Here is a 115,343-nt window from a genome sequence, read left to right as displayed (position 1 = left end):
ACCGTCCAATGAAGTTTGTATTTTGATGAACATTCAAAAGCCCCAGTTTTAAATGTTTATCACTGATTTCCAAATCTTGCTTTTTCAATTCATTAACCAGAGCTAAAACCACCCGGATATTTTTCTTTTGATAATTACCCTTTAAATCTGAGATTAAATCAGTTTTAATTTCTGTAGCATCAATGAAATCAGCTGTGACATCAGTTGCTTTTTGACGGATAATTTCATTTACAACAGGATTTTCATCTCCAGAAATTATCGCAGTCTTTTCCTTGACAATTCCCGCTTTTTCTCTTGCAATTTCTACAATCGTATCACCTAGAATATTTTGGTGGTCAAGCTGAACATTGGTAATAGCTGAAACTAAAGGCTTAACAATATTGGTTGAATCCAATCTTCCGCCCAAACCGACTTCAATAATGGCAAAATCAACTTGTTGCTGATAAAAATATTCGAAAGCCATAATCGTTGTGAACTCAAAAAAAGAAGGACGGATATCTTCTGGTAAATACTTCAATTTTTGGATAAAGTCATAAACAAAATGCTTATCACAATTTTTGCCATTGATTTTGATTCTTTCCGTAAAATCAATCAAATGGGGCGAATTATAAAGTCCGGTTTTGTAGCCAGATTCTTGTAAAACCGAAGCCAGCATATTGCTTGTAGAACCTTTTCCATTAGTTCCGCCAATATGAATCGTTTTGATCTTGTCCTGCGGATTTCCGAAAAAATCGCAAAGCTTTCTGATGTTATCGAGTCCAGGCTTGTATGCTTTTTCCCCGTCAATCTGGTAATTCGGCATCTGTACAAAGAGCCAATCTATAGCTTCCTGATATTCTTGTGAAGTCATATTTCAAAATGAAATACAAATTTAAGACAACCCTTGCAATTCTAAATTAAAATGTAAAAAATTTATATTCTGACAAAGAGTGTAAATTCAAGACAAGCTGCGCCCCAGATGGAACGGCATGTTTGAGCTCTTTTTATTTTTCTGATGGGAAAAGCGTGGTGAAAATAAAAAAGCGAGTAGTGACAGCTGGAATTTGGCGCCCAAAACAATTAAAACACAATCGTATAAGTTCCCTGAGAAGTATTCTGAGATTTTTTAGCTTTCACATATTGTTTCATCCAGATAACAGCAGCTGTAATATTACAGGCGTCTTTGATTCCGCTGCTTCGTCCTGCTTTAGTCACATTTCCGGCTTTGTCCATCGTGAAAAACATAACGAGCTGACCTTTAGTTTTACAATTATGAGACGGTAATTTCCCTGCTTTTCCCATAGTTCCGGGAATAAAAGCTGTAAGTGCGCGGTCTTTTCCTATTTTGGTGATTTTGTTATCTTTTGAATCCGGAGTTGCAGTTTCTTTTTTCTCGTCTTTTTTGGAAAGTTTCGTATCTGCTTTTTCAGCTTTTAAAGGTTCTTTTTTTTCTTCTTTAACAACTGGAGTTTCCTTAGCAATAGAAACGGTATCAGGTGGTAAAACTTCCACATCTGGAACATAGATCTCTGGCTTTATAATAGAATCCGCTTTTGGTTCTTCTATTGGTTTTGGAGTTTCTACAACAACAGGTTTTGGTTGCTCAGATGCTTTGTAATAAAGAGAATTGAACGAAAATAAAAGCACAAAAAATAACAGCGCAACCACGTAGAACGCAATTGGCAATCCGGATAATTTTTTGGTTCTTCTTCGGAATTCCATCTCTTAGGAAGGTTTGTTGATAATGTCTAAAAACTCATTGGTATGATACTGAATTTTCATCAACAGATAATCCACTTTGCCAACTAAAATATTATGAAAGATATAAGCTAAAAATCCGACAATCAGGCCTACAACCGAAGGTGCCAAAGCTTTATAAAAATCGGCTGCTAAAAGATTCTGAGCAACAACAGTTTCTGTTTTTGATAATGTTCCGAAAGTCGAGGCCAGAATCAGAACACCGCCAAGAAGTCCCAACATAGGCGCAGCGCCGGACAGCGTTGCCAGGAAACCGATATTTTTTTCAGCTTTGTTCAGTTCTATTTGTGCGTGGGTTTCCATTGCGTTGGCAATTTCACTCACAGGTCTTCCCAATCTGGAAAGTCCTTTTTCCACGCTTCTGGATTCGGGAGAATTGTCTCTTCTGCAAAAATCAATTGCCGACTGGATTCTTCCGTCATTGAGAAGGTCGTTGACGTTTTTAAGTAAATAAGGATCAACCTGGTTTTCCCGGTTAAGCGAATATAATTTCTGTCCAAAAAAAACGATGGCTGCAATTCCCGAAAATATAAGAATAATGATAAGAGAAACACTTAACAAGCCTCCTCCAAATAAGAATTCCCAGATAGAAATATTTTGATTTACCATAGTTTTTTATTTGCTTTTTAACAGTTTCAAATTTATGAATTAGTTGATGATTAATCCGAACAGATTATGGAAAAATTTACGAAAAATGATTATTAATAGGAATTTTAGAAAACAATTTTATAAGTTCCTTTCGAAGAGACGCTGGCAGCCTCAGCTTTTACATATTGCTTTACCCAGCTTACAGCGGTATTCATTACACAAGGATCGGAAACACCGCTTAATCGTCTTGCAGAAGTCACTTTTCCGGATTTGTCAACGGTATAAGAAATTGTAATGCTTCCGCTTGCAGAACAATCGTGACTAGGCTGTGCTCCGCCTCTTCCCATAGTTCCGGGAATGAAACCGACTAATTTTCTATCCACACCAATCAGACTTGTTCCATCACCATCACCGCCTAATGGATCGCCATAATTGCCAGGTCCGGTTCCGTTACCTTGTGAGCCGGATTTTGTTCCTCTGCCTTTTAAAAGATTACCGATTGCCGCATTTCCACGGCCATCACCAGTTGCATTTTCTTTTTTGATATCGCCTTTTGCGTTGGTTTTTCCGGTCGTATTTTTAGTGGAATTAGCAACAGCCGGAGTGTTGGCTTTATCATTAGCTTTCTTAGTAGCTACAGGTGGATTTTTAGTTCTGGTTGGGATGGGAACTGTATCTTCAGGAATATCTTTTTCGACTTTTTCCTTGGCAGCTTTTGCAACTTCGGTAACGATTTCTTTTTCCTGTTTTTTTTCTACGACTGGAGCCGGACTTCCTTCTTCCTCTTTTGGTTCTTCAAGTCCTTTTCCGTTTCTGTTGTCGCCATAATTGATACGCATTTCTGTCAAATCAATAGGAATGATCTTCTCGCTATTTGCAGCGGTTTTCTTTTGCGTTTTTATAAAGGAAATAGGAATAAAAAATAAAACCGAAAACAAAAAAATCCCTACAACCAAAGCTTTGGTAAGCGTGAAATCATAATGTTTACGGAACGCATAAGCGCCATAAGCTTTATGTCTGTCTTCGAAAATAATATCATCCAGATCCTGATACATTGGAAATAGCTTGTTTACGTTATAACTTAACTTTTATAACGACTGGTAAATATAAATATTATTTTCCGGAAAAAATTAGTCGTCTACCTCGATGTCGTCCTGGCGGAAATTACATTTGAGTTTGAATGCGATTGGATCATCAGAGCCCGTGTAAAAATCTGTAATGTTTCCTGTCCAGCAAAGTTGCAGGTCATCGTTTTCGTTTTTATCAAAGACTAATTTGTTATCATATAAGAAAGCTTCTTCATCATCAAACAGATCTGCTTCTGTATAAGTGTCATCATCCGTGTCTTCTACAACAAAGGTTTGCCCTTCCAGTTCAGAAGTTGTGATCGGAAAATCGAAAACGTTAAGTGAAATCTGTGGGAAATTATACTGTAGAGAATCATCATCCACGTGATCGAGAGAATCATCTGTTATAACTTCTACCTCCAAAAAATTCTGCTTGTTGCTATAAACGGATTTGCAATAAGTACTCTTGATAAAATATTTCAGAGTTTCCTCTGGATGATAAATCTTTAATATTCCTTTCATTGTAAGGATAATAAATTATGAAATGATAAATTTTTAAATTGTGTTGAACAAAGATAAAAAATTGAATGAATTTGGAAAATTTTTGCTAATTAATTTTAATATTAATATCAAAAATCATCAAATCTTTTGATATTGTATTAATACTGATAGAATTAGTCAGGAAAATTTATACCATTAAAATCTTATCTTTACAATATCAAATCTTTATAGGATGAATTCTTTTTATAAAATTACTTTTCTTTTCGCATTGGTTTTCTCTGTTATTTCCTGTAAAAAAGGAGATTCTCCAATTCTTAAAAATACTTATCCTTCATCATCTGATCTGGACTCTATTGCCGCCAATTATTACGAAGAATATTTGAAATTATATCCTTTGGAAGCAACATCGCAAGGTGATGAGAGATATAATGATCTTTTACCGGATAATCTGAGTCAGGATTTTATCAAAAAAGAAATTGCATTTTATAACTCGGTTCAGAATCAATTAAAATCAATCGATTATAATAGTTTGGATAACGACCAGAAAGTGGTTTTTGATGTTCTGGAATATACATTGATCGACAAACAGGAACGTTACGCCTATCACCCAGAATATATTCCTTTTACGCAGTTTGATGGTTTGCCTTTGACTTTTCCGATGTTGGGAAGCGGAACGGGCGTTCAGCCATTCAAAACAGAAAAAGATTATGACAATTGGCTGAAAAGGATAGAACAGTTTCCGGTCTGGATGGATTCTGCCATTGAAAATTTCCGCGCCGGAATCAAAAATAATGTCGTACTTCCAAAATCGTTGGTTGTGAAAATGATTCCACAAATGAAAGCCGAAGAAATCACAACTTTCGAAATCGAAAAAAATATTTTTTACGGGCCGATCAGGAATCTGCCAAAAGATTTCAAGCCGGTTATTGCTAACAAATATGCGAAGCTTTATCAGGATGCGATCAAAAATAAGATCATTCCTGCTTACGTGAAAATGGCTGATTTTCTTGAGAAAGAATATCTGCCAAAGGCCAGAACTACAGATGGTTATAATGCCTTGCCAAACGGGAGTAATGTTTACGCATACTACGTGAAAAGCTGGACAACGACAGATAAAGCTCCGGATGACATTCACCAGACCGGACTAAAGGAAGTGGAAAGACTTCGTAAAGAAATGGAAAAAGTGAAGAACCAGGTTGGCTTCAAAGGTTCTCTGGAAGAGTTTCTGAATCACGTAAAAACTGACCCGAAAGCAATGCCTTATCAGACCTCAAAAGAAGTTTTGGCAGGCTTTCAATCAATCTTGGATAAAATTACTCCGAAGCTGAAAACGATGTTTAATGTGACTCCAAAAAGTCCTTTCGAAATTCGTCAAACCGAAAAATACCGTGAAGCAAGTGCAAGTGCAGAATACATACAGGGAAGTGCGGATGGAAAACGTCCCGGGATTTTTTACATACCGATTCCCGACCCGAAGAAGTTCAATGTGACTTCCGGGATGGAATCTCTTTTTCTTCACGAGGCTATTCCGGGTCATCATTATCAGGTTTCTTTGCAACAGGAAAATACCAAGTTGCCAAAGTTTATGAGATTCGGCTGGATTGGTGCTTACGGTGAAGGCTGGGCTTTGTATTGCGAATCGCTTGGTCCGGAATTCGGGCTTTATACTGATCCGTATCAAAAATTAGGTTCTTTGAGTGATGAAATGTTGAGAGCTGTTCGTCTGGTAATTGATACAGGAATCCACACAGGACAAATGTCACGAGAAGAAGCCATCAAATATTTCCTGAGTAATGTAGCTTATGACGAAGCTGGAGCAACTGCAGAAGTGGAGCGTTATATGGCGTTGCCGGGACAAGCGCTGAGCTACAAAGCTGGTTCGATGAAAATAAGAGAATTGAGAGATAAATATCAAAAACAGCAGGGAAAGAAGTTTAATCTGGCGTCTTTCCACGATGAGGTTTTGAGCCAAGGTTGTCTTCCGTTGGAAGTTTTGGAACGTAAAATGGAACTTTGGGCAAAGAGATAAATGATGAAGAAACAAATCAAAAGAAGACTAAGACATACGAAATATATCTTTTATCAGGAAACCCTTGTTGACTTCAAAGACCATTTTTGGTCGTTTCTTGGTGCTTTTTTCGGGATTGGATTGATTGCATTTTTACAATCTCAACATTTGACTGAAATTGAAAATGTATTTCTGATTGGCTCATTCGGAGCTTCCAGTGTTTTGGTTTACGGAGCTGTAAATAGTCCTTTAGCCCAACCAAGAAACTTGATTGGCGGACACATTTTATCAGCATTGGTTGGTGTTACAGCCTATAAATTCTTGCCGGATATCCTTTGGCTGAGTGCATCTATTGCAGTCGCTTCTTCTATTGTCGTGATGCAGATTACCAAGACAATGCATCCGCCGGGTGGTGCAACAGCTTTGATTGCTGTTCTTCCGGCCGGGAAAATTCAGGAATTGGGATATTGGTATGCTGTATCTCCGGTTTTGAGTGGCGTTTTGATTTTATTAACGATGGCTTTGATTTTCAATAATATTCCAAAAGGAAGGAAGTATCCGCATCATATCAGACAAACCAAATATTTCCATATGAGAAGAATGCTAAAGAGAAATCATTAGGCTTTATCAGGAAACAAAAGTTTCGGAATAAAATCCTTTTCCTTATTACCTCTTGCAGGCGAATATTCTCGTCCATAGAAAATAATCTGAAGATGCAGCTTATTCCAAACACTTTCATCCCAAAGATTCTTAGCATCTCTTTCGGTTTCAACGACATTTTTCCCTGAGGTCAGTTTCCATTGTGTCATCAGTCTATGAATATGCGTATCAACGGGAAACGCCGGAAAACCAAATCCCTGACTCATTACAACAGAAGCTGTTTTGTGACCAACGCCTGCCAGACTTTCCAACTCCTCATAAGTTTGTGGCACTACGGAATGGAATTTTTCCACCAGAACTTCCGCCATCTTTTTTAGATTTTTCGCTTTAGAATTCGAAAGTCCAATTTCTTTGATTAATTCCTTGATTTCTTCAACGCTCAACTTGGCCATTTTCTCAGGCGTATCAGCAACGGCAAAAAGAGAAGGCGTTACCTGATTTACTTTTTTGTCCGTCGTCTGTGCAGAAAGAGCAACCGCAACCATCAGAGTATAAGCGTCTTTGTGATCCAGTGGAATAGGAACTTCAGGATATAATTTTTCTAATTCTTCCTGAACAATCTTGGCTCTTTGCTTTTTCGTCATTTTGATGGTAAATTTGTAGCACAAAAATAGAAATTATGTTGAACGTTGGCGACTCTTTACCGGAATTTATAGGAACTAATCAAAACGGAGAACCAATCGATTCTCAAAAGCTGAAAGGCAAAAAGCTGGTTGTTTTCTTTTATCCGAAGGCAAGCACGCCGGGCTGTACAGCTGAAGCCTGCAATTTGAGAGATAATTACTCGATTTTGAAAAAGAGAGGATATCAATTATTGGGGGTCAGCGCAGATTCTGTGAAGCGGCAGAAAAATTTCGCTGTAAAAAATGAATTACCATTTGATGTCATTGCAGATGAAAATCGCGATATCATTGACAAATTTGGTGTTTGGCAGTTGAAGAAATTTATGGGAAGAGAGTTTATGGGAATCGTGAGAACGACTTTTGTTTTCGATGAAAACGGAATTTGTACTCAGGTTATCAACAAAGTAAAAACCAAAGACCACGCTGCGCAGATTCTAGAATGATCAAATAAATATGAGAATTGAACATATTGCCTTTTGGGTAAAGGATTTGGAAAAGATGAGGGTTTTTTACGAAACTTATTTTGACGCAATTTCTAATGAGAAGTATATCAATCGAATCAAAAAATTCGAATCTTATTTTCTGAGTTTTGAAAATGGTTCTCGCTTGGAAATAATGTTTCGTCCTGATATTACCGAAGCCAATAATCATAATGAAGTTCAAAAATTAGGATTGATTCATTTGGCTTTTTCGACAGGAAGTAAGGAGAAAGTGGATGCTTTGACTGAAAGGCTTAGAAACGACGGTTTCGAAATCGTTGGAGAACCGAGAACGACCGGCGACGGCTATTACGAAAGTGTCATTTTGGACCCGGAAAATAATATCATCGAAATTACGGAATAACTATTTTATCGGAATCCAAATCTCTTCCTCAGCACAATCATCATTCGGGTTGTAATCATCACCGAAAATTTCAAAATGTGGTCTGTGATCAACCTCAAATTGATTTTCCGGAATGAAATTTTGAAATAAATATCTGAACAGTTCCGGCCCGTTGTCCGCTTTACCCTTATAAATGAAAACCAAGTATTTTCCACTTTCTAATTCGAAAGTTTCAAAATCATTTGAAATATTATCGAAATCGGAAACTTCCGCCAGAGCAAATTTTCTGAAAGACTGATCGGGAGTGAAATTCTCGGGATAGACTTGAAGCGAGAATAATTGGTTGGAAATTCGGTTTGGGATCTCTCTTCTTCTCATCATAAACTTCTTCCAGACCACCGGTGTTTTGTTATCCTGAAAAGAAGTCGTAACGCTGAATCCGATTAACTTTTTTGACTTAATAACCTCAATGCGATGAGGTAGATTGAATTCAGTTTTCATAATACATCAGCTCAACATCATCTTCCGGAATTGTTACCATTTTCTGGAACTTCAATCCTAATCTTCCAATTAATTTTTGGGAAGAAAAATTGTCTTTGGTTGTAATTGCAGAGATTTTATGAACCCCAAATTCTTTAGCGGCAACTTCTTTCAGTTTGTGGGCAGATTCATAAGCGAACCCTTTACCTTCGTATTTTTCAAAAAAAGAAAAGCCAATATCCAGAACATCCAGACCTTCTCTTTCAAAAATCCCAACTGCGCCAATTTTCGTGTTATCCTCTTTCAGAATCACAACATAATTTCCAAAACCTAATCGCTCAATTTGAGGAAGAAATCTGTTTTTAATATAGTTTTCCGCATCTTCTTTAGTTCGGAGATTCCTGTCACCAATATATTTGATGAACGATGGCATATTATATAATTCAAGAAAAAAATCTGCATCTTGTACTGCTGCAGGCTTTAGAATCAATCTTTCGGTTTCAAAGGTTTTCATTCATTAAAAATAAAAATTTTATGGAACAATCACCGTAAAAATGTACGCAAAAAGATTGACCAATAGAACAACACCATAGAGAATATTGGTTTTCCCACGATTCAATGACAGCATTACTGTATAAAGCGATAATGCTAAGAGAACCATAGATTTGAGATCCAACCCGAGCAATAATGGCATTTCGTAAATAATGGAGACAACCGCCACGCATGGAATTGTAAGTCCGATACTCGCGATGGCTGAGCCTAAAGCCAAATTAAGACTGGTCTGAAATTGATTCCTTCTGGCGGCTTTCAAAGCGGCCAATCCTTCCGGCATCAGCACGACAGCGGCGATGATGACCCCCACCAAAGCCTGCGGCGCGCCAAAATTGTGAACCATATTTTCAATCTGTGGTGATAATGATTTTGCTAAGAAGACCACAACACCAAGACAGATGATGAGGAAAATCAAGCTCATTATACTTTCGAAATTGGAAGGTGGTTCTGCGTGAGGTTCGTCATCATTTTCAGGAAGGAAATAATTTCTGTGCCTCACCGTTTGAACCATTAGGAACGTGCTGTAAATCACGAGTGAAGCTATGGAGAAAAATATCAATTGCGCTTTGCTGAACGTTGCGGAGAGCTCGCTGGTGGTGTAATTTGGTAAAATCAAAGTCATTACAACAATTGCGACAAGACTTATCAGAGCTATATTTCCAGACGTTCTGGCAAAAAACTGCTCCTTGAATTTGATACCGCCGACTAACAGACAAACACCGAGAATCCCGTTAAGAATCAGCATTACTGCGGCAAATACCGTGTCTCTGGCCAAAGTATGAGTTTCTTTTCCACCAGCCATCATTAATGAAACAATCAATCCGACTTCCAAAACCGTAATGGCAATGGCGAGAATGATCGTTCCGAAAGGCTCGCCCACTTTGTGCGCTACCACTTCTGCGTGATGAACGGCACCCAGAACGGATGAGATTAAGAGCGCGCCACCCAACAGGGCCAATAGCGGTGTATCATCTGCGATACCCAACAGGTAATAAACTAATGCTAAAACGGGGAAAATATAAGACCAGTGAAATAAAGTTTTTAAACTCATAGAAAATGATTTCTCTAATTTACAAAAAATTACTGAAAATGGTTTTGAGAGAATGCTGCAACAAAAAAGCCACCAAACTTTTTCTTAAACCAGTTTAAGTTTTTTAAAATCCAGTAATCCGAAATTTGTTGAATAATTAATCAAAAATAATTTTTATGAATAACAGATTAAATATTGCAAAAACAGATGCTGCAGCTTACAAAGCAATGCTGGGCTTGGTAACTTATTTACAGAATATTTCGCTAAGTCACACTTGGCAGGAGCTTATCAAAATCAGAGCTTCGCAAATCAATGGATGTGCGCATTGTCTGGATTTGCACACAAGAGATGCTGTAAAATTGGGTGAAACACCGCAGAGGATCTATCTGCTGAACGCTTGGAGAGAAGCATTGGAGTTATATTCTGTTGAAGAGCAGGTTATCCTGGAAATGACAGAAGAGATTACCTTAATCAACAAAAAAGGATTATCTGAAAAAACTTATAACAAGGCGAAAGAACTTTTTACGGAACAACAAATTGCTGAAATCATAATGACTGCCATTATCATTAATTCTTACAACAGGATTGGAATCAGTACGCTGATGCCGATTTCAAGGAACTAAAAAATTTAAGCCACCAAATTTTGGTGGCTTAAATTTTTAACGGAATAAATTGGTTATTTTACCAAAGTCAACTCGCTGATAAGTCTTGTAGCACCAGCGTATTTGTCAATGATCCAAAGGACGTAACGAACGTCCACATTAATGGTTCTCTGTAATTTTGGCTCGAAAACGATGTCGCCGCTCAAAGCTTCGCTGTTTCCGTCAAAAGCAAGACCGATCAAATGTCCGTTTCCATCAATGATTGGCGAACCGGAGTTACCGCCTGTGATATCATTATTTGATAAGAAGTTGATTGGCATAAATCCACCTTTTTTATCCGCATATTGGCCGTAATCTTTTTTCTTGGCAAGATCCAGAACTTTCTGAGGAAGGTCAAATTCTTCGTCGCCTTTTTTGTATTTGGCAACCATACCGTTGATGTCAGTATAATAATTTTCCTTGATGCCTTTATAATTTCTGTCAGCTCTTTCAGGTAATGTTTCAATCGTTCCGTAAGTTAATCTCATTGTAGAGTTAGCATCCGGATAGAATTTTTTCTCCGGCTGAGATTTTCTAAGTCCGTCCAAGAATAATCTGCTGTTTTTGGCAAAATTCTCATCTACTTTAGAATATTTTTCCAATCCTAATTTTTGGTCTTCAACAATTCCGTTGGCAAATTGTCTCAATTTGTCTGCATCAATTTTCAATCGGTCAGGATTTTCCACGAAGGCCATCGCTGACTTTTTGTTGGCGAAAACAGATTCGTAAGCCAAAGTCGAAAGGTTGTTCACGTCTGCAGCTAAAATAGTTGGAGAAGCAAATTCTTTGGCAACTCTGGTTTTGTAAAGAGAAGTCAAAGCCACAAGCATATCACCTTCAACGTTATCGTGGAAGCCATCGTAAGCTTTTTCAACAGCGTCAACAACCTTTTGTTTCATCGCTGCTTTTCCTGCATCATCCTGGTCAGCATACGTTTTGAAAAGACTTCCCAATTGGTAAGCAGTTGCGATATAATGTGCATTTCTTTGCAGGATGGATGCGTAATTTCTCTCTACATTTCTTCCCGAAACTTGCTGATAATAAGCTTTGATTTCCGGTAAAACACTGTAGTAGGTTTGCTCGTTCGGAGACTGCGCTGCCCATTGGTTGTAAGTTTGCTCCAGTTTTTGTTTTTCAGCAACTGTTCCGTTTTTCTTCACCGCATCAATCGTTCCCTGTCTGTTTTTCCAGTAGTTGGCAACACTTGCGTACTGAGAAGCATAGTCCAACTGAGTCGCTTTGTCTTTGTCCATATACTTTTTCATCACATCCATTGCGACTTTAGAAGCTTCTACCCAAGCCGGATAATCTTTGTCCACCATTTGTTCGATGCCGTAAGACGTCAGATAACGGTTGGTTCTTCCCGGGTAACCTAAGATCATTGTGAAATCTCCAGGCTTGTAGCCTTTAAGAGAAACCGGTAAAAAATGTTTTGGTTTCAATGGTGTGTTCGCTTCAGAATATTCCGCCGGATTTCCGTTAGAATCGGCATAAACACGGAAAACAGTAAAGTCTGCCGTGTGTCTTGGCCATTCCCAGTTGTCGGTATCCCCACCGAACTTTCCTAATGATGAAGGCGGCGCACCAACTAATCTGATATCTTTATAATCCTGGTAAACAAAATAATAGAACTCATTGCCGTTAAAGAAATCTCTTACAACAACCGTATATTTTCCGTTCTCAGAATTTTCTGCCTGGATGGCTTTGTATTCGGCATCGATAACCGCTTTTCTGTCTGCTGCAGACATATTGTTGTTCAGTTTGGAATTGATTCTCTCAGAAACGTCATCCATTCTCACCAGAAATCTTACATACAAACCTTTAGCATTGAATTCCTCATTCGGTTTCATTGCCCAGAAGCCGTTCTTCAGATAATCTTTTTCAGGCGTGGAAGCTGCCGCAACAGCGTCATAACCGCAGTGGTGATTGGTGAAAATCAAACCTTGGTTAGAAACAATTTCACCGGTACAGAAACCACCGAAACTTACAATGGCATCTTTCAGACTGGAATTGTTTACAGAATAAATTTCTTCCGGCGTCAAGTGCAGGCCTTCTTTCTGCATATCAACTCCGTTCAGACGTTTAACGAGCATCAGAAGCCACATTCCTTCGTCAGCTCTCATTTGTGCATAGCCCAGGATCAGGGTTAATGCTAAAAATATTTTTTTCATTGAGAATATTATTTTGCTGGCTAATTTAATGATTATTTTAAATCTAATGGTATGAATTTGGCTGAGAGATTCAGTAAATTTGAAAAGATGAAATTTATAAAGACAATCGGTGTTTTATCATTGTTAATGCTTTTAATGTATTCTTGTAAAACCTCGAACCAATCCGCTTCAACAATGGAAAATATTCACAGAAAATGGATGTTGGTTGAATACAAAGATTTTACAAAAGATGAACTTGTGAAATTAGAAGCCAATATGGATTTGATGAAAAAAGCTGAAGCGCCCAACCGTTACACTGCAAAAATGGGCTGTAACGGAATGTTTTTCACAGCAGAATTCAATCAGGGAAAAGCTAAATTTTCAGGCGTTGGTTCTACAATGATGTATTGCGAAGGCAGAATGAAACTGGAGGAATTATTCGGAAAAGATTTACCAAAAATGAATCAATACAAAATCGACGGGCATTTCTTAACTTTAACGGACGGAACGACGTCAATGAAATTTGTAGCTGCAGATTGGGATTAATGATAAATTAAAAATAATTATGAATAAATTTTTAAATGTTCTAAGTATTTTACTTCTGTTGTTGATTTTGTCTTGTTCAAAGAGTGATGAAGAATATTTAAAAGATTTTAATAATTATGAAGTTGTTCTTTCTAATAACGATTATGATATTAATCTAAGTAATGGCGCTATTGAAAGTGATTATTTCGATATTAAAGGCTCTTTGTCTCTATCTAAAAATGAACAGTTAGTGTTGGCGAGATTATTTTTTGATAATAAAATAAATAAACCAAATGACGATGTTCTAGTTTTTAACAATGATGGCATGGTTATTCATCCAGACATTACTTCGTCAATAATAATTAAATATTTTGGCAAAGATAAAAGTACAATTACTATTTCCGGCTTCGCAGATTCTACAAAAGTTAGAAAAGAGAATATCAGATACTTAAGATTCAAGTCTAAAGTGTATAAGGTTTTAAATCAGAATGAAAAATTTAAGAAAATTAAAAAATCTATAGATTCAAAAGAAGATGATAGAGTTTATCTTTAAAAATAATATAAATCCAAAATAATACTACTCATGAAAAGAAGCGCAAAAGCTGTTTGGAAAGGAACAGTAAAAGACGGAAGCGGCGTTCTGACAACGCAAAGTACAACGCTGAATGACACGCAATATTCATTCAAAAGCCGTTTTGAAGAAGGCGTCGGAACCAATCCGGAAGAATTGTTGGCGGCTGCTCATGCAGGATGCTTTACAATGAAAACTTCTGCTCTGCTGACAGAAGCTGGCTACATACCGGAAAGTCTTGAAACAGAATGTAAAATCAGTTTAATTGAAGGTAAAATTACTTTGTCAGAACTAGCCTTGAATGCCAAAATCCCCGGAATTTCCGAAGATGATTTCCAAAAAATTGCGAAAGATGCCAAAGAAAATTGCCCGGTAAGTCAGGCATTCAGTTTTGAGAAAACATTGACGGCAACTCTTGTTAATTAAAACTGTAAAAGCACAGATTTAATCCGATCAAAAAATGCAAAACCAAAGATATTCTTTGGTTTTTTTATTCAAAAATAGTATCTTGTCAGAATCAGAAAATTATCAATTTTAAATGTTAGAAAAGAAAGAACATCAGTATGAAAGAGCGGTTTTAGTTGGCTTGGTCACTCAAAACCAGGACGAAGATAAGCTGAAAGAATATATGGATGAGCTGGAGTTTTTGGCCTACACAGCCGGCGCTACAGTGGATCGAAGATTTACTCAAAAATTATCTCAACCGGACTCCAGAACCTTTGTCGGGAGTGGGAAAGCATTGGAAATCAAAGAGTATGTTAAGGAAAACGAAATCGGAACTGTGATTTTTGATGATGAATTGTCACCTTCCCAACTTAAAAATCTGGAACGTGAAATGGAAGTCAAAATCCTGGACAGAACCAATCTGATCCTCGATATTTTTGCGCAAAGAGCACAAACTTCTTACGCTAGAACTCAGGTTGAGCTGGCCCAATATCAATATCTCTTACCACGCTTAACCAGAATGTGGACCCACCTCGAAAGACAAAAAGGAGGAATCGGGATGCGTGGTCCGGGGGAAACGGAAATCGAAACCGACAGAAGGATTATCCGTGACCGAATTACTCTATTGAAAGACAAGCTGAAAACCATCGACAAGCAAATGTCAACCCAAAGACAAAACCGTGGAAAAATGGTTAGAGTTTCTTTGGTAGGTTATACCAATGTTGGGAAATCAACCTTGATGAATGCGTTATCAAAATCCGAGGTTTTTGCTGAAAATAAGCTGTTTGCAACCTTAGACACAACGGTTAGAAAAGTCGTGATTGGAAATCTGCCATTTCTTTTGACGGATACGGTTGGATTCATCAGAAAATTACCGACGCAATTGGTGGAATCCTTCAAATCGACGCTGGATGAGGTTCGTGAAGCGGATTTGCTGATTCATGTTGTGGATATTTCGCACGAGAGTTTTGAAGATCATATAGCATCTGTGAATCAGATTCTCCAAGAAATCGATGCACATCAGAAACCGATGATTATGGTTTTCAACAAGATTGACGATTTCAGTTACGAGAAGAAAGATGAAGATGATCTGACACCTGCATCCAAAAAGAATATTTCTCTGGAAGAATGGAAAAAAACATGGATGGCAAAATCCAAACATCCGACGGTTTTTATCTCGGCATTGACTAAGGAAAACTTCCCGGAAATGAAGAAAATGATTTATGACGAGGTTCACAGAATTCATATCTCCCGTTTCCCTTATAATGATTTCTTGTTTGAGTATTTTGATGATGAGGAATAGTAACCACAAAGACACCAAGCTTGCACAAAGATCACTAGGTAATTTGTGAACTTTGCACAAAACCTTGTGCATTGTTGTAAATATAACATAAAAACACACAATGAATGAAAACGAAATTGCCAAAATCATTTTTGATTTAGGTCTAAGAGTTCATAGAACTCTTGGTCCCGGTTTGTTAGAAAGTGCTTACGAAGAATGCCTTTTTTATGAAATCAGAAATTAGGATTGCGGGTTGAAAAGCAAAAAGCATTGCCGCTAATCTATGAAGAAGTGAAACTGGAAGCAGGTTACAGAATAGATTTGTTGGTGGAAAATAAATTGATAGTCGAAGTAAAATCTGTTGAGTCTTTGAATGACATACATCTGGCTCAAGTCTTAACTTATCTAAAGTTAAGCGGTTGCAAATTAGGTTTACTCATCAATTTCAATATTAATTTATTCAAAAATGGTGTCCGTCGAGTTATCAATGGCAATTTATCATAATTAATAATTAAAAATAACCTTGAGACTTTTGTGGAAACTTTGAGTCTTTGTGTTTAAAAATAAAAAATAAATGGAGTTATATTACTCATTTTCAGTTCTTATCGTTTTAGCATCGTTATTTGCTTACATTAATTATAGGGTTCTCAAACTACCAAGTACAATCGGGATAATGGTCATTGCGATTATCGTTTCTGTAACATTGGTTGCATCTGGGGACAATTTTTTACCCAAAACAACAAGTCATCTTACCAGGTTGATCAACAACTTCGATTTTACTGAGGTTTTGATGGGCGCGATGTTGAACTTCCTGCTTTTTGCAGGAGGAATCCACGTCAATATCAAAGATCTGAAAGAACAGTTTGGTCCGGTTGTCATTTTTTCAACAGTTGGTGTTATCATTTCAACATTTGCGGTCGGTTTTGGAACATATTATCTTTTGCCGCTGGTAGGTGTTCAGATGCCTTTGATTTATTGTTTGGTTTTTGGCGCATTAATTTCGCCGACTGATCCCGTTGCGGTTCTCAGTATCCTAAAGCAAGCGAATGTCTCCAAATCGTTAGAAACCAAAGTAGCAGGCGAATCTCTGTTCAATGACGGTATGGCGGTCGTGGTTTTCACAGTTATATTACAACTGGCTATAGGTAAAGAGATCGATTTGAATGTCGAAAATATCGGGTTGCTTTTGCTTCGTGAAGCGGGTGGCGGTTTGCTTCTTGGTGTTCTTCTCGGTTATTCGGCGTCCAGAGCAATGCGTGTTGTGGATGATTATATAATTTCTGTATTGATCACATTATCAGTGGTTATGGGTGGTTATCTGATTGCCCGAGAAATGCACATTTCTGCGCCTTTGGCGATGGTTGCTGCCGGATTATTTATGGGAAATTTCAGCGAAAGTTTCAAAATGAAATCAGAGACGCAAGACTATCTCATCAAATTTTGGGAATTGATTGACGAAATTATGAACGCTGTTCTATTCCTGTTTATCGGGTTTGAATTGTTGTTAATCAAAGACTTAAATGAATATTTAGTAGCAGGTGGAATTTGTATTCTAATCGTTTTATTGGCGCGTTGGGTAGCCATTTTCCTTCCGACAAAATTTATGGCTTTCAAATACCGATTCAGTCCGCAGACTGTGAAGGTTTTGGTCTGGGGCGGAATCCGGGGTGGTGTTTCCATTGCTTTAGCTTTATCGATTCCTGTGAATGAATATAGTCAAATTATAATTAGTATTACTTATTGTGTAGTTGTGTTTTCAATTATAGTTCAAGGATTGACGATTGCGAAAGTTGCGAACCCTAAGAAAATTGCTACCGAAGAAAAAATCATTGAACAAACTCTTGAAGAGACTCATTAAATGAAAGTTATCGATATAAAACACTGGAAAAGAAAAGAACATTTCGAATTTTTTTCCGGGATGAAAAGTCCTTATTTTGGAATCGTTACCGAAGTAGATTGTACAGAAACTTATCAATTAGCCAAAGATAACAACCAATCTTTCTTCGCCCATTATCTTCATAAATCGATGAAGGCCATTAATTCGGTAGAGGAATTTGGTTATAGAATTGTAAATGATGAAGTTATAGCATTTGATATCGTTCACGTTGGTTCTACGATTGGGAGAAATGACGGAACGTTTGGCTTCTCTTACTTCGAATATTCTGATGATTTTCAAATATTTAACCAAAATTTACAGAAAGAAATTGATGAGGTTCAGAATTCAACAGGTTTAAGAATCAGAAATGAGGAATTGCCACCAAATCATATTCGACATTCTACAATGCCTTGGACCAATTTTACAGGTTTGCTTCATCCGACAGATTTTGACCCAAAAGAATCAATTCCTAAAATTGTCTTTGGAAAATTCTCTGAAAAGAATGGACGGAAAATGTTGCCGATTTCTGTGGAAGCGCATCACGGTTTGATGGATGGTTTTCATCTTGCAAAATATTTGGAAGAATTTCAGAATCAATTAAATTTGAAAAAATATTAAAATTTCCATTTAATGATGAAACAAATAATAGTTTTCTTTAGTTTACTTCTTTATGTATCTGCTTTTTGTCAGATCAATACTGAAGAAATTAAAAAAAAAGTTTTAGAAAACCCTAAAACTTATTATTACGATTATTTAGAAATCTTCAAAATGGAACCTGCTAAACTGACTCAGCAAGAATTGAATCAAATGTATTACGGAAGCAGGTTTATAGAGTCTGAATATCAAATGCGAGATTATAATCAGGATTATGAAAAGATTTGGAAATTGGCAAAATTAGGAATGTCAAAAAATAAAGCTTTGAAAATTGTTGAAGATGCTCAGACAAAATATAATAAGAATCCATTGTTAAAAGGTGTTGCTTTAGAATTATCTTATATTTACAAAGCTTTAGGTAATAAAGAGAAGAGCGATTTATATTATTTACAAAATGATTTAATAGACCAAACTATAGAAAATAGTGGCACAGGAAAATCAGAAGATTCTCCAATATGTGTTATACGTGCTGGAGATATGATAAGTAAAATCTCAAGTTTGCCAAGAGCCTCAAAACCTTCTGACTTTAAGCAAAAAATGACAGATTTGGCAGATGGAAGCATATTAACAACTTATTCGGTTGGAGATTCTAAAATTTATATAAAATTGGTCGGCGGATTTTGATGGAAATATTAGACGATATAAAACAAGCTCTCCAGGTTCTTGCTATTCCCGAAAAAGCAGAATTCTTTCCCAGATTTTTCAAAACGGGAAAAGGCGAATATGGCGAAGGTGATGTATTTATCGGCGTAACTGTTCCGGACCAAAGAATAGTAGCAAAAGAATTTTACAATAAGATTTCTCTTGAAGAATTAAGTGAATTGTTGTCTTCCAAAATCCACGAACATCGTTTGACTTCTTTATTGATATTGGTTTACAAATTCGAGAAGATTAAGGATAAAATTCAGCAAAAAGAAATCATCGATTTTTATCTGAAACATACAAAACACATCAATAACTGGGATTTGGTTGATACATCGTGTTATAAAATTTTGGGTCGGTACTGTTTTGAAAATCAAGATTCTAAAATTCTTGAAAAACTGTCAGATTCTGATGATATGTGGGAAAAACGGATGGCAATTGTTGGAACAATGTTTCACATTAAGAAAAGAGAATTTGAACCGACGAAAACATTTGCCTTGAAAAATTTGAAACATCCACACGATTTGATGCACAAAGCCAACGGCTGGCTTCTTCGCGAAATGGGAAAAATGAACGAAACCGAATTGTTGAACTTTCTGGATCTTCATTATAAAGAAATGCCAAGAACTTGCCTGCGTTATGCCATTGAAAAATTAGATGAACAACTTCGGCAAGATTATTTGAAAGGTAGAATTTGAGAATCAACATTTTCCCGAAATTACTCATAAAAATTAGTTTACTAAACATCTACACTGTGAAATTTATTTTAAAATATAGTTTTATTTTCTTTGTTTTTCTCAGCTTGACAAGTTGCTTTGATATCATCGATAAAATTAGTTTGAAAGCTGATGGAAGCGGAGAATATTCTGTAATTCTGAATGCCAGCAAAAGTAAAACACGCCTGCAATCTATCTCCAAAATGGAAACCATCAATGGTAAAAAAGTTCCCAAGAAATCAGAAATCGATAAAAAACTGAATGACGCTTCTGCTATTTTCAAAACTGTTTCGGGAATCAGTAATGTGAAGACGTCTTTCGATGCAGAAAATTATATTATTAAACTGAGTTGTAATTTCAAGAAAATTGAAAATATCAATGCTGGTTTGGAATTGTTGAAATCTAAAAATGTTATTGGAAAAATGATTCCGACTCAGCTTTATAAAAATAATTCATCGGAGAAAATATTGGTGAGAAATAAAATTTCCAGTTTCAAAACCGAATATGATAAAATGAGTTCTGCAGATAAAGAAGTCTTTACTAATGCGACTTACACATCGATTTTACAATTCGAAAATCTGATAAAATCTCAAACCAATTCTGAATATAAAATCTCACCCAACAAAAAAGCAATAAAATTGGATGGAACAATTTTAGATTTTATCCTTCAGAAAAAACAAGTTCAAAATACTATTACGCTGCAATAAAAAACAACAAACTATGAAATCAAGTTTACAGAAAGTTCTATTCCTATTTTTATTATTCTGTTTCAGTTTTGCTATTTCGCAAAGCAGAATTCAGGTTCCGGACAATGTTTTGTTTTATATGGAGGTCAATGGAAAACAGTTGAATGGCAAAGTTGACTGGCAGAAACTCAATCCAATTCTTCAAGAATTAAATAAAAATAGTACTGAAAAACCAACCTGGAAAGACTTTTCTGATGTTGGGATAGAAAATGATGCAAAGCAGTATCATTATGCTACTTTCAATGATACTGTGAAAACTTATACAGCACATTTGATTTTGAAAGATTCTAAAAAATTCCTGAATTTCCTGAATACTTCTGCCAAAAAAGAATTGGAAGTAACCAAAAAAGACAAATATTCTTACGTTAATCTTAATAATGAATCTTTTGTTGCGTGGAATGATAAAAAAGCGGTGATGAGTCTAATCACTTACACCAAAAAAATTCCGAACGATTTTTGGGATGACAAAGTTGCAGATAGCGCTGTTGTAGTCGTAGATTCTGTTGCGATGGACGTTGATTCAGTTGCTATTGATTCAGCTTATTATGAGCCAGAAAAACCATTTGATTACAAAGAAGAAATCAAATATCTGAAGGACGAAATCAAGTATCAGAGAGAAGATATCAAAGAACATCAACAGGAAATTGCGCGCATCCAAAAGGATATCAAGTATCTTGAAAAGCATCACAAATATCCGGAAGAAAAAAATACGGAAACGGCCGAACCTGAAGAGATTGCATCCGCAAAACCTACAGAAGAATATGATGAGGAAGCGGAAGATCTGGCTTATCGGAAAGAGTTGGATTCTATAAAAGCTGCAGATTTTAAGATTCTAAAATCCTTGGCTGAAATGGATTTTGACCGCTATTTCAATTCTGGAGAAGAGATAGAAGTTCCGAAAGAAATGGTTGCCTTCCAGGATCAGAACTCGGATGTTTTTGCTTTCCTTAATTATGGTGAGGTTTTCCAAAATGGGATTTACAAAAAAATGATGAGTACTTACAAATTAGGCGGTTTTATCGATAATTTTTATAATTCTAATACTTTCTACAATCTTTATTTTGAAAAGAATAAAGTGAGGTTGATCAGCAATTATCAACATAAGAATGCCGAGATTCAGAAAAATATGGCTGCGGTTTACAAAGACAAAAAGAATAAAAAACTGACAGCTTTGATCAATGACAAAAGTATAGGTTATTACGCTATCAATATCGATGGATACAAGTATTTTGACTTGATGTACAGTTTCTTTGAGAATAATTCTGATGATAATTCCAAATATCAGAAAGAACTGGAACTTGTATTGGAAACCGTAAAAATTGTACTGGACGAAGAAGCGATTTCTAAAATTGCGCCAGGCAACGGAATCTTTGTTCTGAATGAGCTCAACACCAAAAAAGTAGAGTACACGGATTACGAATATGATGAAAACTACAACAGCAAAGAAATCAAAAAGATGAAAGATGTTGTGGTTCCGGATTTTACATTTGCTTTTGCAACAGAGAATGAAAATTACTGGAAAAGAGTGTTCAACGTGTTGACTTCCAGCAAAGAGTTGTCTGAGAAATTTATGAGAAACGGTGATATTTATTTCTTTAAAAATGATGCCAAAAATAGTACCTATATCGATCAGCTTTGCTTTACGGCAAAAGATGGAATCGTCTATCTCACAACTTCTCCAGCTAACCTGGCTGTTAAGAAACAATCTGTGATGGCGGAGAAACTGGCAAAAGATACAGCCAAGTTTCCGGTTTCCGGAAGAATGGATATGAAAAGATTCTTGAATGGTCTGGAGCAGGAATTCAAAACAACATCTGACAAGAAAACGATGGATCTTCTCAGAAAAAATATGGGCGATATCGATTTCAAATCGGAACCGAAAAAAGGAAGCATCGAGACAGAAATCAATTATACAACACCTAATTCTTCGGAAAACAGTTTGATGTATTTCTTTGATTTTTGTCGTGATATTATGAAAAATATGGATTCTGTAAAAACAGTGTCGCTGTAGATGAAAATTAGAATATTCCTTTTTGTACTCGTCATTTTGGTTGCTGTCGTCGGCTATTTTTTCTGGTCTCTCAAGGACAAAGATTTGAAGCTGATACCTCAAAATACAGATGTTGTGGTTCTGATAGATGTCAAAAAAACGAAGGAGCAATATTTTCTGGATTGGTTTAAAAATCCTTCCCAATGGTTCAAAGAATCGGGCAATAAAGTTTCATTAACCCAAGCAGGAGTCAAAATACCAGACTATATCCAGATTTTTCATTTGAAAGATACCGCTTTTTCCGAATGGTACAGTATTTTTGAAATTACTAATAAAGATGATTTGCTTAAATTTTTGAAAAATCAAGGATTCAAATCCGCAGAAAACAGTCTCTATAAAAAAGATCAAATTTCAGTAAAGGTTGAGTCTTCGAGATGTGTCGTAGGTTTTTCCAATTCGGGTTTTAATGAGAGATCGCGTTTGATTCTTAATTCTAAAAACAAAAACTTCTACGCCGATCAATTGATTAATAATACGGTTGCGAGTGTTTCTTATTTTGCAAAATCCAAGATTCACAATTTTGCGGTCTATCTGAATGACGACAACATCGAGATCAAAACCAAAACTGTTAATGATGTTTTTTCATCAACTGTTGCAGATCTTGAAAAGCAGGCTCAGTTTCTTCAACTTCATCTGGATTCTAAAAATGCTAAAATAGCGTCGGAGATATTCTGTAAAGGTGTTGATGATTCTGTTCAGATTAATTCAATTGCAGCCGTCGCTGATTTGGAAATGGTCAATGATAAAATTGTAAGCTACAGTTACGATGAGAATTTTAACCAGATTGAAAAAGTCAGCTATCAGAAGCTGGTACAACCTAACTATTCTATCAATTTTGAGAGTTGGGAACCCCAAAAGCTCTGGTCCCGTTTTCAGGATAAAAAATGGATTAATGCACAAAATCAGTTCACAGCAATTCCTTTTCAACCCAATCTTATAGAACAAAAAGGGAATGAGATTGTCATAAGATCGCTTAGAAATCAGATCGAACAGCCTCAAAAACTTTCCGGCAGTTATGTTTTTATCAGAAATAGTGATCTGTTAGTTTCGTTGATTGGTTCCATTTCAAAGTCCGAAGCTAAGGCAATCTCGGATTTGGACTATGTTTTCTACGGCAACAAAGCAGATTATTATGAGATAAAACTGAAATTCAAAAACAATAAGTTGCCATTCTATTTACGCTAGCTCAATGAATCTTTCTGACATTCTAACATTAAAAACAATCATCCATTATTTTCTGCATTTTGGTTTTCCAGTTGTGTTGGCTTACGTTTTTTTTAAGAAAGATTGGAAAAAAGCTTATTTCATAATGCTTGGGACAATGCTCGTAGATGCGGATCATTTGCTCAGCACACCGATTTTTGCACCGGACAGATGCAGTATCAATTTTCATCCGTTTCATACCTATTGGGCGATGGGCGTATATTTTCTGCTGTTATTTTTTAGAGGCATTCCAAGAATTATTGGCGTTGGTTTGCTCTTTCATATGTTGACGGATTGGATAGATTGCCAGTTACATCATCTGAGTTTTTGAAATTATTAGGGCAGCTTAATCCGCCTGTAGTTTATCGTGAGCTTGTCGAAGGGCTCCCAATCTTTTTTGCAGACAATTTCAGGTTCAATAACTTTTGTACACGCAAAAAAGGATTTCCGCTCAAGTCGGGCTGCGTGCGATTCAACGTTCAGAAGTGTGTTTTTTTGATAAGTTTTACGCCTTTGCAAACCTTAAAGCATTTAGTGATTTTAAAAAAAAACTTTGTGGACTTTGCGTTTAAAAAACTCTAATTTCTTCTAGCATTCGACATTTTGAAGCTCATAATTCTGGCGATATTCAGCGCTCTTGCGATGGCGTTTTCAGCATTTTCGCCTTCAAAATTATCGTGAACCGTTTTCTCCCAAATCTGTAACCAACGATTAAAATGTTTTTCTTCCATAGCCGAAACTTCATTGATTGGAAAGTGTTTCGCCATTGGATGACCTTCATAAACAGGATTCCCTAAAAGAATACTTTCCCAGAAATTATACATTTTCAGAAGATGCTTGCCGAGGTCAATTTTTGCTACATCCGTAAAAAAGAATCCTATCACATCATCTTTAATAACCTGGTCATAGAACGCTTTCACAAGAAACTCCACATCAGCTCTGGTTGTAATATCTTTCATAATCCGATATTTTGTTCGATCAAAGTTATCGCTTTTTGAATAAGCTGGAAATAAGATTAATGTCAGCTTTTGTTCAAAAAACCATTAATTTTGCAAAATGGACCTTGATTTATATAAAAAGCAGGCGCAACAAAAACAAAAAGAGCATAAAAAGTTTTTAGAAGGACTCAAAAAGAAACCGCCTAAAAATCTGGACTATTTGGTTTTGGAAAAGCACGAAGAAACATTTGAAAAAATCGATTGTCTCAGTTGTGCGAATTGCTGTAAAACTACAGGTCCGCTTTATACCGAAAAAGATATCGAAAGAATCTCAAAACACCTGCGGATGAAGCAAGCCGATTTTGAATCTAAATTTCTGAGAGTAGATGAAGACCACGACAAAGTGCTCCAAAACTTACCTTGCTTTTTCCTGAATGACGACAATACTTGCTCAATCTATGATGTCCGTCCAAAAGCTTGTAGAGAATATCCGCACACAGACCGGAAAAAAATCTATCAGATTAATAATCTTACACTCAAAAATACTTTGATTTGTCCCGCAACATATGTTTTTGTGGAAAAAATGAGAGCTATTTTAGAAAAATAATTGTCCTAAAGTTTTCCCAAAAATCTTATAATTTCCGAATTTAACATAATATTGGTTTAATGTTTGGTGTTGATAATCAACACTAAATAAAAGTATTATGAAAAAGTTAATAGCAGGCGGTCTGATGATTTTCGGAGCTATGTTTGTTACCGCACAGGTAACACCGCCACAAGACACCTCGAGAACAAATAAGACGAGTAAGGAGAAAAAGATGGACAAAATGAATCAGAAAGCTCCCCAAACGGTTCAACCCAACGGAATGAACAGGACGGTTGATACTGCAACTATCAATAACAGGTCAAAAATGCAGAGCAATCCGGACAGACTGAGACAAAAGCAAACTTTGCCGGATAATGGAACAATGCAAAGCCCGAACAACACCTTACCAAATAATGGAACTTTGCAGAATCCAAGTCCGACAAATCCAAACAATTCTACCAATCCTCAACAACCTTTAGGGCCAAATAGTCCTACCAATCCAAATCCACCAAGATAGGATTTTAAACTTAAAAAAGACCAGAGTATAATTGCTCTGGTCTTTTTATTTTATAAAAATTGGTTTGATATTTGGCTTTGTTAAAATCATCAAAATAAACAATATGAAAAAGATAATCACAACCGTTGCTGCCTTAGCTTTCGGTACAGTTTTTATAACTGCTCAAACGACAAAGAAAACTGAAACAAAATCAACCACAAAAAATGTTGAATTGAGGTCTAAAAAGTATGTCAAACAAAATAATGCACCGAAAATGGTGGATACTGCTAATATAGAACACAGGCAAAAGAAAGCAGACGAGAACATAACCAAACCGGATGCACCACACGGAGATGGGCTGACCGATGAAGCTACTAAACCATCACAGATACATCCACGGCCAGGACAAACAGAATAAAAAACCAGAGCAGTTCGCTCTGGTTTTTTTGTGATTTATGATTTCCACTCAACCACTGCCTTGATGAAGGCTTCGGCATTTTCTACAGGAATATTCGGTAAAATCCCGTGTCCGAGGTTGACGATGTATTTATCCTTTCCAAAACGGTTAATCATCTCGTGAACCATTGATCTGATGACTTCCGGTTTTGAGTGCAGTCTTGACGGGTCAAAATTCCCCTGCAAAGTCACAGCATTATTTGTGAATTGTCTCGCTAATTCAGGTGTGATTGTCCAGTCCACGCCGACTGCAGACGCTTTAGATTTTGTCATTTCATCTAAGGCAAACCAGCAACCTTTCCCGAATACGACAACGTGAGTCAATGGCGCCAGCGCTTCAACAATTTGATTGATATATTGCCAGGAAAATTCCTGATAATCCGCCGGCGAAAGCATTCCGCCCCAAGAATCAAAAACCTGAACAGCAGAAACACCTTTCTCCACTTTTCTTTTAAGGTAAGCAATTGTTGTATCTGTGATTTTCTGCAATAATTTATGCGCTGCTTCTGGTTGCAGAAAACAAAATGATTTCGCAATATTGAAATCCTTTGAGCCTCTACCTTCGATACAATAACAGAAAATCGTCCAAGGCGAACCAGCAAATCCAATCAACGGAATCTCGTTGTCCAATTTTTCCAAGGTCATTTCTATCGCATCAAAAACGTAACCCAAAGTGTCATTCACATCAGGAACAATGACGTTGTCAACTTGTTGAGCGGTTCTGATAGGTTCATCCAGCCAAGGCCCAACCGATTCTTTCATTTTGAAATCGATGCCCATTGCCTGTGGAACTACCAAAATATCGGAGAACAAAATCGCGGCATCCAGAGGAAATCTTCTAATCGGTTGAACCGTGATTTCCGAAGCCAATTCCGGCGTTTGACATCTTGTGAAAAAGTCATATTGGTCACGCAAAGCGATGAATTCCGGCAAGTACCTTCCGGCTTGTCTCATCATCCAGACTGGCGGTCTTTCCACGGTTTCTCCGCGAAGTGCCTTTAAATATAGGTCGTTTTTAATCATTTTTATAGTTTAGTTTGTAATCAGATTACAAATTAATTTTATCATTAATTCTTTATCGTTAGGATTACTTTGTGCAATCAGTAATGCCAAAGCGGTTAACGCATTATCGTTGATTTTTTTTTCTCCATTTTTTTTAAGGAGATGTTTGTTTTTTTCTAGAAACCAAATGAAAATAAAAGCTCCAATTCTCTTGTTACCATCAGAAAATGGATGATTTTTAATAATAAAATATAATAAATTAGAAGCTTGTTCTTCAATGGTCGGATACAAATATTGGCTGTCGAACGTCTGAGTAATACTTTTCAATATTCCTTCGAAAGTTTTATCTTTTTGATTTCCAAAAAGTTCAGAGGCTTCTTTCTTTTTTATTAATTCTTTTTTTAGAACTTCAATCGCTAAAACGGACTCATTGTAATCAATCTCGTAAGTGATATTCTCTTCAAGGTGATTAAGTTCTAATGAAGAGCTGTCAAATTGATTAAGTAGAATAAAACTTTTTGTATAATTGTTTAAAATGTTAAGCAATCCTTTAGCTTCAGAAAGATGACTGAGCTCGGTCGATTCAGCATTTTCTATTATATTGATAATCTTTTCGAGTTCCTGTAATCTTTTGGTATTAATGCTTACACCTTCTAATAGATAGTCTTTCAGTCTTTGAGAAGCCCAAATTCTAAATTGTGTTCCTTGTTTGGAATTAACTCGATAACCAACAGATAAGATTGCATCTAAATTGTAATAGTCAACTTGATAAGTTTTGCCATCCAAAGCAGTTGTTGCATATTTTGCAACAACTGATTTTTTTTCTAATTCTTCCTCTTTGAATATATTTGATAAGTGTCTAGATATTACGGATTTATCTCTTTGAAAAAGTTCTGAAATTTGATTAAGACTTAACCAAACGGTATCTTTCTCAAACTGAACTTCAATTTGAGTATTACCACTTGAGGAAGTATAAATTTCTATAGATTTCATTATCAAATCACTGGAACTTGAGCTATTGCAAAATATGCAACAGTTGATTTTAAATATTAATTTTAATCAAATTCAACAAATCAGCTAAAGTATTTTTCGAGCTTGTAATTATTTTATTATCAGTTAGTTTTTCTAATTCAGAAGTTGTGGTTTTTCCAATCGAAAAAATCTTCATACCATCCAATTGATTAAACTTCACAAAACTACGAACTCCGCTCGGACTGAAGAAAACTATCGCCTGATATTTCTCATCGATTTTCGGATAGAGTAGTTCGGTCTTATAAACAGGGATTTTTTTGTAAGAAATATTTTGCAGTGGCAATTTCTCATCTAAGATGTCAAGTGCAATGTTCCCGCAAAAATGCAGGAATTTTTCATTCACAGAATTTTCGGTGATGAAGTGAGATAACTCATTTGCATTTTTACAAAGCTTAAAAGTTCCGAAATTATACTTTCTTAGTTCCTTTTTGGTTTGCGAACCAACAACGTAGATTTTGTTGTAATTTTTGGGTTCAGTAAAATTTTCGTTTGGTAAAAATCCGTTTTCGAAAAATGCTTTCACACCATTCACGCTTGTGAAGATCAAAGAACTATTTTTTAAACCGAAGGATTTAGTTTTGATAAATTCGGTTTTAATCACTTCTACAAAATCGACCGACACTTCGACTCCGCTCAATGTGACAGCTCCCAACTTCTCAGAAACTTTTTCTTGATCCAGTGATTTTGTAAAAAGGATTTTCATTATGGGATTTTAACACAAGGTACACAAAGTTTTCCCGAAGAACACAACGCTTTATTTTCAATTGTGTGCTTTGTGAAATTCTTTGCGTCTTTGTGGTTTAAAAATTACAAAGATTTTTTAATTTCCTCCATCAATTCTTTTCCACCGTTTTCTAAAACTTTGTTGGCTAATTTTTCGCCAAAGTTTTCGGAATCGTTCCAATCAAAAATTTCATCCGTTTCGATACAGTTTTTCCCGTCAAGCGAACAAAGTCTTCCGAGGAATCTAATTTGTCCGTTAACCATTTCAGCTTTTGCTCCAATTGGAGCAGTACAACCACCTTCAAGGGTTTTCAGGAACTCCCGTTCTATCGTCACGCAGATTTCAGTTTCTTGATGAGAAATTGATTTTAAAGATTCGTTTAATTCTTCATTATCAGACAAACTTGCAATCGCAACTACACCTTGCGAAGGTGCTTGCAATAAGAACGGAATCGGCTCATAATGAACATCCAGATTCATTCTCTTGATTCCTGCCAAAGAAAAAATCGTAGCGTTGGCAATGCCGTCATCCAATTTTTTCAGACGGGTCTGAACATTACCTCTGATGTCTGTGAATTCGGTTTCAGGAAATTCTTTCAGCCAAAAAGCCCGTCTCCTCAAACTGCTGGTTGCGATTTTCAAAACTTCTAAATCCAAAGGTTCTGAATCATTATTTCTCACCAAAACATCTTCCGGGAAATCTCTTTCCAAAACAGCAGTAATTTGAATGTTTTGTGGCAATTGTGTCGGAACATCTTTTAGAGAATGTACGGCAATATCAATTTCCTTATTCAATAAAGCGATATCCAGATCTTTCGTGAAAACGCCGGTAATCCCAAGTGCATAAAGCGGTTGGTCAAGATTTTTGTCCCCGGAACTCAGGATAGGAACAATCTCGGTTTCAAAACCTAATGCATTAAGTTTTGATTCAACTTCGTGAGCCTGCCACATTGCAAGCGGACTATTTCTCGTCCCTATTCTTATTGTGTTCATCAGATTCTTGTTTATGGATATCAAGGATTTCTTCCATTAGTTTTGTCACTTCATCAGCCCGCAAAGGATTTTCCAGGATGTATTTTGCAAATCGATTGGTTAGTTTCTGCACCAGCTTGTTAGACAATTCCATATCTTCAATCTTCGCATAATTGAATTTTTTATGGATGTTGTGCATCTCATTTTCTTCGATTTTTTTCAGCGTATTCTTAAAATGATTGATGTTGGGTGCCAGCTTTCTCTTTTTCTCCCATTCCACAAACTCCTTCGCCATTTCCTTGATAATACCTTCAGCTTTTGGGATTTCCTTCTTGCGCTGTTCCATTGTTGCCTTGATGGTTTGCGACAGTTGGTCCACATCTATCAAAGTCACATTGTCCCAATTTCCAATTTCCTTCTGAACGTTATTCGGGATTGATAAATCGATGACCAGCATTGCTTTATCTTTTGGAAAATTAGTTTCATCAATGATATATTTCTGAGCGCCGGTTGCTACAATCAGAACATCAGTTTGCTTCAGCTCCTCGGGAAAACTATTGAAATCGATTTGTGGAATATTGTATTTATCAGCAATTTTTTCCGCTTTTTCAAAAGAACGGTTGGCTATCTTGATTTTAGGCTGATAGATATGTTTTACGAGATTTTCAATTGTATTTTGTCCAATTTCTCCAACGCCGAGAAGTAAAATGTTTTTCTCGTGGATGTGTCTCGTATTATTCAATATATAATGAACGGCAGCATAAGAAACCGAAGCAGTACCTGTGCTGATTCCCGTCTCATTTTTAATTCTTTTCGAAATCTGAATGGATGAATTAATCGCACGTTCCAAATATGGATTAGAAAAATCTTTATATTTTTTGAACCGATGATAGGCGTTCTTGATTTGGGAAACAATCTCAAAATCCCCGATTATCTGGCTCTCCAAACCTGCGGCCACACGGAAAAGATGAAACAGCGCATCTTCTCGCTGGATAACGTTGACATAGTTCAGAAATTCTGAAAGACTGACGCCAACAGTGTTGCAGTACAATTCTGCAATATGAAGGTAATTTTTGGTCGTTGAATAAATCTCAGTTCTGTTGCAGGTAGAAACTACAAAAGCGTCACCATAATCCTGTTCGTGGATCTGATTGACAAAAGATTTGATATGCTCATCAAAAAATGCAAATTTTCCACGGGTTTCCGCATCAGCTTTTTCATAACTAATGCTGAGAACGGCAAAATCAGATGTTTGATGGAATTTATTTTTTTGACTCATTTTCAGTTGGCAAATTTACGATTTTTAAAACTAAGCTTGATGATGAATGTCATTTTACCGAATTGATAAAATCTATAAAACCTGTCTAAAATTATCTGAGATATAAAAAATTATTTAATGATATTAAAGTTTTATAGCAGGTGAATTAATTGAAGTTATTTTTAGAGATTTTGAGCATTTTATTTAGGGCAAATTTTAAGGAAATTTTAACCAAAATATTTTGAATTCAATATATAGAATGAGTCTAAATTTATATCTTTGTAAACTTAACAATTATTGAACGGAAATGGGTTTATTGGATATGTTCACGCAGGAGATTGCGATTGACTTAGGTACGGCGAATACGCTAATTATACATAACAACAAAATCGTTGTGGATCAGCCTTCTATCGTTGCGATAGAGCGCTCATCCGGCAAGCCGATTGCTGTTGGAGAACAGGCAAAACATATGCAGGGGAAAACTCACGAGGATATCAAAACAATCCGCCCGTTGAAGGATGGTGTTATCGCAGATTTTCACGCTTCCGAACATATGATTAAGGAATTTATCAAACAGATTCCTGGTATCAAAGGAAAACTTTTTCAACCCGCATTAAGAATTGTTATTTGTATCCCGTCCGGCATTACTGAAGTAGAGAAAAGAGCGGTAAGAGATTCTGCCCAGAAAGTTAATGCGAAAGAAGTTCGTTTGATTTATGAGCCAATGGCGGCTGCAATAGGAGTTGGGATTGATGTTCAGAAACCGGAAGGTAATATGATTATCGACATAGGTGGCGGAACAACAGAGATTGCTGTGGTTGCACTTGGCGGAATTGTTTGTGACAAATCTGTGAAAATCGCAGGTGATGTTTTCACAAACGACATTGCTTATTACTTAAGAACGCATCATAATTTATATATCGGGGAAAGAACGGCTGAAAGAATTAAGCTGGAAGTTGGTTCAGCTGTTGAAGAACTGGACGTTCCTATTGATGATATTCCTGTACAGGGTCGTGATTTGATTACCGGAAAGCCGAAGGAAATTATGGTCAACTATAAAGAAATTGCCAAAGCGTTGGATAAATCAATCATCAGAATCGAGGATGCAGTCATGGAAACTCTTTCTTTGACTCCTCCGGAATTGGCGGCTGATATCTACAAAACAGGTATTTATCTTGCTGGTGGTGGCGCTCTTTTGAGAGGTTTGGCAGACAGACTTCACAGAAAAACAGGACTTCCTGTTTTCGTGGCAGAGGATCCGTTGAGAGCTGTTGTAAGAGGAACTGGGATTGCTCTTAAGAATATGGATAAATTCAATTTCCTAATTAAATAATACAATTATCTGTAAAATATGAATGATGAATTTGACAGTGTCAAATAACATGTCATTTATAATTTTTCAATTATCATTTATAACTTAGATGGGTGCTTTGCTGAGATTTTTTTCCAAGAATGCATTATTTGTGTTCTTTATATTCTTACAATTGGTCGCAATTGTATTGATATTCAGCAAAAACTCAATGCAACAAAGTTTTTTGGCGGCAAAAACAGCGGCCTTCAATTCTTGGGTTTCAGGTTACATCGATGAAGGAACTTCTTATTTGAAACTGAAGCAAATCAACGAGGACCTTGTTGCTCAGAACAAAGCTTTGATGAAAGAACTTTACGGAAAGGAAAAGTTGGACAAGCCTGTTTTCCGAAGAGTCTATGATACCATTGGCGGCGGACAGATTTATACATTCGTTGACGGAGAAGTTGTTTTCAACAGCATCAACAGAAAAGATAATTATTTTACCATCAACAGGGGACGTCTGCAAGGTGTTAGTTCCAAAATGGGTGTGATTGCGCCACGTGGAATTGCCGGAATCGTCATCAATACAACAGATAACTATTCGTTAGTTCAGTCGGTTTTGAGTATGAACAAAATCAAAATCAGTGCTGCGCTTAAAAAATCGGGCTATTTTGGAACATTATCCTGGAAAGGTGATGATTCCCGAACAATGACTTTATCTGATATTCCGAAATACGTTCCACTGAAAGTTGGAGATACTGTTGTGACGGATGGTAAATCCTCAATTTTCCCTGCCGGGATTCTAGTAGGGACAGTTGCCGGTTATGAAGTGGATAGCAAAACCGGTTTTTGGGATGTTTCAGTAGAGCTTAGCGAAAAAATAGGAAAGCTGAGCACCGTTTACGTGGTAAGAAACCTTAAAAAATCTGAGGTTCAGAAGATAGATGATACTTTAAAAGCTCAAATTAAAAAAGATGGTCAGTAGAAACATTGCATCCGACTTGCTTTTGATAGCGTTGCTCACGGCTTTTCAGGTTTTCATCTTGAATAGAATTGCTTTGTTTGGGCAATACATTCCTGTGCTTTATCCTGTTTTTGTCATGTTCTATCCATTTTTCCGAAATCAATTCCAGTTTTTAGGATTGAGTTTTTTATTGGGATTATGTGTAGATGCATTCTTAGGGACTTGGGGAATCAATGCATTTGCAACAACGGTTATCGCTTATTTTAGAACAATTATATTCAGAACATCGACTGATACAACTACGGATTTTTTCTCTTTCCAAAGTATCCAGTGGACACAGTTCATCTTTTTTATCATAACCAGTATTTTTATCCATCAGTTTTTGGTGCAGTACATCGAGTTTTTTAAACTTGACAGATTTTTTGAAATTTTATTTAATGTAATAGTTACCAGTATAATCTCGTTTGTATTTATATTAGCTTATACATTAGCCTTTAAAATCAAACAAAAAGTCTGAACCGAAAAAATGTCTATCCAAAACCAAAAAATACGCTCTTTGAAGTCGAGGTTGCATATGTCCTCTGAAAATATAGAAAAGTACATATGAAATCACAATATCTTAGAATCATTCTCGCTCTTTCTATTATTGCATTAATTTTTATTGCAAGACTTTCTTATTTACAATTGTTTACGGATAGATATGCGCTTAATGCGGCTAACACATCCATTAAAATAGAATACGTCATTCCGCCAAGAGGTGTTATTTTTGATAGAAATGGGAAAATATTGGTTGGGAATCAGCCTGCATTTGAAATTTCGTACACCGCGGCACTTCTTAAACCTGATTTTGATACGATTGGTTTTTGTAAATTATTGAATATTTCCAAACCCGATTTCATCAAAACGATGAAAAATATTGAGAAGGAAAAATATTATTCTAAGCTCACGCCAATGACTTTTATGAAAAATCTAAGTCGTGAAGATATGGCGAGAATCCAGGAACTGATTTTTAAATATCCCGCATTTTCAATTGTTCCGCGTCCACAAAGACAATATGAAATTAATACTTCAGGAAACCTTTTGGGCTATACCAATCAGGTGAATGATAACGATATCAAGAAAGATTCATTGTATTATTTACCGGGCGATATTGTTGGGAAAAGTGGCATAGAGAAAGCTTACGAAAAAGAACTCCGAGGCGAAAAAGGAATGAAATATATTCAAAAAGATATTCGCCAAAGAAGCATTGGTTCTTATAAAAACGGAGAACTTGACAAAGAAGTTGTAACTGGGAAAGATTTAACCTTAACCATTGATTACGACTTGCAAAGAATGGCTGAGGAAATGTTAGTCAATAAACACGGTGCGGTTGTGGCCCTTGACCCCAATAATGGCGAAATCTTGACAATGGCAACAGGGCCAGATATCGACCCAAATCTTTTTACAGGTCCAAACAAATCCAGAAACTTATATCGATTAGCCAACGATACCATCTACGAAAACAAACCGACGTTTGACCGTTCTGTTCAGGCAGCTTATCCGCCGGGTTCTACGTTTAAATTGTTGACGGCTTTGGCGGCTATGCAAATGGGGGTGATGACAGATAAAACCGTTTTTCCTTGTGGTGGAGGTTTTAATTACAAAGGTTTAAGAATCAAAGGGCACGGTGGCGCAGACCCGTTGATCCCGTCTATCCAGGTTTCCAGCAACTGTTATTTTACATATGCTTATCTGAATATCATCAACAAATATCCAGGTAATCCTTCCAGAGGCGTAGATGAGTGGAAAAAGATTCTCAATAGTTTTGGTGTTGGAGAATTCCTGAATAATGACCTGGCGGTTGGCGCAAAAGGCAGAATACCTTCCGGTGAATTCTATGAAAAAAGAATGGCATCCATCTATAAGGCCAGTGGTTCTAAGAAAGATCCTAAAAATTGGGATCCTCTAGCTACCGGAGCAGTTTTCAATGGGATGGGGCAGGGTGACGTCCTACTGACACCAATCCAGATGGCGAATTTTGTAGCGGCTATTGCTAACAAAGGCTGGTATTATACGCCTCATATTGTTAAATCGATTGACGGAAAACCAAATCCTGATCCCAGATTCAAGAAAAAACATATGACAATGGTTCAGAATCCTCAGTTCTATAATGTTGTGATCCAGGGGATGGAAGCTGTAATGTTAAGAGGAACAGGAAGAAGCCTGATGTCAAAAGATTTTACCCAACTAGCAAAAACAGGAACTGCTCAGGTTCCTCAAGGAAAAGATAATTCGATTTTTGTCTTGATTGCACCGGCTGATAAACCGAAGATTGTAGTTGCTGCGGTAATGGAGCATGCAGGATTTGGTGCTACCTGGGCAGGCCCAGCATGTACAACGATTGCTGAAAAATACATAACCGGAGAACTGAAAAGAGAACATCTTTACAAAAAAATGATTACCTCGAGCTTTATGCCAGAATATAAGCGACAGTACATTGCTGATATGAAACGCAAAGGCTGGTACAAAGAGCCACCGAAAGATTCTGCTCAGTTAAAGAGAATCAAAGATAGTCTGCAGGCCATTGAAAATAAAAAATTGAAAAAAGACAGCTCTAAAGTTAAACCATTAAAATCCGGTGCAAGATGAAGTGGGCAGAAGGGATCGATAAATTAGGAATAACGCTTTATATTTTACTGTGTGTTTTTGCTATCATAAATATCTATAGTGTGAAAGCAGAGCTAGGGCAGAAGCAGTTGATATTCTTCGGCATCTCTTGCTTTGTCGGGTTGATTATCTTTTTTATGAGAACCAAATTTTTCGAGAATATGTCGGCCATCATTTATGTGGGTGGTGTTTTGCTTTTGGTTGGATTGTTCCCTTTCGGAACAGAGATTCTAGGGCAAAAAAACTGGTACAAATTCGGAGGGTTCACCATGCAGCCGGTTGAGTTTGCAAAAATAGGAACGGCCCTTATGCTAGCAAATTATGTTTCCAATCAGGATTTCAATATTAATAATCAACGTTCATTAATTACATCTTTGGCAATCATTGCCATTCCGGGCGCAGTGGTTTTGATGATTCCGGATGTAGGATCCCTTTTGGTGTTTGTAGCGTTTGTCATTGCCTTGTATAGAGAAGGTCTGTCTGGAAAATTATTCCTAGTCGGAACTTTGTTTGCGGGCGTTTTCCTTATTGCCAATTATCTCAACGATCCGCTCAAGATCAGTCTTTGGTATTTCACAATAATCATTCTTATTTTGGGAGCAATTTGGTTTGCGTTTAATGTATTTCTTCTCAATAAAAATGTTTATTCATTGCTGCCTGCAGTTGGGATCATTATTTTATTAGCGGGATTATCTATAGTTTCACCAATTGTTTTCGAAAAGTTACCTAAGCACCAGCAGGAGAGGGTGGAAGTGCTGTATAAAGGCGAAAGAGAATTCCGTGATACATCGGGGTACAATTTACTTTATTCCAAAACGGCCATTGGCTCTGGTGGTTTGACGGGGAAAGGTTATAAACAGGGTTCTGTAACTCAGGGAAAATTCGTTCCGGAGCAGGAAACCGATTATATTTTTTGTACCGTTGGGGAAGAATGGGGTTTTTTAGGGAGTACAATTCTTATTCTTTGTTATGCCATTTTCATTGGTCGGATTTATTATCTCGCGGAGAATCAAAAATCAACATTTAATCGGGTTTTTGGATATTGTTTCGGCTCCATTTTATTAATTCATTTTGTCATTAATCTTGGGATGGTTATGGGGTTGTTCCCGACGGTTGGTATTCCGTTGCCGTTTTTCAGTTATGGAGGAAGTTCGCTTTTGGCATTCTCGATAATGACTTTTATTTTCTTTAAGCTCAATTACGCAGACAAAAACAGTCTTGTTTAATTAGAATTTATTTCAACGATAATATATTAGAAAATCCAAATTTATATATCAGTTTGGTTAAATTTTTGATGCTCGTTTTTTTTAAATGATCATTTTAAAAACAATTTTATGAAAAAAACAATTTTCTCTCTTGTTCTTTTGGGAACAATCGGGTTTATGAATGCCCAGCTCAATCTCGGAAACATAACCAAAGCTGCAGGAAAAGGCGTTTCTGCTTTAACATTTACCAATGCAGATGCGGTCAAATTATCCAAAGAATCCGTTGATTGGATGGATAAAAATAATCCGGTTGCTGGACCAAAAGATCCTTACACAGTACGTCTAAACAAGCTTTTTGCAAAACACAAATCCCAGGACGGACTCAATCTCAATTACAAGGTTTACAAAGTGAAAGACATCAATGCCTTTGCCTGTGCAGATGGAAGCGTGCGGGTATTTTCTTCTTTGATGGATATTATGACAAACGATGAGCTTCTTGCAGTAATTGGTCATGAGATTGGTCACGTGAAGAACGAGGACACCAAAGATGCCATCAAATCGGCTTATTTGAAAGCGGCAGCCCTTGACGCGGCTTCTGCATCTTCCAAAACGGTGGCTACGCTTAATGACAGCCAATTAGGTCAAATGGCCAATGCAATTATGGATGCGTCTCACAGCAAAAAGCAAGAGTCTGAGGCCGATACTTACTCTTACGATTTTATGAAGGCTAATGGTTACAATGTTGTAGGTGCTTATACTGCTTTCAAAAAATTAGCTTTGTTGTCAGAAGGCAGCCAGCAGTCAGGTTTTCAGAAGATGTTCAATTCACATCCTGATAGTGCAAAAAGAGCAGAAGCAATCAAAAAAAGAGCAGAAAAAGATGGTCTTTGGAAAGATCCCGGAACTGTTACTTTACCCACTGCAAAGTTGACGAAATAAACAAAAGCTGCCGAAAGGCAGCTTTTTTATTAAAGTATACTCATTTGAAAATTTTTAATTTGGGCAGCAATTTCCGCCCGAGTTTATCCTGAGCTTGTCGAAGGGTTCGCAAACTCAGGTCGGGCTGCATAAGATTTTACGTTCCAGAGTAATGCTTTAAAAAACAAATACTCCCCAGGTCTCAGATTAGAACTATTCTTTCCATAATTGATATTGAAAACTTTCACAATGAATAATTCTCGGAGATTATCTGCAATAACATTAGTATCAATGGAATCACTAATTTTTATCAAAAGATTTAAAATGCAATAATAGAAGACGGAATTGTGAATGCTAGACAGAATAATTATATTTACAATGATGAAACCCTAATGGACATGCGAAAATTCTGTATTCTTTTTATTCCCCTATTCACGATTTCTGTGATATATGCTCAAAATCAAAGGTTTACTTATGAATATTCTTTCAAGATGGATTCACTAAACAGAGAGTCTGTTGAAAAAGAGATAATGTATCTCGATGTTACCAATAGTGGTTCTAAATTTTATAGCGCTTTGTTGCTAACAAGAGATTCGCTTTTCTCTGCGGAGCTTGAAAAGGGAAAGCGGTCACAGTCTATAGAAATCGATTTGAGAAAGATTAGACGACCGAAGGTTAATTTCAAGGTTTCTAAGCGTTATCCTGATTTGGAAACAGTTTACCACACATCGCTGAATGCCAGCAATCTGGCTCTGAAGGAAATGAACAGAATGCATTGGATCATCTCATCTGAAACCAAAGACATCGAAGGTTTTAAAGCTCAGAAAGCCCAAACTACCTTTGGTGGCCGGCGATGGACAGCCTGGTTCACGAATGACATACAGTTACAGGACGGACCTTACAAATTCTGTGGATTGCCTGGTTTGATCCTGCATGTTGAGGATGATAAAGGTGATCATGTGTTCCGCCTTATCGGAAGTCAAAAAATGGATGTTATGCCAGAACTTTTAGATTCTAAAATCAATGAAATTTTTGTTACGAAACAGAAGTTCGGTCAGCTCTGGAAAGAATATAAAAATGATCCGGCCAAGAATATCAAGCAGATGCATAGCTCTTCTGAACTTTCTGATACCATTATTTATGATTATGATAAAAACCCGTTAACCAAACAGGAGCTTATAAGAAGAAAGGAACAGAGAGCAAAGGAAGTTTTTAAAAAGATGAATAATTTTATAGAGTTGGATCTTTATAAATAGAAGTTTAACATACTACTTCAAAATAAAAAACCGTCTCAGCAATGAGACGGTTTTTACTTTATAGAAATAATTATTATTTCTTGTTGAAGTCTCCTGCAAATACAGACGTCAGCTTATCTTCGCTGATATACTTTCTAAGAACGTCATTTACTTGGTTAACTTTAAGTGCAGAAACTTTTGTTTCCAAAGCATCATACTCGTCCAAAGATTGTCCGTACTGAAGCTGAGAATTAACTAATCCCATCAATGTATTATCATTACCTAAACCTGTTTTTCTGGAGTTGAGCCAAGATGTCAAGTTAGATTTGAATTCCTCTTCTGTGAAACCGTCTTTTACTGCTTTGTTAACTTCTTCTTTCAAAGCCTTGTTAACGGCGTCTTTCTTAGTCGGGTTAAAGAACGCATACCAGCCCCAAGATGCCACATTGTTATCGATCGGGATGTTGACATAAGATCCTGCACCGTAGCTGATCCCTTCTTTTTCACGAAGTCTTGTCGGGATTCTTGCAGTCAAGAAACCGCCACTGCCTAACATTTCGTTAGCCATAACAAAAGCCGGGTAATCCGGAGATTTTCTGTCCATAGAGAAACTGATTTTTCCTACCGCAGCACCGTTTTCTTTATCCGGAGTCAGGTATTCTTTATCTTGTTTCTTAGTGGCAAAAAGTTCTGGTTTGATGTACTCGTAATTAGACTTAGAATTCCATTTTCCAAAAGTCGATTCTAGTAAACCGGAAACTTCTTTGCCATCTACATCACCAATCACAGAACCAACTCCGTTGTTACTTCCTAAGATTTTGTTATAGAAATCTACCAATTGATCTCTCTTCACTTTTTTGTTATTCTCGATTTGCTCTTTGGTAGAAGCTGTGTAATAGATACTTTCTTTCGGATAGTTTTCAGTAATTTTCTGGATCTCGTTGAATGCAATAGATTGAGGATCATTTAAAGAACCTTCCAGGTAAGTATTGTATTCGTTAACTGTTTTAGCCAATTCAGCTTCCGGGAAAGTAGATTCTGTTAAGATCTCTTTGATTAATCCCATTACTTTTGGTAAACTCTCTTTATAAGTACTGAAGTTAACGAACAAAGTTTGCCCGTTGAATCCAAAGTTAACATTAGATTTCCATTGATCCAGCATATCCTGGATTTGTTCTTTGGTATGAGTCTTAGTTCCTGTTTTAAGGACCTGAGCCATTAGAGAGCCAACATCAGATTTACCATTAAGGTCTTTTGCATTACTTACCGGGAAGCGGAAGCTACCAAGAACTTTTCCACCTTTGATGTCTTTCTTGATTAGGCCGTACTTCATTCCGTTGCTCAGTTTACCTTCTGTCAAATTAGCTTTCAGGTTTTTGATGCTGGCTTCGAATGGTGCTGCTTCTTTTTCAAGCGCTTTACCTTTGTAGTTATCCGTTAATGAAGCGATCTGTTCATTGGAATATTCTATATTCTTAACTCTTACTTCATCTTTTGTCGGGATGAAAATACCTACAGTTCTGTTGTTAACTTTGAAATATTTATCAGCAACTCTCTGGATATCCGCCAATGTTAATTTCTCTACATTATCACGGTATAGCATTCCTAATTTATAATTTCCGGCTCCAACAATCTCAGTAAGGTTGATCGCCATACCAATGGTATTGTTCTTAATATTTTCTATCTGCTTAAGAATTTTCGCTTTAGCTCTTGCAACATCCTGGTCTGTATATTTTATAGTTGCAATTTTATCTAACTCTGCACGGAAATCATTTTCGGTCGCTTTGATGTCTTTATCAGCAGGAACTTCTAAACCGAAGTACATAAAACTCGCATCTCTTACCAATGGCTGATAAGCATATACCGAAGCTGCTTTATGAGAATCAATCATTGCTTTATAAAGGTATCCGGATGGATCTGCTGTTAAAATCTCTTGTAACGCATCCAGCGCAGCGTAATCTTTATCTGCGTAAGGTGCTGTGTGATAGAGTGCTCCGACAACTTTACTATCTCCAGAACGTTTTAGTTCTACAAATCTTTCACCATCCTGAGCTGGCTCAACAGTATAAGGTGCTTCAATGACTCTTCCAGGCTTTGGAATTGTTGAGAAATATTGAGAAATATATTCTAAAGCTTTTTTCTCATCAAATTTACCTGCTACAATCAGAGTTGCATTGTCCGGCTGATAATATTTTTCATAGAATTTTCTAAGGGTAGATGCTTTCACACGCTCGATATCTTCCTTGCTTCCAATGGTACTATTTCCGTAGTTGTGCCATAGATAAGCTGTAGAAACGATACGCTCCATCAAAACGCCACTCGGGCTGTTTTCTCCAATTTCGAATTCATTTCTTACAACAGAAAATTCTTTATCCAAATCAGATTGAAGAATCGTTGCGTTAACCATTCTGTCTGCTTCCATTTCCAGGAACCACTTTAAGTTCTCATCATTAGAAGGAAAAACTTCATAATAATTGGTTCTGTCATACCAGGTTGTCCCGTTGGCATTTCCACCTTTATCAGACAACATTTTTTTGATGTCTCCTAATTTTTTTGTGCTTTTGAACAACATATGCTCCAGCAAGTGAGCCATACCTTTTTCTCCATAACCTTCGTGCTTGGAACCAACATTATAAACGATGTTGACCACAGCATTACTTTGAGAAGGATCTGAGATCAATAGAACCTTCATTCCGTTACTTAAGGAATATTCTTTGATTCCCTCTGTATTACTAATAAACTTTGGTGTCTCGGCTTTTTGCGCAAATACAGGCGTATGAACACCTGCGTAGAACACGACTGCCGCAGTCAGTAAAAAATTCTTCATGTTCGATTGTTAATTTTTTTAGTTTCTAAATTTAATAACTTTCAATTAAAATATAATTTGTGCTTCCACATTTATGAAAATCTTAACGTAATTTTGCAGATATGTCAGTTGAAAAAGTTATTTTGGGTATCGATCCTGGAACAAGTATTATGGGATTCGGGATTATTTCTGTGAAAGGGAACAAAATGGAGTTGGTCGCTATCCACGAGCTGATTCTGAAAAAATACGAGAATCACGAGACAAAACTTAAAGTGATTTTTGATAAAACCTTAGCTTTGATTGATGAATATCATCCTGATGAAACTGCTTTGGAAGCGCCTTTCTTCGGTAAGAATGTCCAGAGTATGCTAAAGCTGGGAAGAGCTCAAGGTGTTGCTATGGCTGCAAGTCTCCATAGAAATATTCCCATCATCGAGTATTCTCCCAAGAAAATCAAAATGGCAATCACAGGTAACGGAAATGCCAGCAAAGAACAAGTCGCAGGAATGCTCCAGAACCTTTTGAAACTGAAAGAATTCCCTACAAAATATCTTGATGCGTCTGATGGCTTGGCAGTTGCCGTTTGTCATCATTTCAACTCTGGAAGTCTATCGACAGATAAGTCTTACTCTGGCTGGGATAGTTTTCTGAAACAAAATCCTGATAGGATTAAATAGTTGCGGGTTGATTGTTGATGGATTTTTATCAGGCTGAGGCTCTAGAAGCCTTTTTATTAAATATTTTGCCTTTTTTCTTGTCTCTTCTCACTTGATTCTTGTCTCCTGATTCTCTATCTTTGGATCAATGAATGACTCGCTTTTTGAAATCGTAGAACATACCAACAGAAGCATTTTCCTCACAGGAAAAGCCGGTACCGGAAAGACTACATTTCTGAATGATTTTGTAAAAAAAACCAAGAAAAAACACATTGTTGTAGCGCCAACCGGGATTGCTGCCATCAACGCTGGTGGCGTAACTATCCATTCTATGTTCGGTTTGCCGCTCAGAACTTTTCTCCCGACAACGGAAAGAATTGACCAGAATCTGGCGAACAATATTGCGGATCTGATGCCGCATTTCAAATACCGAAAAGACAAACTCAAACTTCTCCGCGAAATCGAAATTATCATTATTGATGAAGCATCGATGTTGCGAGCAGATGTTCTGGATATGATGGATTTTGCGTTGAGACATGTGCGCAGAAATCAGCAGAGATTCGGTGGTGTGCAGATGTTGCTTATTGGCGATCTTTATCAGTTACCGCCTGTGGTAAGGGATGAATATATTTTGTCAATGTATTATTCTTCGCCGTTTTTCTTTCACGCCAAAGCTTTGGAAGGAAGTAATTTCATCACGCTGGAATTGACCAAAGTTTACCGGCAAACTGATGAACATTTTCTGGAGATCCTCAACGCCATCCGAGACGGAATAACAGAAGATATCGACTTCGACGCTTTGAACGAAAGATATCAGCCCGATTTCGATCCGAAAGATGAAGCCTACGTTTATCTGTGTTCGCACAACAAAATGGCAGATGACATCAACCAGAAGAAACTGAAAGAATTGGGCGGAAAGCTTCATTCCTATGCCGCCGATGTTGTAGGCGATTTCAAGGAAACACAATATCCGAATGATGAGGTTTTGGAATTGAAAGTCGGTGCGCAGATTATGTTTATCCGAAATGATACTTCGCCTGACAAAAAATATTACAACGGAAAACTTGCTCAGATTTCTTATCTCGATGAAGATGAAATCTCGGTAATTCTAGATGGAAGTGAAGAAGAAATCACGCTAAAAGCAGAGACTTGGGAACAGAAAAAATATTCTTTGGATGATGAAAAGAACATCAAGGAAGAAGTTTTGGGGAGTTTCAAACAGTTTCCGATTCGCTTAGCTTGGGCGGTTACGATTCATAAAAGCCAAGGTTTGACATTTGACAGATTGATTATTGATGCGGGCAAAAGTTTCGCTTCCGGACAGGTTTATGTGGCGCTTTCGCGTTGCCGAACTTTGGAAGGAATTGTCCTTAAATCCAAAATCACGCCCGAAGTTATTTTCTCTGATAAACGAGTTTCGAAATTCCAAGATGAGACGCACGCTAATTCTAAAATTGAGGAAATCCTTAATGCTGAAAAATACGATTACAGCATCCAAAAAGTCATTAGAAGGATTGATTGTGTTTGGTTTCAGTCTGCTCTGGAAAACTGGATGGTTATCAGCCGAAGCAGTAAGTTCATTGACAAAGAAAAAGCCGATTATTTCTATCATTGTTTGAAAGCTGATATCGAAAATTATATTACTATTTTCCAAAAATTTGAGAGAATCTTACTTCAGAAAACTCAGAAATTCTTGCAAGGCGAGGAAGAATGGGCTGAGATTGAAGTCAAAGCCAAAGGTGCCGTTAATTTCTTTTTCTCCAATGTGAATGAGAAAATATTTTCTCCGCTTAAGGACTTTTATTCCGAAACGAAAGGCGTAAAAGGTTTGAAAGCCTTCAACGAAGATTTTCGTGTTTGGCTGGATGATATCGAAGATTATCTTAAGGATTTGAAAGAGGTTTATCTTTTGGAAATGCCATTATTTGATAAAGAAAAAGATGTTGAAGTTTCTATGGCCATCAAGAAAGTTCCGACGCACGTTTTGACTTACCAATTATTCCAAAATGGAAAAACAGTCGCTGAGATTGCGAAAGAAAGAGGTTTGGTGAATTCGACTATTTTCGGTCATCTGTCAAAATATGCTGAACAAAGTTTACTGGACAGAAGTGACCTTTTAAGAATTTATCCGAAAAATAAAGTTGAAGCTTTCGAAAAACAATTCAAGGCTGATCCAAAAGAGAATATCAATGATTGGAAGTCTGTCTTGCCTTCGGATTTTGATTATGGTGAGATCCGATTGATTTGGAATTACTTTTTGAATTTGAAGAAGTAGTTTTAAACGCAAAGGCGACAAAGTTTTTTTAAATATTGAACAAAAAAGTCGCAAAGTAAAATTTGCGACTTTCATATTATTAAAAAAATTCAAATTAATTAATCAATTCAAATCTTGCATATTCTGCGATTTTCTTTGGCAATTTGATTCCGTCTGGTGTTTGGTTATTTTCCAAAAGAGCAGCCATAATTCTTGGCAAAGCCATTGCAGAACCGTTCAGTGTATGAACCAACTGAGTTTTTCCATCTCCTTTGTAACGGCATTTCAAACGAGTTGCCTGGAACGTTTCAAAATTGGAAACAGAACTTACTTCCAACCATTTTTCCTGCGCCGCACTCCAAACCTCGAAGTCGTAAGTCATTGCAGATGCAAAACCTGTGTCACCACCGCAAAGTCTTAATATTCTGTAAGGCAACTCCAAATCTTCCAAAATAGATTTTACGTGCTCTACCATTTCTTCCAAAACAGCATAAGAATTTTCAGGCTTCTCGATTCTTACAATCTCCACTTTTTCAAATTGGTGAAGTCTGTTCAAACCTCTTACGTGCGCACCATAACTTCCCGCTTCTCTTCTATAACACTGAGAAAAAGCGGTATTCTTGATTGGCAAATCTTTCTCGTCAATAATTACATCTCTGTAGATATTGGTCACTGGAACTTCCGCTGTTGGAATCAAGTACAAATCGTCTGCACCAACGTAGTACATTTGTCCTTCTTTATCAGGCAATTGTCCAGTTCCGTAGCCAGACGCTTCGTTCACAACGTGTGGAACGTTCACTTCCTGATAACCTGCATCGGTATTTTTGTCCAAGAAATATTGAACCAAAGCTCTCTGCAAACGTGCACCTTTCCCGAAATAAACAGGGAAACCGGCTCCAGCTACTTTCACGCCCAATTCAAAATCAATCAAGTTATATTTCTTAGCCAGTTCCCAATGTGGGATTGCACCTTCTCCAAGACCTTCTACCGTTGTAGATTCGTAAACAACCTCGTTGTCATCAGCAGAAACGCCGGCAACTACTTTTTCGTACGGAATGTTTGGGATTTGATAAAGAATATTGAGAAGTGTTTTCTCAGCTTCATTCAACTCATTTTGTAATTCTTTGCTGGACTCTTTGTATTGCGACGTTTGGGATTTAGCAGCTTCAGCTTCCTCTTTTTTTCCGTCTTTCATCAGAATTCCGATTTCTTTGGAGATTCTGTTCATTTCGGAAAGTTGTGAGTCTAGCTCAAACTGTAGCCTTTTTCTTTCGTCGTCAGCATTGATTGCTGCATCGACCAAGTCTAATTCCTTGAAGTTTCTTTTCTTCAAGCCTTCCAAAACGCGCTCTTTGTTCTTGCGCAAAAAATTAACCTGTAACATTTTTGTTGGGTGTTAGGTGTTTGATGTCAGGTTTCAGCAAGACTTCCTGCGTCCGGCTTCCATCATCTGACAGAACTTGTGCAAATTTAAGAATTTTATTTCACGATTGTGACAATGTTTGGCCCTGCCTGGGTTTTTGTGAACTTCAACTCATTGTCATACCAAAGTTTTGACAGTTGAAATAAAGAAGGTGTCCATTTGTATTCAATTTCAATGATGTCATCATCATTTACAGTTTGTGAATTTACTGTTTTAGAATATCTGATTATAAATCTGGATCTGTAGGTTTTAAGTTCCGGACTGATAGAATCTTTTAATTGTCTAATTGCTCCTGCCGCATAATCCATATAGACGACTGTATCGGCATCTTTTAGAAAAGTTTGTCCCGAAATAGGTTTGTTAGCTGTCGTTTCATCCAGTTGATCCAATAATGCAACGGAAGAATACGAACCCGGTATTTTGGAATTCAGTAAGTCCTGACCAGCAGCGTCCTTCACATACAATTTCAAAACCTGATCTATAACCTGGATATCATCTTCGTCTCCTCTACAAGAGAAAAGAAGAACTATTGCCGAGAAAATTATGGATATTTTCAGTTTCATCTTTGCAAAGATAGAATACTTTCAGGATAATTTTCGAATGTAAGAAAAGAATCCTGTCATTAATAAAAAACCTGTTGTCAATAATGTTATTGACTGTGCTATAGCCATCCCAGCAACACCATATTTTGGAACTAATAAAATTGATAAACTTACTAATACAATTAGTGCTAGGATAGAGACTATCGTATTGTATGCCATTTTTCCAACAGCTGAAAGCAGGTTACCATATAGATTTCTCATCAACATATTTAGTAAAAATGCTGATGTAAGAATTATAAATGCTGATTCTATCCCTCTATATTTTTCACCAAAAAACAATACGATTATATAGTCTTTCAGAATGTAAAACGCAACAAAAATCGTTAGGCAAAGAGGAATAAAAATTTTGTAATAATTTGAAATATAATTTTTGAGAAAAAATTTATCCTTATGATGTTTGGCCAATTCGGGAAAATCACTTTGCATAAAAGTTAATGCAATAAATGTCAAATTCGAAGGAAGTAAAATTGCCGTTTTGTAACCTGCAACAGCAGACTCATTGAGTAAAAATCCAATCAATATAATATCCAAAGAAAATAACATATCACTTAACACTGCTGTCCCAGCTGTAAAAAGTCCATATGTCCATATTTCTTTTTTAGAAAAAGTGATAATACATCTTTTGGAGAAATTCATACCCTTAAACCAAAACAAAGAAATGAAAGGCATGATAGTCATAGCAATGATGTAACCTAAGATTCCCCAGAAATAAATGAAAATAATAATAAAGATCAAGCCCGAGATATTTACAATATTATTTAGTCTGGAAAACTCTCTGTTTTTTCCATTGATCCTTAATTGAGATTGAATATGATTATAAAAAAAATAACCTATCAACCGTATGGAAAAAGCTATAAAAAGCCAAATTATTTTCTGAAATGTATCCAAATAAAATACGGATAAAATCACAAACAGGACACTCAGAATAATTTGATATAAAAACCCTTGTCTTAGAAGATATGATGATAACATTGTCTTTTCCTCTTCTGTCTGGGCAATAGATCCATATCTGAGAAGAATCTGCTGGCTTCCGAATCCGCTAAAGGCTAAGAAAACAGCGAAAAAAGATGTTACAATGCTAATCAGCCCAAAATCGTTTTCGGATAACAGTCGAATAATTGCAACTGAGCTTATGAAACCGCAAATTTTAGCAATCAGCAACGAGCCAAAAACAAAATGGCCTTTGTTTTTTAAAAAATTTCTTAGAAAAACGGATAGATTTTCCACTAATTGAAAAATAATTTAAAAATAGCTAAAATGTTAATAGCCTGGCTTTTATGATAAAAATTATTGTCGGAAAATAAAATTTCCACATCGTTCTTTAATTCCATATAATTTTCTAATCGCCAGATGTTTTCTTGAAAATAATTCTGGTAATAATTCTGGATATCTTTAGAATTATTATAATAAAACTCATATGGATACATACTCGTTTTATCTGTTCGTTTCAATATTTTGGTATTCCAGATCTTTGAAAGCCTTTTTTTTACCTGCGGGCCAATCATACTTTTCCATTGTGCATCGGGCTTCATCCCTGTTTTTTCCCAAATATAATCCGCCGCATTCGGCATACATTGATTTAACCATTGGAGATAGAGCTTCTGATGGATTTTCCATTTTTCTGGTAGACTTATAGCAAATGCAAGCATTTTTTTTGACATAAAAGGTGACGTTTGATAAGCATATTGCTGGATCACCTGTGCACCTAGAACCGTTCTATTATAAGCAACATTTCTGAGATAAAATAATTCTTCCGATTCATACTGTTGTCTGATTTTATTAAAGTCACTTTGTACTTTTGGGAGAAATGTTCTGTTCACCACAATTTTGAATTCACCAGGCTTTTGTCTGTAGGGCACGGTATTGAACCCACCTAAAATCCCATCACCAATAGAGCCGCTGTGAACAATTTTAAAATCTTTGTTTTTCAGATTCTCAAAAGCATATTGGACATGAATACCTCCTGTAAAAAGTCCACAACCTTCTGACAATTCTGTAAGTTTGTCAATATAAGCCAGGTAATCACCTCTATCTAAAGGCTGAAAGGTATAGGGGATTTTATAATCTTTTGCGATTTGCCTGGAAATGGTTTCATCAAGATAGCCTGATTGTGAAAAGCAAAAAGCTTCATCCGGCTTTTCATTTAATTTTTCGGCATAAAGCAAAGCCATTCTGCTATCTAAACCTCCACTGAGGAGCGTAAAATGTTTAGAATTCAGTTCATTGTCTTTTTGATATTCCCACAGAACATTTTCTGAAAAAATTGAATTCAACTCCTGAATTGCATTTTTTTTGTTTTCTTTAAAATATTCTGTTTTCTCTAGATCAAAATATTTCTTTTCAACAACCGATTGATTTTTAAGTTCAATTTCAAGGTAATAGCCATCTAATATTTTGAAAACTTGATTTATCGGGCTTTGATTCTCCAACATATTTCCAAAAGTCAAAAGACTATATATATTGTCAATATTGGGACTGATAGAAAAATTCTTTCTTTTTGCAGACTGACTTAATCGAACCAAATGCGTGTCGATCAGTATTTGATTTTGCTGTTTGGTATAGAAAACACGTTGAGTAGAAGTTGGATTTGTAAACACAAATACTTTTTCGTCCAGCTTATTCCAGACATAACCTCTGAACTCGCCGTCCAAATCTTGTATTGCCAAAATATCTTTGTCTCGATACAGATTCGAAAAGAAAGTTGAGAAATCCGAATAATATGAAGTACCCAAAAGCTGTTTTTTATTTAAAATCACACCTTCTATAACCATTTGAAAATTTTCATTATCAATCACTATCGAATCATAATCTTGTACAAAAAACACATCTGTCTTGACCTTTTTTTCAGAAATAAAAAGTTGAAATCCTTGATTCATATCTTTATAGCTTCATATATACCGGAAAACTGTCTGCAAATACTCTCTTTCGAAAAATTATCGACAACAAACTCCCTTAGAACATTAGGATTCTCAAATGTCGTTTTAGATTCTAGAAAATCCTTCATCGACTGGTAAAGCTGTTCTTCATTGGCCTTTTCTATCAGAATGCCTAATCCCGGCTTTATGAATTCTGGAACGCCGCCAACATTGGTAGCAATTACCGGTTTCCCACAAGCATACGATTCTAGGATGACACAGCCTTGCGTTTCGTTATCACTGAACAAAATAAAACAGTCAGACTCTTGCATTTTCTCTGCAACTTCTGCATAACTGATCTCGTCAAAAACCTGAATGTAATTTTCTGCATTCAATTTTTTAATGAGCTTTCTAAGCGTTTCCGTATCACCGTCTCCTCCAATTTCCAGTGCAACATCATACCCGCTTAGTTTTAGCTTAACAACGGTTTCGATGATTTTGTCAGGCCTTTTTCTTGGAATGAGACTGGACACGTGAAGAAATTTTGTGGTTGATTTTTTTGGTTGATTTTTTATTTTAAAGACTTCCGTATTAACCACATTAGAAATAATCTTCATTGGTGTTTCAATTCCTAAGTTTTTCAAACTGTCAGCAAGATTTTCACTCACCGGCAAAACATAGGAGGCCTGATTGCCAATAAACTTCGCAATTTTCTTAACTTTTGAGGACGTGTTACGAGCATTTATTTTCTGCAATGCCGTCCAATGTTCAGTAACGACAAATGGAATTTTAAATTTTTTCTTCAAATAAACCGCAAACAGCATATTGTTATGAAGCACGTTGGCGTGAACCAAATCCGGTTTTTGCATTTTAGCAAATCCCATTTTGTATGCTTTCATTCTTCTTATGAAATTCTGAACGGGATTATTTGAATTTTTATAATAAATAATCAGAGTCCGGATACCGTTAATTATCTTATCATCAAATACAAAAGTCTCTTTTTGATTAAAATATCCGATTGTATGCAAAATTTCGACTTCATGAGATAATGCAACAGCTTCAGCATGACGCTGGACAAAATTCCCGTTGGTGGGCTCGAGTTTATTCGGAAACCAGGAAGAGATGAAAAGTATTTTCAAAATTAAGTTTTGAAATTAATTGTAACTGAAATTAAGAAATTGACGAAGCCCAACTTCTTGCAAATGGCTGTAAAAAATGACTGAGAAAATCCAGGTAAGTGTTTTTTGAAAAATCAAAAACCTCGATATCCTTTGACAATTCACCGCTTCTGATTTTGCTTTTGAAGTCTGACAATTTGAGGGTTTTCACTTCACCATTTTCAACATAGCTCGCTTTCATCCTGTCGAATAATCCAAGATCAAATTCTGCGTCCAATTCCCTCATTACTTTTCCAAGAGCATCGATACTGCAACCCGATGCCGCTTCTTTCTCTTCATCAACGCAGATAATGATAAATTGATTTTTTTCGATTTTGAAAGATGATGACAAAGCTTTGCCGTGAGCTGCCCAATCGCCTAAAAAATCATATAATTTCTCAGCGATTGTTTTGCTTTCTTTCGCTGTAAAAGGTCTTGATGCAGGGTATATAATAACGCGGTAATCGTTGGTTTCTACAATGCTGGATTCTTCGATTTTCATAAGAAGCTATTTATTGTTCTTGATTTGTCTCTTGAAATCGCTACTGGGGATTTCATTTAAAGATATAAAATTACGGATTTTTTATCTAACTACATTTAAAATGAAAAACCTCAGAAACTCTGAGGTTTTTTAATAATATTTTTATCCGAATTTATAAATCTTCTGCTTCTGCCAAAAGCTCCACGATATCTTTAACTTCTACTTCTGTATTTTTGTTAAAATGTTTGACGCCATCTGTCATCATCGTATTACAGAAAGGACATCCTGTCGCAATCACTTTAGGCTCAAATGAAAGTGCCTCTTCTGTTCTTTCGATATTAATATCTTTATTTCCTTTTTCCGGTTCTTTGAACATCTGTGCACCACCGGCTCCACAACATAATCCGTTGGTCTTGCAACGTTTCATCTCTACCAATTCTGCATCCAGTTTTTCCAAAAGCATTCTTGGTGCTTCATATTCATCATTCCCTCTTCCCAAATAACAAGGATCGTGAAACGTGATTTTTTTTCCTTTGAAACTTCCGCCTTCGATTTTAAGTCTACCTTCATTCATCAAATCTTTAAGAAATTGAGTATGATGTAAAACCTGATAATTTCCGCCAAGACTTGGATATTCGTTTTTCAGAGTATTGAAGCAATGCGGACAGGCTGTAACGATTTTTTTGACTTCGTAAGCATTCAGAACTTCGATATTGGTCAAAGCCATCATCTGGAAAACAAATTCGTTTCCGGCACGTTTTGCAGGGTCGCCTGTGCAAGATTCTTCCTGACCAAGAACAGCAAATTCAACTCCGATTTTGTTGAGAAGTTTACAGAAAGCTTTGGTTATTTTTTTTGCACGATCATCGAAACTTCCGGCGCAACCTACCCAAAAGAGAACTTCCGGTGACTTGCCTTCCGCAGCGTAATCTGCCATTGTTTTTATAGTGAAATCCATTTGTTGTAAATGTATTTTGAATTAATGTAAAATGCCTTGCTATTTCAAGATTAATCGTTAGCCCAATTCAATCTGTCAGCCTGATTATATTGCCAAGGCGCAGCATTGTTTTCTACATTGGTCATCATCAGATTTAATTCTTGTGGCGCTGCAGACTGTTCCATTACAAGGAATCTTCTCATGTCGAAAATGATAGACAAAGGATCAATCAAAACCGGACAGGCTTCTACACAAGCATTGCACGTTGTACAAGCCCAAAGTTCCTCCTTGGTAATGTAATCGTTCAGTAATTTTTTACCATCATCAACAAACTTACCTCCGTTTTTATTAAGGTTTCTTCCGACTTCTTCCAGACGATCTCTGGTTTTCATCATAATCAATCTCGGGGACAATTTTTTGCCAGTGATGTTAGCCGGACAGACCGAAGTACAGCGTCCACATTCCGTACAGGAATAAGCGCTCAAAAGCTGATGTTGATTCAGGTCAAAAATGTCTTCTGCCCCGAATTTTGAAGGAACTTCAGCCTCGCCTTCTGCAGGAGCTGCGTAAGGATCTGCATTCGGATCCATCATCAGCTTGATCTCTTTAGTTACAGAATCCAGATTAGTGAATTTCCCTTTTTTCTCAAGATTAGCAAACCAAGTATTCGGAAAAGCAAAAATAATGTGAAGATGCTTAGAATAATAAAGGTAATTCATAAAGAACAATATCCCGACAAAGTGAAACCACCAGGCAGATTTCTCAATAATATGAAGTGTTTCTAAACTAAGATTTTCAAAGAACGGAAACAGATGTTTTGAGATTGGAAAGTTACTTGCGAAACGAGTAGAATCTGCATAATAATCAGCGCCATTCATTGTGAAGAAAGCAACCATCAAAGCAAACTCGATGATCAAAATCCAGTTGGCATCATTCTTTGGCCAACCGAACAATTCCTTCATCGTCAATCTTTTAACGCCGTAAAAATTTCTTCTGATAAAAAATACGACAACTGCAAAAACAACTAAAGCAGCTAATACCTCTAAAAATCCTGTGAAGAATGTATAAAAAGAATTCCCCAAGACACCTTGTAAAAACCGGTGTGTTCCAAAAATACCGTCAATGATAATTTCTAATAATTCGATATTGATAATGACGAAGCCGACATAAACAAAAATGTGCAAAATCCCTGCAATAGGACGTTTTACCATTTTGCTCTGCCCAAGTGCTACTCTGGTCATTATAGCCCAGCGTTCCGCTTTTCTGTCGGTTCGGTCAATTTCTCTTCCGAGTTTTATATTGCGATATAATTCTTTCAGGCTTTTAGCAAACAAGCCGAAACCTGCAATCAATAAAATCAGAAATATTACATTGTCAATATATTGCATAAATTACTTTTTATCTGCGTTTTTACCAAAAACCGAGAAGTTTACGTATCTCTTAGGATTAGCCTTGAAGTCCTCAACCAGTTCATTCAGATTTTTAGAAGTCTTTTCAAGATTGTTGTAAAGCTCCTCATCTTTCGCCAATTTACCAAGAGAACCTTCACCGTTTTGTATGCCGGAAATAACGTTATTCAGTTTACCTGCAGTCTGGTTGAATTGATCAATTGTACCGTTTAGTTTATCAATATCAACTCGTTCCGCAACCGAACCATATTTTTCAAGTGTTTTGTTGGCAGTCTGCATCGTAGCATTGGCGTTGGCAACCACTTCGTGCAGGCCTTTTTCGTTGCTTGCCAAGATTGAACTCGTTCTATCCGAAGTCGCTTTGAAAGATTCGATAGTTCTGTTAAGATTCGATAACAACAATTTGATTTCTCTCCTGTTCTGTTCATCAACAATTTTGTTGGTACTTGCCAGAGTCGAGTCTAATTTTAATAAGACACCAGAAAGCTGATCCTTAACAGGCTTTACTTGGGACGATAATGAGTTGAGCATTGATAACTGGTAGTTTCCCTTCAGCGTGTCCCCATCCTTCGCAATTGCGCCGCCATAAGATAGATTAATCCTCATTTCTTTTCCTGACATCAATCCTGGTTCAAAGATCTCAACTGTTGACTGATTGGAAAACTGGAATGTATTATCGATTGTCAATTTAACTACGAAATGTAATCTCCCGTCTTTGGCTGTTATTGGTTTGATCTCGTCTACTTGTCCTACTTTCAGACCGTTGATAGAAATAGGGTTGGATACAGCAAGTCCTTCTACATTATCATATTTTGCATAAAATACGTTATCTGTTGTGAAGAGATTTTTCCCTTTCATAAACTGATATAATATCACGAAAGCAATAATGGCAAAAATTGCGATCAGTCCTGCTTTTAATTCTTTACTTAACTTCACGTTTTTGTTGGTTTTACTAATTAGCAAATATAAGAATATTGGATTTATAATTGATATAAATAAAAAACAACAAAAGCGACAATTATGCCGCTTTTGAATATTTTATATTATGTTAAATTATTGTTGAGCTGTTTTGTCCCAAACATCAATTCTATAATCTTTGATCTTCGCATTATCCTGAAGACTCTTCAAGAATGCGCCTGTGAACTGCTGAGAATTCTGTTGCGTGATAGACTCTGTAATCTGCTTGATATCTCCAGGCAATTTATTGGTTTTAACCGATTTTTTAACCACTAGATAAACACCTGTCATACCTTCAACCGGTTGAGACATTTTGTTTGTTGCAACACCGAATGCAGCTCCTGCAACTCTTGGCTCCATCGCACCGTTTACAGACGGATTGAACATATTAACATCTGCATTGCCTTTGGTTGTTCCGAAAGCTTTTGCAGCCTGATCAAGTGATGTATATTTTCCAGCGTTGATTTTTTCAATAATTTTCTTCGCAAGAACTTTATTTTTCACGATTGGCTCGATCTGATCTCTTACAGTTTCAGGATCTGCAAGACCTTCATCTTGTTTTCCGACTAAGTAAGCTACAACTCTGTCACCTGTTCCTTCTACTGTAAAGATATCGGTGTCGCCAATTTCTCTTTTCTTGTCAAAAGCCCAAGCGATGATATCTGCATCTTTATCCGTGTTAAGTCCAGGAAGTGCACCCTGGAAACGGCCGACAGTTTTAGGATTATCGAATCTGTATTTGTTCTTTTCTGCTAAATTCTTGAATTGATTAAAGCTTTTCCCCTCAGATTGCTGAATAAATCTTGTAGCTTGTGTCAAAACTTGGTTTTCTGTTTTGTCAGATGCTTTCACATTCTTAGCAAGGTGAGCAATTTTATAAGTCATAGAACCAGACTTCTTATCTTCTACATTGATGATATGATAACCAAAAGATGTTTCAGCAAGACCAGTTGTTCCTTTAGGATTGTCTGCTAAAAATTTAAGATATCCTGGTGCGAATGGCGAAGTTGGTGTTGTCCAACCCACGCTACCGTTTCTCTCCACCGCATTCGGTTCGTCAGACAATTTCAAGCCTTCAGCAAATTTTGCCGGATCAGCCTTGATTACGGCCAACAAACTGTCCGCTGTTTTCTTAGCAGCTTCTTTTGTTCTTGTTGCAGTAGAGCGCTCAGCTCCTTTGTAAGCAATCAAAATATGTTTTGACTGTGTAGAGTCAGATGCTTTTTTATCTAATAATTTTGAAACTACATATAGATTCTGCTCTTTGTATGGTCCAAAAGTTTGTCCGATAGTTGCTGTTGCAATTTTATCTTTCAATTCTGCAGGCAATTGCGTTGGACTTACATACTGAGGAATGAATGGCACATCAGAATTCAATTCCACGAACATAGAATCGTTCTTTGTATTCTGGAAGTTTTCAGTTCCGTTGGAAGCATCAGTTCCTTTAAGGTATAGCTTATTCAACTCGTTCAAAGTTGCAGCATCATCTTGCGCACTTGGTGTTGCCGGGAAATAAGCATAAGCGATATTTCTGCTTGCAGTAGCTTTGAATCTTGTTGGGTGTTGTTTGATATAATCTGCCAGATCTTGAGTCGTCACTTTTACATCATTCTTTTTAGAGAACTCTAAGTAGTCAACTTTTACAAAATCGATGTTTGCCATATCATCACGGAACTTGATCATCAGTTCCGCTTCTTTTTTGCTGGCAGTGATCCCTGATGTCAGGTTGCCAAACAGCATTCTGGCCATCATTCTGTACTCGATAGCTTTTTTATTTTTTAACCAAAAAGAATAATTTTCAGGATTCATAGACTGAGCCTTTTCGATCTCACTCTTGATATCTTTCAGTTTAAAATTACCTTTTTCATCAAAATATTGCTGATTCTGAGCGAAAATAGGATCATACTGCAACTGACTCCAGAATACCTCATCCGTCAATTTAAGCCCCATTTTTTCAAACTGTTGCTTGATTAATTTTGATTGAACAAGAATCTGCCAAGCCTGCTCTTCAAGACCTTTTGTCTGTTGTCCTTGTTGCTGAGCCTGTTGCTGCATAATGAATAGCTGGTCATTGAATTCGTCTCTTGTAATTTCTTCACCGTTAACCTTGCCAAGAATATTCGGGTTTTTACCAAAAACCTTGTCTATTGTATCAGGATTAACCAAGAAAGCCAAAAGTGCTAATGCAATAACGCCTACTAACAGCCACGACCTTTTTCTAATTTCGCCTAAAATTGCCATCTTTATATTAAGTGTTTATAATCAGTCTGCGAAAATACATATTTTTAACAGAATAGGAAAAATAATTTCGAAACATTTGTGAATGTGAGATATAAAATAAGAAAAACCTCTAAAATCTAGAGGTTTTTCAGTTACTTGTCATTTTTTTTATCGAGCATTTTATCCCGCATTTTTCCTTCTGTCTGGAACAGTTTGAGAACCTGCTGTGGCGTCAGAAACTTTAAGAATTTATCAGCATAAGCTCTTCTGTTATTCAGCAATTGCTGTCCCACATCAAAACTTTGGTTCAGCCGTCTTGTAGCCTCTTCGTTAGACAGATTTTCAATATTATTGTCCATGAAGAATTTTTCCTTTATCTGCTTTTGATTGTTCTGATATTCCGCATACAAACTCTTGAATTCATCTTGCTTCTCTGCAGCAATATCAATATCATCAATTACGATATCCTCTTTCATTTTTTGGAGGAACGCTGAACGTTCTTTAACGGACATCCCGCTGACAGCTTCTCTCTTCTCCTTCATATTCATTGATTTCCACTCAGAAGTTCTGGGAATGGTCTGCTGCTGTCGCATTGCAGTTCCTGACGGAGAAAAAGATGAAGTAGAACCGCTCCTCAAGGGCGTACTTCCGGTTGATCTTTGCGAAGTATTTCCTGATCTTCTTTCCTGTCCTTTTGCTGAATGTGCCGAAAATAATCCTGCGATCAAAATAGTCAATAACAATTTTTTCATTTCTCTCTATTTTTTGTTATTAATTATAAAGGTCAAGATAAACATCTTGCTCACTATTTCTGTCCAGATCTTTCAGTTGATCCGGTGTAAAAGCGGCTAAGACTTTTTCCACTTCCGATTCTGATTTTATTTTAGATTCTACAGCGTAATCCTGTCTGTCGATATTATTAACCTCAGCTGTAGAATTAATTTTTGTTTTAGGATGAGAGGATGCAATAGATCCGTTATGTTTTACCTTCCCGGAATGAGCCTCCTGTGTTGCTGCATCATTCGCAACTTGATCAGAAGAACCAGGCAATGCACGTTGATCCAATTTATATGTTGTATCAACAATAGCTGTTTGAGTCGCAATTGTATCAACTTTATTATTTTCGTTAAGTCCGAAAAAAGCCGTAATACCAGCAATCAAAACAACTGCAGCGGCAGCCATCCATTTAAAATTCAGAGAGAAAACTTTTGCTTCTTTCTGAACAACAGGAGTTTTCTCACCAATCGTTTTCGAAATCACTTGATCCTGAAGCGCTTTGAAAAACTCATCCGAAGGTTCCGGATACGGTGTTTTTCTGTTCAGTTTTTCTATATCAATTTTCATTTGCTCTTATTTTATTTTTTATCAAACATTTCATCATCATTCTCTTATTATTTTAAAACTCTTCCGAGTAATTATCCTTTATATATTGCTCCACCTTATCTTTGGCGTAATGATAATTGGTCTTCAAAGTTCCGACGGACATATCCAATATCTTCGAAATCTCCTCGTAAGGCAAATCATCATAATACCGCATATTAAAAACCAACTTCTGTTTCTCCGGCAAAGTCTGTATGGCCTGTTGCAACAAAATCTGGATTTCTTCTCCATCTTTCCCAGCAGTATCAGCGACTAGATTCTGCATATAATATTCTGCATCTTCATCTGTCTTTTTCATCCGGTTCATTTTGTTGAGTTGCTGCAAAGCTTCATTAGTTGCAATCCTGTAAAGCCAAGTGTACAATTTGCTGTCACTCTTGAACTGATGAATGTTCTGATACGCCTTGATAAAAGTATCCTGTAAAACATCTTGAGCTTGGTCGTGATCCACAATCAAACGTCTGATATGCCAATAAAGGCGACTCTGATAGATATCCATCATCGCGCGCAAACCTTTCTCTACAGTTTGAGGTGCAGTTAAAAGCTTTACAATGTCCTCATCCTTGAGCTTCATTCAGATGTTTCGTTGTTTTGATTAAAAAATAAGACCAAAGTTAAATTATTTTTTCAATTTTCTCTGAAAACCTCTATCCAAAATCGAGCCTTCCTTATTAATAAGGCATAATAAATCATCAAATTCTTATCTTTGTTAGATGCAAACAATAATTATCGGTTCGGGAAACGTAGCTTATCATCTTGTGAAAGCTTTTAAGCAAAATAATATTGAAATTCATCAGATATTTGGCAGAAATAAAGCTGAATTATTAAAAATTTCGACTGAATTCAACATTCCTTTTTCAACTAATCAATTGGAAGATGCAGAACTTTATATTATTGCCGTTTCCGATTCTGCCGTGGAAAATGTTTCTGAATTAATTAAAAACGAAAATGCTTTAGTTGCTCATACTTCCGGTTCGCTTCCTATGGAAATCCTGAAAGGTAATTATAGGAAGGCAAGTTTTTATCCATTACAGACTTTTTCTAAAACCAAAAATCTTGATTATTCCAAAATTCCTTTTTTCATTGAGGCTGAAAATCAGATTGACGAAAAATCATTATTCGAATTGGCTTCGATTATTTCCGAAAATGTTGAAACTTCGGATTACGAAAGAAGAAAATACATCCATTTGACAGCCGTTTTTGCCTGCAACTTTGTGAATCATCTTTTTGCAAGAGCGAAGGAAATTTCGGATTCTCAGGATTTAGATTTCAATTATTTCATTCCTTTGATTGATGAAACTGTTGAGAAAATTCATCACTTAGAGCCCAAATCTGCGCAAACCGGACCAGCCGTAAGAGGTGACGAAAGAGTACTGAAGCTTCACGAAGAATTAATTACTGATGAAGAACATTTGAAGATTTATCAATTGATGAATGAATCCATAAAAAAAATGTATCAATAATTCTGTAACATTTTTCAGAATCCTGCACTAATTAGTCAGAAACAAGAAAATAAAAAATATGAAATCTCTCAAAAAATTAGTCATTCTTCCTTTGCTGTTACTAGGATTAGTGGTTTCCGCACAAGAAACAGCCAACCGTTTCTTCTATGAACTGACATATAAACCAAAAAAGGATTCCGCAAGATTGGATAAAGTAATGACGACACTTGACATTGCTAAAGACAAATCGATTTATCAGGATTTTACTTTGCCTGCGCAAGATTCTATCATCAAATCTGCAGTTGAAGAAATGGAAAAAACAAAGACTTTCAAGGATATGTCCAAAATGATAAGATGGCCAAAGTTCTCCTATAAAATCTACAAGAATTATCCTGCAATGACAGAAATGTATGTTGACAGAATCAACCGAAATCTTTTTGCCTACGAGGAAAGTCTAAAATTTGATTGGAAAATACTGACTGACAAAGAAAAAATTGGAACTTATAACACCCAAAAAGCTACAACTGAGTTTGGAGGAAGAAAATGGACTGCTTGGTTCTCAACTGATATTCCTTTCCAAGATGGACCTTACAAATTCTACGGATTGCCGGGATTAATTGTGAAGATTGAAGACGATGAAAAAAATTACTCTTGGTTATTATCTGGTAACAAATCGGTGAAAGACTGGAAAGAATTCACTTACGCAGAAGAAGTTAATGCAAAATACGGGATGAGCAATGAGAAGAAAACGATTGCTAAAGATAAATTCGAAAAAGCTTATGCTGCCTTCAAACAAGATCCGATGGCAGAAGTAAGAACTCAGGTTCCACAAAATATGCTTTCTATGAAAATGCCGGGAAGCGACCTTACTATTGGTGAAATGCTGAAGAATCAAGAAAAAATGCTAAACGATTTCTTCAAATCTACAGACAACCCGATAGAAGTTCCACAGGTTACAGAGAAAAAGAAAAAATAAACATAAAGCCGGAAATTAGTTTCCGGTTTTTTTATGACAAACATCTTATTTAGATTTATTTGAAATAAGCTACCTTTGTAGTCCAAAAATTTTAGTCTTGCAAACAAAACACATCGATAAACTCTGTTGTTTTCCGAAAAACAAAATCGGGAAAATTCTTGGTTATGATAATGAAAACCTTCAGATGCCAACCAAAATCATCGAAATGGGATTGCTTCCGGGAACCATTTTCAGAGTTCTTTATCAGGCTCCTTTCAATGGACCTCTTTATATAGAATACGGTTCGGATAAAACCAGAATTGCCCTGAGAGAAGCAGAAGCAAGATTTATTCAGGTAGAAGTTTCGGAGTAATGCAGGACAAAAAGCAAAAACAAATTCTTTTGGTAGGAAATCCCAATGTCGGGAAATCCACACTTTTCAATATCCTTTGTAACAGAAAACAAAAGACTGGAAACTATGCTGGTGTTACGGTTGCCAGCCATTCCGGAAATTATATTTACAAAAACGAGGAAATCGAAGTTATCGATTTACCCGGTTCTTACAGCATCTATCCAACTTCTGAGGACGAAGCTATTTTTTCTCGTTATCTGATTCAGGAAGATTATTCCGGTGTTGTTTACATTGCTGATGCTATCAATATGAGAAGAAGTTTGCTTCTTTTTCAGCAGATTCAGGATTTGGGAATTCCGGCGATTTTGGTAGTGAATCAAGTGGATGAAGCCGAAAAACGAGGAATAAAAATCGATATTTCTAAGCTTTCACAGATTCTGAGTATTCCGGTTTTTGAAACCAACGCTAAAAATAATATTGGAATAGAATCGGTTCGTGAGGCGGTTTTTAATAATGAATTCAAAATTGCGGAGACCAATTCTTTTGAAATTCCACCAGAACAAAAATCTTTGGTTTATAAGATTTCTTCTAATACTTCTGAAAAGAATCTTTACAAAATCTGGACACTTTTAGCAGCAGATACTTATCTCGGAAAAATTGAAAATATCCACGAGATGATCACTCAGGAAGATACCAAATGCAGTGTTCCAAAAAGATTACAAATCACAGAAACGGTAAGACGTTATCAGAATATTGATAAAATTACTTCTGAAATCACGGAGAAAAAACCTCAGTTAAAAGAGTTATTAACTGAAAAATTGGATAAAGTTTTGGTTCACAAATTTTGGGGTTACGTTGTTTTCTTATTAATCCTATTATTGATTTTCCAAAGCGTTTTCTTCTTAGCAGAATATCCAATGACTTGGATAGAAGATTTCTTCACTTGGTTATCAGAATTTTCAGGAGAGCATCTTCTGGAAGGACCAATCAATTCTTTAGTGTCCAGCGGAATCATTCCGGGAATTGGTGGGATTTTGGTTTTTGCGCCTCAAATTGGAATTCTTTTGTATTTCCTTTATCTTTTGGAAGATTCGGGATATATGGCGAGAGTTGTTTTCCTGATGGATAGAATGCTAAGACCTTTCGGTCTCAATGGAAAAAGTATCGTTCCCTTGGTTTCCGGAACTGCTTGTGCAATTCCGGCGATTATGTCCACCAGAAATATCGAAAACGTCAAAGAAAGATTGATTACAATTCTTGTAACGCCTTTTATGACGTGTTCTGCGAGGCTTCCTATTTACAGTATTATTATCGGATTGATTATTCCTGACGAAAGTTTTTATGGCATCAAGTACAGAGCAATCGCCTTGATGATAATGTATCTGATAGGTTTTTTGATGGCTTTGTTATCATCTTTTATCCTGAAAAGTTTTATCAAAACGAAAATCAAAAGTTTCTTGGTAATGGATCTACCAACTTACAAAATGCCTTTGTTCGGATATGATTTCAAATTGGTTTTGGGTAAAGTTTGGGAATTCATTTCGGGAGCCGGAAAAGTAATTTTCACAGTCAGTATTATTCTTTGGGCTTTGAGTTATTTTGGTCCGCCACAACATAAAAACGAAGTTTTAGCAACAGATTCTTCATTGGACCATTCTTATCTTGGAAGAATCGGAAGAACGATGGAGCCTGCGATTGCTCCGCTTGGTTATGATTGGAAAATGGGAATTGGAATCCTGACAAGTTTTGCAGCAAGAGAGGTTTTCGTTGGTACATTATCTACCCTTTACAGTCTGGATGATGAAGCACCTGAAGGAAAACTGATCGAGAAAATGAGACTAGACGTTCATCCAAACGGCGAAAAAGTTTTCAGCTTTGCAACAGGCGTTTCGATTTTGATTTTCTATGCATTTGCGATGCAATGCATTTCGACAATTGCCGTAGTTTATAGAGAAACAAGAAGCTTGAAGTGGACAATGTTACAAACTGTTTCAATGACCTTTTTGGCATACTTTTCGGCTTTGATTGTTTATCAGATTTTAAAGTAATTTTAAAATGGACAATTCATTACTTATACAATATATTATAGTTGGCGTTATCATTTTAGCTGCAGTTTATGCGATTGTCCGAAAATTCTCAAAAACGTTTTCTAAGAAAGACAAAGGAAAAAACTGTGGGCCTAATTGCGGATGTTCTTAATCCAGAATGTTTTTAGTATTTTAGTTTTAGAAAATTAGAACTAAACAATGCGGATTCTTGCTATTATTTTGCTTCATTTCTGCATTTTTACACTTGCACAAAATGACAGCATTAATAATAATGTGATTTCTTACGATGAAAAATTGATGCTTCGACTAAATATTGATACGAATACAAATGAACTCGTCATCACATCCAAAGACTTAAGCATTACTCCAAGATTAGCACTCAACAATCAAATTAATACAACGATTGGCATCGATTACAAATTCGTAAGTGCAAGCATATCTTTTGCGCCAAAATTTATAATCGGAAACAATAATCACCTAAAGGGAAAAAGCAGTTTTACCAGTTATACTTTCAGATTTTTTCCAAAAAACTTTATCCAGACAATTTCTTACAAAAACAGCAAAGGTTATTATTTGAGAAATACACAGGATTATATTGATAACTGGAGAAAAAATAGAGATCCTTATTTGACTTTTCCTAATTTGAGGTTTCAGAGCTTCGGAGGATCCACTTCTTACATTATTAATAAAGACTTTTCCTTGAAAGGAATTTACTATCAAAAAGAATGGCAAACGAAAAGCAGTGGAAGTTTCGTTCCTGCTTTCAATTATGAATATGTTATATTCTCCGACATTCAGAATGATATAAAATCTCGTGAAAAACGTTTGGATCTGAGTGTAGATTTGGGTTATCATTACAATTATCTTCTTACAGAAAAAATCAATATTGCGCCTTATTTATATGGTGGATTAGGAAAAAAATGGAGCAATTATAAAAATGATGTCAATCAAAGTGAAAGAGATAAAGCTAACTATTTCACTCAAAACTTTGGCGCCGGACTTCATTTGGGTTACAATTCAGAGAAAATATTTTTTGGATCCAAGTTCAATTACGCTGGAAATCATTATAAAGATAATGGTTCAAACATTTATGAAAATGATTTCTACGTTCTCTTTTTTATTGGTTATAGATTGAATCCGCCAGCTAAAGTGAAGAGAATTTATGATAAAATTAAAGACAAAATCCCAGCGTTGTAATCTTAAGTTAAAACTCAAATCACTTCTTTTTAATACATTTGCAATCAGAAAAAAAACCTTAAAATAAATGTCATTAATAAAATCAATCTCCGGAATCCGAGGTACTATCGGCGGAAAAGTAAATGATAACTTGACACCGCTTGATGTGGTAAAATTTGCTTCGGCATTCGGAACTTGGCTTCAGAATAATAAAAATAAAAAAAACTTAACCCTAGTTATCGGAAGAGACGCGAGAATCTCTGGTCAAATGGTTTCTTCTTTGGTCGCTTCTACATTGCAAGGTTTGGGAATTAATGTAATTGATTTAGGTCTTTCTACAACACCAACCGTAGAAGTAATGGTTCCTGAACTGAAAGCTGACGGCGGAATTATCCTTACTGCTTCTCACAATCCAAAACAATGGAACGCTTTGAAATTACTGAATGATAAGGGCGAATTCATCAACGGAGAAAACGGTGCAGAAGTTTTGGCTTTGGCAGAAAATGAAGATTTCAATTATGCAGAAGTGGATGATCTGGGAAAATATGAAACCAGAGAAGACGGTTTTGATATTCATATTCAGAAGATTTTGGAATTGCCAACTGTAGATGTAGAAGCAATAAAAGCTAAGAAATTCAAAGTAGTTTTGGATGCGGTTAATTCTACGGGAGGAATTTCTATTCCACCACTTTTGGAAAAATTGGGTGTTGAAGTGGTGAAGTTATATTGCGAACCAACAGGACATTTCCCGCACAATCCGGAACCTTTGAAAGAGCATCTTGGCGACATCTGCGACTTGGTAAAAAAAGAAGGTGCAGATATGGGAATCGTCGTGGATCCGGATGTTGACAGACTGGCTTTGATTGATGAAAAAGGTGAAATGTTTGGCGAAGAATATACGTTGGTTGCTGTTGCAGATTATCTTTTGAAGCTGAAAAAAGGGGTTGCTATTTCTAATCTTTCTTCAAGTCGAGCTTTGAGAGATGTTGCGAAAAATCTGGATTCAGAATATTTTGCAAGCGCTGTCGGTGAAGTTAATGTAGTTAACCTGATGAAAGAAAAAAATGCTGTAATCGGAGGCGAAGGAAATGGTGGTATTATCTATCCTGATTTGCATTATGGAAGAGATTCTTTGGTTGGTGTTGCATTATTCCTGACTCATTTAGCAAAAGAAAACAAAACGGTTTCTGAACTGAGAGCAGGTTATCCGGCCTATTCTATGGGCAAAAAGAAAATCGAATTGACTCCTGAGATTGATGTTGATGCTTTGTTGGTGAAAGTTCAGGAAGAATATAAAAACGAAGAAATCTCAACAGTAGACGGCGTGAAAATCGATTTTGCAGAAAATTGGGTTCACTTGAGAAAATCTAATACAGAACCGATTATCAGGATTTATACCGAAGCTTTTTCTCAGGAAGAAGCAGATAAACTCGGAGACGATATGATTGCGAAAATCAGAAGTTTGATATAAAATTAAAGGAAGCAATTTGCTTCCTTTTTTATTTTGTAATATTTCTAAGAATATTAATATTCCATCTTTCTCAACTTCTTAGAAGTCGCTCCAATAAACAACGCAGTCAAAACTGTCATTGTTCCACCAAAAACTACAGAACGTACAACGCCCATTAATTTTGCAGTCAATCCGCTTTCAAATTGTCCCAATTCATTACTCGACATTATGAAAATCGAATTCACGCTCAGAACCCTTCCTCGGATTTCTTCAGGCGTTTTCAACTGGACAATTGTCCCTCTAATCACAACACTTATTCCGTCCAACATTCCGCTCAGAACTAAGAATCCGAATGACAGCCAATACATTTTCGACAATCCAAATCCGATAATACACAATCCAAATCCAGTTGCTACACAAAGCAAAATTTTTCCTTGATTTTTCTTCAATGGAATTAATGATAAAGTAATAATAATCAACATCGAACCAATATCAGAAGCTGCATTCAGCAATCCAAAACCTTCCGAGCCCACCTTCAGAATATCGCTTGCAAAAACTGGAATCATCGCCACGGCTCCACCAAAAAGAACCGCAAACATATCCAGCATTTGAGCGCCTAGAATTTCCTTCGTTTTATAGATGTAAGCCAAGCCTTCCTTCATACTTTCGAAGACTTTGACGTCCTTCTTTTTGTTTTCAGATTGTTGTTGATTAATCGTCCAGAAAAATAAAGAAGCGAGAATCATACTACAAACAATCACCACCAAAGTCCATTTTATCGTAATCAAAGCAATCAAAAAACCACCTAAAGCGTGTCCTGAAACAGATGCAATTAGAAATGTTGCTTGATTCAGCGTCACAGCGTATGGCAAATTTTCCTGCTTTACAATCCTCGGAATCATACTTGGAACCAATGGGCCAAGAAACGAACGGGAAATTCCTGTAAAAAAAATAACTACATAAATAAAATATGTGATCTCGTGTCCTGTAAAATGCATCCTGTGTCCTAAAAATGCAGGAATCAAAAGCAGGCTTATCAGAATGACATAAACATAATTACAAATCAACAGCAGTTTTTTCTTCTCGTTCATATCGATAATATGACCGGCATAAAGTGCGCAGGAAACCGCAGGAATCACTTCAGAAAGTCCAATCAAACCAATGGAAAACGGGTCTTTTGTCAACTGATAAACCCACCAACCTAGCAAGGTTGCGAGCATCCTGAAAGCAATAATCAGGAAAAATCTTCCTGTAAGAAGATGACGAAATTCTATATTTTTTAAAACTCGAAGTGGTGTAAAAGAAATCATTATGCAAAAGTAGTCGTTGTACGCCAATTACTTCCACATAAAGCCCTAAATTTTTAGGCGCTTAATCCCGCTTTCCGTTACAATCTTTTCCTTTTCAAAAAAAAGCAAAAGGATTTTCACTGCAATCGGGGCTAGTCAGAAAACTTTGTCATAAAAAAAACGATTCAACTTTATCAGGCTAAAACGTTCTCAATTATAAAACTTAGTAGTAATAATAATCAGATGTAGAATTGTTAACTAAAGCGGCGATTAGCGCAACAAAACCAGCTACACCCACAACGGAGCCAACAACAATAGCAGTTGTTCCTTTAGAATTATTCTTTTTGATGACTCTTATATCATTTTTTGCAATAGTCACTTCTTGGTTATTAGTAACGCCGACAATTTTGTCATCTTCTACAGCAGAAACCCGAACTTTGTATTTAGGTTTATTGTTCTCGTAGAATGTATATCTTTTTCCTGTTTCGACTGCAGAAAAATCATTCTTATTGATATTGTTTCTGTAGATAGCTGTCGTGCAAGATTGTAAAAGCAGGAGCAAAGAAATAAGAAAAGAAAAAGTTTTCATTTTAAATTTAGTTTCGCCAAATATACTGCAATTTTCCTATCATTTGCCAGGCGCGGAATTTTATTTTGCCCACCTAATTTCCCTTCAGATTTAGCATAATCCTGAAAAGCATTTTTCTTCAGTTTTGTAATGACTAAAGGTTGCAGAATATTTCCGGAAATCAAATCATCGTAATAAGTATTCCGTTGTCTGAGTTGCAAATCCAATTCAGCTTTGAAGGCTTCAAAATTATCTGGTTCTTTTTCAAACTCAATAAACCACTCGTGGTAAGGCAGACCTTCAGTGGGATTGACTTCTGGCGCTAGGTGAAATTCTGTAATCTGAGTAGGAAATTTTTCAACCGTAGCTTTCAAAGCTTCTTCCACTTCAAACGCAATCACGTGTTCTCCAAAAGCAGATGTAAAATGTTTCGTTCTTCCACTTACCAAAATCCTGTACGGATTTTTATCAATAAACCGTACAACATCTCCAATCGAATAAGCCCAAAGTCCGGAATTAGTCGTCAAAATTAAAGCGTAATCTTTATTAAGTTCAACGTTTTTCAATGTTAATCGTTCTGCATTTGGTTTCCCGTATTGTTCGAGTGGAATAAATTCGTAGAAAATCCCGTGATTGGTCAAAAGCAATAATCCTTCTTTTGTATAATCATCCTGAAACGCAAAAAAACCTTCCGAAGCAGGAAAAGTCTGAACGATGTCAACAGGTTTTCCCAACAATTCGTTCATCTTATCACGATAAGGTTCATAGTTTACTCCACCTGTAATAATCAGTTGAAGATTCGGAAAAATTTCAGTGATTTTTTTGTTGTGTCTGTCAATCAGTTTTTCAAAGTACATAATTAACCAAGGTGGTATTCCGGAAATCAAAGTCATATTTTCGTTCTCGGTTTCTTCCACGATTTTGTCTACTTTGGTTTCCCAATCTTCGATACAGTTGGTTTCCCAGCTTGGTAATCTGTTTTTCTGAAGGTAATTTGGAATGTGATGCGCAACGATTCCTGACAATCTGCCGGTTTTTACTCCATTGACTTCTTCCAGCTCGGGAGAGCCTTGAAGAAAGATCATTTTTCCACCAATAAAATCTGCATTATTTTTTTTCTCGATGTAATGGAAAATCGCACTTTGAGCAGCTGCAATCTGAAAGGGCATTGCTTCTTTGGAAATCGGGATATACTTGGAGCCTGAAGTTGTTCCAGACGTTTTTGCGAAATACTCCGGCAAATCTGGCCAAAGGATTTTGGATTGTCCTTTTTTGACTCTCTCTATGTATGGTTTCAGATCTTCGTAATCTGCAACAGGAACTTTATTTTGAAAATCTACAATGGTTTTGATAGTTTCAAATTGATGTTCTCTTCCGAATAATGTTTTCTCCGCCGTTTTGACCAAATCCAAAAGTAAATCCTGCTGATCTTTGATTGCATTGGTTTTAAAAATTTTGGATTTTTCGATATGTTTTTTTGCCCAAATGAGCGCAATGTTTTTCTTGATGAAATTTAGCATTGATAAAATTTTCAATTGTCAAATTTAGAGCTTTCTTGTAAATTTATGTATGTGTATATTTTTTAAACACAAAGTCCGCAAAGATTCTTTTTACATTAAATGTTTTAAGGTCACAAAGGCGCTTCGCTAAGATGAGTTTGAATGACTAATGTTGTTTTTATGTTGAAAGTTTGTTTTACGTTGAATCCGCAGCCCGACTTGAGCGGAAATCCTTTTTACGCAACGAAGTGGAGTGAAAAGATTGGGAGCGGAAGGGGGATTAAGCTGCCCAAATCAATATTAAATATCAGACAATTAAATATTTGCAATTAATGTTGTAATTTACAAACAAAATGTTTACTTTTGCACCTCGAATAATTATAAAAATTTATAAACAATGTTTGCAATTGTAGAAATAGCAGGGCTTCAATACAAAGTTGAGCAAAACCAAAAGTTGTTTGTGAACCGTTTGAAAGGAGATAAAGGTGCGAAAGTTTCTTTTGACAAAGTTCTTCTTACTGTGAACGGTGCAGTAACTGTAGGTGCCCCGGCTGTAAGCGGTATCACCGTAGATGTAGAAATTCTTGACCACGTTCAGGCTGACAAAGTAATCGTTTTCAAAAAGAAAAGAAGAAAAGGTTATGCTAAGAAAAATGGTCACAGACAGCAATTAACTCAAATTTTGGTAACTGGTATTACTGGATTTGACGGTGCGAAAAAAGAGGCTAAAAAAGCTGCTCCTAAGAAAGCTGCTAAAGCTGAAGTAACAGAAACCAGCGAATCTGCTGAATAATTTTTAATCCAAAAAAGCTTAAAATAAAATGGCACACAAGAAAGGAGTCGGTAGTTCCAAAAACGGTAGAGAATCTCACTCTAAAAGACTAGGTGTTAAGATTTTCGGAGGTCAAGAAGCTATTGCCGGTAACATCATCATCAGACAAAGAGGTACGCAACATCACCCAGGTGAAAATGTTGGTATGGGTAAAGATCACACTTTGTTTGCATTGGTAGACGGTAAAGTAGTTTTCAGAAAGAAAGCAAACAACAGATCTTTCGTTTCTGTTGAACCAAACGCATAATCAACAGCGTTTTATAAAAAATAAAAGATCCCGGCTTTTCAGTCGGGATTTTTTTACGATTATGTTTCCTCTTTTACATCAACTCTAATTGTTCTTCTGTGAATTCCATATTATGGAAAACATTCTGAACATCATCATCTTCCTCAAAGCGCTCCAACATCTTCATATTGGCCTTGAACTGGTCGTCGGTCATTCCTTTGGTATTGTTAGGAATTCTTTGTAATTCGGCACTTTTTGCCTCGATTCCAAGTTCGTCTAATTTATGAGACATCGAACCGAAATCTTCGAATGCTGTTGTAATCAAAACTTCATTTTCGTCCTGGTCAATTTCTTCTGCGCCACCGTCAATCATTTCCATTTCGAAATCATCCCATTCGGATTTGATTTGAGACTTTTCAATAGTGAAAATACCTTTTCTGTCGAAGATAAAAGCTAATTCACCATTCTTACCAAGGTTACCGTCAAACTTGTTGAAAATTGCCCTAACGTTCGCTACAGTTCTTGTTGGATTATTAGTTGTACATTCTACAAAGAAGGCAACTCCGCCTTGTCCGTAGCCTTCATAAGTGATTTCTTCATAATTTTCCGCATCAGCCCCACTTGCTTTTTTGATTGCTCTTTCGACATTATCTTTTGGCATATTAGCACCTTTGGCATTTTGAATACATCTCCTCAATGCAGGGTTAGATTCAGGATCGGTTCCACCAGCTTTTACTGCCAAGGCAATATCCTTTCCTATTTTTGAAAATGTTTTAGCCATCTTATCCCATCTGGCCATTTTTGAAGCTTTTCTATATTCGAACGCTCTTCCCATTTTATGATTATTTATTTGTGCAAAAATACTGAATTATAGAAATAAAAAAAATACCCCCAATTACTTGGAGGTATTTTTATTTAGAAATAATGATTAATTATTTTCTTTTTTTAGTAGCTTTCTTTTTAGCTGGAGCTTTCTTAACTACTTTTTTCTCTACAACTGGAAGATCTGATTTTTGAAGAGCTTCCCAAGCAGCGCCATTTACAGCCTCTACTACAACTTTTCTATCAGCTTGTCTTTCAGCATCAGAAGCTTTTTCAGAAACTTTAGCATCTCTTTCTCCAACTCCAACTGATTTCAATTGGCTTGCAGATACACCTTGAGCTTCTAACGCAGCAACTACAGAAGCAGCTCTTTGTCTAGATAATTTCAAGTTATAAGCTTCAGCTCCTTTAGCATCTGTGTGACCAGTTACTAGGAATGTTGCATCTTTAGCTCCTTTAAGGATCTCAGCAGCTTGATTAATTTTACCTGCAGATTCTGGTCTTAATGTAGCTTTGTTGAAATCGAACAAGATGTTTGTTAGAGCACCTGTTGCTTCAGTAGCATAAGCAGAAGCTGGCTTAGGACATCCTTGATATTCTGGAAGACCTGGAACTGTAGGACAAGCATCATCTTTATCTAATACTCCGTCACCATCAGTATCTGGCCAAGGACAACCTTTGTTTTCTGCTGGACCAGGAACGTCAACACAAGCATCATCTTTATCTAATACTCCGTCGCCGTCAGTATCTGGCCAAGGACAACCGTTGTTTTCTTTTGGACCAGCTACATCTGGACATTGATCATCGATATCTGGGATACCATCTCCATCTGTATCAGGACATCCTTGGAACTCAGGTAAACCTGGTGTATCAGGACATCTGTCATCTTTATCTGGAATTCCGTCTTTATCTCTGTCTGTATTACCGAATCTGAACAATAATGAAGCAGAAGCTTGCCAGAAGTTAGCAACACTAGACTTATCTACAGGAGTAGTTACATAATCCCCTTGAACACCTAAACCAAAGTTTTTAGTTACCCAGAAATTAATACCTGCACCTGTACTAACAGTAAAGTGATTTGCTTTTCCTGTAAGATCTCCGTCTTTGTTATATGCTGAGTAAACTTCACCTGATTTAGTATCAGTTGTTGGGAAGGTAAGACCTGTATAATCATGTCTCAGGTAGTTAGCACCAACTCTCAAATATGGATCAAACCAAGATTCTTCATCCCAAAGAAGACCAGCTGCTTTGAATTGAACCCCAAGACCTGTCATTAAGAAGAATTCTTTATCCATTCCAAATCTCTTGTTGTCAACATTCCCAACAGTAGTTTGCCAGTCAAGAACGATTCCTTTGCTAAGGCTTCTTGCAACAGTTAGTTTAGATAATGGTGGCGTAATTGAATACTTAGAAACACCAAATAAGTTTTCTTTAAAATTGTTGAATGAGAACGTATTGCTGAAATTGTTTCTTTGAGCAACGTGATTCACTCCATGAGCACCTACTCCTATTACCCACTTATTGGTAGTAGTTTGTGCGAAAACAGTAGAGGCAACAGTAAGCGCCAATGCTGAAATTCCTAATTTTAGATTTTTCATAGAATTAAATGATTAAATAATTGATAATGCAAAATAAATATAATTTTTCTTTATAAACAAAGTTTTTTTAGTTTTTCTTTAACAATCGCTGGATGTTTACTTTATTTTCTCTGTCCTTTATAGCCTCTCTCTTATCATACAGTTTTTTACCTCTGGCAAGTGAAATGAGCAATTTTGCTTTTCCGTTATTGTTGATATAGAGCTTCAAAGGGATTATCGTATTCCCAACATCCTTTAACTTTTTTTTAAGTTTTTGCAATTCGTAATTATGCAGTAGCAACTTCCGTTCCCTTTTTGTTTTATGGTTGTAAAAAGTCCCTAACTTATACTCATCTATCATCATATTAATGATATACAATTCATTGTCAATAAACTGGCAAAAGCTTTCTGTAATGGATGCTTTGGAAGAACGGAGCGATTTTATTTCAGTTCCAGTCAATACAATTCCGGCTTCATATTCTTCCAGGATTTCATATTCAAAACGGGCGCGCTTGTTAAATATATTAACAGATTTTTCGATTTTAACTTTCATATGTTAATGATTGGTGACACTTCACTATCCCAACTAATTTTCGTAATTTCGCAGACAAATTTACAAAACTATATGTTAACAGTATCTAATTTATCACTACAGTTCGGGAAGAGAGTTCTCTTTGACGAAGTTAATATAAAATTCACGAAAGGAAATTGTTATGGGATAATCGGGGCTAACGGCGCCGGGAAATCTACATTTCTTAAAATATTAAGTGGCAAGCAGGAGTCTACTTCCGGTAATGTTTCTTTGGAGCCGGGAAAAAGAATGTCTGTTCTGGAACAGGATCACTTTGCTTACGATAACTTCACAGTATTAGAAACCGTTCTTAGAGGAAACAAAAGACTTTTCGAGATCAAAGAAGAGATGGATGCACTTTATGCAAAAGAAGACTTTTCTGATGAAGATGGGATCAAAGCGGGAGAACTAGGTGTTATCTATGACGAAATGGGCGGCTGGAACTCGGAAGCCGATGCACAAACAATGCTTTCTAACGTTGGAATCAAAGATGATATGCATTGGCAAATGATGTCAGAATTGGAAAATAAGGACAAGGTAAGAGTTTTGCTAGCTCAGGCATTGTTCGGAAACCCTGATGTTTTGATTCTGGATGAGCCTACCAACGACTTGGACATCTCAACTATCGCTTGGTTAGAAGACTTCCTTGCAGATTATGAAAATACCGTAATTGTTGTCTCTCACGACCGTCACTTTTTAGATGCCGTTTGTACACACATTGGAGACTTAGATTATTCAAAACTGAACCTTTATACCGGTAACTATTCTTTCTGGTATCAGGCTTCTCAGTTGGCAACAAGACAAAGAGCCCAGGCTAATAAAAAAGCAGAAGAAAAGAAAAAAGAATTACAGGATTTCATCGCACGATTCAGTTCAAACGTTGCTAAAGCTAAACAGGCAACTGCACGTAAAAAGATGATCGACAAATTAAATATCGATGATATCAAACCATCTTCAAGAAGATATCCAGCCATCATTTTCGATATCGAAAGAGAAGTTGGTGATCAGATTCTGGATGTAAAAGGACTCGAAAAAACAAAAGACGGTGAGTTACTGTTCTCAAACATCGATCTTAATCTTAAAAAAGGAGATAAAGTAGCGGTAATTTCCAGAAACTCATTGGCGATTACCGAGTTTTTCCAAATCATTTCCGGAACTACGGAAGCGGATAAAGGAACTTACAACTGGGGCGTAACTACGAACCAGTCTTATATGCCTTTGGATAACACGGATTATTTCCAGGACGATGTTAACTTGGTAGATTGGTTGAGACAATTCACCAAGAATGATGAGGAAAGACACGAGGAGTTTATGAGAGGTTTTCTAGGAAGAATGTTATTCTCCGGAGATGAAGCGCTTAAATCCTGTAAAGTTCTTTCCGGAGGTGAAAAAATGCGTTGTATGTTCAGTAGAATGATGCTTCAGAAGGCGAATGTCCTTCTTTTGGATGAGCCAACCAACCACTTAGATTTGGAAAGTATTACCACTTTGAACAACTCCTTAAACAACTTCAAAGGCAACATTTTGTTATCATCTCATGACCACGAATTGTTGGAAACCGTTTGTAACAGAATCATCGAGTTGACGCCAAAAGGAATCATCGACAGAGATATGACTTACGACGAATACCTTGGAGACAAAAAAATCAAAGAATTACAAGAGCAGATGTATTCTTAAATGAAGTAATTTGGGCGTCTTTATCCGTCCTCCGCTCCCGCTTTTTTGTCTCGTCTCAGGAGACAAGACAAAAAGAGCTCCGCTCAGGCCGGGACGCGCTTCGCAAAATAGAACAATTTGTCAACAAAACAAATTTTCGTCAAAATCAAAATTAAAAAAGCGTTTCATCATGGAACGCTTTTTAATTTTAGAGAAATATCGGTAATAATGAAAATCTTTTGTCAAGACTCAACATAGGTGTGTTGATGTTTTGGCTGATGCTGACTTATCCTAATGGTGAAAGTACTTTGAAATGGAAAATGGAACTCTACATAATTTGAATAAAAAATAATCAAATTAAATAACACATAGAAATAAATTCGATTACTTTTCTACCAGTCGTCTGTGGTAATTGATTTGCCCGAGATGATAATTGAGATGTGTGGCAAGATGAACCAGAAAATATTCTGTTGAGGTTTTTTCACCTAAAACCAAAAGCGGATAATCTTTTTTCAACTCCTCATCAGATACAGATTTCAAAGAATTTTTAATTATCACAACCGTATCATTCAAATCAGCAACGATTTTTGCTCTCGGAACATTCTTATCCGCAAATTCCAAATCCCTGTTTCGCACATAATCAAAGTTTCCAATTTCTTTTCCAATGTAAGTTTTGAGATTGCCAATAAGATGCAAAGCAAGATTTCCTGCAGAATTAGAAATATTTCCTTCAACTTTCCAAATATTAGATTCCGATTGATAGAGATTAAGCTCTTCAATGACTTTATTGAGATCTCTTTCAAACAATGAGTTTAAGGTTTCAGACAACATCGGTTTTAATTTTTGATTCTAAGGTCAGAAATAATGAGTTTGTGGCGATCACAATCTTCAAAGCAGATGCCGTTTTCTTTCCAGTAAGGGTTTTTCGGTTGCAGAATGGGAACTTTATGAGATTCAAGATTGGCAACAATCTTCTGGAATTCTTCCAAAGTCTCAGGATAAAAAACTAAAATATCATCTTCATCAGATTGAGATTGAGGAACATTGCCATCCTGAGTAAACTCCAAATGCCAGTTTTCATTGTCCTTGCCAAGAAAAACACCATCATAACCGTTATGGTCTTTAAAATCTCCAAGAACTTTAAAGTCCAAAACTTTAGTATAAAAACCAATCAACTTCTCCAGATTCTGAGTATGTCTTGCGTATCGGAAAACCATTGGATTTAGAAATTAATGAAAATAAAAATCGTCCAGCTTTTCTTCACAAAGCGTTTTCACCACATTCACCCAACTTTGTTCCTCATTCAAACACGGGATATAATCGAATCTTTCACCGCCACCGTGAAGGAAGATTTCCTTGCCTTCTTCAGAAATTTCTTCCAAGGTTTCGAGACAATCGGAAACGAAAGCCGGGCAAACTATTGCCAGTTTTTTGATGCCTTTCTTGCCAAGACCTTCCAAGGTTGCGTCGGTATAAGGTTCCATCCATTTATCTTTTCCGAGTCTGGACTGGAAAGTGACTAACGCCTTTTCTTTCGGAATGCCCAGTTTCTCACAAACTAACTCCGTCACTTTATAGCATTGGTGTCTATAACAGAATTTGTGCGAAGGATTATCCTCTTTCTGACAGCAAGTATTCATATTGCAGGTTTTCGTAGGGTCGGTTTTGTAAATATGACGTTCCGGAACACCGTGATACGAAAACTGCAACAAATCAAAATCCGCAGGCAGTTTTTCTTTGATACTTTCTGCAAGAGCATCAATGTAAATCTCGCGGTCGTAAAACGGTTCTACATAATTAATTTTAATGTCTGGAAAGAATTTTAGTCGAACTTCCTCGGCTTTGTCAATCACCGTTTCCGTCGTGCTCATTGCGTATTGAGGATAAAGCGGGAACAAAGTAATATTTGTAACACCTTGGTCTACCAATTCCTGAATGCCGGTTTTGATTGATGGCTCCGCATAGCGCATTCCCAGACCAACCGGAACATCCACTAATTCCTGAAGTTTTTCCTGCAGTTTTTTTGAAATCACAATCAAAGGCGAACCTTCATCCGTCCACACCGTTTTGTAAGCTTCTGCCGATTTCTTAGGTCTGGTTTTCAGAATGATTCCCTGAACCAATAATGCTCGGAAAATCCAGCGATAATCGATGACTTTTTCATCCATTAAAAATTCGTCGAGATATTCTTTAACATCTTTGACATCCGTTGACTTCGGTGAGCCGAGGTTGACCAAGAGAATTCCTTTTTTGCTATTGACTGTCGGTTGTTGGTTGTTGGTTTCCAATTTGAAATTATTTTATTCTTTTTCGGAAGTCAATCAACTGACAACCGAAAACTATCAACTAAATATTATCCGTTTACTGCTTCCACATTCTCCACCAATTCCGGAACGAATTGTTTCAGAATACTTTGGATGCCGTTTTTCAAAGTCGCTGTAGAAGACGGACAGCCGCTGCACGCGCCCTGAAGCAGCATTCTTGCGGTTTTATTTTCGCCGTCGTATTCGATCAGTGAGATTTTTCCGCCATCATTTTCCACAGCTGGCGCCACATATTCGTTCAGGATGTCGCTGATTTTTTGCTCATCGTCCGTATATTCTCTGTTGATGATTTTCAGAACAGGATTCTCGTGCTGATGCGGTTCCAGATTAGAAATCTTTTTTCCGGTTTGTAGAAATTCGGCGATGAAAGAACGAACCTGATTCATAATCTCGTGCCATTGGAATTGCTCATCCTTGGTTACGGCTACGAAATTGTCACTCACATACACTTCCTTCACAAAATCAAAAGCGTCGTATAATTCTTTTGCCAAAGGCACTTCATCGGATTCTTCCTTAGATTTCACTTCGATAAAACCGTCCATAAGCATCTTGCTGGAGATGAATTTCATCACGGCAGGATTCGGGGTCATCTCCGAATAAATTTGGTAAGCTTCTTTTCTTTTCTGAAGATAGATTCTTGGATTCGCAAGCAATTCGTCTTCGATGATGTTCTTCAGGCTTTCTGCCACGTGTTCCCATTCTACCGTATCTTCTTTCGCTACCGCAATAAAGTTGGCAGTGATGAAAATCCTGTTTACAAAAGGATAGTTGAACAATTCCTGAGCTAACGGAATTTCGGAAACGTCAGAGTCTCTGTCCAGTTCCAATGAACCGGGAATCAAAGTGTAGTCCGTAACGAACTTCATCACTTTTTTGTTTTCCGTAGGTTCTATAATGATTTCTCTCATTTTAAGTATATTGAACTACAAAAATATCGTAATTTGGTGGAAGAAAAAAGCTGACAAATCCCAATGTTGTGTTAAGTTTTGATTATGAGAAGCTTTGTGGATTTTCGATTTTTTCTATGAGACTGATTTCCGTCGATTGGTACACGAAATTTGTACAGAATTTGGAATTGCGCCCCGGCCTGAACGGAGCTCTTTTTATTTTTTCTTTGGAAAAATAAAAAAGCGGGAGTGGAGGACGGATAAAGGCGCCCGAATAAATACCACTCAGAAAATCAATTATCATTTATTAATTATCAATTATAAAATATGGCAATTATTAGAGAACTTTTAGGCAAGACGCCTCAGCTCGGAGAGAATACTTTTGTGGCAGAAACCGCAGTGATTATCGGCGATGTGACGATGGGGAAGGACTGCAGTATTTGGTACAATGCGGTTTTGAGAGGCGATGTTCATTTCATCAAAATGGGCGATAAAGTGAATGTTCAGGACAATGCGATGATACATTGTACGTATCAGAAAAGTCCGACCACGATTGGGAATAATGTATCGATTGGTCATAATGCAATTGTCCACGGCTGTACCATAAAAGATAATGTCCTGATAGGGATGGGCGCCATTGTAATGGATGACTGCATCATAGAAAGTAATTCGATAGTTGCGGCTGGCGCAGTTGTGACAGCGAATACGGTTATAAAAGAAGGCGAAATCTGGGCGGGCGTCCCGGCAAAAAAAGTGAAAGACGTTTCCCAAAACCTGATTACAGGCGAGATTGACAGAATCGCTAATAATTATGTTAAATACTCCAGCTGGTACAAAGAAGACTAAGTTGGTACAAAGATTGAATCTCCCAAGAAAATTAAGGAATGAAAAAACTTAACTCTTTTTGGGAAGTTCTCAAACAAACCTTCAACGAATGGATGTCTTCAACTGCGGCCAAGGATAGCGCCAGTATGGCTTATAATGCGATATTTTCTTTGCCTGGTTTGATGATTATCGTGATTTGGGTTGCGGGACATTTCTTTGGCGAAGAAGCTGTGAATGGTGAAATCCGAAGACAACTGCAAGGCATAATGGGATATGACGGCGCCAAAAGCATTCAGGATATTATCAAAAGCGCAATGGTTGATAAGCAGAATTTCTGGATGAAAGCGCTTGGTGTCGGGACTTTGGTTTTTGGTGCCACCAGCTTATTTTTCCAGATGCAAAGTACACTCAACAATCTTTGGGATGTGGAAGCAGCTCCTAAAAAAGCCTGGCAAAAATTTATTCTGGATAGAGCCAATTCCCTTGGGATGATTCTAATTATTGCCTTTCTTCTTCTTATAAGTATGCTTTTATCTTCCTTAATTGGACTCGCCAATAATTTGATTACGCAATATTTCGGATTGGAAACTTATGTGATTATCCAGGCAAGTAATTTTATTCTGGGATTGGCTATTGTAACAGTTTTGTTTGCTTTTATGTTCAAAGTGTTGCCCGATGTGGAAATCAAATGGAAATCTGTGTGGATTGGCGCAATAGTAACTGCTTTACTTTTCAATCTTGGAAAAATGCTGATGAGTTTCTACTTCGATGTTTCTAAGCCAACTTCCATTTTCGGTGCAGCGGGAACTGTGATCCTATTGATGATGTGGATTAATTATTCTTGTCAATTGATATTTTTCGGAGCAGAGTTTACCAAGATTTATGCCTATAGAAAAGGGCACACCATCGTTCCTTCCAAACACGCCAAATGGAGTAAAGAAAAATTATACAGAGATTCTGAAGCGCAAAAGATTACGCCTCAGAATTCGGATTCTAATATTTAAAGACAGGATTTCCGTTTTCACACTCGATTTTTTCGGGTGGTAATATCAACATACAATCTGACACCAGGTTGTATTTTTTATTATATTCTGTTGATTTCTGATTATACAAATTAACTTTTTCAAGAAACTTGGCTTCATCTATTTTTGTCGAATAAGCAATATAAGAAACTGGTCCACCGCAAGCTTTTACACCTAGACCAACTGATTTCCAATCAGCGGAATTGGTGCATTTTTCACTTTTTGCCATTGCGAGAATTTCTGATTTTAAATTTTCCATTTCCTGCGCTTCCTGCTGTGTCAGACTTGCATTATCCGGATTTTCTTTTGGCCTTTCAGGAAGAGGTTTTGGGAGATTATCTGGTGTCATGGTTGATTTACAAGAGAATGAAATTGTTGCAATAGCGGCTAAGAACAATAGATTTTTCATAAATTATTTTTAAAATCGGTTATCAAATATAATGCCTATAAATTTAATAATTGCAGAAATAAAATGGTATGAATTTAGTTATTAGGTAAAGCCTAATACTATTTGTAACAAATTAACGTTTTAAATGACAAATTATGATGAATTGTAATTAAATGAAAAATACTAACACACATAAAATGAATTGGTTTCAGCATTTTCTGATGATTTGTTCCGGAGGGAATATTCATCTGCTGAAAAAATCGCCTTCCGAATGGAACAAATTTGCCGGAATCGGTGGAATTGTTTTGTTCACAGCAGTTTTTGCGACATTATCTGCAGGATATGCAATGTTCACGGTTTTTGATAACCTTTGGGCATCAGTTGGATTTGGAATCCTTTGGGGATTAATGATTTTCAATCTTGACCGTTATATTGTTTCCTCAATTAAGAAAACCGGAACCTGGTGGAATCAAATTCTGATGACTATTCCGCGTTTGATTTTAGCAACATTTCTCGGCATTATTATTTCAAAACCTTTGGAATTGAAAATTTTTGAGAAAGAAGTTAATAAACAACTGAATACGATTATTCAAAGGAATAAAAAACAATTGCAGGCAGAAATGAGCGGTAGAATTCTGCAACAATCTGGACCTTTTGATTTGGAAAAGAAACAAATACAAAATCAGATTAAAAATTATCAGATAGCTTATGATTCTGCTTCTGTTGAATTAGAAAAAGAAATTCTTGGTAAGCAATCTGGCTTAACCAGCGGAAAAGTCGGTTACGGAACCAATGCTAAAAGAAAAGCCGAACTGAAGGAACAAAAACGAGCTGACCTGGAAAATTATCAAAAACAAATGCAGCCGAGACTGCAATATCTGGACACCGAAATTTCCAAAGTTTATTCTAATCTTGAAACCGAAAGGAAATCAACAGAAGGTATTGAAGACAAGTTCAATGGATTTGCTGCGAGATTGCAGGCTTTGGATGAGTTAGGTAAGAATTCAGCCATCATCGCTTTGGCTGCAAGTTTCATTATGGGACTGTTTGTCTGCCTGGAAATTTCGCCGGTTTTGATTAAACTAATTTCTTCGGTTGGACCTTATGATTATCTTTTGGAGAAAACGGAGAATGAATTTAAACTTTATTCTAAAGAAAAAATTACTAAAGGAAATTCGTTAACCGATTACAGGATTGATGATTTTGAAGATGACCTGAAAGTCAGGAAAGAAAGAAAACGAAATAATACATAAAATAGAAGCTTCCAAAAATCTGGAAGCTTCTATTTTTTTTTAGCTATTTTTTGATAAACTTAAGATTGACTTTGTCGCCTGATTCTGATCTTGCATCGATAATGTAAACACCGGATTTTAGATGGCCAATAGAGATTTGTTTTCCATCAAAGGTGATTCCTGTCACTTTTCCGCTAATATCATATATTTTAGCATTAGTGATCTTATCAGATAATTCGAGATTTTCTCCCACAGGATTCTGAATAATTCTGACAGCTTTTTTTGAATCGTAATTGCTCACAGCAAGAATTTCATTTGGCAAACTGCTTCTTTTGATATAAATACTGTTAATAGTCCAATCCTTATTATAGAATAGATGATATAGCTTCCCATTAGAATGGATGTAATCATCACTGTGATAATCATAAGGCGAATTTTCAGGGATATTAATGCTGTAAATACCAGAATTCCCGAAAGTAGAATCCAAAGAACCATCCGGATTTATTCTCATAAATTCTTTGTTGGTACTCACAATATTATTGTTATTATCATATTCTGCGCTATATTTTTGAGCCAGAATACTTCCTTGTGGCTGGAAAACTAATTCATTGCCCACATATGTATTGAAGGTTGCTACGCCATTAACTCCAAAACTATTGACAGGATTCAAATTGGCGTCCAGCTTAATGATTTGACTAAAAGAATTAGTAGTGTCATGAATATAAACGTGAGTATTAGTAATATAAAATGACGAGTTTTGTGGCAGATTGTAAATACTGGTATTGGTTGTAGTCTCGTTCTCTAATTTTACTAATCTTTTACCCCAATAATCGTGTAGATATAGTGATGTTCCCATTATTTGCAACTCGCCTATCTCGAATGAGATCGTTCTGACACCATTATTAGCATAACTGGTATCCAAAGTTCCATTTTCGTTGAAGCGCATAATATAATTCTCTCCATACATTAGAATCTTGCCAGACTGCAATCGGAAAATACCATAAGGATAATCATCCTCTAATAGGTTTTGAGCACTGTATCCGGAGAAATTGTTGTCCAAAGTACCATTGGCATTGAGACGAATCAGCTTTATTGAAACCGTTTCCTCATCTATACCATTATCGTATTCTGCAGCGTATAGAACCACCAGTTTTCCGTCTGGCTGAACAATTGCTGGTGAAAAGGTTTCGTAATAATCAGAATCAGAATATTGATCTATGACATATTTTCCTCCTGTGCCAAACGATGTATCCACACTGCCATCCGGTTTCAGTTTCGTAATAACGGCTTGTGATATAGACTGAGTTTCGTAATCTCCGCTTAGGATTACGTTGCCGTCGGGCAATTCGGTTGCATTAAAATAGTTTCCGATGCCGTTATGGGTTACAGTGCCATTTGTACCGAAAGAATTATCTAATGATTGAGCATTAATGAATGATAATATTCCGAAAAATAAAATTGCTGAAAGTAAAAGATTTTTCATAGCGTTAAATTTTGATCAAATTTAGGCTACGGTAAAAATCACGACAATACCTTTTTCAAGGTATTTTTTTATTCTGACGCGAAAAAATTGTTTTGAAATCAAAAATTTAGACAATAAAAAAGCTTCCGGTTTGGGAAGCTTTATTTTAAATTACCGACAACAAAAGGCTGCTCGGCATTATCATTATAGTCTCGCATAAAACCGATTTCTGTATTTTTTGTAATCACAGATTTTGACGTTCCCGAAAAACCATCCCCAAAATCGATACTGAAATCGATATAACTCAATCGATTCTTAGTGAATTTCATTTTGTTAAATACCAGAATGATGTTTTTGTCCTTCAGATTTTTCTGAAGACTCATCAAATCTTGTCTTGTCATTTCTTTGTTGAAAACAACGGCTATCACTTTCTTATTAGAAGTGAAAGAAAGCATTCCGAGAACAAAAACGGTTAAGAATAATAATGGGAAAAGTGTGTTCTTCTTCATTGGTTTAATAACGCTGCAAAATTATAAAATTATCATCAAACTTGACACCAAAGTTTTTGTTTTTTAATGATTTATAGGAATATTTTTTGTAATTAAGAAATTATGCCTTCGTCAGTTGTCAACACTTACAATTATCTCGAGGATAAAAAAATACTCCGGATCGTTTACCAATCCGGAGCAGTTTATGATTATCTGAATGTGTCTCAGAAAATTTTTGATGAATTCAAATCGGCTTTCTCAAAAGGAATTTATCTGAATAAAGTGATTAAACCAAAATTCAAATTCAAGAAAATCAGCGATTGAATTACAAAGAATAATTCGGCGCTTCTTGCGTAATAATCACATCGTGTGGATGAGATTCTTTCAATCCGCTTCCTGTTATCATTACCAGTTTTGAATCTTTTTGCAACGCTTCGATATCTTTCGCACCACAATAACCCATTCCGGCTCTTAAACCTCCAGTTAATTGAAAAATTACATCTTCCAGTTTTCCTTTGTGCGGAACTCTTCCTTCGATGCCTTCTGGGACGAATTTCTTAGCTTCACTTTGGAAATAACGCTCTTTTCCACCGCGTTTCATAGCTGAAAGTGAACCCATTCCTTGGTAAGATTTAAATTTTCTTCCTTGGAAAATAATTTCTTCTCCCGGAGCTTCATCAGTTCCAGCTAGAAGAGAACCTAACATTACTGCTCCAGCACCGCTTGCGATTGCCTTTACAATATCTCCGGATAATTTTATTCCACCATCAGCAATAACTGCTACATTTTTCTTTTTAGCAAATTCGTAAACGTTATAGATTGCAGAAAGTTGCGGAACACCAACTCCGGCAACAACTCTGGTTGTACAGATTGAACCTGGCCCAACACCAACTTTCAGAACGTTGGCTCCAGCTTTTATCAAATCTTTTGCTGCATCAGCGGTTACAATATTTCCACCAACAATATCTAAGTCTGGGAAAGTTTTTCTGATTTCAGAGATTTTATCCAAAACCCCTTTCGAATGGCCGTGAGCTGAATCTATGGCAACAATATCAACACCAGCTTTTACCAATGCAGTAATTCTTTCAATCGTATCTTCGCCAACACCAACGCCAGCTCCAACAATTAGTCTTCCGTTTTGGTCTTTGTTGGCATTCGGATATTCCAATTGATTATCAATGTCTTTGATTGTAATCAATCCAACCAATTTATTTTTCTTGTCAACAATTGGAAGTTTCTCTATTCTATTTTTAAGCAAAATCTCTTTCGCCTTTTCGAGATTTGTGTTTTTATCAGAAGTAATGAGGTTTTCTTTGGTCATAATTTCCTCAACTTTAATATCAAGGTTTTCCTGATATTTCACATCACGGTTGGTAATGATCCCGATAAGGTAATTATTTTTATCTACAACGGGAAGTCCAGAGATTTTGTAATTTGCCATCAAAGCTTTCGCTTCAGCCAAAGTATGATCTTTTGACAAAGTGACTGGGTCTGCAATCATTCCGTTTTCGGAACGTTTTACACTGTTGACCTGCGCAGCCTGCTCTGCAATTGTCATATTTTTGTGAATAAAACCCAAACCGCCAACTCTTGCTAATGCGATTGCCAAATCAGCCTCCGTAACCGTATCCATAGCAGCGGAAACAATTGGAACATTAAGCGAAATTTTGTCTGTAAGTCTTGATTTTAGGGAAACCTGATTAGGTAAAACTTCTGAATAAGAAGGGACTAGAAGCACGTCATCGAAAGTGATGGCTGTCTCTACAATTTTGTTATGAATAGACATCTTTACTTTCTTTGCAAAATTAAGTTATTTTTATTGAATTTGAAAATATCGTAATTTATTTGATAAATAATTAATATTCAGAGAAATGATGATTGGATGACGAATATCCTAGCCCTGATGGGAACGGCATCCTTTTGCAAAAATAGCTTTGGATTCGGTTGGATTTTGCAAAAGATATAGTGGACAGCAGGTTCCCGGCTCCCAAAAATTTTAGAATCGACTGAGGATTCCCCAATGTATTTTTATTTCGTTGAATTTGAAAGGATTCCCAAATTCGTTTCCGTTGGAAATCTGAAAACTCATCAAACCAACAGGAAGGAAAAAGTTGAAACCTAAACCTAAACTGTAGAGTTTTGGCGTGATTCCGAGGGCTTTATTGGACATTTGTCCGTACTGCGCAAAGAGATCAAAAAAGGCTTGATCATTGACGAGGTAACGATATTCGGCGCCGGCAAAAGCATAAAAATCGCTGACAAGACTTTGTTCATTAAAACCTCGAAGTGAATTCCAGCCTCCAAACCGAAAGAGTTCGTTTGTCGATAATTCGTTTTTGGAACTGAGCAAAGCAGATTCTCCTTTGATATTGAGAAAGTGATTTCCGGATAAGTTGAAGTTATGTTCTGCAAAAAGAAAATACCTAATTTGATCAAATTTTTCCTGCGTATCATCGTAAGTCGTTTTCAGGAAATCAGCTTCCAAACGGATATTGCTTTTGTTAATAAACAACGGAATATCGCTCCCTTCCTGATATTGATAATAAACGCCAATCCCTTTTTTGCTGTAATCGCGACCGCTCGTGTAAAGTGAATCTAGAATCGCAGAAGACTCGAAAGTTCCTTTGAGACCGAGTTTTTGTTTCGGAGAAAGATGATAATAAACTGCAGGCAAAAATTTGACATTCGCAAAAGTGGAATCTTGGCGGAAAATATTGACATTGACATTCAAGCCGACGTTGCTTCCAAACGTGTAAGGAATGTCGGTTTGCATATCAAAAGTCTGACCTTTATCTGGATTTCTTTGCCAGTAAACGCCGATGCTTTCGAAACTGTTGAACATATTTTTCATTTGGACATTCAAAGTTCCGTTGACAGTGAATTTTTCGGTTTTATCATTTCCGAAACCAATCATTCCGTCAAAAGTGTTTGTTTTCCTTTTCTGAGTAAAGAGAAAAACCTGCGTGGAATCTTTGGTAAATAATGTCTGAGGCGGCTTTTCCAACGACACAAATTGATGATTCTGCAAAGATTGATTCATAGAAACCAAATTCCTGTCATCATAGTTTTTACCAAGATATTGCTTGTTGAGATTTTTAACGAATTGTTTCGGTAAACGTGTATAGCCTTTAAAAACAATACCATCAATTTTTCTTTGGGAAGCCGGAACAACTGATATTTTAACCGATGGGATTCCATTTTCCATTTTCCGGAATTTGGTTTTCACACGGTTGAAAGCGAAACCTTTATCCCGATATTTTTGATTAATATTTTTCTTGAGTGAATCTAAATTTTTGGTGTAAATCTCATTCTTTTGAAACTTCAAATCTGTAACTAAAGAATCTGAAAATTGGATTTTAGCCTGATTGAAATTGGGGCCTTTGTCATAATAGATTTCTGTCCGATTGTCTATTTTTTTGACGTCTTTCAGTTCTGTAAAGAAGTAAGAGTTCTCTGCCAAAGAATCCAGAAATTTGACAGCTTTAGCCGAATCAGAAACGATTTTTTTTACGTTGGTTTCTTTGTCGATGAGCCAATATTCTTTTTTCTGTGCGTTGATTAAACCACAAAAGGCACAAAAGAAGAATATAAATGTTATGTTTTTCAAAAGATTACAAAAGAAATTGTCTTCGATTTCTATCTTTTTTTTTCTTGATATATCGAACTTCTTTAACATTATTCTTTTGTGACTTTTGTGGTTATATAACAGAAAATCAATCCATTTTATTATACTTCTTCATCAGATTTTCATAAGTATTCTGAGGAAGAATCCATTTCAAAGGAACGCCAATTTTCTGCCCGAGTTTCCCAAAATAATAGTGGGCTTTCCATTTTGACTTTCCTAAAAGCTGTTCCACATAAACTGCCACATCCAAAGGTTCTGTTCCGTCGCCAACGTGAGAATTCATTAGAGAATAAACTTTATCAAAGACAATTTTATAAGCATCTGAAACTTTTGTTTTGACACGGTTTTCTGCAATATTCGTTTTGATGTCGCCCAAATGGAGTGAACAAACGTGGATGTTCCAAGGATAAACTTCGTAACGCATTGCTTCCGTCACTTTGTCTAATGCAGATTTGGAAGCGGAATAAAATCCTCTGAAAGGTAATCCCATTTCGGAACCGATGCTGGAAACGTTGATGATTTTTCCGAATTTCTGTTCTCTCATCTTTGGAAGAACAGCCGTCATCATCTGAACTGAACCAATCAAATTAAGGTTGAATAACTTCGAAATATCTTCTTTCGTAGAATCTTCCACTGCGCCAACCATTCCCATTCCTGCATTATTAATCAGAACATCGATTCTGGTTTCTGTTTTCAGGATTTCTGAAATGGCGTTATTGATTTGGTCTTTTTCAGTAATGTCTGTTGGAATCGAAACGAAATAATCGGAGCTTACGACTTTTCTGCTTAATCCGTAAACTTTGTTTCCTTTCTTACCGAAATATTCTGCCAAGGCAAATCCAATTCCGGATGAAGCGCCTGTGATGATGATTGTTTTAGACATTTAGTAATAAAATGATTTTTTTGAATTAGGGATTTTGATTTCATTCTTTCCCATTTTATAGTCGTTCATTTTTATCAATTTGGGAATTTTGTACGTGAATTCTTTATAGTAATTTTTCGGAACTTCTCTTTCGTATCCACTGTCACAATCAGAATACTGGTCATCGACAATCACTTTGCCAGTTGAAAAATTGATTTCGCTGGAGAAATTAAATTCGCAGGTATCATCAAATTTGACCAAAGCACCAATCAGATAGAAATCGCCATTTTGAAATCTGAATGTATTTTTTGAAGTCACTGTGTGTCGGGAATTTGAGAAATAAGATTGAAAAATCACCAAACAATTATTCTTGATGGTCAACTCTAATTCATTGCTTTCCGGGTAAAATCCTTCTTTACTATCGAAAAGCAGATTAGAATTCTCTTGCCAAATTTTTAATTTACCATTAATATTTTTCAGAATGTAGAGTTTCCTTTCCAATCCTTCCGAAATTTTGTTGATGATTTTATCCGTGTTAAAAACCATCACGACTTCATCTTTTCCATCTTTGTCGAGGTCGCCTTTTATTTCCAAGATTTTTTCATAAGTTTTTGGAATTGCGAAATCTTTCAATTCCTGAGATTGGAGAATTGAACAAAGTATTAAGGCTAAAAAAGAAAAGAGATATTTCATTTAGTTTGATTTGGTAACCTCCTCAAAATCCTCCCAAAATTCAGGATAAGATTTTTCTACAACATCTTCGTTTTCGATATTAAGTTCTTTGACTAAAGCAAACGGCGCAAATGCCATCGCCATTCTGTGGTCATTGTAAGTGGCGATAGAAATGTTTTCTTCAGGCTCTATGAATTCGCAAGATTCAATTTTCTCAACTGTAATATGTGTTTTTCCACCGATTTTCAATAATTCATTTTGAAGCGCCACCAATCTATCTGTTTCTTTCACTTTCAAAGTGTGAAGTCCTGTGATGACAAAAGGGATTTTCAATGCCGTCGCCGTCACACAAAGTGTTTGAGCGATGTCCGGACAATCGTTCATATCCAAATAAATCAATTCAGGATATTCGAAAGCTGGTTCTGGCAAAAGCGAAATCGAGTTTTCTGCATAATCCGAAACCGTATTAATTCCGAAATATTTCCAGTAGATTTCCTTAATTACGCTATCACCTTGCAAAGACAATGTGTGATAACTTCTAAGATTGATAGATTTTCTACCAATTGCTGCCAAAGAATAAAAATAGGAAGCTGAAGACCAGTCGCTTTCTACTTCGTAATGTTCGATTCTTGCATTTTCCGGATGAGGTAAGATTTCGATTGTGTTTTCAGCGAAATGCGACTTGATTCCGATTTCGTTTAGGATTTTTAAAGTCATTTCAAGATAAGGACGAGACGTGATTTCGCCTTCCAATTCTAAAGTCAATCCATTTTCTAATTTTCCTCCGATTAAAATCAAAGAAGTTAAAAACTGGCTTGAAACATTGGCTGAAATTTTAACCGAATCTTTTTCAATTTTTTTTCCAATGATTTGCAACGGCGGATAGCCTTCTTTTTCGAGATAAGTAATGTCTGCACCAAGCGACTGAAGCGCATCTACCAAAGGTTTGATGGGACGATTTTTCATTCGGTCAGAACCTGTCAAAATGGTTTTTCTACCTTCAAAAATCGAGTAATAAGAAGTTAAAAATCGCATTGCCGTTCCAGCGTGATGGATATCAATGGTTTCGGAATCAGATTCCAAAGCTTTTTTCAACAAAGTGGTGTCCTGAGAATTGGAAAGATTGAGCATATCAATATTCCCAAACAATTTCCCTAAAATCAAAAGACGGTTCGAAATACTTTTCGAACCGGTAATTTGTATATTTTTTCCGTCTATTAATTCTGATTTTTTTAATATCATAGTTTTGTGAGATGTGAAAAGTAAAAATGTAAAAGGTCAATAAAAACTTCTGACTTCTTACATTTTACCTCTCACTATTTTAATTTTTCATTATTCTGATGTCGGTCTTTGTCTCTATCAGTTTTAACTTTCATTTTTTTATCAAATGCTGACTGTAAATCTGTTCCGGTTTGATTCGCTAAACAAAGCGTCACAAAAAGAACATCGGCTAATTCTTCTCCTAAATCTTTGGATTTATCAGATTCCTTTTCAGATTGCTCGCCGTATCTTCTGGCAATGATTCTGGCAACTTCGCCAACTTCTTCCGTTAGCATTGCCATATTAGTCAACTCATTGAAATAGCGGACACCAATGGTTTTTATCCATTCATCAACCTGATTTTGTAGCGTTATGATTTCCATTACTGATAAGCTCCAATTGTGAGAAGACCAGTTCTAGGATTACCAACGATATCCATTGTGGTAATACTATTTGTTCCAACTCCTTTTCCTCTTGCTGGCGAATCGGATTTAACTCTAAGATTCATTTTTTGAGTAAAATAGTTCTGGAATTGTGGGTCTTCGTTGGCGGTATTAGTATTACCAATGGTTAAACCAGAATTAGATGTGAATTTCAATAATGAATTTCTGAATTCATATTCAAAAGCTAAGACATTTCCATTAGATTTATTAATTGAAATCATATCTGGGATATCTCCGTAGACAATTGAGTTGTTGACATTTAATTTAAAATCTCCAATTTCAGGTTCGCCATTTTCATTTTCCCAAATATCACTTGCATAGATTCCCAAAGCAGACATCGAAGGATTCAAATTCCAGTAATTAGCAATCGTACAATAATTAAGTGTATAATCTCCACCAGCAGCAAATGCAAGATCAGCTTCACCGCAGTTGTTCATCACAACATTGTTCATTGTAATTTTGGAATGTATTCCATAAACGCCTACACTTTGAAATGTATGGAAAATAGAATTATTAATTGTTGCCGTATTTTTTTTGAGTTGTAAGCCAACATTCCCACCGAAAACTCTGGCGTAATTCATATTAAGAAGTGAACCTTCTTCCATTTTGATTCCGTTCCAGTTGGCGGGGAGAGTGTCATACTTCGTGTCACTTCTATCGCCTCGGAAAATGACTTCTTCGCCTAAAGCTCCATTCACAATTAATCCAGAATTTTTCGCGAAATTCATTCCACTGTTTTTGCGGAAATAGACTTTCGTTCCTTGTTCCATTGTCAGAGTTTTACCTTCAGCAATAGTCAAATCTCCAAAAATGACTTTCACTTTATCCTTTGTCCAAGTGGTATTTTCGGAAATGATGTTAGGATTTGTATCCGTTTTGATAAAATATTCTGCATCTTGAACCACAGAAAGAAGCGTTACTTTTTGTTCACCTGCTGGCGTATTGAAAACCACTTTGTCTTCTGCAATTGCTTCCGGAGCGTTTGCAATAGGCGCAATTTCTACGAAAACATAAAGACTGTCTTTTTTTCTCAAAGCTATATTTTCGAAACTTGTTCCGACTTTTCCATCCACATTGATTCTATAAAGAGATCCACTTCCACCTTCCAAGGCAATTCTTGGAATCAGAACATCCTTATTTTCATTGTTATAAACCTTAACAGCATATGTTTCCGAACGCATTTGATTATAAACTGTATCGCAAAAAACAGTATCGGTAGAGAATCTCAAAAGTTGGGTAGGAGAATCAAAAGAAATATCATCTCGATTACAACCTGCTAAAAGCAAAAGCGACCAAAATGCAATTCCAAAAAGTATTTTAATTTTCATCTATTCTTATTTATCTTTTTTAACGATCAGATGGAACGCCAATAATTGTTTTTATTAATAATATTAAAGAAGTTTTGAAAGTTGGCGTTTCATTTATCTTGTTTAATGTTCAAAACTACAAAATTTAAATTTTTATTTTGTGAAGGCAAAGATATTTTAATCATATTAAACAAAAAATCCTTCCAACTGTTGAAAGGATATAATATTTATAAGTAGAATTTACTCTTTTATAAATTTCTTATTAATCAATTCGCCAGATTTGGAAGTTGCAGTGATGATGTAAGTTCCTTTAGAGAGCTTTGAAGCATTAATTAATTTTTCAGAATTGGAAATTTGTTTGATGACTTTTCCAGAAAGATCAGAAATTCTAATATTTGAAATTTCTTCTGAAAAGTTGAGAATATCTTTTGCTGGATTTGGAAACATTAATATTTCCTTTTTAGAAGTTTCGTTAACAGTTAAAGTACAATACAAATCGTAACCTGCTGTGACATCCTTTTTCCAGCCACTGTAAGAATAGGCGTTAGCAACATTGTCTACGATGATACAGGTCTCGTTCCCATTATTAGTAGCATCGAGATTAATGATTTTAGGATTTTGACCATTTTTCAGATTCAATATTCTTATTAGATTTTGGTCGCACCAAACATCCGTTAAAGCAGAATTCTTGCTTAAATCTAAGAATTCAAGTTTATTCTCGTCGCAGGATAATTTAGTTAATTGCAAATTATTGTTCAATTCCAAACTGATGATTTGATTTCTGTAACAATACAATTCTTTCAAAGCTAAATTTTTAGTTACATCCAAATTAGTAAGCTGGTTTTCATAACAAATTAAAATCTGCAAAGCGTAATTTTGTGTTACGTTAAGCGTTGTTAACGGATTTTTGTAAGTAGCTAATTGTATCAGATTGGTGTTTTTCGTAACATCCAGATTTGTTATCTGATTATTGAAACACCAAAGATTTTTCAAGGCTAAATTCTTACTAATGTCCAAACTCGTTAGTTGATTGACACTGCAGTCCAAATAAGTCAATAACGTATTCTTCGAAATGTCAAGATTCGTAACTTGATTTTGCGTCAAAGAAAGACTTGTGATATTCACAAAAGCTTCAATTCCAGTTAAACTGATAATGTTTCTTCCATTGCAAGAAACCGTTCCTGTAAAAGCGATGGCTTCACTAACCTGAATCTGATTGTCATTATTAGTATTGATTTGTGGATTGCCAACCAAATAAGCTTTAAAGTTGGCGTCAGGAATGTTGACAATCTGAGATTTTAAAAACGTCAAAAATCCCACAAGCATCAAAGCTGTTAATTTTATTTTCATAGGCTATTATTTTTTGTTGGCGCAAATTTAACCAAATTTATGACAGTCTAAAACTAACTAACATTTGTTAGTTTAATAAAAAAGTGTATTTTTGGATAAATCACATTCAATGATTAAAACTGAGAATAATAAATTGAATGTCAAATGTTTAAATATGGAAATGACCAAAAAACATTTTTTAAACAAAGAAATTAGCCTGACTGATTTACTAAAATCGGCTTATCGATTGATGTTTACGGCCAAAACAATGAGCGATTTGTTTGAACAGGAGAAAAAGATCACTTCAAAATACGTGCACGCTACTTCCCGCGGACACGAGGCGATTCAGTTGTCTTTGGGAATGCAATTGTTACCACAGGATTTTGTGAGTCCTTATTATAGAGATGATTCAATTTTGTTGGGCGTTGGATTGACGCCTTACGAATTGATGCTTCAGCTACTAGCAAAAAAAGGCGACCCGTTTTCCGGCGGAAGAACTTATTATTCTCACCCAAGTTTAAGACGGGATGATTTTCCAAAAATGATTCACCAGAGTTCCGGAACTGGAATGCAGGCGATTCCAACAACGGGAATTGCAATGGGAATGAAATATAAAGAAGAAACCGGAATCGCCGAAAATTTTGACGACAAACCAATTGCGGTTTGCTCTCTAGGCGATGCAAGTTGCACAGAAGGCGAAGTTTCCGAAGCTTTCCAAATGGCCGCCTTGAAACAATTGCCGATTCTTTACCTCGTCCAGGACAACGAATGGGATATTTCTGCCAACGCCAAAGAAATCCGTGCGCAAGATATTACAGAATATATGAGAGGTTTCAATGGCATCGAAACCAGAACCATCGACGGAACCGATTTTATTAAATCTTATGAAACCGTAAAAGAATGTATCAGGATCATTCGTGAAGAACGCCGACCAATGTTGATTCATGCAAAAGTTCCTTTGCTCAATCACCACACTTCTGGTGTAAGAAAAGAATGGTACCGCGATGATTTGGAAGAATGCGCAAAGAATGACCCTTTAATCAAATTAAGAAATAAACTTTCAGAATTTAGTATAGAAGATTCTGAAATTGAAACCATTGAAAAAGAAGTTGCTGAACTGGTACGAATCGATTTTGAAAATGCTATTTTAGCGGAAGACCCAAAGCCTGAAGATACTTACAAACACGATTTTGCGCCAACACCAATTACCGAAGAAAAAGGAGAACGTTCTCCAAGCGGAAAAATTCCAACCGTAATGGTAGATTGTGCGTTATTCGCCATCAGAGAATTGATGCAGAAACATCCGGAAGCTTTATTGTATGGGCAAGATGTAGGTTTAAGATTAGGCGGTGTTTTCCGTGAAGCGATTACTTTGGCAGCACAGTTCGGAGAGAAAAGAGTTTTCAATACACCAATCCAAGAAGCGTTTATTGTCGGTTCAACAGTTGGAATGAGCGCAGTCGGACTGAAACCAATTGTTGAAGTTCAATTCGCAGATTACATTTGGCCAGGTTTGAATCAGTTATTTACCGAAGTTTCCAGAAGTTATTATTTGTCTAATGGAAAATGGCCGGTTTCGATGATTCTGCGTGTTCCTATTGGCGCTTACGGAAGTGGCGGACCTTACCATTCAAGTTCGGTGGAAAGTGTTTTGTGTAATATCAAAGGAATCAAAATCGCTTATCCTTCAACAGGTGCAGATTTGAAAGGTTTGATGAAAGCGGCTTTCTATGACCCAAATCCTGTTGTGATGTTGGAACATAAAGGATTGTATTGGTCAAAAATCGAAGGAACCGAAGCTGCGAAAACGATAGAACCAGATGAAGATTACATTATTCCGTTTGGAAAAGCGAGAGAAGTTTTACTTTGTGATAATCGAAAAGATAAACCAACTTTGACTATCATCACTTACGGAATGGGCGTTTACTGGGCTTCAAACGCGGTGAAAGAATTTGATAATCAAATCGAAATCATCGATTTAAGAACGCTCGCACCTTTGGATGAAAACCGTGTTTTCGAAAGTGTGAAAAAACATAACCGTTGCATCGTTTTGACAGAGGAACCTGTAAGTAATAGCTTTGCACAAAGTTTGGCGGCGAGGATCAATGAGAATTGTTTCAGATATCTGGATGCGCCGGTAAAAGTAGTTGGAGCGAAGAATCTTCCTGCAATTCCTATCAATTCTGAATTGGAGAAAGAAATGCTGCCGAACACAGAAAAATTAATTAAAGAAATAGAACAATTATTGAAATATTAGTTGATAGTTTTTGGTTGACAGTTGATAGATTAATTATTTAATATAATCTTAGTTGAGTGTCAGCGCCTTTGCGAACCTTAAAATGTTTTCAATAATATCAAAAAAAAAATCTTTGTGGACTTTGTGTTAAATAAACAAGATTAATAAAATGGAATTAGATTTAATTACAGATAAAAAAATAAAAATCAATAAAAAAGAATTGATTTTATCCGAAGCAGCCAAGCTTTTCAAAGAGAAAGGTTTCGGCGGAACCAGTATGCGCGACTTGGCTGAAAAAGTGGGAATGGAAGCTGCAAGTATGTACAATCACATCAAATCCAAAGATGAAATTCTGGAATTGATTTGTTTCAAAATTGCAAACCAATACATTTCCCAGTTGCAGGAAATTGAAAATACGAATCAAAGTTTTCAAGATAAGTTGAGAGCAATTATCGGACTTCACGTTCAGTTGATTATTGAAGATTCAGCATCTGTTTCTGTAGCGAATAACGATTGGAAATATCTTTCAGAAGAGAAGAAAAATCAATACAAGCAAATCAGAAAATCCTACGAAAAAAGCTTTGCGAATATCATAGAGCAAGGAATGGAAAGTGGCGAATTCAAAAAAATGAATGTTTCTGTAGCGCTTTTCACGATGTTATCTTCAATCCGATGGATAGAATTATGGTACAAACCAAGCCGCGAAATCACTCCGCAGGAATTGGAAGATGATTTGAAAACATTACTAATGAATGGTTTAAATAATTAAATTCAAATCTTAGCTAAGCGTAAGCGGCTTTGCGGACTTGAAAACATATAGTTAATCAAAAAACTTTGCGCACTTTGCGTTTAAAAATAAATGTCAGTAGTTTTTCATCCTTTAAAAGTAAAAAAAGTCAAGAAAGAAACATCGGATTGTGTTTCCGTGAGCTTTGATGTTCCGGCTGAATTAATGGAACAATTCAAATTCACGCAAGGACAATATTTGACATTCCGACAAATGAATGGCGAGCAGGAGCTCCGTCGCTCTTATTCGATTTGTGCAAGTCCGTGCGAAGGCGAGTTAAAAGTTGCTGTGAAAAAAGTTCCCGAAGGTTTGTTCTCTTCTTTTATGAATGAAAACCTGAAAGAAGGCGACGTTCTGGAAGTAATGCCGCCAATGGGAAAATTCTATACAGAACTTAATCCCGAAAACAAAAAAACGTACGTTGCTTTCGCCGCAGGAAGTGGCATCACACCGATTATTTCGATTATCAAATCTGTTTTGAGAAATGAGCCTCAAAGTCAGTTTATTTTGATTTACGGAAACAAAAATAAAGGAACGATTATTTTCAAGGAAGAAATTGAAGCTTTGAAAAACCGTTTTATGGAACGATTGAGTATTTATCACATTCTCAGCCGCGAAGTTGCAGATGCAGATTTGTTGAGCGGAAGAATCAATTCTGAAAAAGCAGAATCTTTTATCAAGAATATTATTCCGGCAGAAAAAATCGATGAAGTTTTCCTTTGCGGACCAGAAGAAATGATTCTGAGTGTGAGAGATACTTTAATCCAATCAGGCGTTGAAGCTAAGAAAATTCATTTCGAATTATTCTTCAGTGCGGCTTCTGCGGAAAAGAAAAAAGAACACGAGCTGGCTGTTAATAAATCCGATGATAATTTTAGTAAAGTCACTGTGAAATTGGATGCAACCGCTCTGAAACTGGATTTGGCGTATCACGGACCAACGATTTTGGATGCCGCTTTACAAAACGGAGCCGATTTACCTTACGCCTGCAAAGGCGGTGTTTGTGCTACGTGTAAATGTAAGTTGGAGAAAGGCGAAGTAGAAATGGACATCAATTATTCTCTCGAACCGGACGAAATCGAGGCAGGATTTATCTTGTCTTGCCAGGCGCATCCGAGATCGGAGGAAGTGATTGTGAATTTTGATATAAAATAGTTGCCAGTTAATAGTTATCAGTTGCCAGTCAAATGCAATTTTGTATTTCTTAGCTAAGTTTTACACCTTTGCGAACTTAAAACAGCTAGTAGTTAAAAAAAGTCTTTGCGCACTTTGCGTTTAAATAAAATTCCATTAAACCAGAGCATTATGGAAACAACAGAAATCAATTTAGAAGAACATTTTCAGAATAAAATAGACAGCGAAATCCGTATTGAACCAAAAGACTGGATGCCGGATGCGTACAGAAAAACTTTGGTTCGCCAGATTTCTCAGCACGCGCATTCAGAGATTGTAGGGATGTTGCCAGAAGCCAACTGGATTACGCGTGCACCAACACTCAACCGGAAAAAAATCTTGTTGGCAAAAGTCCAAGACGAAGCCGGACACGGACTTTATTTATATTGTGCTGCCGAAACTTTGGGTGTTACAAGAGATGAAACGATTAGCGATTTGCATTCCGGGAAAGCCAAATATTCCAGCATTTTCAACTATCCGACTTTGACTTGGGCAGATATGGGTGCAATCGGCTGGTTAGTTGACGGCGCAGCAATTTTGAATCAAGTTCCGCTTTGTCGTGCTTCTTATGGTCCATATGCCAGAGCAATGGTGAGAATTTGTAAAGAAGAAAGTTTCCACCAGAGACAAGGTTACGAGCTGATGATGAAGTTGGCTCAAGGTTCGCCGGAGCAGAAAGCAATGGCTCAAGATGCATTCAATCGTTGGTGGTGGCCGACTTTGATGATGTTCGGACCAAAAGACGCCGACTCTGGAAACACAGAACTCTCGATGAAATGGCGAATCAAACGTTTTACCAATGACGAGTTGAGGCAGCGTTTCGTAGATGTTTCCGTTCCACAGGCCGAATATTTAGGCTTGACCATTCCAGACCCAGATTTGAAGTTCAATGTAGAAACCGGACATTATGAATTCGGAGAAATCGATTGGGGCGAGTTTTGGAAAGTGGTCAAAGGTAATGGACTTTGTAACAAAGAAAGAATCGAAACCCGCAAAAAAGCCTTTGATGATGGCGCTTGGGTAAAAGAAGCCGCAACCGCTTATCACGAGAAAAGAAAATCAAGAGAAGAACAAAACAGAAAAACAGTGTAATATTTTGTAAGGCAAAGATGCAAGTGTTTTAACAAAACAATGTTATAAGTCGCAAAAGTTTAATTCGAAAGTTAAAATTTGCGACTTATAACACAATCAAAAAAAAGAAAAATTTTGCGACTTTGCGATGAAAATTAATAACAACAATTAGGAATTATGCAAAATACAGAATGGCCGCTTTGGGAGGTTTTTATCAGGAGCAGACAAGGTCTCGACCACAAACACGTGGGCAGTCTTCACGCAGCTGATGCGGAAATGGCAATCCAAAATGCGCGCGATGTTTACACCAGAAGGATGGAAGGTGTCAGCATTTGGGTTGTAGAATCCAAACATATCCACGCCACAAACCCTGACGATTCCGAGGCATTTTACGAACCTTCGGAAGATAAAGTTTACCGTCATCCAACGTTTTACCATGTTCCGGAAGAGGTGAAAAATATGTAATAGAAAAATTCCCCTTCCTTTTAGGGGTTGATTTCAAAATTAATTTTGAAATTCGGGTGATCAAGAATGACAGTAAAATTCAACAAAAAAATGAACAATAATTATCTTAATTATCTCCTGCATCTTGCAGACACCAGCCTGATACTCGGTCAGCGCCTCTGCGAATGGTGTGGAAAAGGTCCAATCTTGGAACAGGATATTGCAATGTCGAATATTGCTCTGGATTTGTTGGGAGAATCTTCTAACTATTATCAGTATGCAGCCGAAATTCAGAATGAAGGGAAAACAGAAGATGATTTGGCTTTCCTTAGAAACGAACGAGAATTCAAAAATCTGCTTTTAGTTGAAAGGGATAATGGACATTTTGGAGATACGATTGCGAGACAGTTTTTCTTTGATACCTATCATCATCTATTATTGACTGAACTGAAACATCATTCTGATTTAAAGCTCGCTTCTATCGCGGAAAAGTCTTTGAAAGAAGTAACTTATCATTTAAAATGGAGCAGCGAATGGATGATTCGTTTAGGAGACGGAACAGAAGAAAGTCATAACAAAATTCAGAAATCGGTTGAAAGTATAATTGATTTCACAGACGAAATGTTCATTCCAACCAACTGGGAATTAGAATTAATTGAACAAAATAGCATTCCAGATATCAGAACGTTCCGAACCCAATGGGAAGCTAAAGTTCTGGAAATCCTGAATGAAGCAACTTTGTCCGTTGATTTCTCAAAATCAAGACAATTAACCGGCGGAAAAGACGGAAAACACACCGAGAAAATGGGTTACATCTTAGCAGAAATGCAAATGATGCAACGCACTTATCCTAATATGGAATGGTAGAAATATTACGCAAAGGCACAAGAACTGTGTATAAAAATTGCTTTAAGTCGCAAAATATAGCGTACACCTTTGCGACATAAAACATTGAATTAATCAAAATTATTTGTGCACTTGCGATAAAAACAAAAAATGACAGTCACAGAAGAACATATCTGGCAAATCTTAGAAGAAGTTCCTGACCCGGAAGTTCCTGTTCTCAATCTTTTGGATTTGGGAATCATTCGTGATGTGAATCTCAATGAAGATGAGATCGAAATTGTAGTAACGCCAACTTATTCCGGTTGTCCAGCAACATCGATGATTAATATGGCTATCAGAATGAAACTGATTGAAAAGGGTTTCAATAATATTAAATTGACCAATCGATTAAGTCCAGCTTGGACCACCGATTGGATGACGGAAGAAGGAAAACAAAAACTGAAAGCTTACGGCATCGCACCACCTGTTTATTCAAAAAATAATGATGATTTATTCTCAAAGACAGATGAGGTCGAGTGTCCGCTTTGTAGTTCGAAACATACGCATTTGGTAAGTCAGTTTGGTTCCACAGCGTGCAAAGCATTGTATCAATGTGATGATTGCAGAGAACCTTTTGATTATTTTAAATGTCATTAAATAGTTGCTAGTTGATGGTTTATAGCTGTTAGATTTAATAATAAGTCTTTGAGTTCTTAACTAAGTTTGTAGTTTATACTGAGCTTGTCGAAGTACCTTTGCGAACTTAAAAACATTTAGTATTTAAAAAAACTTTGCGCACTTTGCGTTCAAAAAATAGATTTTACAAAAAGAAATGAAAATAGGAATAGTCGGTAGCGGAGCAATGGGAAGTGGGATTGCACAGGTTTTGGCAACAGCTGGAAATCAGGTTTTGTTGTACGATAGCAATCCGATTGCCGTAGAAAAAGCAGGACAAAATCTGGAAGCTCAGTTTCAGAAATTAGCCGAAAAAGGAAAGCTGGCTTACGAAGAAGCGGAAACTTACTTCGATAATATCCGATTGAGTGATAAATTATCGGAATTAAAAGATTCCGAATTAATCATCGAAGCAATCATCGAAGATTTGGAAATCAAAAAAGAGTTATTCCAAAAGTTAGAAAGTCTTGTTTCTGAAGATTGCATTTTGGCAACCAATACTTCATCTTTATCTATTGCGTCCATTGCATCGGCTTGTCAAAAACCAAATCGCGTGATTGGAATTCATTTTTTCAATCCGGCGCCTTTGATGGCTTTGGTAGAGATTATTCCTGCAGTTCAGACGGATAATGATTTAATTTCAAAAACGAAAAGCTTAGTAGAAAGCTGGAAGAAATTGCCGGTTATTGCAAAAGATACACCTGGGTTTATAGTCAATCGTGTCGCAAGACCTTTTTACGGAGAGGCAATAAGAATCTTAGAAGAAGGAAATGCTGACTGTGCGACTATTGATTTTGCAATGACCAGTTTAGGTGGATTCAGAATGGGACCATTTCAATTGATGGATTTTATTGGTCACGATGTCAATTATAGAGTGACAGAAAGTGTTTTCAAAGAATTCTTTTACGACCCGAAATTCAAACCATCATTCACACAAAAAAGATTATTCGAAGCGGGATTTTTTGGAAAGAAATCAGGAAGAGGTTTTTATGATTACTCTGAAAATGAAAAACAACCAAAACCAAATGAAAATCCGGAATTATTAGAATCGATTTTCAAAAGAATCTTAGTGATGTTGATGAACGAAGCTGCAGATGCTAATTTCCTTGGAATTGCCTCAGCAGAAGACATCGATTTGTCAATGACGAAAGGCGCGAACTATCCAAAAGGATTATTACAATGGGCAGATGAATTCGGTTTAGAAAATCTTGAAAAAGAATTGGATATCTTCTATAATTATTATCACGAAGACCGTTACAGATGCAGTCCAATCATTAGAAAATTAGTAAAACAAAATAAAAAATTCTATGAAAAATAAACGCAAAGGCGGAAAATATAAAACATTGATACTGTTTCTAAGTCGCAAATTTTCCAACTAAACAACATAACACAAAAACACAAATAAGATGAATGAGAATGAATTAGCAAAAATTGTTGTTGATTTAGGATTTAATATTTACAAAAAACTCGGAGCAGGGTTGTTTGAAAATGTTTATGAGGAATGCTTATTTCATGACATTAAGAAAATCGGATTAAAAGTTGAAAGGCAAAAATATTTACCAATTATCTATGACGATTTGAAAATAGAGAATGCTTACAAAGTAGATTTATTGATAGAAGATAAATTAATAATAGAAATTAAAACAGTTGATGTCCTTAATGATATACATAAAGCTCAAATTCTTACATATTTGAAAATGACAGGATGTAAGCTTGGGTTGTTAATGAATTTCAGAACTGATTTTTATAAAGACAGTGTGAAACGAATTGTAAATAATTTATAATTACAATTTTTAATTTCCGATACTTCAAATTAGTATAAATTTAAAGCTTTTGATGAAAAAATAGACGACAGTCTTTTTGCGACTTTAAGCATTATTATATATAACAACAAAAACCGCCTTTGCGATAAAATTATGAATCAAGTATATATTATAGACGGAGTAAGAACGCCAATTGGAAAACTGAAAGGAAGTTTGTCCTCAGTTCGTCCCGATGATATGGCGGCTTTTGTCATCAAAAAATTATTGGAAAGAAATCCTAGCATTGACCAAAGCAGAATCTACGATGTCGTTTTGGGTTGCGCTAATCAAGCTGGCGAGGACAACCGAAATATCGCAAGAATGTCGGCTTTGCTTTCCGGATTGGATTATCACGTTCCCGGCGAAACGGTCAACAGATTGTGCGCCTCGGGTTTGTCGGCGGCAATTAATGCATCAAGAGCGATTCAGGTTGGTGATGCTGATTTGATGATTTCCGGTGGTGTTGAAAATATGACTCGCGGACCATTAGTCATTTCAAAATCAGAAAGCCCTTTTGGTGGTGATGCTAAAATTTATGATACGACTTTCGGCTGGCGATTCATCAATCCTAAAATGAAAGAAATGTACGGCGTGGATGCGATGGGAGAAACAGCGGAAAACTTGGCCGAGCGAGATCAAATTTCCAGAGAAGACCAAGATAAATTTGCTTTTAATTCTCAACAGAAAGCTAAAGCTGCTCAGGAAAACGGAAGATTGTCGCAAGAAATTGTTGGTGTTAATATTCCTCAAAGAAAAGGCGAAGATTTGATTTTTGATAAAGATGAATTTCCTAAGAACGATACAACTTTGGAAGCTTTGTCAAAATTAAGAACAGCATTCAAAAAAGACGGAACAGTCACAGCAGGAAATGCTTCCGGATTGAACGACGGTGCAGCGGTTAATTTATTAGCTTCAGAAAATGCGATTAAGGAATTTGGATTAACGCCAAAAGTAAGAATTGTTTCGAGTGCAGTTGTTGGTGTTGAGCCAAAATTTATGGGAATTGGTCCGGTTAAAGCAGCAGAATTAGCATTGCATAAAGCTGGTTTAAGATTCAATGATATCGATATTATCGAATTAAATGAAGCTTTTGCTGCACAAAGTTTGGCCTGCATCAGAGCTTGGGGATTAGATGACAACGATTCCAGAATCAATCCAAACGGTGGCGCCATTGCACTTGGTCATCCACTTGGAATGAGTGGCGCAAGAATCCTGAATTCTGCGATGTATGAATTACAAAATCAAAACAAAAGATATGCTTTGGCAACAATGTGCGTTGGTTTGGGGCAAGGTTTTGCAGTAATTATTGAGAAAGTTTGATAACAAGATATTAGAAGCTAGAAATTAGATGTTAGATTTATTCTCATCTAAATTCTAAATTCTTACCTCTAAATTCTATAAAAATTATGCAACTAGAAAATTACGCGCTTGGAAGATGGATAAAAGGTGAAGGAGAAGGGCAGGCTTTATATAATTCTATCAATGGAGAATTGGTAGCAACGGCGACTTCCAAAGGCTTGGATTTTGGCGAAATGATGGATTACGCCAGAAAAGTAGGGGGTCCAGCACTTAGAAAACTGACTTTCCAGGAAAGAGGATTAATGTTGAAAAAACTCGCTTTTCATCTGATGGAAAAGAAAGATATTTTCTACAAAGTAAGCTGGGCAACTGGCGCAACTAAAGCAGATTCCTGGGTAGATATCGAAGGCGGCATTGGAAATTTATTTTCGAATGCATCGTTGAGAAGACAATTTCCCGACTTACCTTATTATGTAGATGGCGATTCAGTTAAACTTTCGAAGGAAGGAACTTTTATCGGTCATCATATTTGTACACCGAAACGTGGCGTTGCGATTCATATCAATGCTTTTAATTTCCCGGTTTGGGGAATGTTGGAGAAAATTGCGGTTAATCTTTTGGCTGGTGTTCCGGCCATTGTAAAACCGGCAACAGCGACAAGTTTTCTGACAGAAGTTGTGGTTAAAGAAATCATTGCTTCTCAAATTTTACCAGAAGGAAGTTTGCAATTGATTTGTGGTTCAGCTAATGGAATATTGGATAATGTGACAATGGAAGATGTTGTGACATTTACAGGTTCGGCTTCTACGGGAAAAATGCTGAAAGCGCATCCGAAAATTGTTGAAGAATCGGTTCCTTTTAATCTGGAAGCAGACTCTTTGAACGCAATGGTTTTAGGGGAGGATGCAAAACCTGGAACTGCAGAATTTGATTTATTCATCAAAGAAGCAACACGCGAAATGACAACTAAAGCCGGACAAAAATGTACGGCAGTCAGACGATTATTAGTTCCTGCAGATTTGGTTGAAGATGTTCAGATTGCGCTTGGACAAAGGCTTTCAACCGTAATTATCGGCGACCCAAATGTCGAAGGTGTAAGAATGGGCGCTTTAGCGAATAAAGACCAAGTGAAAGAAGTTTCCGAAAAAGTTCAGGAATTAGCCAAAACTCAGGAAATCGTTTTTGGAAATCTCGATAATTTTGAAGTGAAAGGTGCGGACAAAAATAAAGGCGCATTTATTTCTCCGATTTTATTCCTTAATTCAGATCCTTTTAAATATACAGATTGCCATAACATAGAAGCATTCGGGCCAGTAAGTACAATCATTCCTTATAATAATCTAGATGAAGCAATCGAGTTGGCGAGAATGGGAAAAGGTTCGCTTTGTTGTTCGGTTGTGACAGCGGATGATGATTTTGCAAGAGATTTTGTTATCGGAGCCGCATCGATGCACGGTCGAATTTTGATTCTCAATTCCGATTGTGCGAAAGAAAGTACAGGTCACGGTTCGCCTTTGCCAATGCTGATTCACGGAGGTCCGGGAAGAGCCGGCGGTGGTGAAGAAATGGGCGGGAAACGTGGTGTTCTTCATTATATGCAGCGTACGGCAATTCAAGGTTCACCAACGACTTTGACGCATATTACGCAGCAATATCAATATGGTGGAAAACAATGGGAAGATAACATTCATCCATTCAGAAAACACTTTGAAGAACTGAAAATCGGCGAAACTTATATCACAGCAAAACATACGGTTACAGAATCTGACATCACCAATTTTGCTAATGTGTCCGGTGATAATTTCTATGCCCATATGGACGCAACGTCTTTGGAGGGGACAATCTTCGAAGGACGTGTTGCTCACGGATATTTCATTCTGAGTAAAGCGGCAGGATTATTTGTTGATGCAAGAAAAGGCCCTGTTCTACTGAATTATGGTTTGGACGAATGTCGTTTTGTAAAGCCTGTTTATCCAGGAATGACGATTGGTGTGAAATTTACCTGCAAAGAAAAAATTAATCAGGAAAAACGTGACGAAGAAGATATTGCTAAAGGAATTGTTCGCTGGTTAGTTGATGTGTATGATGAAACCGGAGAAACCGTTGCAATTGCAACAATTTTGACAATGGTAAAGAAGTTGAATCAAGAATAAAATAATTTGGGCAGCTTAATCCGCCTTCCGCCCCCAAACCTAACGGAGTGGTTCGACGAAGTCAACCTTTTTGCAGACGCCTTTAGTTTAAAAAGAACTTGAGAATACGCAAAAAAGGATTTCCGCTCAAACCTAACGTAGTGGTTCATCAATTCAAATAGAAAAATAAAAATAGAGATAAGTCGAGCTGCAACAATTCGACAGATAAATAATATAAATTAGAGATTCAAAAATTGCTTAATCTCTGAATTTCTAAATCATTTAATTTAATAAAATGGAAGCTTACGTAAAATCAACCATACAAAACGGAATCGGAACCATCGAGTTTTTTCATCCTCAAAGCAACTCAATGCCAAGTTCTCAACTTAGAAATTTAGTAGAAGAAATTAATAACCTTAGTAAAAATGATGAGGTCAAAGTGATTATTCTGAAAAGTGGAGGCGAAAAAGCATTCTGTGCAGGCGCATCTTTTGACGAATTGATTTCCATCAAAGATTTTGAAACGGGGAAAACATTCTTTTCAGGTTTTGCCAACGTCATCAATGCAATGCGAAAATCATCCAAGCTAATTATCGCAAGAATCCACGGGAAAGCTGTTGGTGGAGGTGTTGGAATTGCTTGCGCGGCTGATTATACTTTTGCGACCGAAAATGCTTCTGTTAAACTCAGCGAACTGGCTGTAGGAATTGGACCTTTCGTAATTGGGCCAGTTGTAGAAAAGAAAATCGGGACTTCTTCCTTTGCACAGTTAGCCATTAATGCAACCGAATTTTATTCTGCAGAATGGGCAAGAGAGAAAAATATGTATCAGGATGTTTATGAAACGCCGGAAGAAATGGATGCAGAAATTCAGATTTTGGCTGAGAAATTAGCAAATTCAAATCCGGAAGCAATGTCTCAACTGAAAGAAATTTTCTGGAAAGGAACAGAACATTGGGATGAGCTTTTAGCAGACCGAGCCGGAATCAGCGGGAATCTTGTTCTCTCAGATTTTACTGTGAATGCTATTAATCAATTTAAGAAAAAATAAAAAAACCGCCATTCAATTTGAGTGGCGATTTTAATTTAAACTAACTAACACTATTAGTTTTACTTAAGTTTTCATCATTATTAGTTTATCTTAATTTTTTGATCAAGTGATTCGCTTTTGTTACATCAAAATTAGTAAGACTTTTATGATCCAGATACTGTAGAAATTACCAATTTAAAAATTCCGTATTTATACGTAATTACATTTATTGATAAAAAAAGCCTCATCAAGGATGATGAGACTCAAAAAAGTATGGATTGGTTGGTTTTCAGATTTGTTCAAGAAAAGTGTGATTGTAGGTTTTCAGAACTGCAGATTCATTCTTTGCATGTCTCATTCGGACAACTTTGAAAACATTTTCCCTGGTTTGTATCACTTCGAACAAACTATGGCTTGTCCCGATGGAAACAAATGGCTTCGCAACGAAGGTTCCTCTCGGTGTCCTCACGGTTGCAGAAACTTCGATAACCGGGCAAATTCCACGTTTTTCTGAGTTCCAAATGGTGTGAGGTTTCACAAAAAAATAATGATTGGAACAGAAAACCGTCATATATGAAATCTCACCTGTAATGATGTAGTCCGTAGAATTGATTATTTCTAATGGCATAGACATAAGGTAAATGTTGATTAATTATTTTTACATTTTCTTATGTCAAAGTAATAACAAATATGAAGATTATTTTAGAGTAGAAATACTGAATTTGCAGTTATAGTTTGATTGGAACAGGATGGATGTCATTAATCACGGCATAAATAACGATCCCAACCGTATTCCTTGCCCCTATCTTATCAAGGATTCTTTGGCGGTGGCTTTCTACAGTTCTTGGACTCAGGAAAAGGAGCTCGGCAATTTCCTGATTGGTTTTTTCTTTACAGATCAGCTTTACCACATCTATTTCACGCGCGGTCAGCGTTTCTTCGTTTTCGAAAAGTGATTTTTTTCTTGCCGGGGAATTCAGATAAGTGCTTAGCATCTGATGATCCTCTTTTGTAAAATACATTCCGTTTTTGTAAACCGCTTCAATAGCTTCTATGAAAACAGACTTGCTGGAGTTTTTAGGTAAAAAAGCTGAGACTCCCAGCTTCACCATATAACCAAGGACGCTGCTTTTGTAATGAGACGAGAGAATAATAATCTTAAGCTCTGGATAACATTTTTTCAGGATCTCTACCAATTCGAAACCGTCCATTGGCTGCATTTGAACATCAATCATAGCAATATCCGGGAAATTATCGGGTGCTGTATTTTCCAGATGAGACAATATTTCTGTGCCTCCGGTTGCCATAAAATCTACCGAGATATTCTCTTTTGCTGAGAGCAGCATTTTAATTCCTTCCAAAATCAATTGCTCATCATCAACCAAAATAATTTTAATTTTTTCACTCATCATTATTTAATTAGGAATATTAATAATTAATCGGCTTCCAAAACCTATCCTGTTTTTCCATTTGTAGAAGCCTTTCACAGAAACAATTCTGGATTCGATATTTTTAAGGCCCATTCCTTTGCTGGCTTTCTGATAATCGAATCCTTGTCCGTTATCAGAAAGGATAATTGTCAGAAATTTTTCATGATTTCGGATATAAATAATCACTTCATCCGCATCAGAATGTTTGAGCACATTAGTTGTAAACTCCTGGATCACTCTATAGATCTGCACCTCTGTAAAAGTGTCCTTTTTCTCATATTTCGAATCTATATTAAGGATGAGATTGATGTTATGAGAAAGGCTGGTTACCAACTCCTGCAAATATAGAATTAATCCCAGCTTTTCAAGATTAACGGGATAGAGCGAATGTGAAATATTTCTGGTCGAATCTATAAGCTCTGTAATTTGTGAGGTGATTACTTTTTTGGAAGCTTCCTGGTTTTCTGGTTCCAAATTATTCAGCCAAAGGGAAAGAATGTTCAGCCGGTTTCCGATATCATCGTGGACAGAAATGGCGATTCTTTTTCTTTCGTCTTCCTGTCCTTTTATATTTTCCAAAGCCAGTTCTTTCTGATGTTCTATCTCTGCCTGAAACTGCAGATCCTTTTCCTGGATGATTCTTTGTATGAAACTTTTGTAAGCGAGTAAAATAAAGGATATAATGATGATTAAAACAATAATCAACACAACCAGAAAAATGATATTCAGTTTTATTTCTTTAATTGTAAAAATGTTTTAATGAATAAGCTGTAAAGGATGCAGACCATCAAATTGTTAATTACCCAAACTGTTGCAAATTGATCCTTTGATAAAAAAATGAGTTGGTTCTGAATTAAAAACATAAAAATACTCACGGTAAAATATAAAAAGAACATTTTGTCGTTCAGTTGAAAAGGACTTTTTGTTTTTACATTTTTTATGTCTTTAATCAAAGAATACCCAATTAGACTAATCATTATTAGATTAGAAATCGCCTTAGAATAATCATTGTTATATTGATAATGTACCAGGGTTCTATCTGCTGTCAGAAAAAACAAACTTAATAATGCAGTTGCTATAAAATATTTTTTACTGAGATTTAATTTTTTAATAAATATTCCTGTGACGGTAAAAAACTCCCCTGCAATATAGACCGGATATAAGAACATAATGCTTTTGATACCTAATAACGGAAGAAAAACATAGGAGTTGGACTCAATAAAAACAATGAAAATGATATAATAGATATACCATTTTTCATTCTTCGTGAAGGATCTGATTTTAACAATCCCAATAATAAGTGCTATAAATAATAAGACAACAGACAGATGTCCTAAAATATCATACAGAGTTCCCATAAATTATCCTCCTGGTGAAGTCGTATATGGAGGATATGGTTTTGTCCAGTCGTAAGTATTGGAAGGATCTGGCTGTACAGCATAAACACCTCCTGGCGCTCCAATTTTTGCTCCGGTCTCATTGCTGACGAAAATTATTGTAGCCAATAATCTCTGGTAAACTTCTGAAAATTTAAGACCAAACACACAAACAACATCGTGCATCTTTTCCTTGTTGTGTAGAAGATCTGCTTTAGGGATATAAAAGCTTTGGAAAATTCTTTGTCCTTTGAACTCCAGGGATTCTCTCTGTAGATAGTCCATCGCATTTTCTTTCCAGGATTCTATTTCTTCCACGGCTTTTAGCTGCCCTGTGACTGGTTTGTCCATAATCGGAAAATCGATGTCAGAATCTTCTTTGCCTTTGCTGAGGTCTTTTGTTAAGATGTAGGTGCTGGTTAAAGTATAAGTTTTGGTCTGCTTCAGTGTAAGATCAGTTTCCAGAAATTGTAAAGGAGCAAACTCATAGTTGTCTAATTTTTTCACATCGCCGGCGCTTGTCCTTGGTGTTAAGATCAGAACAAGTTTATTTTCCCAGACACCAATGTCAGCACGGAAATAGGTTTCTTCTTCATTTTGCTTATCAAACCATTCTATCTGTTCGCGGGATAAAATAAAAACCTGTTCCGGTGATAGAACTTTTTGTATTTCAGAATAATTGGACTTGACTTCTGTCCACCTTTGAACAGCAGTAGTGTAATCCTCAAGAGTTAAGATTGCCATAAGTTATTATATAATTTTAGTTTGGGATAAAAGTATATAAAGAATTTTAAAGAAACAATATCAATAAGCGATTATTAATAAATTTGAAATGTGAATTATGCCAATTGTTGATGAATTTAAAAATCAGGACAAATTCTTTTTTATTAAATAAAAAATTTGCACAATAAAAAATAATTCCTATTTTTGCATCCTCAAAACCAGAGTTAGGATCCATTACATCCGCGCTCATATTTATAGCAAATTTTAAAACTTCTGAAAATGAAACCGTAAGGTTCCATTTGATAATTAAAAAAAAGTATATCCAAATGAAACAAGGCATACACCCAGAAAATTATAGATTGGTAGTTTTCAAAGATATGAGCAACGAAGAAATGTTCCTTTGCAAATCTACTGCTGAAACTAAAGATACTATCGAGTTCGAAGGTCAGGAATATCCTTTGATCAAAATGGAAATCTCTTCAACTTCTCACCCTTTTTACACGGGTAAGACTAAATTGGTTGATACTGCAGGTAGAGTTGATAAGTTTATGAACAAATACAAAAAATTCGCTAAATAATCTTGGCAAATTTTACAAATACAAAGCCTTTCGGAGTTCCGAGAGGCTTTTTTTATTATTTTTGCCTTCAGATGCTGGAAGCTTGATGTCCTATGTCAGATGTCTCACCCAGCTTCCCACTTCTAACATCCAACATATATGCAATTAGTATTCTCGGACGCACAATATTGGGAAGATTTTCTTCCGCTTACTTTCACAAGACCAGTTGCAGAAATGCGAATGGGAATCCTGACTTTCTCAGAAAGATGGAAAAAACTGCTTGAGATTGATGATGCTTTCTACATCACAGAAAATTACCTTCAGGACAAATATAAAAAGCCGGAGCCTAAGCAAAGCTTGTTCATTGTTCCCAATTTCTTCCCGTCAGATGAGGTTTTGAAACAAATAAAAGAACTTCAACCTGGCGAAGCTTTGGTTTATGATAACGAAGTGTTGGTGGCCAATATCAATATGGAGAATTTCTCTCTGAATCAAATCAATAAAATGACAGATATCCACGAGAAATTGTTTTTCATTGAGAAGCCTACCGATATCTTTTCTTATAATGACAAAGCGATTGATTTTGATTTTAAATTACTGACAAAAGGCAGGGCTTCTCAGGAATTATCTTCTACCAACGGATTCATTGGACAAAAAGAAAATCTTTTTATAGAAGAAGGAGCAACGATAGAATTCTCGACACTCAATTGCAAAACCGGAAAAATCTACATCGGGAAAAATGCCGAGATTATGGAAGGTTCCAATATTCGCGGATCTTTAGCGCTGTGTGAAGATTCTAAAATCAATCTCGGAACCAAACTTTATGGCGGAACGACGATTGGACCGCATTCCAAAGTGGGCGGCGAAGTCAATAATATTGTAATTTTTGGTTATTCTAACAAAGGGCACGACGGTTTTGTGGGGAATTCCGTGATTGGAGAATGGTGTAATCTTGGCGCTGATACCAATTCATCCAACCTTAAAAACAATTATGCATCGGTAAAACTCTGGAATTACAGGAAGAAAAGATTCCTAGATACAGGGTTGCAGTTTTGTGGGCTGATAATGGGTGACCATTCCAAAACGGCCATCAACACCCAGTTGAACACAGGAACTGTTGTTGGCGTTGCTGCTAATATTTTCAAATCAGGATTTCCTCCAAATTTAATTGATAATTTCTCCTGGGGCGGAATGAAAGGCGATGAAAAATTCAAACTGGAAAAATCTTACGAAGTCGCAGAAAAAGCAATGGAGCGCAGGAAAATTGCAATTACCGAGACCGATAAAGATATTTTGAAGCATATCTATAATGAGTTTTAGTTTAAAACTCATTTTTTGTTTTTAATTTAACTTACTTTATAATCGGTAAAACAGTTTTATCTCAAAGTTTCCTTATTTTTGCGGTTAAGTAAAATTGATTTTATTCAAATGTATAAAATCTAAAATCAAATCTTATAATGAAGCAGTTTCTTCTTTGGCTTTTTGCAGCATTGTTTTTGGTAAGTTGTGCCAGAGTTGGTTCCCCTGTGGGAGGAGATAAGGATACAATTCCACCAAAAATGATTGGTTCTAATATTGACACCACAAGAATCAATGTGCCGAGGGATATCAAAAAACTGAGAATTGATTTTGATGAATATGTTACATTGAAGGATATCAGCAAAAACCTGATTGTTTCTCCACCAATTAAATATACCAAGATTATTCCGTCGTCAACAGGTAACAAATACCTGCAGATCGAATGGAAAGATTCCCTTCTGGCTAATACAACTTATAATTTTAATTTCGGAAATTCGGTGGTTGATCTTAACGAGAGTAATGCTCTGCCTTATTTCAATTTTGCTTTTTCGACCGGGGAAAAGATTGATGATTTGTATATCAGCGGAACGATTACGGATGCTTTAGGAGATAATAAAAATTCCGAGGGCAAAGAAAAAAATCTCGTGATTGGCCTTTATCAGGTAAAAGACACAATGAACTACCGTCAGAAACCTTATTATATCACCAAAGCTGACCCTGACGGCTATTTTGAATTGAATTATCTGACCCCGGGAAAATACAGAATTATTGGTTTTGATGATGAGAACAATAACTCGATTTATGATACGGGCAAAGAAAGTATAGCATTTCAAAAAGAAGAAATTAATCTTGAAAATAGTATCTCTGGTCTCAAGCTTAAAACTTTTCCTTCCCAAAAAATGGTTAAGTATAAAGAGATGTCGGTTTCTACTGGCGGGGTTTTGATGACTTTCGAAGGCAATCCGGAAAAAGTAGTGGTGAAAACCGTTGGTGACAAACCTGCTGATTACAAAGTGACGCACAAAGCCAAATCGGATTCTGTAAGAATTTGGTTTGATGCGGCGAAAGAAAATATCGGCGCAACAGTCAGTGAAAATCTGAAATTCTCTTACGATACAGGTTCAAAACAAGATACAATGTCTATATTCTATAAGAAACCGGCTAAAGAAGATATGACGATTGCCAATCCTTTTTCTAACAAATTGGCGCCGGAAACAGATTTCAGATTTTCGTCCAATTATATCATTAATAAAATCCAGCCTGAAAACTGGAAATTAGAAGCTGACAGCATTACACAGGATTTTACGGCAAGAATTTCAGAATTGGATTCCACACAAGTTATTGTTAAGTCTAATTTTGTTTCAGGGAAAAAATACAAATTAACGGTTCCGAAAAATACAGTGATATCATTTTATAATAAATCGAGTGAAAGTGTTCGTTTTGACTTCGAAGCTGCGAAGCCGGAAGAATTTGGAAGTTTTACCGCTAATCTCATCAATCCACCGAGTCAGAAATTTTGGCTCCAGCTGCTTAATGAAAAAAACGAACCGATTTACCAGCAATACACCAACCAGCCTGTTGTGAAATTCATTAATCTAAAACCGGGAACGTACAGACTCAGGATGTTGGTTGATAATAATGATAATGGCTATTGGGATAGCTCAGATTTTACAAATGATATTTTGCCGGAAGATGCTTACTTGTTTAAAAAAGCAGGTGATAAAGAGGTAATGAGTAAGATCAATGTCCGTCCAATGTGGGAGATTAATGAGAATTGGGATATTACTAAAGAAGAGCAATCTGTCAATTGAAAAAAATAATATTTTGGATCGCCGTAGTTTTTGTGGCAATACAGTTCATTCCTGTTGATAGGGAAAACAAACCTATCGATAGTATAAATAACTTTGTTGACATCTACAAAACGCCGCAACATATCAAAGTCATTCTTAAGAATGCTTGCTATGATTGCCACTCCAACGAAACGATATATCCTAATTACGCTTACGTTGCTCCAATTTCCTGGATGATAAAAGATCATATTAATGAAGGTCGTGAGCATCTCAACTTTTCTGAATGGGGTATTTATAATAAAGAACTTAAGGAAAACGCTATCAAAAAAACGATAAGTTCAGTTCGTAATCTTCAAATGCCACTACCTTCTTATATTGGTTATCATCCTTCAGCAAATCTTACCTCAAAACAAAGAACGGATTTGGAAAACTATTTTTCGAGTTTAGAATCAAAGTAGCTTCGATGTAATTTTTATTAATAATGCAAATATTTTATATATTTGGCAAAAACTAGAAGTTATGAATAAGCTATTAATTGCAATGGCATTAATTTGTTCATTTGTTGTAAAATCTCAACAGAATGATATTGATGATCCGGATAAGAAAAGAAACCTTATAAAAGTTAATCTGACCTCCATTGCTTTTCGCAATTTTCAGTTTGCTTATGAGCGAACGATTACCAAAAGGTTTGGTGTGCAGGTTTCTTACGGATTCATTCCAACTGGACAAGTACCTTTGGTAGATGAATACATCAAAGACGAGGATATCAACAATATAAAAATGGGAGGCAGTAATTTTACACTTGAGCCTAGGATTTATCTTGGCCGCGGTTACGGTCACGGTTTTTATTTAGCGCCCTACTATAGATACTCTCATTTTAATATAGATAATTTAACCTATAATTACAGATCTGAAGATCCCGAACATTTGGGCGAAAAGATCCCAATTGCATTTACCGGGAAAACCAATTCCAATAATGTTGGTTTGATGATTGGGGCGCAGTGGTTGTTAGGAAGAAAAGATAACTGGGTTTTAGATGTTTGGTTTATCGGCGGCCATTACGGTGGAGCTACAGGCACAATTACAGGTAGATCCGGCAGGCCATTAACAGCATACGAACAGGATCAGTTAAAGCAGGACATAGAGGATTTGGATATCAGTTTGTTTGATTATAAAGTAACGACCAATTCGAATGGAGCTGTAATCGATTTAGATTCCAAATGGCTTGGGGTTAGATCAGGAATTTCTTTTGGCTATAGATTTTAATAGTATTAGTACAAAATATTATAAAAGCAATTCCTTATGGGATTGCTTTTTTATATGTTATTAAATAAAAAATCTGAGTTAAGAATAAGATTTGATTGAGTGGGATTGCTATAAAAATCGACACTTGTCTGTTGTTACAATAAAAGAAACTTTCAGTCGTTATCACTAATCCATTTGCACTGTTTCAGGATTAATTGGAAAATTAATAGGGTTGAGTGTCAGGGTAGTTATCAAATAGATGTTTAATTTTTCGGGATATAATTTGTGGGATCGATAAATAGTCTTACCTTTGCAACCGCAAATCAGAAGTGATGAGCAGCGCAGAAGGTCGGTAGAATAGAGAAAGGGTTTAAATTTAAGAGTTTAAGAAAACGATTAAAAAAAACTTGAAAAATATTTGCTGGAATAAAAA

At 36.4% G+C, this 115,343-nt stretch carries 116 protein-coding genes and 1 pseudogene (1 of these 117 running past the window's edge); 61 read left to right on the top strand and 56 right to left on the bottom strand.

Annotation, left to right across the window (positions count from 1 at the left end):
- The 5 genes from BXY58_RS00595 to BXY58_RS00575 form a co-directional block, all read right to left on the bottom strand.
- Window positions 1-850, bottom strand: partial view of a bifunctional folylpolyglutamate synthase/dihydrofolate synthase gene (locus tag BXY58_RS00595; protein WP_120211868.1) — the 5' portion only. It extends 389 nt beyond the left edge of the window; only the first 850 of its 1,239 coding nucleotides appear in the window; the start codon lies at window positions 848-850; the stop codon falls past the left edge of the window.
- 209 nt (window positions 851-1,059) lie between these two features.
- A complete protein-coding gene (locus BXY58_RS00590; RefSeq protein WP_120211867.1) occupies window positions 1,060-1,701 on the bottom strand; it encodes a hypothetical protein in 642 nt (213 codons plus the stop codon).
- A gap of 3 nt (window positions 1,702-1,704) precedes the next feature.
- Complete coding sequence (locus BXY58_RS00585) at window positions 1,705-2,346, bottom strand: MotA/TolQ/ExbB proton channel family protein (RefSeq protein WP_120211866.1); 642 nt, start codon at window positions 2,344-2,346, stop codon at window positions 1,705-1,707.
- Between the two features lie 104 nt (window positions 2,347-2,450).
- Window positions 2,451-3,380, bottom strand: coding sequence for a ferric siderophore ABC transporter substrate-binding protein (locus tag BXY58_RS00580; RefSeq protein WP_229728369.1), 930 nt, complete (start codon window positions 3,378-3,380; stop codon window positions 2,451-2,453).
- Between the two features lie 75 nt (window positions 3,381-3,455).
- Complete coding sequence (locus BXY58_RS00575) at window positions 3,456-3,914, bottom strand: hypothetical protein (RefSeq protein ID WP_120211865.1); 459 nt, start codon at window positions 3,912-3,914, stop codon at window positions 3,456-3,458.
- Between the two features lie 211 nt (window positions 3,915-4,125).
- On the opposite strand from BXY58_RS00575, the gene BXY58_RS00570 reads away from it, so the two are divergent.
- Both BXY58_RS00570 and BXY58_RS00565 read left to right on the top strand, forming a co-directional pair.
- The gene (locus tag BXY58_RS00570; protein WP_120211864.1) at window positions 4,126-5,922 is read left to right on the top strand and encodes a DUF885 domain-containing protein; all 1,797 of its coding nucleotides are present in this window, start codon (window positions 4,126-4,128) and stop codon (window positions 5,920-5,922) included.
- A complete protein-coding gene (locus BXY58_RS00565) occupies window positions 5,923-6,522 on the top strand; it encodes an HPP family protein (RefSeq protein ID WP_229728368.1) in 600 nt (199 codons plus the stop codon). It abuts the gene before it with no gap.
- Here the strand turns inward: BXY58_RS00565 and BXY58_RS00560 are convergent.
- Window positions 6,519-7,145, bottom strand: coding sequence for an endonuclease III domain-containing protein (locus BXY58_RS00560; protein ID WP_120211863.1), 627 nt, complete (start codon window positions 7,143-7,145; stop codon window positions 6,519-6,521). The genes BXY58_RS00565 and BXY58_RS00560 overlap by 4 nt on opposite strands.
- Before the next feature lie 35 nt (window positions 7,146-7,180).
- Between BXY58_RS00560 and bcp the strand changes: the two genes are divergently transcribed.
- Together bcp and BXY58_RS00550 are read left to right on the top strand one after the other, a co-directional pair.
- Window positions 7,181-7,627, top strand: coding sequence for a thioredoxin-dependent thiol peroxidase (gene bcp / locus BXY58_RS00555; protein ID WP_120211862.1), 447 nt, complete (start codon window positions 7,181-7,183; stop codon window positions 7,625-7,627).
- 10 nt (window positions 7,628-7,637) lie between these two features.
- Window positions 7,638-8,027, top strand: coding sequence for a VOC family protein (locus BXY58_RS00550; RefSeq protein WP_120211861.1), 390 nt, complete (start codon window positions 7,638-7,640; stop codon window positions 8,025-8,027).
- On the opposite strand, the gene BXY58_RS00545 is transcribed toward BXY58_RS00550, so the two are convergent.
- The 3 genes from BXY58_RS00545 to BXY58_RS00535 are packed head-to-tail and all read right to left on the bottom strand — an operon-like array spanning window position 8,028 to window position 10,089.
- Entirely contained in the window at window positions 8,028-8,507 is a 480-nt protein-coding gene (locus tag BXY58_RS00545) for a GyrI-like domain-containing protein (RefSeq protein ID WP_120211860.1), read from the bottom strand.
- Window positions 8,497-9,000 carry a GNAT family N-acetyltransferase gene (locus tag BXY58_RS00540; protein ID WP_120211859.1) on the bottom strand — a complete coding sequence of 168 codons (504 nt, stop codon included), beginning with the start codon at window positions 8,998-9,000 and terminating at the stop codon, window positions 8,497-8,499. Before BXY58_RS00540 ends, BXY58_RS00545 begins: the two co-directional genes overlap by 11 nt.
- Window positions 9,001-9,018: 18 nt before the next feature.
- On the bottom strand, window positions 9,019-10,089 hold the full coding sequence (locus tag BXY58_RS00535; protein WP_120211858.1) for a calcium:cation antiporter: 1,071 nt from the start codon (window positions 10,087-10,089) through the stop codon (window positions 9,019-9,021).
- Window positions 10,090-10,244: 155 nt separating this feature from the next.
- Between BXY58_RS00535 and BXY58_RS00530 the strand changes: the two genes are divergently transcribed.
- Window positions 10,245-10,691, top strand: a complete 447-nt coding sequence (locus BXY58_RS00530) for a carboxymuconolactone decarboxylase family protein (protein WP_120211857.1) — start codon at window positions 10,245-10,247, stop codon at window positions 10,689-10,691.
- 53 nt (window positions 10,692-10,744) lie between these two features.
- Here BXY58_RS00530 and BXY58_RS00525 read toward each other — a convergent pair whose 3' ends face one another.
- Entirely contained in the window at window positions 10,745-12,880 is a 2,136-nt protein-coding gene (locus tag BXY58_RS00525; protein WP_120211856.1) for a S46 family peptidase, read from the bottom strand.
- Window positions 12,881-12,967: 87 nt separating this feature from the next.
- Between BXY58_RS00525 and BXY58_RS00520 the strand changes: the two genes are divergently transcribed.
- The 13 genes and pseudogenes from BXY58_RS00520 to BXY58_RS00460 all read left to right on the top strand — a co-directional run bounded on the left by BXY58_RS00520 (window position 12,968) and on the right by BXY58_RS00460 (window position 23,899).
- Window positions 12,968-13,405 (top strand): META domain-containing protein, encoded by a 438-nt coding sequence (locus tag BXY58_RS00520; RefSeq protein WP_170144171.1) that lies wholly within the window; start codon window positions 12,968-12,970, stop codon window positions 13,403-13,405.
- 19 nt (window positions 13,406-13,424) lie between these two features.
- Window positions 13,425-13,937, top strand: a complete 513-nt coding sequence (locus BXY58_RS00515) for a hypothetical protein (RefSeq protein ID WP_229728367.1) — start codon at window positions 13,425-13,427, stop codon at window positions 13,935-13,937.
- Window positions 13,938-13,967: 30 nt separating this feature from the next.
- Window positions 13,968-14,381: an OsmC family protein gene (locus tag BXY58_RS00510; protein WP_120211854.1), complete on the top strand. Its 414-nt coding sequence runs from the start codon at window positions 13,968-13,970 to the stop codon at window positions 14,379-14,381.
- Window positions 14,382-14,493: 112 nt separating this feature from the next.
- Window positions 14,494-15,702 carry a GTPase HflX gene (hflX, locus tag BXY58_RS00505; RefSeq protein WP_120211853.1) on the top strand — a complete coding sequence of 403 codons (1,209 nt, stop codon included), beginning with the start codon at window positions 14,494-14,496 and terminating at the stop codon, window positions 15,700-15,702.
- Window positions 15,703-15,802: 100 nt separating this feature from the next.
- Window positions 15,803-16,185 (top strand): annotated as a pseudogene (locus BXY58_RS00500) (GxxExxY protein).
- 70 nt (window positions 16,186-16,255) lie between these two features.
- Window positions 16,256-17,539, top strand: a complete 1,284-nt coding sequence (locus BXY58_RS00495; protein WP_120211852.1) for a cation:proton antiporter — start codon at window positions 16,256-16,258, stop codon at window positions 17,537-17,539.
- Window positions 17,540-18,175 carry a chloramphenicol acetyltransferase gene (locus BXY58_RS00490; protein WP_120211851.1) on the top strand — a complete coding sequence of 212 codons (636 nt, stop codon included), beginning with the start codon at window positions 17,540-17,542 and terminating at the stop codon, window positions 18,173-18,175.
- A 12-nt stretch (window positions 18,176-18,187) separates the two neighbouring features.
- Window positions 18,188-18,835, top strand: a complete 648-nt coding sequence (locus tag BXY58_RS00485; RefSeq protein WP_120211850.1) for a DUF4919 domain-containing protein — start codon at window positions 18,188-18,190, stop codon at window positions 18,833-18,835.
- A complete protein-coding gene (locus BXY58_RS00480) occupies window positions 18,835-19,551 on the top strand; it encodes a DNA alkylation repair protein (protein ID WP_120211849.1) in 717 nt (238 codons plus the stop codon). Before BXY58_RS00485 ends, BXY58_RS00480 begins: the two co-directional genes overlap by 1 nt.
- 56 nt (window positions 19,552-19,607) lie before the next feature.
- Window positions 19,608-20,276 (top strand): hypothetical protein, encoded by a 669-nt coding sequence (locus BXY58_RS00475; RefSeq protein WP_120212500.1) that lies wholly within the window; start codon window positions 19,608-19,610, stop codon window positions 20,274-20,276.
- A 13-nt stretch (window positions 20,277-20,289) separates the two neighbouring features.
- Entirely contained in the window at window positions 20,290-22,326 is a 2,037-nt protein-coding gene (locus BXY58_RS00470) for a hypothetical protein (RefSeq protein WP_120211848.1), read from the top strand.
- The gene (locus BXY58_RS00465; protein ID WP_120211847.1) at window positions 22,327-23,550 is read left to right on the top strand and encodes a hypothetical protein; all 1,224 of its coding nucleotides are present in this window, start codon (window positions 22,327-22,329) and stop codon (window positions 23,548-23,550) included.
- Window positions 23,551-23,554: 4 nt separating this feature from the next.
- Entirely contained in the window at window positions 23,555-23,899 is a 345-nt protein-coding gene (locus tag BXY58_RS00460; protein ID WP_120211846.1) for a DUF6122 family protein, read from the top strand.
- A 247-nt stretch (window positions 23,900-24,146) separates the two neighbouring features.
- Here BXY58_RS00460 and BXY58_RS00455 read toward each other — a convergent pair whose 3' ends face one another.
- On the bottom strand, window positions 24,147-24,527 hold the full coding sequence (locus BXY58_RS00455; protein ID WP_120211845.1) for a group III truncated hemoglobin: 381 nt from the start codon (window positions 24,525-24,527) through the stop codon (window positions 24,147-24,149).
- A 97-nt stretch (window positions 24,528-24,624) separates the two neighbouring features.
- Here BXY58_RS00455 and BXY58_RS00450 point away from each other — a divergent pair, with 97 nt between their 5' ends.
- The 3 genes from BXY58_RS00450 to BXY58_RS00440 all read left to right on the top strand — a co-directional run bounded on the left by BXY58_RS00450 (window position 24,625) and on the right by BXY58_RS00440 (window position 26,006).
- A complete protein-coding gene (locus BXY58_RS00450; RefSeq protein WP_120211844.1) occupies window positions 24,625-25,113 on the top strand; it encodes a YkgJ family cysteine cluster protein in 489 nt (162 codons plus the stop codon).
- A gap of 97 nt (window positions 25,114-25,210) precedes the next feature.
- Window positions 25,211-25,609: a hypothetical protein gene (locus BXY58_RS00445; RefSeq protein WP_120211843.1), complete on the top strand. Its 399-nt coding sequence runs from the start codon at window positions 25,211-25,213 to the stop codon at window positions 25,607-25,609.
- 103 nt (window positions 25,610-25,712) lie between these two features.
- Window positions 25,713-26,006: a hypothetical protein gene (locus tag BXY58_RS00440; protein ID WP_120211842.1), complete on the top strand. Its 294-nt coding sequence runs from the start codon at window positions 25,713-25,715 to the stop codon at window positions 26,004-26,006.
- Between the two features lie 35 nt (window positions 26,007-26,041).
- Here BXY58_RS00440 and hemE read toward each other — a convergent pair whose 3' ends face one another.
- The 5 genes from hemE to hemA form a co-directional block, all read right to left on the bottom strand.
- Entirely contained in the window at window positions 26,042-27,067 is a 1,026-nt protein-coding gene (hemE, locus tag BXY58_RS00435) for a uroporphyrinogen decarboxylase (RefSeq protein WP_120211841.1), read from the bottom strand.
- Between the two features lie 9 nt (window positions 27,068-27,076).
- Window positions 27,077-28,039, bottom strand: coding sequence for a virulence RhuM family protein/type II toxin-antitoxin system death-on-curing family toxin (locus BXY58_RS00430; protein WP_120211840.1), 963 nt, complete (start codon window positions 28,037-28,039; stop codon window positions 27,077-27,079).
- A 49-nt stretch (window positions 28,040-28,088) separates the two neighbouring features.
- A complete protein-coding gene (locus tag BXY58_RS00425) occupies window positions 28,089-28,781 on the bottom strand; it encodes a uroporphyrinogen-III synthase (RefSeq protein WP_120211839.1) in 693 nt (230 codons plus the stop codon).
- Window positions 28,782-28,885: 104 nt separating this feature from the next.
- A complete protein-coding gene (gene hemC, locus BXY58_RS00420; protein ID WP_120211838.1) occupies window positions 28,886-29,794 on the bottom strand; it encodes a hydroxymethylbilane synthase in 909 nt (302 codons plus the stop codon).
- Entirely contained in the window at window positions 29,763-31,052 is a 1,290-nt protein-coding gene (hemA, locus tag BXY58_RS00415; RefSeq protein WP_120211837.1) for a glutamyl-tRNA reductase, read from the bottom strand. The genes hemC and hemA overlap by 32 nt, the downstream gene beginning before the upstream one ends.
- A gap of 286 nt (window positions 31,053-31,338) precedes the next feature.
- Here hemA and BXY58_RS00410 point away from each other — a divergent pair, with 286 nt between their 5' ends.
- The 6 genes from BXY58_RS00410 to BXY58_RS00385 all read left to right on the top strand — a co-directional run bounded on the left by BXY58_RS00410 (window position 31,339) and on the right by BXY58_RS00385 (window position 38,076).
- Window positions 31,339-32,364, top strand: coding sequence for a rod shape-determining protein (locus BXY58_RS00410; protein ID WP_072996932.1), 1,026 nt, complete (start codon window positions 31,339-31,341; stop codon window positions 32,362-32,364).
- 88 nt (window positions 32,365-32,452) lie between these two features.
- Window positions 32,453-33,307 (top strand): rod shape-determining protein MreC, encoded by an 855-nt coding sequence (mreC, locus tag BXY58_RS00405; protein WP_120211836.1) that lies wholly within the window; start codon window positions 32,453-32,455, stop codon window positions 33,305-33,307.
- Entirely contained in the window at window positions 33,297-33,803 is a 507-nt protein-coding gene (locus BXY58_RS00400) for a rod shape-determining protein MreD (protein WP_120211835.1), read from the top strand. Before mreC ends, BXY58_RS00400 begins: the two co-directional genes overlap by 11 nt.
- A gap of 86 nt (window positions 33,804-33,889) precedes the next feature.
- Complete coding sequence (locus tag BXY58_RS00395) at window positions 33,890-35,914, top strand: peptidoglycan D,D-transpeptidase FtsI family protein (RefSeq protein WP_120211834.1); 2,025 nt, start codon at window positions 33,890-33,892, stop codon at window positions 35,912-35,914.
- On the top strand, window positions 35,911-37,158 hold the full coding sequence (gene rodA, locus BXY58_RS00390; RefSeq protein WP_120211833.1) for a rod shape-determining protein RodA: 1,248 nt from the start codon (window positions 35,911-35,913) through the stop codon (window positions 37,156-37,158). Before BXY58_RS00395 ends, rodA begins: the two co-directional genes overlap by 4 nt.
- Before the next feature lie 108 nt (window positions 37,159-37,266).
- On the top strand, window positions 37,267-38,076 hold the full coding sequence (locus BXY58_RS00385; protein WP_120211832.1) for a M48 family metallopeptidase: 810 nt from the start codon (window positions 37,267-37,269) through the stop codon (window positions 38,074-38,076).
- 83 nt (window positions 38,077-38,159) lie between these two features.
- Here the strand turns inward: BXY58_RS00385 and BXY58_RS00380 are convergent, their stop codons facing one another.
- Window positions 38,160-38,369, bottom strand: a complete 210-nt coding sequence (locus BXY58_RS00380; RefSeq protein WP_120211831.1) for a hypothetical protein — start codon at window positions 38,367-38,369, stop codon at window positions 38,160-38,162.
- Window positions 38,370-38,447: 78 nt separating this feature from the next.
- Between BXY58_RS00380 and BXY58_RS00375 the strand changes: the two genes are divergently transcribed.
- Window positions 38,448-39,311 carry a GLPGLI family protein gene (locus BXY58_RS00375; RefSeq protein WP_120211830.1) on the top strand — a complete coding sequence of 288 codons (864 nt, stop codon included), beginning with the start codon at window positions 38,448-38,450 and terminating at the stop codon, window positions 39,309-39,311.
- Window positions 39,312-39,384: 73 nt separating this feature from the next.
- Here BXY58_RS00375 and BXY58_RS00370 read toward each other — a convergent pair whose 3' ends face one another.
- Window positions 39,385-42,117, bottom strand: coding sequence for a M16 family metallopeptidase (locus tag BXY58_RS00370; RefSeq protein ID WP_120211829.1), 2,733 nt, complete (start codon window positions 42,115-42,117; stop codon window positions 39,385-39,387).
- 101 nt (window positions 42,118-42,218) lie between these two features.
- Here BXY58_RS00370 and ruvC point away from each other — a divergent pair, with 101 nt between their 5' ends.
- The gene (gene ruvC / locus BXY58_RS00365) at window positions 42,219-42,773 is read left to right on the top strand and encodes a crossover junction endodeoxyribonuclease RuvC (protein ID WP_120211828.1); all 555 of its coding nucleotides are present in this window, start codon (window positions 42,219-42,221) and stop codon (window positions 42,771-42,773) included.
- Window positions 42,774-42,900: 127 nt separating this feature from the next.
- Window positions 42,901-45,027, top strand: coding sequence for a helix-turn-helix domain-containing protein (locus BXY58_RS00360; RefSeq protein ID WP_120211827.1), 2,127 nt, complete (start codon window positions 42,901-42,903; stop codon window positions 45,025-45,027).
- Window positions 45,028-45,121: 94 nt separating this feature from the next.
- Here the strand turns inward: BXY58_RS00360 and serS are convergent, their stop codons facing one another.
- The 13 genes from serS to BXY58_RS00295 form a co-directional block, all read right to left on the bottom strand.
- The gene (gene serS / locus BXY58_RS00355) at window positions 45,122-46,390 is read right to left on the bottom strand and encodes a serine--tRNA ligase (RefSeq protein WP_120211826.1); all 1,269 of its coding nucleotides are present in this window, start codon (window positions 46,388-46,390) and stop codon (window positions 45,122-45,124) included.
- Between the two features lie 95 nt (window positions 46,391-46,485).
- Window positions 46,486-46,992 (bottom strand): hypothetical protein, encoded by a 507-nt coding sequence (locus BXY58_RS00350; protein ID WP_120211825.1) that lies wholly within the window; start codon window positions 46,990-46,992, stop codon window positions 46,486-46,488.
- A gap of 21 nt (window positions 46,993-47,013) precedes the next feature.
- Window positions 47,014-48,258 (bottom strand): oligosaccharide flippase family protein, encoded by a 1,245-nt coding sequence (locus tag BXY58_RS00345; protein ID WP_170144170.1) that lies wholly within the window; start codon window positions 48,256-48,258, stop codon window positions 47,014-47,016.
- A complete protein-coding gene (locus tag BXY58_RS00340; RefSeq protein WP_120211823.1) occupies window positions 48,258-49,907 on the bottom strand; it encodes an asparagine synthase-related protein in 1,650 nt (549 codons plus the stop codon). The genes BXY58_RS00345 and BXY58_RS00340 overlap by 1 nt, the downstream gene beginning before the upstream one ends.
- Window positions 49,904-51,025, bottom strand: coding sequence for a glycosyltransferase (locus tag BXY58_RS00335; RefSeq protein WP_120211822.1), 1,122 nt, complete (start codon window positions 51,023-51,025; stop codon window positions 49,904-49,906). Before BXY58_RS00335 ends, BXY58_RS00340 begins: the two co-directional genes overlap by 4 nt.
- 31 nt (window positions 51,026-51,056) lie before the next feature.
- Window positions 51,057-51,545: a hypothetical protein gene (locus tag BXY58_RS00330; RefSeq protein WP_120211821.1), complete on the bottom strand. Its 489-nt coding sequence runs from the start codon at window positions 51,543-51,545 to the stop codon at window positions 51,057-51,059.
- A 151-nt stretch (window positions 51,546-51,696) separates the two neighbouring features.
- A complete protein-coding gene (locus BXY58_RS00325; protein ID WP_120211820.1) occupies window positions 51,697-52,482 on the bottom strand; it encodes a (Fe-S)-binding protein in 786 nt (261 codons plus the stop codon).
- Between the two features lie 50 nt (window positions 52,483-52,532).
- Window positions 52,533-53,849 (bottom strand): 4Fe-4S dicluster domain-containing protein, encoded by a 1,317-nt coding sequence (locus tag BXY58_RS00320; protein WP_120211819.1) that lies wholly within the window; start codon window positions 53,847-53,849, stop codon window positions 52,533-52,535.
- Window positions 53,850-53,852: 3 nt separating this feature from the next.
- Entirely contained in the window at window positions 53,853-54,806 is a 954-nt protein-coding gene (locus BXY58_RS00315) for an MlaD family protein (RefSeq protein ID WP_120211818.1), read from the bottom strand.
- A gap of 117 nt (window positions 54,807-54,923) precedes the next feature.
- The gene (locus BXY58_RS00310; protein WP_120211817.1) at window positions 54,924-57,068 is read right to left on the bottom strand and encodes a peptidylprolyl isomerase; all 2,145 of its coding nucleotides are present in this window, start codon (window positions 57,066-57,068) and stop codon (window positions 54,924-54,926) included.
- Between the two features lie 131 nt (window positions 57,069-57,199).
- Window positions 57,200-57,799, bottom strand: a complete 600-nt coding sequence (locus tag BXY58_RS00305; protein WP_120211816.1) for a hypothetical protein — start codon at window positions 57,797-57,799, stop codon at window positions 57,200-57,202.
- Between the two features lie 19 nt (window positions 57,800-57,818).
- Window positions 57,819-58,391, bottom strand: a complete 573-nt coding sequence (locus BXY58_RS00300) for a hypothetical protein (protein WP_120211815.1) — start codon at window positions 58,389-58,391, stop codon at window positions 57,819-57,821.
- 52 nt (window positions 58,392-58,443) lie between these two features.
- Window positions 58,444-59,001 carry an RNA polymerase sigma factor gene (locus tag BXY58_RS00295; RefSeq protein WP_120211814.1) on the bottom strand — a complete coding sequence of 186 codons (558 nt, stop codon included), beginning with the start codon at window positions 58,999-59,001 and terminating at the stop codon, window positions 58,444-58,446.
- A gap of 139 nt (window positions 59,002-59,140) precedes the next feature.
- On the opposite strand from BXY58_RS00295, the gene BXY58_RS00290 reads away from it, so the two are divergent.
- The 7 genes from BXY58_RS00290 (at window position 59,141) to glmM (ending at window position 65,871) form a co-directional block, all read left to right on the top strand.
- Window positions 59,141-59,890, top strand: a complete 750-nt coding sequence (locus BXY58_RS00290; protein ID WP_120211813.1) for a Rossmann-like and DUF2520 domain-containing protein — start codon at window positions 59,141-59,143, stop codon at window positions 59,888-59,890.
- 58 nt (window positions 59,891-59,948) lie between these two features.
- Entirely contained in the window at window positions 59,949-60,845 is an 897-nt protein-coding gene (locus tag BXY58_RS00285) for a GLPGLI family protein (RefSeq protein ID WP_120211812.1), read from the top strand.
- A 97-nt stretch (window positions 60,846-60,942) separates the two neighbouring features.
- Window positions 60,943-61,197: a FeoA family protein gene (locus tag BXY58_RS00280; protein WP_120211811.1), complete on the top strand. Its 255-nt coding sequence runs from the start codon at window positions 60,943-60,945 to the stop codon at window positions 61,195-61,197.
- A complete protein-coding gene (feoB, locus tag BXY58_RS00275) occupies window positions 61,197-63,224 on the top strand; it encodes a ferrous iron transport protein B (protein WP_120211810.1) in 2,028 nt (675 codons plus the stop codon). Before BXY58_RS00280 ends, feoB begins: the two co-directional genes overlap by 1 nt.
- Window positions 63,225-63,231: 7 nt before the next feature.
- Entirely contained in the window at window positions 63,232-63,375 is a 144-nt protein-coding gene (locus BXY58_RS00270; RefSeq protein ID WP_120211809.1) for a FeoB-associated Cys-rich membrane protein, read from the top strand.
- Window positions 63,376-63,422: 47 nt separating this feature from the next.
- Window positions 63,423-64,421: a DUF4421 family protein gene (locus tag BXY58_RS00265; protein WP_120211808.1), complete on the top strand. Its 999-nt coding sequence runs from the start codon at window positions 63,423-63,425 to the stop codon at window positions 64,419-64,421.
- 67 nt (window positions 64,422-64,488) lie between these two features.
- Window positions 64,489-65,871 carry a phosphoglucosamine mutase gene (gene glmM / locus BXY58_RS00260; protein ID WP_120211807.1) on the top strand — a complete coding sequence of 461 codons (1,383 nt, stop codon included), beginning with the start codon at window positions 64,489-64,491 and terminating at the stop codon, window positions 65,869-65,871.
- Window positions 65,872-65,924: 53 nt separating this feature from the next.
- Here the strand turns inward: glmM and BXY58_RS00255 are convergent, their stop codons facing one another.
- The 3 genes from BXY58_RS00255 to BXY58_RS00245 form a co-directional block, all read right to left on the bottom strand.
- Window positions 65,925-67,160 carry an MFS transporter gene (locus tag BXY58_RS00255; RefSeq protein WP_120211806.1) on the bottom strand — a complete coding sequence of 412 codons (1,236 nt, stop codon included), beginning with the start codon at window positions 67,158-67,160 and terminating at the stop codon, window positions 65,925-65,927.
- A 202-nt stretch (window positions 67,161-67,362) separates the two neighbouring features.
- Window positions 67,363-67,728 (bottom strand): hypothetical protein, encoded by a 366-nt coding sequence (locus tag BXY58_RS00250; RefSeq protein WP_120211805.1) that lies wholly within the window; start codon window positions 67,726-67,728, stop codon window positions 67,363-67,365.
- A complete protein-coding gene (locus tag BXY58_RS00245; protein WP_120211804.1) occupies window positions 67,725-69,227 on the bottom strand; it encodes a GH3 auxin-responsive promoter family protein in 1,503 nt (500 codons plus the stop codon). The genes BXY58_RS00250 and BXY58_RS00245 overlap by 4 nt, the downstream gene beginning before the upstream one ends.
- 376 nt (window positions 69,228-69,603) lie before the next feature.
- On the opposite strand from BXY58_RS00245, the gene rplU reads away from it, so the two are divergent.
- Both rplU and rpmA read left to right on the top strand, forming a co-directional pair.
- Window positions 69,604-69,999, top strand: a complete 396-nt coding sequence (gene rplU / locus BXY58_RS00240) for a 50S ribosomal protein L21 (protein ID WP_120211803.1) — start codon at window positions 69,604-69,606, stop codon at window positions 69,997-69,999.
- A 28-nt stretch (window positions 70,000-70,027) separates the two neighbouring features.
- Window positions 70,028-70,285 carry a 50S ribosomal protein L27 gene (gene rpmA, locus BXY58_RS00235; RefSeq protein ID WP_007842221.1) on the top strand — a complete coding sequence of 86 codons (258 nt, stop codon included), beginning with the start codon at window positions 70,028-70,030 and terminating at the stop codon, window positions 70,283-70,285.
- Window positions 70,286-70,358: 73 nt separating this feature from the next.
- On the opposite strand, the gene BXY58_RS00230 is transcribed toward rpmA, so the two are convergent.
- From BXY58_RS00230 to smpB, 3 genes are all read right to left on the bottom strand, one after another.
- Entirely contained in the window at window positions 70,359-71,099 is a 741-nt protein-coding gene (locus BXY58_RS00230) for a YebC/PmpR family DNA-binding transcriptional regulator (RefSeq protein WP_120211802.1), read from the bottom strand.
- A 97-nt stretch (window positions 71,100-71,196) separates the two neighbouring features.
- The gene (locus BXY58_RS00225) at window positions 71,197-72,684 is read right to left on the bottom strand and encodes an OmpA family protein (RefSeq protein WP_120211801.1); all 1,488 of its coding nucleotides are present in this window, start codon (window positions 72,682-72,684) and stop codon (window positions 71,197-71,199) included.
- A gap of 67 nt (window positions 72,685-72,751) precedes the next feature.
- Complete coding sequence (smpB, locus tag BXY58_RS00220; RefSeq protein ID WP_120211800.1) at window positions 72,752-73,216, bottom strand: SsrA-binding protein SmpB; 465 nt, start codon at window positions 73,214-73,216, stop codon at window positions 72,752-72,754.
- Window positions 73,217-73,288: 72 nt separating this feature from the next.
- Between smpB and BXY58_RS00215 the strand changes: the two genes are divergently transcribed.
- Window positions 73,289-74,911, top strand: a complete 1,623-nt coding sequence (locus BXY58_RS00215; protein ID WP_120211799.1) for an ABC-F family ATP-binding cassette domain-containing protein — start codon at window positions 73,289-73,291, stop codon at window positions 74,909-74,911.
- 363 nt (window positions 74,912-75,274) lie between these two features.
- Here BXY58_RS00215 and BXY58_RS00210 read toward each other — a convergent pair whose 3' ends face one another.
- The 4 genes from BXY58_RS00210 to BXY58_RS00195 form a co-directional block, all read right to left on the bottom strand.
- On the bottom strand, window positions 75,275-75,721 hold the full coding sequence (locus tag BXY58_RS00210) for a DUF1572 family protein (RefSeq protein WP_120211798.1): 447 nt from the start codon (window positions 75,719-75,721) through the stop codon (window positions 75,275-75,277).
- Window positions 75,722-75,726: 5 nt separating this feature from the next.
- Window positions 75,727-76,107, bottom strand: coding sequence for a VOC family protein (locus BXY58_RS00205; protein ID WP_120211797.1), 381 nt, complete (start codon window positions 76,105-76,107; stop codon window positions 75,727-75,729).
- 12 nt (window positions 76,108-76,119) lie between these two features.
- A complete protein-coding gene (gene hemH, locus BXY58_RS00200; RefSeq protein WP_120211796.1) occupies window positions 76,120-77,178 on the bottom strand; it encodes a ferrochelatase in 1,059 nt (352 codons plus the stop codon).
- A 65-nt stretch (window positions 77,179-77,243) separates the two neighbouring features.
- Complete coding sequence (locus tag BXY58_RS00195; protein ID WP_120211795.1) at window positions 77,244-78,122, bottom strand: NifU family protein; 879 nt, start codon at window positions 78,120-78,122, stop codon at window positions 77,244-77,246.
- Between the two features lie 306 nt (window positions 78,123-78,428).
- On the opposite strand from BXY58_RS00195, the gene BXY58_RS00190 reads away from it, so the two are divergent.
- Together BXY58_RS00190 and BXY58_RS00185 are read left to right on the top strand one after the other, a co-directional pair.
- Window positions 78,429-78,947, top strand: coding sequence for a gamma carbonic anhydrase family protein (locus BXY58_RS00190; RefSeq protein ID WP_120211794.1), 519 nt, complete (start codon window positions 78,429-78,431; stop codon window positions 78,945-78,947).
- Window positions 78,948-78,985: 38 nt separating this feature from the next.
- Window positions 78,986-79,930, top strand: a complete 945-nt coding sequence (locus BXY58_RS00185) for a YihY/virulence factor BrkB family protein (protein ID WP_120211793.1) — start codon at window positions 78,986-78,988, stop codon at window positions 79,928-79,930.
- On the opposite strand, the gene BXY58_RS00180 is transcribed toward BXY58_RS00185, so the two are convergent.
- The gene (locus tag BXY58_RS00180) at window positions 79,920-80,357 is read right to left on the bottom strand and encodes a hypothetical protein (protein ID WP_120211792.1); all 438 of its coding nucleotides are present in this window, start codon (window positions 80,355-80,357) and stop codon (window positions 79,920-79,922) included. The two genes, BXY58_RS00185 and BXY58_RS00180, sit on opposite strands and share 11 nt — an antisense overlap.
- Before the next feature lie 152 nt (window positions 80,358-80,509).
- Here BXY58_RS00180 and BXY58_RS00175 point away from each other — a divergent pair, with 152 nt between their 5' ends.
- Window positions 80,510-81,589, top strand: a complete 1,080-nt coding sequence (locus tag BXY58_RS00175; RefSeq protein WP_120211791.1) for a DUF4407 domain-containing protein — start codon at window positions 80,510-80,512, stop codon at window positions 81,587-81,589.
- Between the two features lie 43 nt (window positions 81,590-81,632).
- Here BXY58_RS00175 and BXY58_RS00170 read toward each other — a convergent pair whose 3' ends face one another.
- Complete coding sequence (locus tag BXY58_RS00170; RefSeq protein WP_120211790.1) at window positions 81,633-83,051, bottom strand: T9SS type A sorting domain-containing protein; 1,419 nt, start codon at window positions 83,049-83,051, stop codon at window positions 81,633-81,635.
- A gap of 140 nt (window positions 83,052-83,191) precedes the next feature.
- Window positions 83,192-83,539 (bottom strand): hypothetical protein, encoded by a 348-nt coding sequence (locus BXY58_RS00165; RefSeq protein ID WP_147366779.1) that lies wholly within the window; start codon window positions 83,537-83,539, stop codon window positions 83,192-83,194.
- A 102-nt stretch (window positions 83,540-83,641) separates the two neighbouring features.
- On the opposite strand from BXY58_RS00165, the gene BXY58_RS00160 reads away from it, so the two are divergent.
- On the top strand, window positions 83,642-83,842 hold the full coding sequence (locus tag BXY58_RS00160; RefSeq protein WP_120211788.1) for a KTSC domain-containing protein: 201 nt from the start codon (window positions 83,642-83,644) through the stop codon (window positions 83,840-83,842).
- A gap of 1 nt (window position 83,843) precedes the next feature.
- Here BXY58_RS00160 and guaB read toward each other — a convergent pair whose 3' ends face one another.
- The 8 genes from guaB to BXY58_RS00120 all read right to left on the bottom strand — a co-directional run bounded on the left by guaB (window position 83,844) and on the right by BXY58_RS00120 (window position 93,037).
- Window positions 83,844-85,304 carry an IMP dehydrogenase gene (guaB, locus tag BXY58_RS00155; RefSeq protein WP_120211787.1) on the bottom strand — a complete coding sequence of 487 codons (1,461 nt, stop codon included), beginning with the start codon at window positions 85,302-85,304 and terminating at the stop codon, window positions 83,844-83,846.
- A 210-nt stretch (window positions 85,305-85,514) separates the two neighbouring features.
- Entirely contained in the window at window positions 85,515-87,194 is a 1,680-nt protein-coding gene (locus BXY58_RS00150; RefSeq protein ID WP_229728366.1) for a BamA/TamA family outer membrane protein, read from the bottom strand.
- A 37-nt stretch (window positions 87,195-87,231) separates the two neighbouring features.
- Window positions 87,232-88,026 carry an SDR family NAD(P)-dependent oxidoreductase gene (locus tag BXY58_RS00145; protein WP_120211786.1) on the bottom strand — a complete coding sequence of 265 codons (795 nt, stop codon included), beginning with the start codon at window positions 88,024-88,026 and terminating at the stop codon, window positions 87,232-87,234.
- Window positions 88,027-88,698 carry a hypothetical protein gene (locus BXY58_RS00140; protein ID WP_120211785.1) on the bottom strand — a complete coding sequence of 224 codons (672 nt, stop codon included), beginning with the start codon at window positions 88,696-88,698 and terminating at the stop codon, window positions 88,027-88,029.
- Window positions 88,699-89,919 carry a 3-phosphoshikimate 1-carboxyvinyltransferase gene (locus BXY58_RS00135; protein ID WP_120211784.1) on the bottom strand — a complete coding sequence of 407 codons (1,221 nt, stop codon included), beginning with the start codon at window positions 89,917-89,919 and terminating at the stop codon, window positions 88,699-88,701.
- A 74-nt stretch (window positions 89,920-89,993) separates the two neighbouring features.
- Window positions 89,994-90,320 (bottom strand): nucleotide pyrophosphohydrolase, encoded by a 327-nt coding sequence (locus BXY58_RS00130; protein ID WP_120211783.1) that lies wholly within the window; start codon window positions 90,318-90,320, stop codon window positions 89,994-89,996.
- Window positions 90,320-91,708 carry a hypothetical protein gene (locus tag BXY58_RS00125; RefSeq protein WP_120211782.1) on the bottom strand — a complete coding sequence of 463 codons (1,389 nt, stop codon included), beginning with the start codon at window positions 91,706-91,708 and terminating at the stop codon, window positions 90,320-90,322. Before BXY58_RS00125 ends, BXY58_RS00130 begins: the two co-directional genes overlap by 1 nt.
- A gap of 219 nt (window positions 91,709-91,927) precedes the next feature.
- Window positions 91,928-93,037 carry a T9SS type A sorting domain-containing protein gene (locus BXY58_RS00120; RefSeq protein WP_120211781.1) on the bottom strand — a complete coding sequence of 370 codons (1,110 nt, stop codon included), beginning with the start codon at window positions 93,035-93,037 and terminating at the stop codon, window positions 91,928-91,930.
- A gap of 154 nt (window positions 93,038-93,191) precedes the next feature.
- Between BXY58_RS00120 and BXY58_RS00115 the strand changes: the two genes are divergently transcribed.
- The 12 genes from BXY58_RS00115 (at window position 93,192) to BXY58_RS00060 (ending at window position 106,511) form a co-directional block, all read left to right on the top strand.
- Window positions 93,192-95,273, top strand: coding sequence for an alpha-ketoacid dehydrogenase subunit alpha/beta (locus BXY58_RS00115; RefSeq protein WP_425321068.1), 2,082 nt, complete (start codon window positions 93,192-93,194; stop codon window positions 95,271-95,273).
- Window positions 95,274-95,421: 148 nt separating this feature from the next.
- Window positions 95,422-96,021 (top strand): TetR/AcrR family transcriptional regulator, encoded by a 600-nt coding sequence (locus BXY58_RS00110; RefSeq protein ID WP_120211780.1) that lies wholly within the window; start codon window positions 95,422-95,424, stop codon window positions 96,019-96,021.
- Between the two features lie 90 nt (window positions 96,022-96,111).
- The gene (gene paaE / locus BXY58_RS00105; protein WP_120211779.1) at window positions 96,112-97,194 is read left to right on the top strand and encodes a 1,2-phenylacetyl-CoA epoxidase subunit PaaE; all 1,083 of its coding nucleotides are present in this window, start codon (window positions 96,112-96,114) and stop codon (window positions 97,192-97,194) included.
- 150 nt (window positions 97,195-97,344) lie between these two features.
- Entirely contained in the window at window positions 97,345-98,304 is a 960-nt protein-coding gene (gene paaA / locus BXY58_RS00100; protein WP_120211778.1) for a 1,2-phenylacetyl-CoA epoxidase subunit PaaA, read from the top strand.
- A gap of 156 nt (window positions 98,305-98,460) precedes the next feature.
- Window positions 98,461-98,748 (top strand): 1,2-phenylacetyl-CoA epoxidase subunit PaaB, encoded by a 288-nt coding sequence (gene paaB / locus BXY58_RS00095; RefSeq protein WP_063970555.1) that lies wholly within the window; start codon window positions 98,461-98,463, stop codon window positions 98,746-98,748.
- 66 nt (window positions 98,749-98,814) lie between these two features.
- Window positions 98,815-99,594 (top strand): 1,2-phenylacetyl-CoA epoxidase subunit PaaC, encoded by a 780-nt coding sequence (paaC, locus tag BXY58_RS00090; RefSeq protein ID WP_229728365.1) that lies wholly within the window; start codon window positions 98,815-98,817, stop codon window positions 99,592-99,594.
- A 129-nt stretch (window positions 99,595-99,723) separates the two neighbouring features.
- Window positions 99,724-100,209 (top strand): 1,2-phenylacetyl-CoA epoxidase subunit PaaD, encoded by a 486-nt coding sequence (gene paaD / locus BXY58_RS00085; RefSeq protein WP_120211777.1) that lies wholly within the window; start codon window positions 99,724-99,726, stop codon window positions 100,207-100,209.
- Between the two features lie 175 nt (window positions 100,210-100,384).
- Window positions 100,385-101,545 carry a 3-hydroxyacyl-CoA dehydrogenase NAD-binding domain-containing protein gene (locus BXY58_RS00080; protein ID WP_120211776.1) on the top strand — a complete coding sequence of 387 codons (1,161 nt, stop codon included), beginning with the start codon at window positions 100,385-100,387 and terminating at the stop codon, window positions 101,543-101,545.
- Window positions 101,546-101,633: 88 nt separating this feature from the next.
- Window positions 101,634-102,011, top strand: a complete 378-nt coding sequence (locus tag BXY58_RS00075) for a GxxExxY protein (RefSeq protein ID WP_120211775.1) — start codon at window positions 101,634-101,636, stop codon at window positions 102,009-102,011.
- A gap of 132 nt (window positions 102,012-102,143) precedes the next feature.
- Window positions 102,144-103,349, top strand: coding sequence for a 3-oxoadipyl-CoA thiolase (gene pcaF, locus BXY58_RS00070; protein ID WP_120211774.1), 1,206 nt, complete (start codon window positions 102,144-102,146; stop codon window positions 103,347-103,349).
- Between the two features lie 86 nt (window positions 103,350-103,435).
- The gene (gene paaZ, locus BXY58_RS00065; RefSeq protein WP_120211773.1) at window positions 103,436-105,481 is read left to right on the top strand and encodes a phenylacetic acid degradation bifunctional protein PaaZ; all 2,046 of its coding nucleotides are present in this window, start codon (window positions 103,436-103,438) and stop codon (window positions 105,479-105,481) included.
- Between the two features lie 274 nt (window positions 105,482-105,755).
- Window positions 105,756-106,511, top strand: coding sequence for an enoyl-CoA hydratase/isomerase family protein (locus BXY58_RS00060; RefSeq protein ID WP_120211772.1), 756 nt, complete (start codon window positions 105,756-105,758; stop codon window positions 106,509-106,511).
- A 268-nt stretch (window positions 106,512-106,779) separates the two neighbouring features.
- Here BXY58_RS00060 and BXY58_RS00055 read toward each other — a convergent pair whose 3' ends face one another.
- The 4 genes from BXY58_RS00055 to BXY58_RS00035 form a co-directional block, all read right to left on the bottom strand.
- Window positions 106,780-107,118, bottom strand: coding sequence for a hypothetical protein (locus BXY58_RS00055; protein WP_120211771.1), 339 nt, complete (start codon window positions 107,116-107,118; stop codon window positions 106,780-106,782).
- Window positions 107,119-107,218: 100 nt separating this feature from the next.
- Window positions 107,219-107,899 carry a response regulator transcription factor gene (locus tag BXY58_RS00050; protein ID WP_120212496.1) on the bottom strand — a complete coding sequence of 227 codons (681 nt, stop codon included), beginning with the start codon at window positions 107,897-107,899 and terminating at the stop codon, window positions 107,219-107,221.
- A 6-nt stretch (window positions 107,900-107,905) separates the two neighbouring features.
- Window positions 107,906-108,628, bottom strand: coding sequence for a sensor histidine kinase (locus BXY58_RS00045; protein ID WP_229728364.1), 723 nt, complete (start codon window positions 108,626-108,628; stop codon window positions 107,906-107,908).
- A gap of 653 nt (window positions 108,629-109,281) precedes the next feature.
- On the bottom strand, window positions 109,282-110,040 hold the full coding sequence (locus tag BXY58_RS00035) for a hypothetical protein (RefSeq protein WP_120211769.1): 759 nt from the start codon (window positions 110,038-110,040) through the stop codon (window positions 109,282-109,284).
- A 305-nt stretch (window positions 110,041-110,345) separates the two neighbouring features.
- Here BXY58_RS00035 and BXY58_RS00025 point away from each other — a divergent pair, with 305 nt between their 5' ends.
- The 5 genes from BXY58_RS00025 to BXY58_RS00005 all read left to right on the top strand — a co-directional run bounded on the left by BXY58_RS00025 (window position 110,346) and on the right by BXY58_RS00005 (window position 114,931).
- Window positions 110,346-110,597: a type B 50S ribosomal protein L31 gene (locus BXY58_RS00025; RefSeq protein ID WP_120211767.1), complete on the top strand. Its 252-nt coding sequence runs from the start codon at window positions 110,346-110,348 to the stop codon at window positions 110,595-110,597.
- Window positions 110,598-110,735: 138 nt separating this feature from the next.
- On the top strand, window positions 110,736-111,896 hold the full coding sequence (locus BXY58_RS00020) for a GlmU family protein (protein WP_120211766.1): 1,161 nt from the start codon (window positions 110,736-110,738) through the stop codon (window positions 111,894-111,896).
- Window positions 111,897-112,033: 137 nt separating this feature from the next.
- Window positions 112,034-113,686 carry an Ig-like domain-containing domain gene (locus BXY58_RS00015; protein ID WP_120211765.1) on the top strand — a complete coding sequence of 551 codons (1,653 nt, stop codon included), beginning with the start codon at window positions 112,034-112,036 and terminating at the stop codon, window positions 113,684-113,686.
- Complete coding sequence (locus BXY58_RS00010) at window positions 113,683-114,123, top strand: heme-binding domain-containing protein (RefSeq protein ID WP_308659096.1); 441 nt, start codon at window positions 113,683-113,685, stop codon at window positions 114,121-114,123. Before BXY58_RS00015 ends, BXY58_RS00010 begins: the two co-directional genes overlap by 4 nt.
- Window positions 114,124-114,184: 61 nt before the next feature.
- Window positions 114,185-114,931: a DUF3575 domain-containing protein gene (locus BXY58_RS00005; protein ID WP_120211763.1), complete on the top strand. Its 747-nt coding sequence runs from the start codon at window positions 114,185-114,187 to the stop codon at window positions 114,929-114,931.
- Window positions 114,932-115,343: the final 412 nt, after the last annotated feature.

This window comes from Epilithonimonas arachidiradicis (assembly GCF_003610695.1).
GTDB lineage: Bacteria > Bacteroidota > Bacteroidia > Flavobacteriales > Weeksellaceae > Epilithonimonas > Epilithonimonas arachidiradicis.
Note: the sequence above shows the minus strand (reverse complement) of the source record. Positions and strands in the feature narration are given on the sequence as shown.

Coding starts and splice junctions, on each gene's coding strand:
- BXY58_RS00590 (WP_120211867.1), bottom strand. CDS start 1,701: ATGGAATTCCGAAGAAGAACCAAAAAATTATCCGGATTGCCAATTGCG.
- BXY58_RS00585 (WP_120211866.1), bottom strand. CDS start 2,346: ATGGTAAATCAAAATATTTCTATCTGGGAATTCTTATTTGGAGGAGGC.
- BXY58_RS00580 (WP_229728369.1), bottom strand. CDS start 3,380: ATGTATCAGGATCTGGATGATATTATTTTCGAAGACAGACATAAAGCT.
- BXY58_RS00575 (WP_120211865.1), bottom strand. CDS start 3,914: ATGAAAGGAATATTAAAGATTTATCATCCAGAGGAAACTCTGAAATAT.
- BXY58_RS00570 (WP_120211864.1), top strand. CDS start 4,126: ATGAATTCTTTTTATAAAATTACTTTTCTTTTCGCATTGGTTTTCTCT.
- BXY58_RS00565 (WP_229728368.1), top strand. CDS start 5,923: ATGATGAAGAAACAAATCAAAAGAAGACTAAGACATACGAAATATATC.
- BXY58_RS00560 (WP_120211863.1), bottom strand. CDS start 7,145: ATGACGAAAAAGCAAAGAGCCAAGATTGTTCAGGAAGAATTAGAAAAA.
- bcp (WP_120211862.1), top strand. CDS start 7,181: ATGTTGAACGTTGGCGACTCTTTACCGGAATTTATAGGAACTAATCAA.
- BXY58_RS00550 (WP_120211861.1), top strand. CDS start 7,638: ATGAGAATTGAACATATTGCCTTTTGGGTAAAGGATTTGGAAAAGATG.
- BXY58_RS00545 (WP_120211860.1), bottom strand. CDS start 8,507: ATGAAAACTGAATTCAATCTACCTCATCGCATTGAGGTTATTAAGTCA.
- BXY58_RS00540 (WP_120211859.1), bottom strand. CDS start 9,000: ATGAAAACCTTTGAAACCGAAAGATTGATTCTAAAGCCTGCAGCAGTA.
- BXY58_RS00535 (WP_120211858.1), bottom strand. CDS start 10,089: ATGAGTTTAAAAACTTTATTTCACTGGTCTTATATTTTCCCCGTTTTA.
- BXY58_RS00530 (WP_120211857.1), top strand. CDS start 10,245: ATGAATAACAGATTAAATATTGCAAAAACAGATGCTGCAGCTTACAAA.
- BXY58_RS00525 (WP_120211856.1), bottom strand. CDS start 12,880: ATGAAAAAAATATTTTTAGCATTAACCCTGATCCTGGGCTATGCACAA.
- BXY58_RS00520 (WP_170144171.1), top strand. CDS start 12,968: ATGAAATTTATAAAGACAATCGGTGTTTTATCATTGTTAATGCTTTTA.
- BXY58_RS00515 (WP_229728367.1), top strand. CDS start 13,425: ATGAATAAATTTTTAAATGTTCTAAGTATTTTACTTCTGTTGTTGATT.
- BXY58_RS00510 (WP_120211854.1), top strand. CDS start 13,968: ATGAAAAGAAGCGCAAAAGCTGTTTGGAAAGGAACAGTAAAAGACGGA.
- hflX (WP_120211853.1), top strand. CDS start 14,494: ATGTTAGAAAAGAAAGAACATCAGTATGAAAGAGCGGTTTTAGTTGGC.
- BXY58_RS00495 (WP_120211852.1), top strand. CDS start 16,256: ATGGAGTTATATTACTCATTTTCAGTTCTTATCGTTTTAGCATCGTTA.
- BXY58_RS00490 (WP_120211851.1), top strand. CDS start 17,540: ATGAAAGTTATCGATATAAAACACTGGAAAAGAAAAGAACATTTCGAA.
- BXY58_RS00485 (WP_120211850.1), top strand. CDS start 18,188: ATGATGAAACAAATAATAGTTTTCTTTAGTTTACTTCTTTATGTATCT.
- BXY58_RS00480 (WP_120211849.1), top strand. CDS start 18,835: ATGGAAATATTAGACGATATAAAACAAGCTCTCCAGGTTCTTGCTATT.
- BXY58_RS00470 (WP_120211848.1), top strand. CDS start 20,290: ATGAAATCAAGTTTACAGAAAGTTCTATTCCTATTTTTATTATTCTGT.
- BXY58_RS00465 (WP_120211847.1), top strand. CDS start 22,327: ATGAAAATTAGAATATTCCTTTTTGTACTCGTCATTTTGGTTGCTGTC.
- BXY58_RS00460 (WP_120211846.1), top strand. CDS start 23,555: ATGAATCTTTCTGACATTCTAACATTAAAAACAATCATCCATTATTTT.
- BXY58_RS00455 (WP_120211845.1), bottom strand. CDS start 24,527: ATGAAAGATATTACAACCAGAGCTGATGTGGAGTTTCTTGTGAAAGCG.
- BXY58_RS00450 (WP_120211844.1), top strand. CDS start 24,625: ATGGACCTTGATTTATATAAAAAGCAGGCGCAACAAAAACAAAAAGAG.
- BXY58_RS00445 (WP_120211843.1), top strand. CDS start 25,211: ATGAAAAAGTTAATAGCAGGCGGTCTGATGATTTTCGGAGCTATGTTT.
- BXY58_RS00440 (WP_120211842.1), top strand. CDS start 25,713: ATGAAAAAGATAATCACAACCGTTGCTGCCTTAGCTTTCGGTACAGTT.
- hemE (WP_120211841.1), bottom strand. CDS start 27,067: ATGATTAAAAACGACCTATATTTAAAGGCACTTCGCGGAGAAACCGTG.
- BXY58_RS00430 (WP_120211840.1), bottom strand. CDS start 28,039: ATGAAATCTATAGAAATTTATACTTCCTCAAGTGGTAATACTCAAATT.
- BXY58_RS00425 (WP_120211839.1), bottom strand. CDS start 28,781: ATGAAAATCCTTTTTACAAAATCACTGGATCAAGAAAAAGTTTCTGAG.
- hemC (WP_120211838.1), bottom strand. CDS start 29,794: ATGAACACAATAAGAATAGGGACGAGAAATAGTCCGCTTGCAATGTGG.
- hemA (WP_120211837.1), bottom strand. CDS start 31,052: ATGAGTCAAAAAAATAAATTCCATCAAACATCTGATTTTGCCGTTCTC.
- BXY58_RS00410 (WP_072996932.1), top strand. CDS start 31,339: ATGGGTTTATTGGATATGTTCACGCAGGAGATTGCGATTGACTTAGGT.
- mreC (WP_120211836.1), top strand. CDS start 32,453: ATGGGTGCTTTGCTGAGATTTTTTTCCAAGAATGCATTATTTGTGTTC.
- BXY58_RS00400 (WP_120211835.1), top strand. CDS start 33,297: ATGGTCAGTAGAAACATTGCATCCGACTTGCTTTTGATAGCGTTGCTC.
- BXY58_RS00395 (WP_120211834.1), top strand. CDS start 33,890: ATGAAATCACAATATCTTAGAATCATTCTCGCTCTTTCTATTATTGCA.
- rodA (WP_120211833.1), top strand. CDS start 35,911: ATGAAGTGGGCAGAAGGGATCGATAAATTAGGAATAACGCTTTATATT.
- BXY58_RS00385 (WP_120211832.1), top strand. CDS start 37,267: ATGAAAAAAACAATTTTCTCTCTTGTTCTTTTGGGAACAATCGGGTTT.
- BXY58_RS00375 (WP_120211830.1), top strand. CDS start 38,448: ATGGACATGCGAAAATTCTGTATTCTTTTTATTCCCCTATTCACGATT.
- BXY58_RS00370 (WP_120211829.1), bottom strand. CDS start 42,117: ATGAAGAATTTTTTACTGACTGCGGCAGTCGTGTTCTACGCAGGTGTT.
- ruvC (WP_120211828.1), top strand. CDS start 42,219: ATGTCAGTTGAAAAAGTTATTTTGGGTATCGATCCTGGAACAAGTATT.
- BXY58_RS00360 (WP_120211827.1), top strand. CDS start 42,901: ATGAATGACTCGCTTTTTGAAATCGTAGAACATACCAACAGAAGCATT.
- serS (WP_120211826.1), bottom strand. CDS start 46,390: ATGTTACAGGTTAATTTTTTGCGCAAGAACAAAGAGCGCGTTTTGGAA.
- BXY58_RS00350 (WP_120211825.1), bottom strand. CDS start 46,992: ATGAAACTGAAAATATCCATAATTTTCTCGGCAATAGTTCTTCTTTTC.
- BXY58_RS00340 (WP_120211823.1), bottom strand. CDS start 49,907: ATGAATCAAGGATTTCAACTTTTTATTTCTGAAAAAAAGGTCAAGACA.
- BXY58_RS00330 (WP_120211821.1), bottom strand. CDS start 51,545: ATGAAAATCGAAGAATCCAGCATTGTAGAAACCAACGATTACCGCGTT.
- BXY58_RS00325 (WP_120211820.1), bottom strand. CDS start 52,482: ATGGATTTCACTATAAAAACAATGGCAGATTACGCTGCGGAAGGCAAG.
- BXY58_RS00320 (WP_120211819.1), bottom strand. CDS start 53,849: ATGCAATATATTGACAATGTAATATTTCTGATTTTATTGATTGCAGGT.
- BXY58_RS00310 (WP_120211817.1), bottom strand. CDS start 57,068: ATGGCAATTTTAGGCGAAATTAGAAAAAGGTCGTGGCTGTTAGTAGGC.
- BXY58_RS00305 (WP_120211816.1), bottom strand. CDS start 57,799: ATGAAAAAATTGTTATTGACTATTTTGATCGCAGGATTATTTTCGGCA.
- BXY58_RS00300 (WP_120211815.1), bottom strand. CDS start 58,391: ATGAAAATTGATATAGAAAAACTGAACAGAAAAACACCGTATCCGGAA.
- BXY58_RS00295 (WP_120211814.1), bottom strand. CDS start 59,001: ATGAAGCTCAAGGATGAGGACATTGTAAAGCTTTTAACTGCACCTCAA.
- BXY58_RS00290 (WP_120211813.1), top strand. CDS start 59,141: ATGCAAACAATAATTATCGGTTCGGGAAACGTAGCTTATCATCTTGTG.
- BXY58_RS00285 (WP_120211812.1), top strand. CDS start 59,949: ATGAAATCTCTCAAAAAATTAGTCATTCTTCCTTTGCTGTTACTAGGA.
- feoB (WP_120211810.1), top strand. CDS start 61,197: ATGCAGGACAAAAAGCAAAAACAAATTCTTTTGGTAGGAAATCCCAAT.
- BXY58_RS00270 (WP_120211809.1), top strand. CDS start 63,232: ATGGACAATTCATTACTTATACAATATATTATAGTTGGCGTTATCATT.
- BXY58_RS00265 (WP_120211808.1), top strand. CDS start 63,423: ATGCGGATTCTTGCTATTATTTTGCTTCATTTCTGCATTTTTACACTT.
- glmM (WP_120211807.1), top strand. CDS start 64,489: ATGTCATTAATAAAATCAATCTCCGGAATCCGAGGTACTATCGGCGGA.
- BXY58_RS00255 (WP_120211806.1), bottom strand. CDS start 67,160: ATGATTTCTTTTACACCACTTCGAGTTTTAAAAAATATAGAATTTCGT.
- BXY58_RS00250 (WP_120211805.1), bottom strand. CDS start 67,728: ATGAAAACTTTTTCTTTTCTTATTTCTTTGCTCCTGCTTTTACAATCT.
- BXY58_RS00245 (WP_120211804.1), bottom strand. CDS start 69,227: ATGCTAAATTTCATCAAGAAAAACATTGCGCTCATTTGGGCAAAAAAA.
- rplU (WP_120211803.1), top strand. CDS start 69,604: ATGTTTGCAATTGTAGAAATAGCAGGGCTTCAATACAAAGTTGAGCAA.
- rpmA (WP_007842221.1), top strand. CDS start 70,028: ATGGCACACAAGAAAGGAGTCGGTAGTTCCAAAAACGGTAGAGAATCT.
- BXY58_RS00230 (WP_120211802.1), bottom strand. CDS start 71,099: ATGGGAAGAGCGTTCGAATATAGAAAAGCTTCAAAAATGGCCAGATGG.
- BXY58_RS00225 (WP_120211801.1), bottom strand. CDS start 72,684: ATGAAAAATCTAAAATTAGGAATTTCAGCATTGGCGCTTACTGTTGCC.
- smpB (WP_120211800.1), bottom strand. CDS start 73,216: ATGAAAGTTAAAATCGAAAAATCTGTTAATATATTTAACAAGCGCGCC.
- BXY58_RS00215 (WP_120211799.1), top strand. CDS start 73,289: ATGTTAACAGTATCTAATTTATCACTACAGTTCGGGAAGAGAGTTCTC.
- BXY58_RS00210 (WP_120211798.1), bottom strand. CDS start 75,721: ATGTTGTCTGAAACCTTAAACTCATTGTTTGAAAGAGATCTCAATAAA.
- BXY58_RS00205 (WP_120211797.1), bottom strand. CDS start 76,107: ATGGTTTTCCGATACGCAAGACATACTCAGAATCTGGAGAAGTTGATT.
- BXY58_RS00195 (WP_120211795.1), bottom strand. CDS start 78,122: ATGAGAGAAATCATTATAGAACCTACGGAAAACAAAAAAGTGATGAAG.
- BXY58_RS00190 (WP_120211794.1), top strand. CDS start 78,429: ATGGCAATTATTAGAGAACTTTTAGGCAAGACGCCTCAGCTCGGAGAG.
- BXY58_RS00185 (WP_120211793.1), top strand. CDS start 78,986: ATGAAAAAACTTAACTCTTTTTGGGAAGTTCTCAAACAAACCTTCAAC.
- BXY58_RS00180 (WP_120211792.1), bottom strand. CDS start 80,357: ATGAAAAATCTATTGTTCTTAGCCGCTATTGCAACAATTTCATTCTCT.
- BXY58_RS00175 (WP_120211791.1), top strand. CDS start 80,510: ATGAAAAATACTAACACACATAAAATGAATTGGTTTCAGCATTTTCTG.
- BXY58_RS00170 (WP_120211790.1), bottom strand. CDS start 83,051: ATGAAAAATCTTTTACTTTCAGCAATTTTATTTTTCGGAATATTATCA.
- BXY58_RS00165 (WP_147366779.1), bottom strand. CDS start 83,539: ATGAAGAAGAACACACTTTTCCCATTATTATTCTTAACCGTTTTTGTT.
- BXY58_RS00160 (WP_120211788.1), top strand. CDS start 83,642: ATGCCTTCGTCAGTTGTCAACACTTACAATTATCTCGAGGATAAAAAA.
- guaB (WP_120211787.1), bottom strand. CDS start 85,304: ATGTCTATTCATAACAAAATTGTAGAGACAGCCATCACTTTCGATGAC.
- BXY58_RS00150 (WP_229728366.1), bottom strand. CDS start 87,194: ATGTTAAAGAAGTTCGATATATCAAGAAAAAAAAAGATAGAAATCGAA.
- BXY58_RS00145 (WP_120211786.1), bottom strand. CDS start 88,026: ATGTCTAAAACAATCATCATCACAGGCGCTTCATCCGGAATTGGATTT.
- BXY58_RS00140 (WP_120211785.1), bottom strand. CDS start 88,698: ATGAAATATCTCTTTTCTTTTTTAGCCTTAATACTTTGTTCAATTCTC.
- BXY58_RS00135 (WP_120211784.1), bottom strand. CDS start 89,919: ATGATATTAAAAAAATCAGAATTAATAGACGGAAAAAATATACAAATT.
- BXY58_RS00130 (WP_120211783.1), bottom strand. CDS start 90,320: ATGGAAATCATAACGCTACAAAATCAGGTTGATGAATGGATAAAAACC.
- BXY58_RS00125 (WP_120211782.1), bottom strand. CDS start 91,708: ATGAAAATTAAAATACTTTTTGGAATTGCATTTTGGTCGCTTTTGCTT.
- BXY58_RS00120 (WP_120211781.1), bottom strand. CDS start 93,037: ATGAAAATAAAATTAACAGCTTTGATGCTTGTGGGATTTTTGACGTTT.
- BXY58_RS00115 (WP_425321068.1), top strand. CDS start 93,192: ATGGAAATGACCAAAAAACATTTTTTAAACAAAGAAATTAGCCTGACT.
- BXY58_RS00110 (WP_120211780.1), top strand. CDS start 95,422: ATGGAATTAGATTTAATTACAGATAAAAAAATAAAAATCAATAAAAAA.
- paaE (WP_120211779.1), top strand. CDS start 96,112: ATGTCAGTAGTTTTTCATCCTTTAAAAGTAAAAAAAGTCAAGAAAGAA.
- paaA (WP_120211778.1), top strand. CDS start 97,345: ATGGAAACAACAGAAATCAATTTAGAAGAACATTTTCAGAATAAAATA.
- paaB (WP_063970555.1), top strand. CDS start 98,461: ATGCAAAATACAGAATGGCCGCTTTGGGAGGTTTTTATCAGGAGCAGA.
- paaC (WP_229728365.1), top strand. CDS start 98,815: ATGACAGTAAAATTCAACAAAAAAATGAACAATAATTATCTTAATTAT.
- paaD (WP_120211777.1), top strand. CDS start 99,724: ATGACAGTCACAGAAGAACATATCTGGCAAATCTTAGAAGAAGTTCCT.
- BXY58_RS00080 (WP_120211776.1), top strand. CDS start 100,385: ATGAAAATAGGAATAGTCGGTAGCGGAGCAATGGGAAGTGGGATTGCA.
- BXY58_RS00075 (WP_120211775.1), top strand. CDS start 101,634: ATGAATGAGAATGAATTAGCAAAAATTGTTGTTGATTTAGGATTTAAT.
- pcaF (WP_120211774.1), top strand. CDS start 102,144: ATGAATCAAGTATATATTATAGACGGAGTAAGAACGCCAATTGGAAAA.
- paaZ (WP_120211773.1), top strand. CDS start 103,436: ATGCAACTAGAAAATTACGCGCTTGGAAGATGGATAAAAGGTGAAGGA.
- BXY58_RS00060 (WP_120211772.1), top strand. CDS start 105,756: ATGGAAGCTTACGTAAAATCAACCATACAAAACGGAATCGGAACCATC.
- BXY58_RS00055 (WP_120211771.1), bottom strand. CDS start 107,118: ATGCCATTAGAAATAATCAATTCTACGGACTACATCATTACAGGTGAG.
- BXY58_RS00050 (WP_120212496.1), bottom strand. CDS start 107,899: ATGAGTGAAAAAATTAAAATTATTTTGGTTGATGATGAGCAATTGATT.
- BXY58_RS00035 (WP_120211769.1), bottom strand. CDS start 110,040: ATGGCAATCTTAACTCTTGAGGATTACACTACTGCTGTTCAAAGGTGG.
- BXY58_RS00025 (WP_120211767.1), top strand. CDS start 110,346: ATGAAACAAGGCATACACCCAGAAAATTATAGATTGGTAGTTTTCAAA.
- BXY58_RS00020 (WP_120211766.1), top strand. CDS start 110,736: ATGCAATTAGTATTCTCGGACGCACAATATTGGGAAGATTTTCTTCCG.
- BXY58_RS00015 (WP_120211765.1), top strand. CDS start 112,034: ATGAAGCAGTTTCTTCTTTGGCTTTTTGCAGCATTGTTTTTGGTAAGT.
- BXY58_RS00005 (WP_120211763.1), top strand. CDS start 114,185: ATGAATAAGCTATTAATTGCAATGGCATTAATTTGTTCATTTGTTGTA.